The organism is Corynebacterium sp. ACRPS, assembly GCF_022346005.1.
GTDB lineage: Bacteria > Actinomycetota > Actinomycetes > Mycobacteriales > Mycobacteriaceae > Corynebacterium.
Genome location: NZ_JAKRMY010000006.1, coordinates 1 through 111,138, shown reverse-complemented (window position 1 = coordinate 111,138; position 111,138 = coordinate 1). Strand labels below are relative to the sequence as shown.

Here is a 111,138-nt window from a genome sequence, read left to right as displayed (position 1 = left end):
AAGCAATTTCCCACCGCTTCACGCCCCGGAAACGCCGGGAATGTGAAAGTGGGGAAGCGAGGAAGAGGATAAGCGTGGCGGGACAAAAGATCCGCATTCGGCTGAAGGCCTATGACCACGAGGCAATCGACGCTTCTGCAAAGAAGATCGTCGAGACCGTTACCCGTACGGGTGCTCGTGTAGTTGGCCCAGTGCCGCTCCCAACCGAGAAGAACGTGTACGCAGTTATTCGTTCTCCGCACAAGTACAAGGACTCTCGCGAGCACTTCGAGATGCGCACGCACAAGCGCCTGATCGATATTCTCGACCCGACCCCGAAGACCGTTGATGCTTTGATGCGCATCGATCTTCCGGCAAGCGTCGACGTGAACATCCAGTAAGCGACTTTGGTGGAGAACTAATAATGAGTGAAAACGAGATCAAGGGCATTCTGGGCAAGAAGCTCGGCATGACCCAGGTCTTCGACGATGAGAACCGCGTTGTTCCGGTTACCGTCGTTGAAGCAGGGCCATGCGTTGTCACCCAGATTCGCACCCCCGAAACCGATGGTTACAGTGCCATCCAGATCGCCTTTGGCGAGATTGACCCACGCAAGGCAAACAAGCCTGAGTCTGGTCACTTCAAGAAGGCTGGCGTAACCCCGCGTCGTCACGTTGCAGAAATCCGCATGGACGACACCTCCGCATACGAGGTTGGCCAAGAGGTCAAGGTAGACATCTTCGAAGGCATCACCTTCGTTGACGTCACCGGCCAGACCAAGGGCCACGGCTACGCTGGTGCTATGAAGCGCCACGGCTTCCAGGGTCAGGGCGCAGCTCACGGTAACCAGGCCGCTCACCGCCGCGTTGGTGGTATCGGTGGCGCTGCTACCCCGGGCCGCGTCTTCAAGGGCAAGCGCATGGCTGGCCGCATGGGCCACGACCGCGTGACAACCCAAAACCTGAAGATTCAGAAAGTCGATGTCGAGTCCAACCTGCTGCTCATCAAGGGTGCTATCCCTGGTGCGCGCGGCGGCCTCGTCACCGTTAAGACCGCAGTGAAGGGCGGTGCACACGCATGAGCAACCTCAAGCTAGACGTCCACACCTCTGAAGGTAAGACCAATGGCTCCGTGGACCTGCCGGCTGAAATCTTTGACACCGAGGCATCCGTTGCTTTGATGCACCAGGTTGTCAACGCACAGCTTGCTGCTGCTCGTCAGGGCACCCACGCCACCAAGACTCGCGGCGCTGTCCGTGGTGGTGGCCGCAAGCCTTTCCGCCAGAAGGGCACCGGTCGTGCGCGCCAGGGTTCCATCCGTGCGCCGCACTACACCGGCGGTGGCACCGTCCACGGCCCGCAGCCACGTAGCTACGCACAGCGCACCCCTAAGAAGATGATCAAGGCTGCTCTCTTCGGTGCGTTGTCTGACCGTGCTCGCAACGAGCGCATCCATGTCATCGAAGAGTTGGTTCCAGGCCAGAAGCCGTCCACCAAGGCGGCCAAGGCTTTCCTCGAGTCCCTGACCGAGCGCGACAACGTGCTGCTGGTTATCGGCCGCGAGGATATCAACGCCCGTCGTAGCGCTAATAACCTGCCGAACGTTCAGATCCTGGACGCCGGTCAGCTCAACACCTACGACGTTCTCTACTCCGATGACGTTGTGTTCTCCGTTGAGGCGCTACACACCTTCATCACTCGCGCTACCGGCGCGGATAAGGAGGAGAACTAATGGCTAAGATTTCTAACCCGCGCGATGTCATCATCGCCCCGGTTGTATCTGAGAAGTCCTACGGTCTGATGGAGCAGAACGTTTACACGTTCTTCGTCTCCCCAGACTCCAACAAGTCCCAGATTAAAGATGCCGTCGAGCAGATCTTTGACGTGAAGGTCGACTCCGTGAATACCGTAAACCGTGCAGGTAAGCGCAAGCGCACCCGCACCGGCTTCGGTCAGCGTAAGTCCACCAAGCGCGCATACGTGACGCTCCGTGAAGGCAGCGACTCCATCGACGTCTTCGGCGCAGGCGCTTAAGCGCCACCGGAGAGCCGAAAGGAAAAGGAAGAATTATGGCTATTCGTAAGTACAAGCCGACAACTCCGGGTCGCCGCGCATCCTCCGTATCTGAGTTTGACGAGATCACTCGTTCGACTCCGGAGAAGTCCCTGCTGCGCCCGCTGAGCAAAACCGGTGGTCGTAATAACTACGGCCGCATCACCACCCGCCACATCGGCGGTGGCCACAAGCGCCGTTACCGTCTGATCGACTTCCGTCGTAACGACAAGGACGGCATTCCGGCAAAGGTCGCTCACATTGAGTACGACCCGAACCGCACCGCAAACATTGCATTGCTGCACTACGTAGATGGCGAGAAGCGCTACATCATTGCGCCGAAGGGCCTGAAGCAGGGTGCCGTTGTCGAGTCCGGCCCGAACGCAGATATCAAGGTGGGCAATAACCTGCCGCTGCGCAACATCCCGACCGGTTCGACCATCCACGCTGTTGAGCTCAAGCCTGGCGCTGGCGCTAAGCTGGCTCGCTCTGCTGGTGCTTCCATCCAGCTGCTGGGTAAGGAAGGCAAGTACGCAGTTCTGCGTATGCCGTCTTCTGAAATCCGCCGCGTGGACATCCGTTGCCGCGCAACGGTTGGTGAAGTTGGCAACGCCGAGCAGATGAACATCCGCTGGGGCAAGGCCGGCCGCATGCGTTGGAAGGGCGTTCGCCCGACCGTCCGTGGTGTCGTTATGAACCCGGTTGACCACCCACACGGTGGTGGTGAGGGTAAGACCTCCGGTGGTCGCCACCCAGTGTCCCCATGGGGTCACAAGGAGGGTCGCACCCGCAACCCGAACCGTTACTCCAACAACATGATCGTGCGCCGTCGTCGCCCGAACAAGAAGCGCTAAGAGGAGGTAAACAATGCCACGCAGCCTTAAGAAAGGCCCGTTCGTCGATGAGCACCTCCTCAACAAGGTGGATGCTCAAAACGATGCAGGCACCAAGCAGGTCATCAAGACCTGGTCTCGCCGCTCGACCATTCTCCCCGATTTCATCGGACACACCTTCGCCGTCCACGACGGCCGCAAGCATGTGCCGGTCTTCATCGAGGACTCCATGGTCGGCCACAAGTTGGGCGAGTTTGCACCAACCAAGACCTTTAAGGGTCACGTCAAGGATGACAAGAAGGGACGTCGATAAGCGATGAGTGAGACCATCACCTCCGCATCCGCCACGGCCCGCTACGTCCGCGTTACCCCGATGAAGGCACGTCGTGTGCTCGATCTGGTCCGCGGCAAGTCCGTAAGCGAAGCTTTGGCAATCCTGAAGTACGCACCGCAGGGTGCTTCCAAGCCAGTTGCAAAGGTCGTTGCTTCCGCAGCCGCTAACGCTGAGAACAACTTCGGCCTCGACCCACGCACCCTGGTCATCTCTGAGGCATACGCCAACGAGGGACCGACCATGCGTCGTTTCCAGCCGCGTGCACAGGGTCGTGCATTCATGATTCGTAAGCGCACCAGCCACATCACCGTGGTTGTCGAAAGCCAGCAGGAAGGGGCCAAGTAATGGGCCAGAAGATCCATCCTCACGGCCTACGTTTGGGCATCACCTCCGACTGGAAGACCCACTGGTTCGCGGATAAGGACTACGCGAACTACGTAGCCGAAGACATCAAGATTCGTAACTACCTCAACAAGGGCCTCGAGCGCGCCGGCATCGCCGACATTGTTATCGAGCGCACCCGTGACCGCGTACGCGTGGACATTCACACCGCCCGCCCGGGCATCGTGATTGGCCGCCGTGGTGCTGAGGCTGACCGCATCCGTCGCGAGCTGGAAAAGCTCACCGGCAAGATGGTTGCCCTCAACATCCTCGAGGTCAAGCAGGTAGACGCAAACGCAACCCTCGTTGCTCACTCCATTGCGGAGCAGCTGGTTAACCGCGTCGCATTCCGTCGTGCAATGCGCAAGGCTATCCAGTCCGCTATGCGCCAGCCACAGGTTAAGGGCATCAAGATCCTGCTGTCCGGCCGCCTGGGCGGTGCAGAAATGTCCCGCGTCGAGCGCTACCACGAGGGCCGCGTTCCGCTGCACACTCTTCGCGCCGAGATCGACTACGGCACCGCAGAGGCCCACACCACCTTCGGCCGCATCGGCATCAAGGTGTGGATCTACAAGGGTGACGTCGTCGGTGGCGTACGCGAGTCCGAACTGAACGCTCCGGCACAGGGCCGTGGCCGTGGTGACCGCAACGGTCGCTCCCGCCGCGGTGGCCAGCGCCGCCAGCGTGCACAGCAGAAGCAGGAGGGCTAATCCATGCTGATTCCTAAGCGTGTTAAGTACCGCCGTCAGCACCGCCCGAGCCGTCGTGGCGTGTCCAAGGGCGGAAACCGCATTAACTTCGGCGATTACGCAATCCAGGCACTGGAGCCTGCGTACATCACCAACCGTCAGATTGAGGCCGCACGTATTGCCATCAACCGCCACGTTAAGCGTGGTGGCAAGGTGTGGATCAACATCTTCCCGGACCGTCCGTTGACCCAGAAGCCGCTCGGTGTTCGTATGGGTTCTGGTAAGGGCCCGGTTGAGAAGTGGGTGGCTAACGTGAAGCCTGGCCGCGTACTTTTCGAGATGAGCTACCCAACTGAGGCTGTTGCAATCGAGGCTCTGCGCCGCGCTGGCCAGAAGCTTCCTTGCAAGGTCCGCATCATCAAGAAGGAGGACCAGTTCTAATGGCAACCGGTACCCCCGCCCACGAGTTCCGTGAGCTCGACAACGCAGAGCTGGAAACCCGTCTGAAGGATGCGAAGGAAGAACTGTTCAACCTTCGTTTCCAGAAGGCCACCGGCCAGCTGACCAACAACCGCCGCATCGGCACGGTTAAGCGCGACATTGCCCGCATCTACACCGTTCTGCGCGAGCGCGAGCTGGGCCTGTCTGTCGCTCCGGGAGCTGAGGCTTAATCATGAGTGAGGCTAACGTGACTGAATCCAAGAAGGGACCAACTCCGAAGAAGGAGAAGGTCAAGGGTGCTCCTAAGGTCCGCACCGGCTACGTCGTCTCGGACAAGATGTCCAAGACCATCGTCGTCGAGATCGAAGACCGCAAGCAGCACGCTCTGTACGGCAAGATCATGCGCTCTAACAAGAAGGTTAAGGCGCACGATGAGGAAGAAACCGCAGGCGTAGGCGATCTCGTACGTATCGCTGAGACCCGCCCGCTGTCCAAGGACAAGCACTTCCGTCTCGTAAAGATCATCGAGAAGGCTAAGTAAAACCTAGCCAGCGCAGCCCCTGTACCGGACCATATGGTTCGATACAGGGGCCTTTCGCTGTTTTAGAGCTCTTAAGGCCGGGCCCTTCCGTAGAACCAGTAGGGCACCCAGGTGACGTCGTCGGAAGAAAGGCCCCAATCTCTCACCACGAGGCCCCGGACCTTCTTCGCCAAGTCCCCCTCGCCGGAGACCCACACGTATCCTGGCGTCGGCGCACCGGCATAATCTGCTTTCAGCGTGGCAACGACAGAATCCGCCTCCTTGTGCGGCTCGGTGCGAAGGACGCGCATGCTGCGCACGCGGGACTCCCACCTGTCCGTAAGCCCGGGCTCTACCTCGTCATCGCTGGTGACCACCGCTACAACGTCGGTGGAACCGAGCTTCGCTGGGTCATGTTCCTCTTGGTAGGAAAGGATGTGCCGAAGGGCAGGCAGGGCGGAGGCATCGGCGACCAATAGCTGCGCAGCCTCGGTAGGCCGCCACATCTCGTTGCAGGTAAAGAACCCCGCTGTATCGCCGGGTTGCGCGCGCAGAATCCATCGCGAGCCGGGGCCGGAATCGCCGTGGGTGACCACATCGACATCGATAGTGGCCTCCTCGGGGTGGAGCGCGCGGATGGTGTACCAGCGCAGGTCCGGCCGCGTCTCCTCGTCTATAGCGGCGACGGCGGCTCGGAGGTTAACGCCGTCGACGGGGAAGGGCGTAAATTCCTGCCCGGTTTGGGGCATGACAAGGCCAAAGAATTCATCGGGGCCGGCAAGGTCATACGTCCGGAACGCCTCGGCATGAAACGTCAGGCGGTGCAGGCGCGGCCGGATCAGTTCATTCGCGGTCAGGGTAACGGGAATCAGTGCGTGTTCAGTCATCGGGGACGATTGTAGGGAACAGCTCATGCATTCAACATACTCGTTCGAAGCTAAGCCTTGCCTAATCCTTTGATTGGGGTCTAGGATCAGCAACGTCAATTTCTTCCTTTTTGAAAGGGCCAGCTTCATGAAGATTTTCGGACGCCGCACCATGGGCGTTGTGGCACTGCTGTCAGCCGGAGCCGTCGCATTAGCCGGTTGCTCGCGTGGTGAGGGCGATGAAAGCACGCAGTCCACCGACGCCGCCAGCGAAGAGCGCGTGGCTAGCCTGGGCCTGGGGGATGCCGATACGCTGCTCGCCCTAGGCATTACTCCCGTGACGGTGGCGCCGTGGGGCGCTGAGGGCGATGGCGATCCTTCCGGCGTTGGCCCGTGGTCAAAGAAGCTGCTTGGCGATGCCAAGCCTGAGGTCATCTACAACACCGCAACTGGTTTCACCGCGGATACCTTCGAGCAGATTACCGCTGCTGATCCCACCAAGATTATTGCTGTGAACCAGGCAGTAGATGCGCGCACGAAGGAATCCCTGGAGGATATCGCGCCGACCACCGTCAAGCCGGATGGCTATGAAGACTGGCAGGTTCCCTGGGAGGACCAAGTTGAGGCCATCGCGGATGCCGTGGATAAGGAAGACGAAGGCGATAAACTTATCAAGGACACCGAGAACGCCTTCGAGGAATTCCGCCGCGAGCACACCGAGTTGCAGGGCAAGTCCGCAGCCATCGTCATGCCTTATGACGGCAAGATTGGCCTGTACACCGATGAGGATGGGCGCGGCCAGTTCATCGAGGATCTTGGCATGGAAATCCCCGATGAGTTGAAGGGCGATGACAGCAGCTTCTTCGTTGACATTGCCCCGGAAAACTACGCAAAGCTGAACCAGGTTGATCACCTCTTTGTCCTGGACTACAACGGCTCTGCCGATGTCTTGAAGAAGGATAAGACCTTCCAGGGCCTCGATGTAGTCAAGGATAAGCGTGTGCGCTACCTGGACACGGATACTGGCAACGCCATGAGCATGCCGAACCCAGTGACCATCCCTTGGGCAATAGATAAGTTTGAAGAGAAGCTGTAATTGTCAGCAACCACGAAGGACGGCCAGACTATCCAGACGGGTTCCACAGCGCAAAACCCCACAGCCACACCGGTGATGGAGCGGGGAAAGGGTCGCACGACGTTCCTTGTCGCCCTCATCCTCGCCAGCCTCGCGCTGGCGGTGGCGTCCTTGGCGCTGGGTTCCCGTTCCATTCCACCCGATGAGGTCATCGCCGCGCTGCGCAGGGCAGGCGAGCAGGATATCCGCGATATCGTGTGGAACCTGCGCATGCCGCGCACCTTCTTGGCCTATTTCGCCGGCGCGGCCCTTGCCGTCGCCGGTGTCTTGGCGCAATCGTGGACCAGGAACCCGCTGGCGGACCCGGGCTTTATCGGTATTACCGCGGGCGCGTCGTTCTTCGTTGCCCTAGGCACGGCCATTGGCATCGCTACCACCACCGGCATGCGGACCACCCTCGCGCTCGTTGGCGCGGGCATTACCACGCTGCTGGTTCTGGCCGTCTCGCGGCGGTTCCAGGACCCACTGACGCTCATTCTCGTCGGCGCCGGCGTCTCCGCCGCCTTGGGATCGGGCGCGGCGATCATCGGCCTGTATTCCACGGACGTGCTCGATAGCATGCGGCGCTGGACCATCGGCTCGACCTTTGGGCGCGGCCCAGAAGACGTCGCCATTGCGGGTATTGGCCTGCTCATTGGCCTCGCGTGCGCGGCGATGGCGGCTAGGCCGCTCGACCTTTTGGCCATGGGGGAGGAGTCCTCGCTCGCCTTGGGCGGGTCTCCCACCACCGCGCGGGTGGGCGCGGCGCTCAGCGTCGTGGTGCTGGCCGGCAGCGCCACGGCGGCAACGGGCCCCATTGCCTTCGTCGGCTTCGCCATCCCTCACATCGTGCGGCGGGTGGTTGGCCCCAGCGTGGCCACGATGATCTTGCCCTCCGCGCTCTTGGGCGGTTGCGCCGTGCTCGCGGCCGATATCATCGGCCGGCTCATCGTGGGTAACTCGGAGCTAGAGATGTCTATCGTGCTTGCCATCGTGGGCGCGCCCTTCCTCATTTGGGGCGCCCACCGTGGCGTGGGCAGAGCGTGGGGCGATAACGCATGACAACAATAAACAGTATCCTGCAAGCGCAACAGCGTCGCCAGCACGTCCGCGTGCTCGCCTCTACGCTCGTATTTGGCCTTATTGCGCTTGCCGCCTACCTGGTATTGCTGGGGCAAGGGCCGCTGGAATTGAGCCCGCGGCAGGTCCTCGATGTGCTCACCGGCGGCGGCAGCGAGAGCCACATCAGGGTGGTGTGGGACTTGCGCCTGCCTGTTGCCATCGCCACCGTCATCGTCGGCGCCGCCCTCGGCGTGGCCGGTTCGTGGACGCAGACCATGGCCCGCAACCCGCTAGCATCGCCGGATATCCTCGGCGTTACTGGCGGCGCATCGGTCCTGGTGGTGCTGGGCACCGTGCATTCGCGCCCCGGTTTCGCGGACGGTATCCCGGACTTCTGGTGGCGGGCATGCTTGGCGATGTGCGGTGCCCTCCTCGTCGTTATTCTCCTCGCCGTCTTGGGTGGCATCGGCACGAGCAATCGCATCGTCATCGTCGGCATTGCCTTATCGCTGATGTTTCAGGCCATCGTGGCGTATTTGATGCGCAGCGCCCAGATCCAGCGCGCGGCCGAGGCACAGACGTGGCTGGCAGGCTCGACCGGGTTCGTGCGCATGGAGGTCATCGTCCCTCTGCTGGTGGCCCTGGCGCCGTTTCTCGCCATAGGCATCTGGTGCGCGCGGGAGCTGCCGCTGCTTGCCCATGATGATTCCTCCGCGACCACCCTGGGTGTCAATATCACCCGCCAGCGCGCCCTGTTGCTCATCGCGGCAACCGGTATCTGTGCCGTGGTGGTTTCGGTGGTGGGACCCATTGGATTTATCGCGCTGCTAGCGCCGCACCTGGCGCGGATGGTGGCGCGCACGCCTACGCCATCGCCGGTGGCATCGGCAGCCGCGGGCGCAGCGCTGCTGACCGTGTGCGCCGTCATCGCTGGCGCGATTCCGGTCAATGCCCCGGTGGGCGCGGTTTCCTCGGTCATCGGCGGCTGCGCCCTGGTGGTATTGGTGTGGAATGCGGCCCGGCGCACCTAAACGCTGTGGCGCGCGACAGCGAGGACCGGACAAACGAGCCAACCACAAAGTCCTACACAGTCGTTCGTGGATGAAGGAAAAGATATGACGGATAATCAGCCCACGCGCTCGAAGCGCCGGTGCAGCCTCGAAGCCACCGGCATCCATGCGGGATATAAGGACGGCGAGGATATCCTCGCCGGCGTCGACCTGCACGCCCGCGCCGGTGAGGTCACCACGCTCATTGGGCCCAATGGCTGCGGCAAGTCCACGCTGCTTAAGACGCTATCTAAAATCCTGGCCCCGCGGCAGGGCAGCGTCATGGTCGGGGAGGCTGACCTGCATGCGATGAACGCGAAGGAAGCCGCGCAGCAGGTGGCATTGCTGCCACAGCACCCCGTGGCGCCGGATGGGCTGCGGGTAGGCGAGTTGGTCGCGCGCGGGCGCCACCCCTATCAGGGCAGGATGCGCGGCCTTTCTCCTACGGACCGAGAGATCATCGCCCAGGCCTGCGAGGCCACGGAGATTGTGGACTTCCTCGACCGCGATATCGCCTCCCTGTCGGGCGGGCAGCGCCAGCGTGTCTGGCTCGCATTGGCTCTGGCGCAAGATACGCCGGTGCTGCTTCTTGATGAACCCACGACCTTCCTTGACCCCGCCCATGCCATGAGCATGTTGGAGCTGGCTCGCGCACAGGCGCGCGCCGGCAAAACGGTGGTTGTGGTCCTGCACGATCTCATGCTCGCGGGCCACTACTCCGATTCCATGGTGGTGATGAAGGCCGGCGATATCATCGCGCGCGGGGCGCCGAAACAAGCGCTGGCTCCGAAGGTATTGGCGCAGGCCTATGGTATCGAGGCGGAGGCCTGGGACGACCCGCTTGGCGATGCCCCCATTATCGTCCCTCGCCGCGTCCTCCCCAGCGACAGCTAAGCGCTGCCCGCGCTAAGCGCCAGGAGCGTTTGGCTTGGCTACTGCCGCGCCAACCGGCGGATGTCCAAAACCGAAATGGCGATGATGAAGAGGTTGAGCACGCAGCCGACACTCAACAGGAAATTGCCAATGCGGTAGGTGCCCGTACCCACGGCCGCCATGTTGCCGTATATGTAGATCCAGATTACCCAGCCCACCAGCAGCACGATGCCGGCGATGCCGGAGAGTAGCTTGAGGCTGCGTGGGGAGGCGGGGGCGAAGAATTTAAAGGCGGCATCGATAAGCGCGCCCGCTGCAAGGATGATGCTTACTCCACCCGAGAGCCAGAGGGGGAGTAGGGCTGCGGTGCCGACGACGACGGGGAGGATGAACGCGAGGAACGCTAAGAGGAATAGTCCCAGGTGTATCCACAGCGTGCGCTTGGTATAGCTCATAGGGCAGACTCTACTTCCTTGCGCAGTGGGGGATTGGCGCCGGTGCGGGAGACGGTGATGCCGGCTGCGGTGGCAGCGAAGTGGAGGATTTCGCGCCACTCTTCGGCGCTTAGTGCTGCGGCCTTGTCCACATCGAGGCCACGTTCATCTAATTGCGCCAAAAGGGCTGCCATGATGGTGTCGCCGGCACCGATGGTATCGGTGACTTCAACTGCGGCGGCGGGAACGTCGAGGGACGTGTCCCCAGCCCTGACGCTAATTCCGTCGCCGCCGCGGGTGGTGACCACGATGGGCACTTGGTTGGTGAAGTCCTCGCCTAAAAAGTCCACCTCTTCATCTGATAGCTTCAGCACCGAGACGTGTGGCAGCAAATCCGTCAGGAATTTCTTATGCGCTTCGGTGGCATAAAAGGGCCGGATACTGGGATCTAGGGCCACGAGCGTTCCCTGTGCGGCGAAGTCCCTGAGCAGCTGCGCGTAGCGGGAAGCGCCCGGTTCCAAGGCCAGGGAGACGGTACCGAAGCAGGCGATATCTGCCGGAGCTAGTTTGGGCTCAACGAAGCGATCTGCGGTGCCTTCCACATAAAAGTTATAAGAAGCCGTGCCGTTTTCCGCGATGGTGGTCACCGCCAAGGTGGTCGGTTCTTCGCCGCGCTGCACGTGGGCGGTCTCGACGCCTTCTTCCTCCAAGCGTCGAAATAATTCTTGGCCAAACCCATCGGTAGAAATCCGCGATTGAAACTCCACGTCCGCGCCCAAGCGCGCCGCCGCGATGGCCACGTTGAAGGGGCCGCCGCCCAGCGCCGGGGTGAGGTCATTCAAGCGGCCGGGGGATACCGGAACCAAGTCCACGAGGCCTTCGCCGCACACATGAATAGTCATAGTTCCATAGTATCGGGGACATGAACCACCGACCGAACTTTCACCTTGCCCCACCACTGGGCCGCCTCAATGACCCCAATGGCCTTTTTGTGGATGGCGATATTCTGCACGCGTATTACCAGCATGACCCTGCTTTTCCGCACAAGCCCAAGCGGACTGGCTGGGGTCACGCCACCACCACGGTGTCCGCGCCTACTCCATGGCGGCATTATCCCGATGCGCTCTATCCTGACCTGCCCTATGACAAGGATGGGTGCTACTCCGGCGGGGCCGTTGTTGATGGCACTGACGTGTGGCTTTTTTATACGGGGAACTTGAAAGAAGACGGGCGCCGCATCCCGTCGCAGAACCGCGTGCGGGTTATAGACCCTTCCGGGCCAGAAGGCGGGATCTATGTCCGCGATACCGACAACCCGCTCATCGCTGATTCTCCGGAGGGATATACCGGCCATTTCCGCGATCCCCATATTTCCCGCGCCGGGGAGGGAGGGCGCATGGTCATTGGTGCGCAAACGGAAGACGAACGCGGAACCATCGTGCTGTATTATTCGCAGGATTTAAAGCGGTGGGAATTCCAAGGTGAGCTTGTTTTTGATGATCCCGCGCAGCTTCCCGGTGGCTATATGTGGGAGTGTCCCAACCTGCTGACCTTTGGGGATAAACACGTGCTGATCTTCTGCCCACAGGAGGAAACGGACCGGTGTGGCTACGTCGTCGGCACCTTGGACGGGCTTAATTTCCACGTTGAGCGCGGCTTTACCCTTCTGGATCACGGCACGCAGTTTTATGCGCCGCAAGCAACCGAGGAAAATATCCTGTTGGGCTGGATGGGCATGCCCGGTCATGATGAGACGCCAACGCAGGGGTGGGTGCATACCTTGACTATTCCGCGGCGGCTGTGGCTGGAAGATAACTACCTGTGTCAAGAACCGCTGTGGCCTGCGCTGCCGGAAACCCGCGGCAGGGACGGCTTTGGCTCGACCATCGATGTAACGGGGGAGGGGGCTTATGCGCTTGTCGACGCCACCGGGAAGGAAGCGTTCCGCGTGGTGCAAGGCGGTGGCACCATCTCTTTCAACGGCGGTGAGCCGATCACATGCCCCGATGGAGAAATGCGGCTCATTGCCGATGGCTGCGCCGTAGAAGTCTTTGCCGGCGGCGGTCGCATCGCCGCGTCCTTCGCCGTTTTTGGGGATGCTCCCTGGCAGGCATGGGAGCCGCTGGACTAAGACCCTGCGAAACTAGGGTCGACAGCTTTTTGCTTTGTGGACATTTGGGTCCAAACAGACTTAAATGGGAAGTAGCCAATCACATCCGGTCATTTGATGTGACCTAAATAACAAAGGTCGGTCCATGGAGCATAAAGAGGTCGCCGCCCGCACCCTGAAGGCATTAGGCGACGAAGAAAATATTATTGCCCTTGCCCACTGCGCCACGCGCTTGCGCATGGTCTTGGATGATTCGGACAAGGTCGATACCGCAGCGCTAGACAACGATCCGGATCTGAAGGGCACCTTCGAAGCCGGTGGCATGTTCCAGGTCATCGTGGGCCCGGGTGATGTCAATATCGTCTTTCAGGAGATGACCAAGTCCATTTCCAAGGACGTCGCCGTGTCCACCGATCGCTTGAAGGATATTGCCGCGGAATCCGGCAACTGGTTTTCCCGCGCGGTCAAGGTCTTGGCCGATATCTTTGTTCCGCTAATCCCCATCCTGCTCGGCGGCGGTTTGTTGATGGCATTAAATAATGTGCTGACCGCGCCGGGACTATTTGGGGATCAATCCGTCATCGAAATGTATCCCTCGTGGGAAGGTTTTGCTGGGCTGGTCAACCTCCTGGCATCCGCTCCCTTTGCTTTCTTGCCCATCCTTGTGGGCTTTACTGCTACTAAGCGCTTTGGCGGCAATGAATTCCTCGGCGCTGGCATGGCCATGGCGATGGTCATGCCGGATTTGGTTAGCGGCTATAACGTTGCCGAGGCTATTGAAAATGGCGAGATGCCCTACTGGGATATCTTTGGCATCGACGTTGCCCAAGCTGGCTACCAGGGCTCCATCTTGCCCATTCTGGTCATCGCCTGGATCCTGGCGACGATTGAAAAGTTCCTGCACAAGCACCTCAAGGGCACCGTGGACTTCATGCTTACACCCCTGCTTACCCTGCTGGTGACGGGCTTTATTACCTTTATGGGGCTGGGCCCAATCTTGCGCACCGCCGGTGAGTGGTTGGGCATGGGGCTGGCCAACTTGTATGACTTTGCCGGTCCCGTGGCGGGCTTCCTTTTCGGTCTGGTTTATTCGCCGATCGTCATTACCGGCCTACACCAATCCTTCCCGCCCATTGAGACGATGCTGTGGAATGAGGGCGGTTCCTTCATCTTCCCCATTGCCTCGATGGCCAATATTGCCCAAGGTGGTGTGGCCTTGGCCGTGTACTTCTTGGCGCGCTCCGAAAAGCTCAAGGGCTTGGCCGGCGCCTCAGGTATCTCGGCACTGTTTGGTATTACTGAGCCCGCGATTTTCGGCGTTAACCTGCGCCTGCGTTGGCCGTTTTATATCGGTATGGCGGCATCAGCTATTGCGTCTACGTTTATCGCCATTTTTGGCGTGCTTGCGGATGCCCTCGGTGCCGCCGGCTTCATTGGTTTCGTTTCCGTCCCCCGCTTTGTCCCGACCTTCTTGCTGTGTGGTGTCATCTCCTTCGCCGCAGCCTTCATCGGGGCCTACCTGTACGGGCGGGTGCTCATCCACCGCAACGGCACCATCGATCCTGATGAGGTCAATCCTCCCGCCGCACAGGCTATGGCCGCCGAGGCTGCTGAAGAGTTTGCTGCCAGCGCTTCCGCCGCCGCAGATGCCGCGACAATATTTTCCCCGCTAGAGGGAAATGCTGTGCCCCTATCCAAAGTTAAGGACCCCATGTTCGCCGGGGGCAAGCTAGGTAAAGGCGTTGCTATCGAACCGACCGTCGGCAAGCTCGTCGCGCCTGCCGATGGCACCATCACCGTGACCTTTCCTTCCCACCACGCCTACGCCCTGCGCGTAGACGACCCAGCGGTGGGACCGATTGACATCCTTATGCACATTGGCTTTGATACGGTAAACCTCAAGGGCGAACACTTCACCTCGCATGTCAATAAGGGCGATACCGTCAAGCAAGGCGAGGTCCTGGCTGAATTCGATATCGAGGCCATCAAGGAAGCGGGGCTGCCGGTAACGACGCCAATCGTTGTGTCCAACGCCAAGAAGACCGGTCCCGTTATTCCCACCGCGGCTTTCCGCGAGGGCGAGCTCATTGGCTCTGGGACGGACCTATTTACCGTTGACCCGAAGGCTCAGCAGGAGACTGCGGAGACTTCTACAAAGGAAGCAACGTCTTAAGGGCTGGGGTTTCTGATACAAGAAAGGCTGGGGATAAACCCAGCCTTTTACTTGCAGGTGTTCATTAGGCGCCGTTGCGCCGTTGCCCAGGCTTTGGGCGGCTGGTGTCACCACGGTGACAATGGCTACGGTATCGATCCCCTAGAAACCATAAGAGACCGCCAAGTCGGTCGCTACCAACACCGGCACGGCTAAGTTTTGTTGTGGGCCAATCGCGTGGGAAATTGCCTTAGGACTACTCAGGAATACGAGTGCTAACGCACACCTACCGTTTAGTGCAAGAGAATTGAACTATGCGAAGAATTTCCGGCGGGCGGTGAACACGCCGCCAAGCATCATTGCTGCAATGCTGAGGGCTGCCAGGAGCCGAGCGACAGTGTTCGAGCCGGTTTCTGCCGCCATGCCACGCGGAGCCTCAACAGCTGCAGGTGCTTCGGCTTCCACCGGTGTTTCGACGGGGGGGCCTGCTCAGGAGCTGTTTCCTCGATTGCGCCACTTTGAGCGATTACTTCTTCTTTGTTGTTTTTGATCATTTCTTGGGAGGCGGCCTTCTCTTCTGGAGTAGGCTCCAAGTGAGTCCGAGATTGATCTCTGATGTAGGTAATGCCGTCCTTGGCGAGGTACCACGTCACGCCACCGATTACGAGAACTGCTGCTAAGGCAGCAATTCCAATTCCACTTTGCGCCTGAGCGTTTGCTTCCGGCGTAGGGGCGGTGGGTGTGACGCCGAAGGTGAGGGCGCCAGCTAACGCCGTGGCGGTCAGAACTTTAGGTATGCGATTTATTTTTGTCCTTAGGGGGCAGTGGAATAGGGAAGAGTCCGTCTGAGAGATAAACGGATCTAAAGATTAACAGGATTCTTTGTGCTGCATTACCGCTGCGCAAAGAAAAATCGTCCGATTATTTAAAACCAGGCACAGCTGTCCTAAATAGGGGGGTGCTAGGGCGAAAAGTTGCTTCGCATTCGAAGTTTGGAAAGCGCCACCCCCATATGGTTGAATGTATAGGTTGCGAGAGCTGGTCGGTCCGTAGCGGTGCGTTTCCGAATCGCCGGTCCGAGACCCATCGACGCTTTACGGTGTTCGTTGTAAAGGCTCGAGCACAGCAAGTTTGTAGACCGCGTGTGGCAAGGACGGAAATCTTGTCGCACATCAATCCAGGTCAGGAGACCCATAGTGATTCAGCAAGAATCGCGTCTGCGCGTCGCCGACAACTCTGGTGCACGTGAAATTTTGTGCATCCGCGTTCTCGGTGGCTCTGTCCGACGCTCCGCTGGCATCGGCGACGTAATTGTCGCGACCGTCAAGGACGCTGTTCCAGGCGGCAGCGTAAAAGAAGGCGATGTAATTAAGGCAGTTATCGTCCGTGCGAAGAAGGAGACCCGTCGTCCAGACGGTTCCTACATCCGCTTTGACGAGAATGCTGCAGTTATTCTGAAGGGCGATAGCGAACCTCGCGGTACCCGTATCTTCGGCCCGGTTGCTCGTGAACTTCGTGACAAGCGTTTCATGAAGATCGTTTCTCTAGCACCGGAGGTGATCTAATCTTATGAAGATCCATAAGGGAGATATGGTGATTGTCATTTCGGGCCCAGATAAGGGTGCGAAGGGCAAGGTCATCGAGGCATACCCGAAGCGCGAAAAGGTCCTCGTTGAGGGCGTTAACCGCATCAAGAAGCACGTCGCAAACTCCGCTACCGAGCGTGGCGCTGAGTCCGGTGGAATCGTTACCCAAGAAGCCCCGATCCACGTGTCCAACGTTGCGATCGTTGACTCCGAGGGCAACCCGACCCGCGTGGGCTACCGTTTCGACGAGAACGGCAAAAAGGTCCGTATCGCGCGTAGCAACGGGAAGGACATCTAAAAATGAGCGAGAACTACACCCCGCGTCTGAAGACTCGCTACCGCGAGGAAATCCGCAAGAACCTGAACGAAGAGTTCAACTACGACAACGTCATGCAGATCCCTGGCGTCACCAAGGTGGTCGTCAACATGGGTGTTGGCGAAGCTGCTCGTGACTCCAAGGTCATCAATGGCGCTCTCGAGGACCTGACCGCTATCACTGGTCAGAAGCCGCAGCTGCGTCGCGCAAAGAAGTCCATCGCGAACTTCAAGTTGCGTGAAGGCATGCCCATCGGCGCACGCGTTACCCTGCGTGGCGACCGCATGTGGGAGTTCCTGGACCGTCTGCTGACCATCGCGCTGCCACGTATTCGTGACTTCCGTGGTCTGTCTGACCAGCAGTTTGACGGTCACGGTAACTACACCTTCGGCCTGTCCGAGCAGTCCATGTTCTACGAAATCGACATTGACAAGATCGATCGTCCCCGTGGTATGGATATCACCGTCGTTACCAGTGCTACCAACGACGAGGAGGGCCGTAAGCTCCTGCGCGAGCTCGGCTTCCCGTTCAAGTAAATAGATCGCTAAAAGGTCCCAACTTCCATGGAAGGAGTTGGGACCTTTTAGTTTTATTGTCATCTGTGGATTCTAGGGGTCATTGCAACGATGACGGTTACTTGGGTGTGATACTACCGGTTTGTGTCAGGGCGTTGGTCATGACTTCGGCTGGGGTGCGCCAGTTGAGTGCTTTGCGTGGTTTGTGGTTGTGAATGTTGGCGATCATCTCTAGGTCCGTGGCGGCGTAGATGTACAGGCCACTGTTTTGGCAAGGTTTCTTCTGAGCCTACCGTTGGTGTTTTCGTTGCTGCCTCTCTCCCACGGCGATCCTGGACGGCAGAAGTAGATGGGAATATCAGTGGCCATGGTAAAAGCTATATGGCCAGACACTTCACTTCCTTGGTCCGGTTGAGTCCTCCTTATTAAGTCTTATTAACATAAGGAGGGTCGAACCTATCATTAGCCCGAGGGAGAACGTGTAGTTTGAATCATTCATTAATCCACCAAAAATGGATAGCACAAACCCGACGAAAAATACCCCAGACTCCGATCTTGGGTAAAAATCTCTACGTATAGAGGCGTTATACAGGGTCAAGTATATTACTGCCATAGCAAGAGGGAAAACACTTAATTCTCCCCAGAAAAAGCCCGCTAGAGAAGTGGATACAAGAATGATTAAAGGAAGTAAAACAGATTTCGATATACGACTAAACAAAGCTAATCACATTTCTCACGGGGGAGCCTTCGTCCATCCATTGGTTATAAATAGCTCAGGTCATCACGGTGATCGGCATAGACCCAATTTCTCTTAGTGGTCAGTCTATTCTATCACTTATTTGGGTCATCACTGCATACGGGCTCAATTTCCACTGACTTTCCCAAGAACCCGTAAACAGTTAGCTAAATTTATTATGCATAGTTTTTCTTTGTCAAAAGGAATGAATCAGGAAGGTAGGTAGATACCCGGCATATTCCATTGAACTATGTTTAACATGCTGAATGCAGCAGTCCAGGTTAGCTTCCAACCTATTCGGGCAGAGATTAAAGGCTTGGTGCGTAAAAACCACTTTAAAACGCAAAATGAGCCCGGCCCGAGCTAGTAATCGACCATGCTCGGGGCTGAGCTCTGCGTTAGGGGTTGATGCTTCTTGGGTTCTAAGGTCGTGGAGCAGTTCCTCGGTGAGAGTTCGTTGCGGTTGGGCGGTCAACGAACCCCGGAGCTTAAGGGCTACTGACTGCCTTTAGACCGCTTTTTCACCAGTACTATGCCGCCGACAACAAAGAGTGCGGCGAGCACGAGAACCCAACCGATATTGGCACCCGTAGAAGCTAGTGCGCCGTTGTGGGGGCTGGAAGAGCCTCCGCCGGATCCGGAGCTTGGACCAGAGCCACTGCCTGCGCCCTTAGCAGTAGTGGACTTGGTGGAGCCGTTCGACTTCCCAGCGCCATTTCCCATGGATGCCTTAGCGCCCGCATTCGATCCAGATGAGTTAGTTGCCTTGGACTTATCGGACCCCGGCTTATTAGTGTCGGTGCTATTCGAGCCGTTATCTGGCTTGGTAGCGCCTGGCTGCTTAACCTTCGAGGAGTCTGCGGGCTTGCCCTCTTCCTCTTCGCCTTCTTTGTCAGTGCCTTTTCCACCGGGCTGGGTGGTTGAATCGCCCACGAGGAAGGTCACGGTGTGCCAGTCGGTGAGTTTGTCGCCGTCGTTGTTGACGGTGCGCATTTCCATTTCGTAGCGCCCTGGTTCGGTAAAAATCCAGTGCGCGTGGACGTGGAAAGGACCATCCTCAACGCCTTTGATCGTATGGGTACCGTTGCTATCGGCTAAGGTGCGTGCCGGTGTGTTTAGGGAGGCAGTGTGGCCGGCCCACCATTTTCCGTCCGTAGGTGCCGACTTAGGGCGAACTTCGATCGCGGCGTCACGGTAGTCTTGCCCCACCTTGATCGTGTCCCACCCCGGCCACACAGCGTCGTGGTCCTGTTGCAATGGTAGGTGGTAGATCGTTGAGCCAGTCTTTACCATTCCGGTAAAAGACAGCGTCTTAGCCAGGGAGTCAGCGACCGTCACGCGGCGGGCATCGTGAATGCGCAGCGCTACGTCTTCAGGCACGTTGTGTTGGTCGTCTTCGTTGACATAGAAGCCGAGCTTGTTGTCCACAACCTTTGGCCCGAAGTCGATGTGGCCCTTGGTAATCTCGCGCTTCTTAGACGGTTCTGCGCTGGGAGCAGGTTCCGTTGTCTCTGGGCTTGGTTCCTTCGACGGTGTGGTGCTTTCCGTGCCGTTGGAGTCGCCTTCAGTGGCACTGTCGTTCCCAGTAGTGGGTGGGGCAGCAGATGATGAATCCTCGGTAGCTACCTTGAAGCGCAGAACAGCCTTTTTCGCAGGCTTACCGTCTTTTTCTGCGACCGTGACACCAACTTCATACGTACCGGGTTTGTTGAATGCCCAGTTGAGGTGCATGTGTTCTGCGGTTTCGGTGGTGTAGGAATGCGTGTCATCGCTGCCGGCAAGGCGCTGGTCCAGCCCGGTCTGATCAGCCTGGTATGCCAACCATTCGCCGTCCTTCGGGGCGCTGACGGGGGTGAAGGTAAAGGTGTAATTCTTCTTGGTGTCCTTGTAAGCATCCTCAGTGCTGAGCCCAGGCCACACTACACCGGTGCGCTGTGTCTCTGGCAGGACGTAGGCAGCGCTGCCTTTCTTTCCAAAGTGCGGAATGTCTTTGTTCAAAGTGGACTTGACCTGCTTTGGAACGGTGAAAAAGACATCGGAAGGCTTACGCCAGATTGCACCAATGTGGTACAGGTTCGTCTCGTCCTTGATGCCCAGGTGCAGCTCACCATCTTCGTGGATCGGGGAGATATCTACGTGACCCCGGTGCAGATTGAGCTCCTTGTGCGGGGTGTCTTTATCCTTCGGGTTCTGCGGCTTGGGTGAGGGGATCTTGGGAACAGAAGGCTTCGAGGTCGTGGAAGGCGATGGATTCTTGGATGGGGCAGAGCCTTCTGATTCTTCCGAATCCTGCGGCTTCTCTGGGGCGTCGGAGTCTTCTGGCTTCTCCGATCCTTCTGGTTCCTGTGAATCCGTGGAGTCAGAAGCCTCAGCGAACGAGACGGTGGTCTCAGCGATCGGCTCATAAGCATCTTTGTGAGTATGGCTAAATAGCGTGGCGCCACCGGCATCGGAGCGGGAATCAGGAACGATGCGCAGCATGAGTTGGTATCCGGGCTGCTTACAACTATCGATGAGTTGCCTGCTCGTTCTTTGCCCCGGCCCGGAAGTAAAGCTGATTTCGCAATCTGCAATATGCTTTTCCGGCAGGCTGGTCATCGGTTCGCCATTTACCTTGTAGAAACCGCCGGTAACGCGCACCGTGGTGCGGTCATCTTCGGGCTCTACGGTGATGTCGATATTGCGGTCACCATCGCCGTACACCTCGCTGGTGGACACGGTGATATCTGAGCTCTCGATCTTAAGGGGATCGGTCTCAAACGGCTCTATCTCTTCCATCTCAGGGGTAGGAAGCTCGCCGCTTTTCGTTGTATAAGCTTCGGCATCTTCATCGTCCTTTTCCCCATCGGTGCTGGTCCAGGACTTTACGGGTTCGGATACCCAGCGAGGGCTTGGGGAATCATTGTCGGGAATAAAGATGGCTTGGAAGTTGGATTCTTCATCACCAATCATTTCATCCCACGAAGCTTTACCGCCTTCTACCTTGCGCTCGGCAAGGTAGTGGCCGTTGATGGTGAATACGGCGCGGCCGGAGTCTTTGGCATTGCCAGTATCGAGGGAGAGCGTGGTGAGGATGCCTTGCTTCGCGCCCTTTGTATCGGCCTTGGAGGGAGCCATCTTAAATATAGGAGCGTTGGACTCGGCCCCTTCGGAGCCTGAGTATTCAGACTTGGCGTCGTTAAAGGCGGTATCAAGGTCGGTGATCGTGCGCTCGGCGGGGTTGGTTCCGCCTACCTGCCAGACCAAGGTTTGTGGCTCGGAGTGGATGAAAGTGCCATCCTTCTTTCGCGCAGAAGCGCGGTAGGTGACCTCGTAGTGGCCAGGACGGGTAAACGTCGTGGCGTTATGCGTGTGCGTGCCTGCATTGACCCAGGTGGTACGGAATCCCGGGTCGTGGGAGGACCAGAGGCGGTTCAGAGGATAGTTCTCGTCGCTGTAGGTAAACAGCTCCATGCGGCCGGGGCCCTTAAAATCAACGATTTCCATGTTGAAGGATTTATCGCGGAATTGATCGGTGGGAAGATCCGCGGCGGCACCGAACCCAGCCCAGATGGGCATGGTGTTTTTCGGGAAGCCTACTGCGGGGCCGCCGTAGTACATGAGCTGGTTTTTCTCGGCATTGAGAAACTCGAAGCGCGGGTCATCGGGAACGCGCCAGGCATAGGCTCCTAGGCCGCCATCGACGCGGCCGTGGCTGACCCAGTTGATCGTGTCCTCGATGGGGACTAGGCCCGCACTATTGGACATGAGTTTGAAGTTTCCGTCCTTCCACACCGCGTGCGGGGAATCTACGTGCGTTTGGGTGCGGACAAGTGGGGCGTCCTCAGCGAGGGCGAAGGGAGCGTGGAATAACGCGAGCGCCAAGACCACGACTATGGTGGCAAGGCGCGGTAGTGAGGTGCGCAACGGCATAAGGTTCTCCCAAGGTTAGGTGCAGTGAACTTTTATATAGGTTGCGACGAATACTACACTATTGCAAACCGTTATCGTTAGCGTTGTTGAAAATAGTGAACCTTTGCCCGCGAGCTGGGAAAGAAGATATAGAAAGTCCCCACCTCCGGTTGCGGAAGCGGGGACTGTGTAAAGCTGAGGAAAAGGAGCGGATAAGCGGAAGGCGGGCGAGTGACCGCAGTGCTGCTGAGCGGTTAAACTTTGTCGTCCGCGGTGTGGGTGGTGCCCTCGAATTGCCATCCCACGACGGCATTGCGCACGGCGGCCTCGAGGGGATTGGCGGGCTGGATGCAGCTAGTCGTCAGCAGCCTGCCTGGCATCGCGTCCTCGCCCCATACGCTGGAGTCACCGGCTAGGCCTTGTTTATCGGGGTCATGGAGATCGGTTGCGGTGTAGGTGAGCCAGTTCTGGTCGGAATTCTTGGTGCGTACGTACAGCTTGTCGCCGATGCTGACCTTGTGCTCGTTGGCAGCGCCATCGTAAAGCTTATTGAATACGGCAGGCACGCCGGCGCCGGTGTGCCAAGCGATAACGACGATATCGTCGGCATTTGTTCTAGGCAGGGAGTAGGGGCGGTCATCGGCAGTATAAGTGCAAGCCTTATCCATGGTGTCAGGGTTTATGGCGCCATCGACTACGCGGCACGTGCCATCCTCAAATTGGGCATGGACGTCGATGGCAGGGATAAACATTTCTACTGCCGCGGACGGTTCGAACACGGGAGCATTTTCTGCAGAAACTTGGTTAGTATCTAATCCTTCGGGCGAGCTGATGTTGCGTTCGGACGTATTGATGCTGCGATCGATCGTGCTGATGACGAGGATCGTTGCAACGATGCCGGCTGAGACTCGAAGGACTCCGGAGGACGCCCATGCGCCTTTAAAGCGATCCCAAGGGGAAGAAGGGGCTTTTCGGTGCCTTGGAGCTGAGGTCTCTTTTATCCTGCGATTCGGGTAACGGCTTTGGATGTGACGCGCGTGATGCTCTGCTTTCCGCCAATCGCGCTCTGTGGAATGGTGCCGGCCAGATCCACCTTTGGGCCGGGAATTTTTATCAGCAACGCTAGAAGCATGGCCTGGAGTGTTGTGATTTAAGGATGTAGTGTGGCGCGGTTGCGCTGCGGATAAGTGAGATCCCTTCCTCCGTGGGTGGTCTTGGTGCTCCACTGCGACCTCCGAGGAAACTAGGGACAATAGGGGTGGGTGTGAACCCAGCTTAGAGTAATAATTTTCTTTTCCGGCTTATCGAGGCAGCGGTTGCGCTAACCGCTACGATACTCCGTGATTCTCTTGTCCGTATAAGTACAGCTAAATAAGGAAAATAAAAACGGTGTCTCTCAACGAAGCTGCCAAGGCCGGATCCCTGAAAAAGGCCGCCCTACTCGATCAATCATTTTCACGATTTTCTGTCCGCGCAATTCTCGCCGGTGTGTATCTGTGCATCGGCACCGTATTTGCCGGCGTCGTTGGCCAAGCGGTGGAAGAGCTTGCCCCAGGCTTGGGCTCCGTGATCTTTGCCCTGTTCTTCGGCCTAGGCCTCTTCGCCATCGTTATCCTCGGTGCTGAGCTGGCCACGGGCAATATGATGTACATGGTCTACGGGGCGATGCAGAAACACTTGTCCTGGGGCAAGGCCTTCTACGTACTGCTTATTACCACGATCTTTAACCTTGTCGGCGCCATCATCTTTGCCGCCGTCATGGGCATGTCTGCCAAGCTCGCGAATATGGATCCCTCGCACCTGTTGGTCACCATCTCTGAAGGCAAGCTGACCAAATCCCCGCAGGGAATGCTCGTGGAGGGCATGGCCGCGAACTTCGTGGTCAATATGGGCATCGTTGGCGCGGTCTTTGCCAAGGAAATCGTGTCGAAGTTCATCGTCATCGTCCCGATCATCGGCATCTTCGTGGGCCTAGGCCTGGAGCACGTGATTGCCAATTTCTGTCTCTTCGCGCTCACCTTCTTCGGCAGCGATCCGCTGCCGGCCGCGCTGACCGTTGGCAATGTTGCTCTCAACTGGACGCTGGTGTGGATTGGCAACTTCATCGGCGGCGGCTTGCTCATCGGTGGCGTGTACGCCTGGCTCAATAATGGGCCGGAAGATTACCGCGACTAGGCCAGCGTGCCCGAATAAAGGTTAAAGCGATCGGCACGGGCAAAGCCCACTAGCGCCATGCCGGTCTCGCGGGCGGTCTCTACGGCAAGGGAAGAGGCGGCGCTGACGGCAACGAGCATGCCAAAACCGGCCATGGCGGCCTTTTGGACCAGCTCGAAACTGGCGCGGGAGCTCATGACCAAAATGAGGTCATCGGCGGGCAGGCGCTCTTCCATGAGCAGGTGGCCAATAACCTTATCGGCGGCGTTGTGCCTGCCGATGTCCTCCCGGATGACCACCGGCTCACCCTCGAGGGTAAATGCGCCGGCGGCGTGGATTCCGCCGGTCTTGCGGAATTCCTTTTGGGCGGCGCGCAGCTTCTCCGGCAGCTGGACCACCAGCTGTGGGTCCACGGGGATCTGGGGGATGGGGTAGCGCGACTTCTTTGCCAGCGCCTCGATGGACGAAGTGCCGCACACCCCGCAGGCGGACGTCGTCGTGGTCAGGCGGAGATCGCTCAAGTCCAACGGCGTATTCTTCACCAAGTCTATGTCCAGCAGGTTATAGGTATTCATGCCCTCGACGGTGGAACCGGCGCAGTAGCGGGCAGTGGTGACATTGGAAAGCGCGGCAATATGCCCCTCGGAGTGGAGGAAACCGTGCGCCAGCTCAATATCGTGGCCCGGGGTGCGCATGGTGGTGGTGATGGTCTGCCCGCCCACGCGAATCTCAAGCGGCTCCTCACCGGCGACGGTATCGGCGCGGGTATCTACCTGCGTATGCTCGCCCAAGCGGACCTTCGTGACAGCGAAGGTGGCATTCTTGCGTCCGGCCATTACTTCAGCGCCTCCTTGAGGGTTTCGATATTTACCTTGGCTTCTGCCGTGCTTGCCGATGCCAACCCCACCACGAACGCCGTCAACGGTGCTGCCGGCCGCGACTGGGTATGGGCCACGTCCTTGGTTAAATCCAGCAGTTCCCGGGTCAGCGCCGTGGCCTCATGTGGCTCGAGGTTTAATAGCCGCGCGGCTTCTTCAAGCCATTGGTGGGCGGTGCGGATCGGATCTTCGTTCTCGGTACTCATCTCAACTACTCCTCAACTATGTGGCGCTGTATCCGACTGTAATGAATGCAGGGGATTTATTTGGAAAACCGCAGGATATGGCGTAAAGTGTTCCGGCGTGCCTGCGCTGCAGCCGGTGCACGCGCAAAGCCTTGCGGGTTTTGCGTGCTGAACTGGTAAAACGCAGAGCCGAAAAAGAATTGAACATCAACTTTGTTGTAGGCCCCTCGCCGTTTATAGCGGACCGTTGTCTGAATCAAAGGGTGGCGAGCGCCTTGCGGTATTGACCGTGAGGAGCGTGAGTAGCCCGAAATCACACGGAAAACGCTTTGGTGAGCACGGGAACCGCAACGAGAAAGGTACACGGTCACTCATATGACTATGACTGATCCTATTGCCGACATGCTGTCGCGCGTGCGTAACGCAAGTAACGCACACCACGACGTCGTGTCGATGCCTACCTCCAAGTTGAAGGCAAACATTGCTGACATCTTGAAGCAGGAAGGCTACATCGCTGACTACACCGTTGAGGGCCACACCCTGTCCCTCGAGCTGAAGTACAACAACCGCGAGCGTTCCCTGTCTGGTCTGCGTCGCGTGTCTAAGCCGGGTCTGCGTGTGTATGCAAAGTCCACCGAACTGCCACAGGTCTTGGGCGGCCTGGGCGTGGCTATCATTTCCACGTCCCACGGTGTGCTGACTGACCGTCAGGCTGAGGAGAAGGGCGTAGGCGGAGAAGTTCTCGCCTACGTCTGGTAAAGGGAGGTTTGACACATGTCTCGAGTCGGTCTAGCACCGATCGCCGTACCAAACGGCGTCGAAATCAACATCAACGGCCAAGACGTTGAGGTCAAGGGCCCTAAGGGTACCCAGAGCGTAAACGTTCCGGATCCGATCACCATCAACGTGGAAGACGGCATCTTGACCGTTTCCCGCCCTGATGATCACCGCAAGCACCGTGCACTGCACGGCCTGTCCCGCTCGCTGCTCAACAGCGCCGTCATCGGCGTGACCGAGGGCTTCACCATCAAGATGGAAATCTTTGGTGTCGGCTACCGTGTGCAGCAAAAGGGCCAGAACCTGGAATTCAGCCTGGGCTATTCCCACCCGGTCCTCATTAAGGCTCCGGAGGGAATCACCTTCGCAGTGGACGGCAACACCAAGCTGTCCATTACCGGTATTGACAAGCAACTAGTCGGACAGATCGCCGCTAATATCCGTCGCCTGCGTAAGGACGATCCTTATAAGGGCAAGGGTATTCGCTACGAAGGCGAGCAGATCCGTCGCAAGGTCGGAAAGACGGGTAAGTAAGCAATGGCAAACACTGAAAACACGAAGCGCACTCCAGTCGGCAAGGACATTTCTTCTCGTCGTCGCGAAGCACGCGCACGCCGCCACTTCCGTATCCGTAAGACCCTGCGTGGCACCCCTGAGTCCCCGCGCTTGGTCCTGCACCGCTCTTCGCGCCACATGCACGTCCAGGTCATCGATGACTTGGCAGGCCACACCCTGGTTTCCGCATCCTCCATGGAAGCGGACATCCGTGCATTCGAGGGCGATAAGAAGGCAAAGGCTGCCAAGGTGGGCGAACTGATTGCTGAGCGCGCCAAGGCCGCTGGCATTGAGCAGGTCGTCTTTGACCGCGCAGGCTACAAGTACCACGGCCGCGTCGCTGCGCTGGCAGACGCCGCACGTGAAGGTGGTCTGAAGTTCTAATGATCATCGTCAACGGAAACATCAACGGAAGGATCGCGTAATGTCGGACCGTGAACAGCGTGACGGCGGACGCTCCGCCGAGAACAACAAGAACAACCGCGGCGGCAACGGCCGTCGCAACGATCGTCGTAACCAGCAGGACAACGAGCGCGATAAGTACATCGAGCGCGTTGTGACCATCAACCGCGTCTCCAAGACCGTCAAGGGTGGCCGCAACATGTCCTTCACCGCTCTCGTCGTCGTTGGTGACGGCCAGGGCCAGGTAGGCGTTGGCTACGGCAAGGCTAAGGAAGTTCCGGCTGCAATCCAGAAGGGTGCAGAAGAGGCTCGCAAGAACTTCTTCCGCGTACCTATGGTTGCCGGCACCATCACCCACCCGGTAGAGGGTCGCGACGCAGCGGGCATCGTCATGATGAAGCCCGCCGCTCCTGGTACTGGTGTCATCGCCGGCGGTGCTGCTCGTCCAGTGCTTGAATGCGCTGGCGTGCAGGACATTCTGTCGAAGTCCCTGGGCTCCGACAATGCACTCAACGTCGTCCGCGCAACCGTGGACGGCCTCAAGCAGCTGGTCCGCCCCGAAGAGGTTGCCGCACGCCGTGGCAAGTCCATCGAAGAGGTCACCCCGGCCCGTATGCTGCGCAAGCGCGCAGGTCAGGAGGCATAAACAATGGCTCTGAAGATTACACAGGTAAAGGGCCTGGTGGGCACCAAGCCGAACCACCGCAAGAACATTGAGGCTCTGGGTCTCAAGCGCATCGGTCAGTCCGTTGTTAAGCAGGACACCCCGATCATCCGCGGCATGGTTCACAAGGTTCGCCACCTGGTCACCGTCGAAGAAGTGGCAGGGGAGTAAACCATGGCTGATATCATCAAGCTGCACGACCTGCGCCCAACCGCAGGAGCAAATAAGCCCAAGACCCGCGTTGGCCGCGGTGAGGCATCCAAGGGTAAGACCGCTGGTCGCGGTACCAAGGGTACCGGCGCTCGTAAGCAGGTTCCCGCTGCTTTCGAGGGTGGACAGATGCCCATCCACATGCGTCTGCCTAAGCTCAAGGGATTCAAGAACCCGAACCACGTTGAGTACCAGGTTGTTAACGTGGCTGACTTGGCCGAGAAGTTTGCCGATGGCGGCGACATCACCGTCGCTGACATCGCAGCTGCTGGCCTCGTCCGCGCTAACCAGCCGGTCAAGGTTCTGGGCAGCGGCGACATCAACGTTAAGTTGAACGTCACCGCAGACAAGTTCTCCAAGTCCGCTGTAGAAAAGATTGAGGCTGCTGGCGGTTCCGCCAACACCAAGTAATCTGGACTAGGGAATAACTACACCCCCTTTCCTCGCACCTTATGTGCGGGGTGAGGGGGTGTAGTCGATCTATGCGGGCGTATGCATGGCAGTGGTAGTGTTATCACCGTAAACACTCATCCCTACTAGCTAGGATTTTGCTATGTCGTCCATTTCTTCATTCCTTGCCGCTGTCATCTCCGCCGTGCTTGCGCTCGCCGGCTCCACCGGCCCCGTTGACACCAACCCGCAGCTGTCCCAGCCGGATAACGCTGAGACCGCGCAGGTGGCCCAAGCGCAGTAGTCGCGCTGATTAAAGCCTCGGGCCCTGTCAGGGATTGGGCCCGTAGCTGCAAAAAGGGTGGAACGCTTTCACTAGCGTTCCACCCTTATGTGTTTTGGGACCCGTCCTAGGCCTCGTCCACGGTCTTTTCAAAGAGGCCGGGAAAGCGGTCATCGGGGTCCGTTACGGCCTTGATGGCATCGGGAAGCTTTCCGCCGTAGAGCTCCTCGAACCGCTCCCGGGAGTAGAAGGCCTCGGAGTACAGCGACTTGTGGCCGCCCAAGTCATTGACCTTCTCTTCAATGACGCGGTTGAACGCACCATTGCCGGGGGCGCTGGGATCGACGTGATCGCCGTCCACACCGGACCAGAAGCCGACGTTGACCCACGTCTTTCCGGGGCGCAGCGGGTAGAGCGGCCAGGGGTCCTGGGACTCGGCGGCAATATCGCCGGTGCCCACGAGATCGCCCACACCATCGCGCAGGCGGATGGGGCAGAGCCAGACCGGCTGGATATCGGAGGCCTGGAAGAACCAGTGGAGGAACTCCGGGAGGTTTTCCGGGGTGACCTCGATATCCTGGACCACGCGCTCGGCGCGCGGCTTGCCGTGCGGCTTTTTGATGAAGTTGTACTCCAACTCGTACTTGCGGTCCAGGCGCACCAGCTTCCAGTAGAAGGAGCTGCGGCGCAGCTCGCGCGGCCAGACCTTGCGCACCTTGGGGTTCTGGGCGCCAAAGGCACGCGAGCACCAGAACCAGTCGGTATCCCAGCGCCAGATATAGTCGCGGATGGTAAGGCGGTCGCGTCGCATGCCCTGGGCGTGCTGCAGGCTGCGGTAGTAGATCTTATCCCGCGTGTAATCGGAGGTAGGGCCCTCCTCATCGGTAAAGCGGGCGAAGACGAGGTAAGCCTCGTCCTCGGAAAAGACCACGCCGTCTAGGCCATCGACGGACTCACCCTCGTGGGTGTGGTTGACGGAGACATCGGCAAGCACGCGGCTTGCCTCCTCCACCGTGTGGAAACGCTGCTCGCGCAGCTCCACGTAAGGCGGGACGGGCTCGAGCTCGATCTTCAGGCGCACCGCGTAGCCCAAAGAACCGTAGGAATTGGGGAAGAGGCGGAAGAGATCGACGTTCTGCTCGCGCGAGCAGGTAAGGATTTCGCCGGTGCCGGTCAGGATATCCATCTCGATGACGGACTCGTGCGGCAGGCCGTTGCGGAAGCTCGTGGATTCCACGCCCATGCCGGTCACCGCGCCGCCCAGGGTGATGGTCTTAAGCTGCGGAACGACGAACGGCATGAGGCCGTGCGGCAAGGTGGCATCGACCAAGTCCTCGTAGGTGCACATGCCCTGCACATCGGCGGTGCGGGCGAGGGGATCGACCTCGATAACCCCGCCTAGGTCGGAGACATCAAGGCCTACCTGATTCTCGCTGCGGCCGCGAAAGAGGTTAGAGGTCTTTTTGGCCAAGCGCACGCGCTTGCCGGCGGGGACCTCGCGGAAGCTGCGCAGTAAGGTGTCTACGCCGGCGCGGTGGGCCTGCCAGCCTACGGGCTCGATGCGCACGGCGTCGACGGGGCGCGGCTGCAGGGCAGAAACGCGCTCGCGTAAGTGATCCAAAAGGGTCATATGGGCTCCTTTTAAAAGCGGCTGTCTTCCCACCAACGGCGCTCAGGCACGCCGGCGCGGGAGCCGGCCTCGCCGAGCTTGATGCCCAAGAAGTGGTAGAGGTTAATGATATTGCGCTCGAAGCCCCACTCCGAGCCGGCCATGTAGATGCCGTAGAGGCGGGCGGTGGGCAGGCCTACCAGGTTGCAGGCCTCTTCCCAGTTCTCCTTCAAGTTCTCGCACCACTCGTGCAGGGTGCGCATGTAATCAAAGCGCAGGGATTCGGTGTGGAAGACCTCGAAGCCATTGTCCTGCATGGCCTTGGTGACGTTGCCGGAACCGGTGAGCTCGCCATCGGGGAAAATATAGCGGTCGATGAAGCCGCCTTTGGGCGTCTTGTGGTTATCCGGGTAGGTGATGTTGTGGTTCAACATCAGGCCGCCGATCTTGAGCTTGCTGTACATGAACTTGAAGAAGTCATCGTAGTTCTGCACGCCGATGTGCTCGATGATGCCGATGGCGGAGATGGCATCAAAGCCTTCTTCGGTGACATCGCGGTAGTCCATGAATCGGACCTCGGCCAGATCCTGTAGGCCTTCTTCCTCGATTTTCTTTTGGCCCCACTCGGCCTGCTCTTGCGACAAGGTCACGCCGATGGACTTCACGCCGCGGCGTGCGGCGTAGCGCACCATGCCGCCCCAGCCACAGCCCACGTCTAGGTGGGTGTCGCCTTCTTTCAGGCGCAGCTTGTCAAAGATGAGGCGGTACTTGTTTTCCTGTGCCTCCTCCAGGGTGGCGTCCGGGGTGGGGAAGTAGGCGCAGGTATAGGTCATGGAATCGCCCAAGAAGAGCTCGTAGAAGTCATTGCCCACGTCGTAGTGATCAGAAATAACGTCGGCGTCGCGCTCTTTGGAGTGCTTGGACAGGCCATCGTGCAGCTTGCGGCGCAGCCAAGAGGCGCGCTCTACCTCAGGCACCGGCTGGATGTGGAAAGCGCCCATGGAAGCCAGCGAGCGAACCACGCGGGCCAAGTCTTTAGCGCTGGGTTTTTCAAACTTGTCATACATGGCGTGCAGGGCATTGAAGATGCCGTACGGGTGGGCGGGGTGCTCGCCTTCTACAGAGATGCCATCGGTGACATAGGCGCGGGCGAATCCGACGTCGCCTGGGTGGGTGGCGATATAAGCAAGTCCGCCAAGGCTATTGATGGTGACCTTGTATTCGGCATCGACAGGGCCGGTGGCCGAGCCATCAAAGGCCTCCCAGCGGAACGGGTTGGGACTAGGGATGAAGACGTCGATGATCTCAGCAACGGTCATCGGCGTGAATTTTTTGCTCATTCAGACTTCTTTCGCAATGTTGGGGTCACACCAATAACGACCTTGGTGTTTAGGGACCGCAAGGCCGGAATCCTACGGGTAGAAAATTGCGCAGGGCAATAATTAACATGGTAAACCCCTAGCGGAATAAGCGCGAAAGAATGGGCAATCATTGTCACATAATGCGGGTTAGATGTGGCTCGCAGTTATATAGCTGGTAGGGTTATGGGGTCAAAAGTGTTCCACCGTTCCTTTGGGACTCCTTGTCTTTACTTCTTAACGCCGTGTGAGAAAGATGTGGAGCCCTGAGGGGGCCAACGAGTGTCCACCTCCGTGTGTTGCTGCGTGAGGAATCCATAGATTCGCGCGTGACAGCGGTAGGCCAGGAGGATTTTGTAGTGTCCGCCATTTTGCAGGCTTTTAAGGATGCCGACCTACGCAAGAAGATCGTCTTCACCGTCGTGATGATCATTGCGTACCGCATCGGTGCACAGATCCCGTCGCCGGGTGTAGATTACGCGTCAATTGCAGGACGCTTGCGTCAACTGACAGAGGAATCCGGAGACCTCTACTCCGTGATTAACTTGTTTTCTGGCGGCGCCCTATTGCAGCTGTCGATCTTCGCCATCGGCATCATGCCCTACATTACGGCGTCCATTATCGTGCAGCTGCTGACCGTGGTCATCCCGCGCTTTGAGCAGCTGAAGAAGGAAGGTCAATCTGGGCAGGCGAAAATGACCCAGTACACCCGCTACCTCACGGTCGCCTTGGCGCTGCTGCAATCCTCCGGCATCGTCGCGCTGGCGGACCGCGAGCAGCTGCTGGGCCAGGGCGTGCCGGTCTTAGCAGAAGACCGCAACTTCTTCACCCTCATCCTGCTCGTGGTGACGATGACCTCCGGTGCCGTCCTCGTAATGTGGATGGGCGAGCTGATTACGGAAAAGGGCATTGGCAACGGCATGTCCCTGCTCATTTTCGCTGGTATTGCTACGCGCCTGCCTACCGATGGCATGAATATCCTGCAAAACAACGGCGGCATGGTCTTCGCGATGGTGTTGGTCGGCCTTATCGTCTTGGTCGTCGGCATTACCTTCATCGAGCAGGGCCAGCGCCGCATCCCGGTGCAGTACGCCAAGCGCATGGTGGGCCGTCGCCAGTACGGTGGCTCTTCCACCTACTTGCCGCTCAAGGTCAACCAGGCCGGCGTTATCCCAGTCATCTTCGCCTCCTCGCTTATCTACATGCCGGTGCTGATCACGCAGATCGTCAACTCCAGCTCCGTGAACACCCCGGATAACTGGTGGCAGCGCAATGTCATTGCGCACCTGCAGGCGCCGTCGTCCTGGCAGTACATCGTCTTGTACTTCCTGTTGACCATTTTCTTCGCATACTTCTACGTTTCGGTGCAGTACGACCCCGCCGAGCAAGCGGATAACATGAAGAAGTACGGTGGCTTCATCCCAGGCATCCGCCCGGGCCGCCCTACGGCGGAGTACCTCGGCTTTGTTATGAACCGCCTGCTCAGCGTCGGTGCCCTGTACTTGGCGTTGATTGCCATTTTGCCGAATATCCTCCTGGACCTCGGCGTCGGCCACTCTTCTGCTAACGGCACCTCCGCCTTTGGCGGTACCGCCATCTTGATTATGGTCTCCGTCGCGTTGACCACGGTCAAGCAAATTGAATCCCAACTTCTCCAATCCAACTACGAAGGACTATTGAAATAATGCGTCTTGTACTTCTTGGCCCTCCCGGTGCTGGCAAAGGCACCCAGGCAGCAATCCTGAGCGAAAAGCTCGGCGTTCCACACATCTCTACCGGTGACCTCTTCCGCGCCAATATTGGCGAGGGCACCCCGCTGGGCGTTGAGGCGAAGTCCTATATTGACGCCGGAAAGCTAGTGCCTACCGATGTCACCGCGCGCATGGTAGAAGAGCGCCTCAGCCAAGACGACGCCAAAAACGGCTTCCTCTTGGACGGCTTCCCGCGCACCACCGAGCAGGCAGACATCCTGGAAGAGCTGTTGTCCAAGAAGGGCGAAAAGCTCGACGGCGTATTGAATTTCGAGGTTTCTGAGGACGTCGTTGTCGAGCGCATGATGGCCCGCGGCCGCGCCGACGATAACGAGGAAACCATCCGCACCCGCCTGGGTGTCTACCGCGATGAGACCTTCCCGCTCATCGAGCACTACGGCGATGCCATCATCCCCATCAAGGCAGAAGGCTCCGTCGAAGAGATCAACGCTCGCGCCATGGAAGCGCTGGGCAAGTAATGGCTTTTCGGCGCCGCACCAAGCGCATTCCCGCCCGCACCCCGGGCGAGCTGGATGCTATGCAGGCGGCTGGCGAGATCGTCGGCAAGGCGCTGCAAGCAGTCCGTGCCGCGGCGGCGCCAGGAGTGAGCACGCTGGAGCTCGATGCGGTGGCGGAACAGACAATCCGCGATGCCGGTGCCACCCCTACCTTCAAGGGCTACGAAGGCTTTCCGGGCTCCATTTGCTCCTCCGTTAACGATGTCATCGTGCACGGCATCCCGGATGCTAAGACGGTGCTTGCCGATGCCGACCTCGTCTCCATCGACTGCGGCGCCACCCTCGATGGGTGGGTAGGAGATAGCGCGTGGTCCTTTCCCATCGGCGAACTCGACCCGGGCGTTGCGGCATTGAACGCGGCGACCGAATGGGTGCTCATGGAAGGGCTACAGGCGATGGTGCCGGGCAACCGCCTGACGGATGTCTCCCACGCCCTGGAGCAGGCGACTTACCGCGCAGAGGACAAGTTTGGCGTATCCCTCTACATCGTGGATGGTTACGGCGGACATGGCATTGGCCGCACCATGCACGAAGAGCCCTACTTGGAAAATGAGGGAAAGCCCGGCCGCGGTCCCCTCATCCAGGAGGGCTCCGTCCTGGCCATCGAACCCATGCTCACCTTGGGCACCGTCGATAGTGCGGTGCTAGAAGATGACTGGACGGTGGTCACGCTCGACGGCTCCGTTGCCGCCCACTGGGAGCACACGGTGGCCGCGACGGTGGACGGCCCGCGCATCCTCACCAGGCGCTACTAATACTTATTCCCCGAAAAATCGCCGCTTAAACTAGGCGATAATTCCCTGAAAGGTTTATACTCACCACTATGTCTAAATTCAGCCTCCGCAAGTTAAGTGCCACCGTTGCTGCACCAGCAGTGGCTGGCGTCATGGCATTGAGCACTATTGCCGGCGCCCCGGCAGCTTCTGCTCAGCAACTCCCTAATCTCGACCAGCTCACCGCACAGGCCCAGCAGCAGGTTGATAACTTCCAAGGCCAGACCCGTGACCAGGCATGGCAGACCCGTACTGACATCCTGGATCAGGCTGAGAAGTACGCCCCAGAACTGGCACCGAATGTACAGTCCGCAGTGGATAGTGCACTGGAATTCCTTTTCCCGGGCCTAGTTGCGCAGAAGAACGAGGAAGCACGCCAGGCTCGCGAGGCCGCTGAGCGCGCACACGCACAGCAGATTGCGGAAGAAAAGGCGAAGGCTGAAGAGGCGGCGCGCCGTGCGGAGGAGCAGCGCCGCGCTAACCAGTTCGACCGCGGTTCCTGCCCGGCAGACGCCAAGATCTGTGTCGACCTTGACGGCCGCCGCACCTGGCTGCAGGAAGGTGGCGACGTCTCCTACATTTCCCCATCCATGTCCGCCGGCATGGTGGGTGAGGAAACCCCGCGCGGTACCTTCCACGTCAACCGCAAGGTGAAGGACGAAATCTCCCGCGAGTTCAATAACGCACCGATGCCGTACTCCATTTACTTCACCAATAACGGCCACGCTTTCCACCTGGACAACACCAACGTTGACTCCAACGGTTGCGTGCATCTGCCGTACGATGCCGCGGTTCGCTATTGGAACGATGTCCAGATTGGTGACAAGGTCTACATCTACTAATTCGATGTAGCTCACCGCGTTAACGCGCCTCGCCCTCGCGCTTGGTTCCAGAATCAGGAACTGAGCTCGAGGGTATTTTTAGTTTTACTCCGCTGGTTTGGGATTTATGAAAGTGCGTACGGTTTGGAAATCGTGTCGCTGCAGCGTATGCTGGTTTGACGGTGTATAGCGCCAGTAGGTCTGGTTGGCTTGCACCACCGCAGTAGACAACAAACATGCAGGTGACAGGTACTTGTCTGTCGCCAGAAAAGTAGAGGTTATGGCTAAGGAAGGCGCAATTGAGGTAGAGGGTCGCATCGTCGAGCCTTTGCCAAACGCAATGTTCCGTGTCGAGCTCGACAATGGGCACAAGGTTCTTGCACACATTTCCGGTAAGATGCGTCAGCACTACATCCGCATCCTCCCGGAGGATCGCGTCGTCGTAGAGCTGTCTCCTTATGACCTGACCCGCGGACGCATCGTCTACCGCTACAAGTAAACACAGTCAGCCTCCTCACCCAAGGGCGAAGCATGGTTTTGTCCTGTACACCTCAGGCTACGGTGGCCTGAGCCCGCACTGGTAAGCAACCCAAGGATCCCCGGCACGGTCCGGGCGAAGCGTTGCATGGAGCGGGACGGATGGGGAGAAAACCGCCGTAACAACCCGAAAGGACACGCCTTATGGCACGTCTAGCTGGTGTTGACCTCCCACGCAATAAGCGTATGGAGGTCGCTCTCACCTACATCTACGGCATCGGTCCAACCCGTGCCAAGGAATTGCTAGAAAAGACTGGCATTTCTCCTGACCTGCGCACCGACAACCTGGATGATGAACAGGTTTCGGCACTGCGTGACGCAATTGAAGGCTCCTGGAAGGTAGAGGGTGACCTCCGCCGCCAGGTTCAGGCTGATATTCGTCGCAAGATTGAAATCGGAAGCTACAAGGGTCTGCGCCACCGTCGCGGTCTGCCGGTACGCGGTCAGCGTACGAAGACCAACGCGCGTACTCGTAAGGGCCCGAAGAAGACGATCGCAGGAAAGAAGAAGTAGTTCATGCCTCCAAAGACTCGTTCCGGCGCACGCCGTTCCGGCCGTCGCGTCGTCAAGAAGAATGTGGCTCTGGGCCACGCATACATCAAGTCCACCTTCAACAACACCATCGTCTCGATCACCGATCAGACCGGTGCTGTTATCTCCTGGGCATCCTCCGGCCACGTTGGCTTCAAGGGTTCCCGCAAGTCCACTCCGTTCGCTGCGCAGATGGCCGCTGAAAGCGCCGCACGTAAGGCAATGGACCACGGCATGAAGAAGGTTGACGTATTCGTCAAGGGTCCGGGCTCCGGCCGCGAGACCGCCATCCGTTCCCTGCAGGCTGCAGGCCTCGAGGTTTCCTCGATCACGGATGCAACTCCACAGCCGCACAACGGCTGCCGTCCGACCAAGCGTCGCAAGGTTTAAGGGAAGGAAAGAGGTAAGAAAATGGCTCGTTACACTGGCCCCGCTACCCGCGTATCCCGCCGTCTTCGCGTCGACTTGGTCGGCGGAGACATGGCATTCGAGCGCCGCCCGTACCCTCCGGGACAGGCTGGCCGCAACCGCATCAAGGAATCTGAGTACCTGCTGCAGCTCCAGGAGAAGCAGAAGGCAAAGTACACCTACGGTGTGCTGGAGCGTCAGTTCCGCCGCTACTACACCGAGGCTAACCGCCTCCCAGGCAAGACCGGTGACAACCTGGTCATCCTGCTGGAGACCCGCCTCGACAACGTGGTTTACCGCGCCGGTCTGGCACGCACCCGCCGCCAGGCTCGCCAGCTCGTTTCCCACGGTCACTTCACCGTGAACGGCAAGAACATCAACATCCCGTCCTACCGGGTTACGCAGTACGACATCATCGATGTCCGCCCGCGGTCCCAGAAGATGGAATGGTTCGAAGACGCTCAGGACGCTCTTATCGATGCCAACGTACCGGCATGGTTGCAGGTCGTTCCTGATACGCTGCGCATCCTCGTGCACCAGTTGCCCGAGCGCGCTCAGATCGACATTCCGCTGCAAGAGCAGCTCATCGTCGAGCTTTACTCGAAGTAAACTGTTATACCGCACGGCCCTTCACGGCCACGCGGTCCATCAGGAATCTTCAACCTCAAGATTTTTACCCCCTCTACCGGCGTCAAATAGCGGTCGCCGAAAAGGAGAATTGAAATGCTCATTTCCCAGCGTCCTCAGCTCACCGAGGAATTCATCGACTCGTCTCGTTCCAAGTTCGTTATCGAACCGCTCGAGCCGGGCTTTGGTTACACCCTCGGTAACTCGCTGCGTCGCACCCTGCTGTCGTCCATCCCGGGCGCAGCGGTAACCTCCATCAAGATTGATGGTGTGCTCCACGAGTTCACCACCATCAACGGTGTGAAGGAAGACGTTTCTGAGATCATCTTGAACATCAAGAGCATGGTCCTGTCCTCCGACTTCGATGAGCCGGTGGTTATGTACCTGAGCAAGGAAGGCCCTGGTGATGTCACCGCGGGCGATATCCAGCCGCCGGCTGGCGTGGAGATCCACAATCCGGATCTGCACATCGCTTCGCTGAATGACACCGCTAAGCTGGACATTGAGCTCGTCGTTGAGCGCGGCCGTGGCTACGTCCCGGCTGCCGCAACCTCTGGGGAAATCGGCCGTATTCCAATCGACCAGATCTACTCCCCAGTGCTGAAGGTCTCCTACAAGGTCGAAGCTACTCGTGTTGAGCAGCGCACCGACTTTGACAAGCTGACCATCGACGTCGAAACCAAGAACTCGATTTCCGCCCGCGATGCCCTGGCTTCTGCCGGCGGCACCTTGGTCGAACTGTTCGGCCTGGCACGCGAGCTGAACAACGCAGCCGAAGGCATCGAGATCGGCCCCTCCCCGCAGGAGACCGAGTATATCGCCGCCTACGGCATGCCTATCGAGGACTTGAACTTCTCCGTTCGCTCCTATAACTGCCTGAAGCGTCAGGAAATCCACACCGTCGGCGAGCTTGCAGAATGCACCGAGTCCGACCTGCTGGATATCCGCAACTTCGGTCAGAAGTCGATTAATGAGGTAAAGATCAAGCTGGCTAACTTGGGCCTTGCTCTGAAGGACACCCCTGAGGACTTCGACCCCACCCAGCTCGAGGGCTACGACGCAGAAACCGGTGACTTCAAGGACCCGGCTGCGGACGATTCCGAGTAAAGAATCACCCTGAACTGCGGCACTCGTTGCCGCGCGCTCAACTTTTACCGCACACGAGGAGTAAACAATGCCTACCCCGAAGAAGGGTGCCCGTCTCGGTGGCTCCGCCAAGCAGCAAGCTCACATGCTGAGCAACTTGGCAGCTAGCCTGATCGAGCACGGCGCCATCAAGACCACCGATGCCAAGGCGAAGGTTCTTCGCCCGTACGTCGAAAAGATCATCACCAAGGCTAAGTCCGGCACCATTGCTGACCGCCGCGCAGTGCTGAAGCTCATCCCGCGCAAGGATGTTGTTTCCCACCTGTTCGACGAGGTTGCACCGAAGTTTGAGAACCGTGAGGGTGGCTACACCCGCACCATCAAGCTGGACAACCGCACCGGTGATAACGCCCCGATGTCCCAGATCTCCCTCGTTCTTGAGGAGACCGTGACCTCCGAGGCTAACCGCGCTACCCGCGCTGCCGCTTCCAAGGCCGCTGAGGCTGAAGAAGCTCAGGCAGACGAGGCTGCAGAGACCGAGGCTCCGGCCGAGGACACCGCAGCTGAGAACACCTCTGCTGAGGAGTCCGAGGAGAAGTAATCTCCCTCGGCCACTGAATCCGCGTCGGCCCTAACGCCGCGCGTGGATTGCACCGACTACTCGCAGCAGTAGCGCACAATCGCCGCCTTCCCATACTCTTTACGAAGAGAGACGGGAAGGCGGCTTTTGTCGTTTTCCCTCAGCCCCTGCGCCGCGACCTCCTGGGCCTCGGTATTTTAGTGTGACTATGAGCCGGTTTCGTCGCGCATCCACCCGCGCATCCACCCGCGCAACCTCTTATGCGCATCCTCCACTGCGATAACTGAGCAATTACGGCCCTCAGATATTGCATTTTCTGCTCAAAACGAATAGGGGAGGTGTAGCAGGAGAAGTTGCACATTTCGGGAACCCGCCGCCGCCTCCGGTAGCATTAGGTCCACCATGACTGAAGCAGCACCGATCGCAGATGAGGGACCAGCGGAAGGATTCGTTCGGCTCCGGTTAGACCTGGCCTATGACGGCACCGATTTCCACGGCTGGGCTAAGCAAAAGGGCGGACTGCGTACCGTCCAGGGCGTGCTCGAGGAGCAGCTGGCCATGATCGCGCGCACGGAGGTGCCGCTGACGGTGGCCGGACGTACGGATGCGGGCGTCCATGCCCGCGGGCAGGTGGCGCACGTGGACGTACCGCAAGAGATGTTGGAACAACGGTCCGTAGGAGGCGATCCGGGAAAGTTAGTGCGCAGGCTTGCCAAGCTGTTGCCGGAAGACGTCCGGGTGCACGGCTGCGAGGTGGCGCCGGAAGGTTTTGATGCCCGATTTTCTGCGCTGCGTAGGCACTACGTGTACCGGATAACCACCAGCCCGCGGGGTGCGCTGCCGACGCGGGCGCGCGATACGGCCGAATGGTTCAAACCGGTAGACATCGATGCCATGCAGGATGCGGCCAACGCGCTGGTAGGCCTGCACGATTTTGCGGCCTTTTGCAAGGCCAAGCCGAATGCCACCACCATTCGAGAATTACAGGAATTTAGCTGGCAGGATGTCTCGACACCGGAAGAACCGCAGCTCTTTGAAGCCCGGGTGACCGCGGACGCCTTCTGCTGGTCGATGGTGCGCTCTTTGGTGGGCTGTTGCTTAAGCGTTGGGGAAGGCCGCATGGACGTCGACTTTGCCGCGGCATTGCTTCAGGAAACCAAGCGCTCCTCTCGCATTCCCGTAGCACCGGCGAGGGGCTTGTCCTTAGTACAAGTGGATTACCCGGAGGCGGGCGACATGTCCGCGCGCGCGCATATGACGAGGGAAAAGCGCACGACCTTGTGAAAACACGCTGCCAAGTGGCAGGGCCGTGGAGCCTACGCTAGCCTGAGGTCTGGGTTTATTTAGACTTTCGGGGAATTTTCGGGGGGAAATTCATGGCACGTCCATTGCCAACGACGAAGGCCCAAGTCTCGGGCCATAAATTTTTGCGCCGCCGCGTGGAACACGGGCTCGTATTGGGCGATACGCGCATGATCCATGATCCGCTAGCCCGCCGCCGCAAGGCGATGATATTCGGCGGGGTAGGCGTGGCCTTTTTGGCCGTCGGTTCTGGGCTTTTAGCCTGGTTGCAGCCGAGCCCGCAGCCAGGGGACGCGCCCATCGTGCGCTCGGAACAGGGCCAGCTCTTCGTGGATGTCAACGATACGTACCACCCCGTTTACAACCTCTCTTCCGCGCGGATCATCGCCGGCGAGGCGGCCGAGGCGCAGACCATTGGGGACGAGCATTTACGCGAGGCCTCGTTGGGCACTCCCGTGGGGATTTCGGATGCGCCCGGCTATTTGGCCGCACCGGGCGAGACCCCGCAGCGCTCGTGGGCGGCGTGCCTTGCCGGACACGATGAGCAGCCTGCCGATAACCCCACCAGCATCGATAGCCAACAGGTGGCCCAAGAAGAGGTCATCGTGGTAGCGGATCCGCCGCAGGAGGGCTTTGGGGAGGAGCGTGCTGCGCTCGCAGAAACGGATGGCACGCAGTGGCTGCTCACCGCGGACGGGCGGGTGCGTTTACCCGATGCGCAGAGCACGGAGGGCCGGGTCATCCGCCGCGGGATTGGCATCGACGGGAGCACCCATGCCTGGCCCGTTCCCGCGGAATTGCTCAATGCCTTTGCGGAGCAGCCGCCGCTGACGTTTCCCGATCCGCTGCCGGACATCATGGATACCGGGCAGGATCAGTGGGCCCGGACGGACGACGGCGTCGCCGAGCTTTCCGCCACCCAGGCTGACATGCTGGTTAGCTACGGCGCGACGCGCAAAGAAGCCTCACCACGAGAGATAGGCGCGCTTGCCGATTCCCCCTTAAACTTCCGCCTGCCCGCCACCACCTTCGACTTCGTTGACCCAGGTGAGGGCTGGATGTGCGCCGATAGCAACGGTGGGGCAGCGATGGTGACTGAGAACCCCGGGACGGTAGCGCTCGCAGGTGAGGGCATAGCGGATCGCTTCGGTGGGCTATCGGCAGGAGGAGTTGGTGTGGATACCGGGCATGGCTATCACGTTGTCTCGCCGACGGGGCAGCGCCATGCGGTGGACAATAAGGAACTCTTGGAGGCCCTCGGCACCGGTATCGGGGCGGAGGTTCCGTGGGAAATCATCCGGCTACTGCCAGAAGCCTCGCGCTTGGACCGGGACGAAGCTCTGCAGGTCAGCCGCTAGGCCGACTTGGCTCGGCGTAGCCCGCGGGCAACCGTCAGGCCGGTCAGCAGCAGGACTAACCCGCCGATCACCCACCCGGTACGGCTCGCCGCTGGGGAGTGTTCGTCTTTGGCGGGTTGGATGGTCAGATCGCGCGCGGGTGCGGCATATTCGCCATCGATATGGGTCAGGGCGGCGAGCGGGTCGATGAAACCGTTGCCGGGCTCGCCGGCAGAGAGGAGACGTTGGCGTATATCGGCGGCGCTGGCGTCTGGGTAGCGCTCGGCTAATAAGGCGGCGGTGCCGCTAACCACCGGAGCCGCGAACGAGGTGCCATGAAACTGCGCCAGGGAATCCTGTTGGTTCTTCCCGTCTGCCCAGCCACCGGCGGGATTAAGCGCTAAAGGGACGAAGCCGTGGGCGGATAATTGTGGGCCATCGGCAGGCGTGAGGGAGTACTCCGCCAGCGCGTGGGCATCCTCTTGGGCGCTAATGGATAATACGGTCGGTGAATCAGCGGGAAAGACGTGATCGCCTTCTTCGCAGGTGCCGGAGGAAATATTGCCGGAGGCTGCGATGACTACCGCGCCGGCATCTTCCGCGTGGCCGAGCGCCTCATCCAAGCGGGAGCTATCGATGCGCTGCGCGGTCTTCGCTGGAACGCAGGACACGACGGAAATATTGATGACCTGGGCGTTGTCCTCCACGGCATGATCGATGGCGCTGGCCAATGTGTCGAGCGAGCCGGTAGTGCTGTCCTCGTCGGACTCGCCGGCCGTGCCATCGTATTGGCGATAATGCGCGCTGGTTTGGCGGATGGCGCGGATCTCAGATCGCGGGGCGATGCCAATATCGTGCCCGGCAATGATGCCGGCTACAACGGTGCCGTGCAGGTCGCAATCCCGGTGCGGATCCGGTTCTTCCGGAGTGACTAGGTCCGCGCCTGCGGTGAGATTCGGCAGCTGATCGTGGTGGGCAACGCCGGTATCGATGACGGCTACCTTAATGCCCTCGCCCGTGGCAAAGGAATGCAGCTGGGAGCGGTAGGCGCGCTGATCCTCGGAAGGTTCTGGCGCTAGGGGAGAAGGATGCGCGGTGGCGCATTCCCGGTCCGGTTCCCGCGCGCCCGCGATGGGAGCTGCTGCGATGAAGCCGCCGGTTTCGGCGAGGACACACGCGGTGAGGGCACAAGCAGCAAGCCTTGAACTGCCGCTGAAACCAGGTAGTACGGAAGAACGACGCGAGCGATTGTGGTGCATTATCCTAGCCCCCGAATGAGCTCGAAGATCCCGGCGAGGTGCGCGGCAAGCGGCAGGCAGGCGGCGATGGTCAGGGACTCGATGCGTTCGAACCAGGCGATGGTTGTTGGTTCCACCTCGCTCATTTTGGCCGTCCACAGTGGTGCGCTTAACATCGCGGCAAGCAGGAGGGCGGCGACCGCCGTCGGCGCCCAAGCGCCGGCAAGCCCATTGGTGGCAATCGCATGCACGGCGCACAAGCAGGCGGTGAGGCAGGCAACCATAGCGACGAGCATGAGAGCCCAGCTGGCAAGCACGCGCCCGTGACGCGCGGCGTGCATGACCACCGTTCCGGCAACAGAGACGCAGAGCGCTTGGACGAAGCCGAGCCCGGTTAAACCGGTGCCGAAGAGCACGGCTATGCGAGAACCGATGGAAGCGTCTCCCGCCTCGTTCACGGTCCCGTCCGTGGCCACGAGGGTGCCGGTGCCGGTGAAACTGAGCGCGATAAGGGCCGGGATGAGGCAGAGCGCGATTGCGCAGCAGATGCCCTCGTAGGCGTACCCGGCGCGGGTGGCGCGATCGTCCACATCGGGCTGGAGTTCATCCGATACGGCGAGGTCTTGGCCTGCGGTGGGCAATTGCGGCACCTTGAGTCCCGCGGTGGCGATGGTCAGCGCGGGGGCGGTGGCAAGCACAATGACGCCTGCGATAACGGTGCCCGCGGCCGCTGCGGTGCCGTGGCTCGTGCCGATGCCCGAATTCCCACTGAGCCCAGGAAGCAGGTAGCTCACGGCCGCAATGAGCACTAGCCCGGCGATGGTGAGCACACCGGAGGTAATGCGTACCGTGCTTAACCGGGTGAGGTGGCAGGCCAATAACGCCGCGAGGAGGGTGGCGCTGGTGCTGAGGGCGGCATAGGGGGCATCGGCAAGCGCGGGCGAAATAAGCGCCCACCCGCTCGCCGCCCCTGCCGCCAGGGTGAGCATGACAAGCGATAGCGCCCGCGTCCACAGCGCGAGCACGAAGGCCGCGATGGCGAGCCCGGCGCAGGCCACCGCCGGAAGTGAGAGCACCCAGGCCACGGCGAAGGCCGCGGCAAGCCCAGTCCACGCCTAGACGATGGGAATGGCGGAGGTGGTGTCGTCGCGGCTTTGGGCGGCGAGGGATTCGGCCGCATCGCGGATTACGGGCGCGGGCCGCTCCTCGCGCGGGGAGAGCACCAGGATGGAGCCTTCCGCAAGCGGCGTGGCGGCAAGCGGTGCGGTGAGGTCGATGGTGCGCCCGGATGCCGTGCTGGCGCGCCAGGGTGAGTCGATCGCGGGTGCATCGACAAGATCGGTAAGTTCTGCCATGAGCTCGCCGAGGCTGGAGCTTAATGGCAATGCCACGTCTGCTTCCTTGTGGAAGGAGTCTGCGTGGATGCGGATGGTAAGGCGCAGGTGATGCGCCGTTGGAGCGGTCATAATTCCCCCGAATTGTCTAAAGATTGTGGGCGTCCCCCTTGCCCAATGCCACATATTGTGGCTTACTGGTGGCGTCGTGTCCACCGCAGCGCGGGGAATCTTGGCAGGGGGCCAAGAGCGCTAAGCGTGTGGATCGGGGGAGGATTTTACCCATGCTTGGGATCGGGGAAACCCACATCGTGGAGCCATTGTCCATGCCGCTTCGGGACGCGCCACCGCCGCTTCCCACCGGCACCATCGAGGCAGAGGAAGTTCCGGAAGCGGTGCGCCCACAGCCGGTGCTGCTGGTGCGCCTGCTGCTGCCCATCGTGATGATCGCCGCCATGCTGGGCATGGTGGCGTTGATGGTGCTGGGCGCGGGCGATTCGCGGCATATCAGCCCGGTATCCTTGATGTTTCCGCTGATGATGCTGGCCAGCATGGCCATGATGTTTGGGCCGCACAATAGCGGGCAGGACCCGGATGAAACCCGGCGGACTTACTTGCGCCACATTAAGGCGCTGCGGGAAAAGGCCCTGGATAATGCCGGTGCGCAGCGCGCACACGAGCTGTATCGGCACCCGGATCCGGCGGGGTTGGAACCGCTGGTGGGATCGCGGCGCATGTGGGAGCGCGGGCCTGATGATCCGGATGCCTTGGAGGTGCGCGTGGGCACTGGGCCCACCACGTTGTGCACGCCCATCAACGTGCCTGATTCTGGTGCGACCGAGGACCTGGACCCGGTCTGTGCGGTGAGCATGCGCCAGGCCATCAAGGCGGTGGGCACCGTGCCCGATATGCCGGTGGTGATCCAATTGCAGGCCTTTAGGTTTTTATCCTTTACCGGCAATAATGCCCGCGATACGGTGCGCGCCCTCGTCATGCAACTAGCCCTGGCGCACGGCCCCGAGACCATCGGGATCGAGGCCATCGGCGGCGATTGGGAGTGGCTGAAATGGCTGCCGCACACCCGGGAGCCGGACAAGGCGCGGTTTCGCATTGTGCTTGTCGATGCCCTCCTGACCACCGGCACCGAAGACTTCTTCCACGGCGATTCTTATACCACCGTCATTGAGGTAGATGGTGCGCCGTCGTCTGCGTTGAGCCTGCGCGCGGAACAAGAAGGCCTGTGCCTCGTCGCGGCGGATACCCTGCAGGCGGTCACGGCCGCGGGCGTGGAAGAACTGGGTACACCCGATAGTTTAGGTACTGCCTCGGCCACGATTATGGCCCGCCGGATGGCGGTCTTTCGCCGCCCCGATAGCACCTCTGGGCGCCGGGGCAATGATTTGCTGGGGCTGCTTGGTTACAGCGGCGTGGATGAGTTGGCAGCTAGCGGCATGTGGCACGGGCGCGATGGCGCCTCGCGGCTCATGGTGCCCATTGGCATCGATTCAATCGGGCAGCCGGTGACCGTGGATCTCAAAGAATCCGCGCACGGCGGAATGGGGCCGCACGGCCTGTGCATCGGGGCGACGGGCAGCGGTAAATCTGAGCTCCTGCGTACTCTTGTCACCGCGCTTGCTGCCACGCATAGCCCGGATGAACTCAACCTGGTGTTGGTGGACTTCAAGGGTGGTGCGACCTTCCTAGGCTGTGACCGCCTGCCGCATACCTCCGCGGTCATTACTAATCTTGAAGAAGAATCCACCCTGGTAGAGCGCATGTATGACGCCATTTCCGGGGAGATGAATCGCCGCCAAGAGCTCCTGCGCACCGCGGGAAACTTTGCCAATGTGGGCGAGTACAACGCCTCTGCGGATGCCGTGCGGGACTACGGCCCCTTGCCGGCGCTGGTCATCGTCGTGGACGAATTTTCCGAGCTCTTGGGCCAGCACCCGGATTTCGCCGAGCTCTTCGTTGCCGTGGGGCGCTTGGGGCGCAGCCTCCACGTGCACCTGCTTTTGGCCTCCCAAAGGCTTGAGGAAGGGCGCTTGCGGGGGCTGGACTCCCACTTGTCCTACAGAATCGGCCTGAAAACCTTTTCCTCCGCCGAATCCCGCCAGGTCCTTGGCGTCACCGATGCCTACCACCTTCCCGGCCAACCCGGCGCCGGCTACCTCAAATCCGATGCCGAGGATCTCACTCGGTTTCAGGCCTCCTACGTATCAGGGCCGCTCGCGCGCCGGGCTGCACCTGGCACGGGGACGCACGCGGCCACGGACCAAGATGGCAACCCTGCAGGGCCGCCGCGCCGGGTGGAGCTTTTTACAGGCTGGGCGCAGGACGATGCCGCTGCACAGAATTCGCCCTCGGTGGTCATGGATGAATCCACATCGGTTCTTACCGAGGTGGTTCGCGCCGCCGGTGAGGAGGCCGCCGCGCGGGGCCAGGAGGCCCACCGCATCTGGCTGCCACCGCTGCCGCCGGTCATCGAGCTTTCGTCCCTCGATATGGAGAATGCGGGTTCCACCGCAGGGCAACTATCCGCGCCGATTGGGGTCATCGATAGGCCTTACTACCAGCGCCAAGACCAATTGGTCATCGACTTTCACAAGCACGGCGGCCACCTTGCCCTGTGCGGGGGACCGCAATCCGGCAAGTCGGGCGCGCTGCGCACGATAGTCTCCTCCCTAGCACTCAACCGGCGGCCGGAAGATATCCGTTTTTATGTCATCGACTTGGGCGGTGGGCAGCTAGCCGCCCTCGACCGGCTACCGCACGTTGCCGGGGTAGCCGGGCGCGAAGAAGGCGAAAAGATCCGCCGCATCGTCGATGAGGTTGCCGGGTTTATTCGCCGGCCGGAATCGCGCGAGACCTTCTTGATTATCGATGGCTGGCACCACATCGGCCCATCCAATGCGGAGTTTGAGGATATAGCCGAATCCATCACGGATATCGTTGCGGACGGCGCCTCCGCCAACGTACACGTCGTCATCGCCACCTCCCGGTGGACCACGATGCGCCCGGCGATTAGGGATCTCATCGCAAACCGCCTCGAGCTGCGCTTAGGTGAGGCGCTCGATTCGCTTATTGACCGCAAGCTGCAGCAAAAACTGCCCAGCGCTCCGGGCAGGGGGCTGACACAGGCCGGCGAAAATATGCTGCTCGCGCACACCTCGAATCAAGATATTGCCCATATCTGCCGCGTGCATGCTAACGCCGTTCCCGCCCCGCAGCTGAAGATGTTGCCCGCGGTCCTGACCCCAGAGGCGCTGGCTGCCCATGGCGAAGCCCCCACTGGCGGCATCCCGTGGGGCATCGGCGGGCGCGACCTTTCCACCTTGGCCTGGAATCCGGAGCGCGAACCACACCTGGTTGCCATCGGCGCCCAAGGCTGCGGCAAGTCCAACTTCTTGGCGCAGGTCATGCGCGGGATTAGCCGCCTTCCGCGCGAGGCGGCGCGACTGGTGGTCATCGATCAGCGCCGCGCCCATCTGGGCACGCTGGATCAGGACATGGTGGCGGCCTATGCCGCAACGCAATCCAGTGCGCAGGAGGAAATCGTCAATACCGTTCGCACGCTGGAACAACGCTTGCCGGGACCGGATATCACCCCAGAGCAGCTCGCCGCCCGCGATTGGTGGGCGGGCCCGGATATTTACGTGGTGGTAGATGATGCGGACTTGGTCAGCGATATCGCCCTCGCGCCCTTGATCGATCTCTTGCCGCACGCGCGGGACATCGGCTTGCACATGGTCATCGCCCGAAAATCCGGCGGCATCGGCCGGGCGCTGTTCGGTCAGTTCTTTTCCGCGGTGCGCGACCTGCAACCCGCATTCCTGCTTTTCGATGCCGACCGCGATGAAGGCACCATCTTCGGGCTCAAGCCCAGCCACCAGCCGCCTGGGCGCGGGCAATGGAGCATCCGCGGCGAAAACTTGGGAATCGCCCAGGTGGTTTACGGGGAAGGAGAAGAATAAATGTCTACAGAAACGCCTATCTCCGCACCAACGGCAACGATTACGGTGACCGTCATGGATGCGGCCACCATCTTTGAAGGCCCAGAAACCGTGTACCGCTACGATCTCGCCGGAACAGGCATCGTAGAAGGCAAGGCCTTAGGCCACGTCATGGACCAGATTGCGAAGATCGCTGGATCCGCCTGGCCGGACGTGGACGTATCCGTCATCGCGGATCCCTCTGGCACCGCCGTCTCCCGCGAGGCCGTCACCATCCTGACCCGACAACTCGATGTAGCTGGCGCCCGCGTGCGGCAGCAGGACGCAACGCCCGCACCGGAATCAACTCCAGTACGAGAGGCTGAATCGGTTGCGGGCGAGGCAGGGGCGCAGGAAACAGTGCCTGCATCGGCTTCGGCGGCTCTTGCAGACGCTTCAGAATCCGCGCCCACAGCCCAGATGGATATATCCATGGAACGCGCGGAATCGGGAATGGAAACCGAGACTGGCACCGGAACCGGAACCGGAACCGGAACTGGAAAGCGAGCAGGAAAGGAGAGAGGAACGGGCACCCGGTGGGCCGATAAGCTGCGCGGCTGGATAGGTGCCATCGACATGTTCCACGTCGCGATCGTCGTGGTGATCCTCGCCGTCGTCGGCGCCTCGTGGTGGGCCATGGGCGCGAATGCGTCCAATGATGAGGAAGACGGCGAGGCGGTCACCACCGCTGGAAGTGCCACCGCTGCGAGCGCCGCCGATTCCGTGCCGACGGACGAATCTGGTGGTGGCAGCGATGACAACGCGGACGCGGCTGGCGACGCGGGCGGTGATGGCGAGCTCAACCCAGGCGAAAAGCGCCTTGATATCGAAGGGCTGTCCGTCGTCCTTCCCACCGGATTTCAGGCCACTGTGGAGGAAGGCCTGGTGACCGCTACAGGAGAAGACCCTGATCTAAGGATTCTCTTAGCGGCGGACTCGCTTTTCAACGTTCCAGCCAGGGCGCTCTTTGATGAAATCAAAGCCCAGGTGGATAAGGATCCAGAACTGCGCGATGTATCTGAGGACGCGGGGCGTTTGCACTATGTAGAAGACCCCGGCGATGGCTCCGTAGTGGAATGGACCATATGGGAAGATACCGGCCACCACATGTCGGTGGGGTGCCATACCCGGCATAACGCTAATGCCGTGCAAAAAGCCGCGTGCCGGATGGCCACCGAATCCCTGAGCAAGAAATAAACAGAAAAGTTTTTAACATCCCGGGAACCAAATGGGTCTGAGCACAGTCCAATAACGGTGAGAAAGCACAGAAGCTTTTTCGGGGGAAATCACACTCAACATCTCTTCCCGCCCTAAGGAGGGGCGCACTGTTATGTCTCAGACTTTTAAGACACAAGCCGATGTCATGGTCTCCACCGCCGGCCGCGTCGATAACACCAATGACGAGGTCCAAGGCGAGCTCACCCGTCTGCAGGGTGTCGTTGATTCTGTCCGCGGCAGCTGGGCCGGCCAGGCGCAGGTTTCATTCGATAACTTGATGCAGCGCTACAACACCTCCGCGCAGCAACTGCGCGAGGCATTGACCTCGATTTCTGAAAACATTCGCAGCAATGCCCACAACTTCGACAACGTCGAAGCCGAAAACACCCAGGCCTTCTCCAATGTTGGCGGCGGCCTCGCCCTGTAACCCAGTCACCTCCACCAGCAAATTCGAAAGGAAGCATTTTCGACATGTCCGAGATCAAGTACCAATTCGGCGCCATCTCTTCTGCCGCAGCCGATATCAACGCCACCTCCGGCCGCATCAACAGCACCTTGGCCGACCTCAAATCCCGCCTGCAGCCCATGGTGAGCACCTGGGAAGGTGAATCCGCAGTGGCCTATAACCAGGCCCAGGCCAAGTGGGATAAGGCAGCGCAGGAACTCAATACCGTGCTGGCAACCATCTCCAAGACCGTGTCCCAGGGCAATGACGCCATGAGCGATGTCAACCGCCGCGCCGCCGCTAGCTGGGGCTAACGCACCCTTGGCAGCATCTATCTAGCCTGCTTCTTTAAAGCGCAGTAGGGGAGTCGGGCGGTGCCCGTGCCCGTATCCATCTGGCAGGAGGCGAACGCAGCCGCCGTCCCCTACCGCGCCACTTACACAAACTGCCACATAGAACCTCTTTTACCGGTACCTTTTCTTCCTGGAAGGTGCCGGTTTCGGCGTTTTGGTCTTTTACTCCGGTAGCGGCTAAAGTTGTAGCCCTATGTGTTCGCTCGTCGGCAAGCAGCTGGCGAAGCGCTTCCCGCAGGTCTCCACCGGCCGCTGTTGGGAAGCGAATGGATGCTTAGCGCTGGCCGGCAGTTCCGAGACAGACTTTCAAGGAGTCATTTTGTCTACTTTCCACCCAAAGAGCGGTGACATCACCCGCAAGTGGTACGTCATCGATGCTACTGACGTGGTGCTGGGCAAGCTTGCTTCCACCGTGGCAGACCTGCTGCGCGGCAAGCACAAGCCACAGTTCGCACCCAACGTTGACACCGGTGACCACGTCATCATCATCAACGCTGACAAGATTCACGTTTCTTCCAACAAGCGCGACCGCGAATTGCGCTACCGCCACTCCGGTTACCCGGGCGGTCTGAAGTCCATGACCCTGGGTCAGTCTTTGGACGCCAACCCGGTCCGCGTTATCGAAGAATCTGTTGCCGGCATGATGCCGCACAACAAGCTCTCCCGCGCTTCCATCAAGAAGCTGCACGTCTTCGTAGGCGATGAGCACCCGTACGCCGGTCAGAAGCCGGAAACCTTCGAGTTTAAGCAGGTGGCACAGTAATGGCTGAGCAGAACATCGACAACAATGTAGCCGAGGCTGCTGACATCGCTGCAGCAAGCGCCGCTACCGAAGAGTTCACCAACACCATCGGTGATTCGTTGGCTAGCGCCAACCCTGAGACCGAGGCAGAGGTTGAGGCCGCTGCTCCGGTTCACGAGGGCCCAATTCAGACCGTCGGTCGCCGTAAGCGCGCCGTCGCTCGCGTTCGCCTCGTTGCTGGCTCCGGCCAGATCGTGGTCAACGGCCGCGAGTTCGCTGAGTACTTCCCGAACAAGCTGCACCAGCAGGACATCCTCACCCCGCTGACCCTGCTGGACCGCGAGAACCAGTTTGACCTGAAGGTCACCGTTAACGGTGGTGGCCCGACCGGTCAGTCCGGCGCCCTGCGCCTGGCTATCGCTCGTGCGCTCAACATCTACAACCCGGCTGATCGCTCCACCTTGAAGAAGGCTGGTTTGCTCACCCGTGACGCTCGTGCAGTTGAGCGTAAGAAGGCTGGTCTGCACAAGGCACGTCGCGCACCGCAGTACTCCAAGCGTTAATCTCGCTTCTACTGCGCGCGCAAGCGCCGTACACTGCCGCTGCTTCCCCATTCTGGGAGGCGGCGGCTTTGTCGTTTTATCGCTCTTGCCGATGCCCCTCCGATTGGGCCGGCCAAACCCCGCTTGGCCAGCCTCTTGAGGCTTAGCCGTGCGTGAGGCATAAGCGCTCAGTCGAGGGCGCGATGAAGCGCCCTCACGCCGCAGCGCACCACGGACTGTAGGAACAGAGAAAAGCCCGCCTCTCATCGCGGGAAGCGCTAATGCGCAGTGCGATGGAGACGGGCTAGGGACCGAGGGCCTAGGGCCTAGGGGAGAGGTCCGGTTAGGCGGAGAGATTACTCATCGTCTTCTGCGGCCTTGTCCTCGGTTTTCTTCTTTGCAAAGTTCTTGAGCTCGGCGCGGCGCTCTTCGCGGAGGGCTGCCTGCTCTGCGAGGTATTCATCCGATGCGTTGATGGTGTACCACTCGTGGAGGTACGGGTCATCGTTTTCAATTTCTGCCCCGGCACCGTGGGCTTCTGGAACGGCGGAAGAGCTGAATACGAAGTCACCGTTGTGTTCTTGGAGGCCCAAGTGGGTGCCGCGCTCAATGGCGGCATGGGCGTATTTCCTGCGCAGTATTGCAGGGTCGCGTGCCAAGTCCTTGCCCCACGCCACCATGATGCCGATGAGGATGAAGGTAAACGGCAGCGAACTGGAGACCATGATGGACTGCAGGCCGCTCAGGGCATCCTTGCCGGCGATGAGCAGCAGGGACAAGGAAATGCCACCTAGGGCAACGCCCCAAATAACGGAAATCGACGTCGAGGGAATTGGTCGGCCTGATTGGGACATGGAGCCCATGACGTTGGTAGCGGAGTCAGCAGCCGTATTGAAGAAGACGACCACAGCGAGGAGGACGATGACCGTGGTGATGCTAGATAGCGGCAGCGATCTCATGAGATCGAACATCACATTCTCGCCGGAACCTTCAATCTCGATTCCGTCTCCATCCAGGTGAGTCTTGATAGCCGTGGCACCAAAGATGACGTACCAGAAAAGCGACAGGGTGGTAGGCACGAGCATGATGACGAAGACGAATTCGCGAATGGTGCGCCCGCGGGAAATCTTCGCAATAAACATACCGACGAAGGGCGACCAAGAAATCCACCACGCCCAGTACAGCATGGTCCATGCGGTGACGAATTCCTTTTCTGGTTCACCCTGGGAGGCGGACAGGGACATCATGTCTTCGAAGTGCTTGAAAAACTGCAGCAGGGAGGCGGGAATCAGATCCAGGATGTAGAGCGTCGGCCCAGTGATGAGAACGAAGACCGCGAGGCCGATGACCAAGCCCATGTTGATATTGGACAGGATGCGGATGCCGCGCTTGATGCCGGACATCGCGGAAAGAATGAAAAGGATGGTGAGGATCGTAATGATCACCACCATGATTCCGTTGCCCTCTAAAGGCTTGCCGGTAAGGATCGAGGTACCCGTGCGGATCTGCAGCGCACCGATACCCAGGGAGGTAGCCGTGCCGAAGAGGGTGACCAAAACCGCGAAGATATCGACGATCTTTCCAAATACCCGGTTATTCGAATCCGTAATGAGGGGTTCAAAGAGCGAGGAAATAAGCGGGATACGGCCGCGTCGATAAGCGGCATAGGCAAGCGCGCCGCCCACCAGTGCAAAGATCATCCACGGCAACGTAGCGTGGTGAAGTACTGCTTGGGCAAAGGCCGGAAGGATGGCCTCCTGGCTGCCGGATTCGACGCCGGAAAGATACGGCGGGGGAGTCAAGAATAGGGCAAGCGGCTCCATCGGGCCGTAGAAGACCAGGCCGATTCCCATACCAGCGGCAAAGAGCATGGCGATCCATGCGTTGCGGGAGAAATCGGGCTTGGAATCATCGGCGCCGAGCTTAATTTTGCCGGTTGGGGCGATAGCGATCGTCAGCAGGAATGCCGTGGTGGCAATCATGATGATCGTAAATAGCCATCCAAAGTTTTGGACGACCCACGCCCGCATGGTACTTCCTGTGCTAGCCAGATTATCTGGGGCGATGATGGCCCACAGGATAACGGCAAAGGTTGATGCCAACGCCACCGCAAAGACCGTTTTATTGGTCTTAAAATCGGCGCGGGTGTTTTCGACACTTACTCCGGGAATGAGGGCTGGATGAATAGCGCGTTCCCCAGAAGCGGCTTTCGCAATGGCTGACCGTGCCTTCTGCGAGGTAGTTTCAGGTGACTTGTCACCTGAAGATCTAGGTTCGTTCATCGTTGATCCTCTCTAAGGCAAAAGAGTGAAGTATAACCTAGCTAATAATTTCATATAAATGCCAAAAAGTACTACTTTAAGCAAATTTTGCTTTTCATCACAAGGACATTTTTCGTGATGTTGGTTACCTAATTAGCTCGCTTGTCGATGCCCCAAACATGCAACGGGTGGGACTTACAGGGCATAATTGTTTTCATGACTCGACTATTTGGAACCGATGGAGTTCGCGGCCTCGCGAATAAAAAGCTGACTCCCATTTTGGCCTTGACGCTGGGACAAGCGGCGGCGGAGGTCTTTACTGCGCAGCGCGAGTCTTATGAGCGCCGCCCATTGGCAATCATCGGCCGTGACCCCCGCGTATCGGGCGAGATGCTCGATGCCGCCATCGCCGCCGGCTTGGCGTCGCGCGGCGTGGACGTTGTGCGCGTGGGTGTGCTTCCTACCCCAGCTATCGCCTTTTTGACGGATGATTATGGTGCGGATCTCGGCGTGATGATCTCTGCCTCCCATAACCCGATGCCAGATAACGGCATTAAGTTCTTCTCCGCTGGCGGCAAGAAGCTGCCGGATAGTGTGGAAGATAAGATTCAGGCCGCTATGGATAACCTCGTTGAGGAGGGCCCGACGGGCACCAAGCTGGGCCGCATTATCTCGGAGGCGCCCGATGGGCGTGAGCGCTATCTAGCGCACCTGAAGGAGGTCGTCTCCACTGACTTGAGCGGCATCAAGGTGGTTGTGGATACGGCCAATGGCGCGGCCTCGAAGGTTGCTCCGAGCGCCTATGAAGCAGCAGGCGCTGAGGTCATCCCGATTTACCACCGGCCAAATGCCTTTAATATCAACGAAAATTGTGGCTCTACCCATATCGAAAAAGCCCAGGCAGCGGTGCTCGAGCATGGTGCCGATTTGGGTCTTGCCCACGATGGCGATGCGGACCGCTGCCTCGCCGTCGATGCCGAAGGCAACGTGGTTGATGGCGATCAGATCATGGCCTTGCTCGCGGTAGGGATGAAGGAAGACAATGACCTGCGCTTTAACACGCTCGTGGCCACGGTCATGTCCAATTTGGGCCTGACGCTTGCCATGGAGGAGCAAGGCATTGAGGTCCGCCACGCGGCGGTGGGCGATCGTTATGTGCTCGAAGAGCTCCACCGCGGCGATTTCTCCTTGGGCGGCGAGCAATCCGGGCACGTCGTGCTTCCCGATGACTCCACTACCGGCGATGGCACCCTCACCGGTCTTTCCATCATGGCGCGTATGGCCAAGTCCGGAAAGAGCCTGAAGGAATTGGCCTCCGTGATGACCGTATTGCCGCAGGTGCTCATCAACGTTCCGGTGTCCAATAAGGCCGCGATCATGGATTCTGCCGAGGTCAAGCAGGCCATCGTGGAGGCAGAAGAAGAGCTCGGGGAAACCGGCCGCGTCCTGCTTCGCCCCTCTGGTACCGAAGAGCTGTTCCGCGTCATGGTAGAAGCGGCCGAAGAAGAACACGCCCGCAAGGTAGCTGGTAGGCTTTCTGCCGTCGTCGCCTCGGTATAGGCAGGAAAATAAGAAGTACCGGGAACCATTTGGTATAAACCCCAGTCCAATGAAAGTGAGCACACTTACCGCATATGGATTTGGGGATTTATACCGATGTCTGAGGTTTTTCTTCGCCCCGCAGAGGCGATGTCCGCACTACAACAAGCTATAAGCGCCAACGATGAACAGCGCCAAGCCCACCGCGCCGATGTTCCAGACTTTCCCGTTGCCGCGGCTGGGCGGAATTTTTCCGGCCACGGCGAGCGCATACGAAGCATCCTCGCGCGCATTCATGACAATGGAACGTGGCGCTTAGACAATATCTCTGCCACAGGCCAGGCAGCACACGATCAGATGCGCGCATTCGCCACGTACGATGCCGGCTTTAGCCGCTCCTTTGCAGGAGAAAGCGGAAAGGCAGTGGACTAATGAGTGCGCTGACTAAATCGCTTTTAGGGGATTATTCCGCCGCCATTTCGCAGTTCCAATTGGCATGCCTGGGAAATTACTCCGGCCCCAGCATGCCCTTGGGGCTTCTGAGTGAGCTCATCAGCGCGGTAGATGGAATCGCCCCACAAAACATTCTGCGCCATACCATTTCCGCGGTGGGCGGCAATCTTCCGCACGGTGGTGGAAAGGGGCTTGCGGATTTCCTGCGCACTGACGACTCCGATTTTGCAAACGGCACCTTGCGCGAGCACCTGACCGGCATTCAAAAAGACTTTGATATCCACCGCGATGAAAGCAAGCAGCTTACTGACTCTGCCAAGCAATGCTCGGGCGCTATTTCCGATGTCGTCGATACCTCCGACACCGCACTCACCGAGCTGATTTCCGCGGTCATCCCGCTGCTCAATATCTTGTCCATGGTGGCCACCAGGCACCCGCTGGCCAAGTTCATTATTCCCATCGTCTCCACCATTGGTGCGAAGATCATCGATGACACCAATGACTCCATCGCCAGCACGTGCCGGGACCGCGATGATGCCATTGAATCCTGTTACGACGAGTTTGAATCCCGCTGCGAATGCGTCTGCGAGCGGCCTCTTCCTGAGGAATGCCCCGAGCCGGCAGAGGCCGAGGAGGATTCTTGCCCACCGCCAGTGGAAAAGTGCCCAGATACGCCAGCTCCCACGCGCCCGATGCCCGATGGCGGAGGCGGCGCCGACTCCACCCCGCCACAGCCAGCGCAGCCGACGCAACCCGCATCCACCGCTGAGTGCCCGCCCAATCCGGAACCGATGCCAGAGCCGACCCCAGAGCCGAAGCCAGATCCGAAACCGGCACCGCAACCACAACCCTCACCCGAGCCGAAACCAGCTCCCGAGCCGCAACCGGAGCCGAAACCAGGACCGGCTCCGAAGCCGGCTCCTGAACCCGCACCTGAGCAGCACCCTTCCGGGTGCCAGTGCCAACAGTGCCGCGGTTTCGTAAACGAGCCGCCTCGACAGAACGAGTCCACGACCACCCCGGCGCACGCGGAACCGGATCCTGAGCCGGAACCCAAACCACAAGACTGCCCACCAGAACAACCGGAACAGCCCGCACTGCAGCCTGAACAGGACCCAGTACCTGAGCCTGTGCCGGAAGATTCTGAATGCGAAGAAGAAGCAACAACACCGGCTGCCGTGGAAGATGATGCGGCCTGTGACATCGAGTCCTCCTGCAGCGGCAGCTTGGGAATCGTCGGTGCAGGAATCGCTTTGGTAGGTGTAGGCCTCATCATTGAGGGCGCTGCGGAGTGCCTGGAAAATATCGCCGATGCAGATTGCCCAGAGCCGGAACCGGAACCGGAACCTGCGCCTGAACCGGAACCCGAGCCCGCACCGGAGCCTGAACCAGAACCTTGCCCTGAGCCAGAACCAGAACCGGAACCCGAGCCCGCGCCTGAACTGTGCCCGGAAGAAGGAACAATTGAGCCACCTCCGGAGCTTTCCCAGGTGGAAGAACCGGCCCCGCCTCCAGAAAAGGTACAGCACCTGCAGGCAGCAGAAGCCGCTGGAGCTGGTGCACCTGCGCCAGAGCCGCAGCTTCAACCTGAGCCCGCACCAGCACCGGAACCTGAACAGCCACCGGCACCTGCTCCGGCCCCCGAGCCTGCACCAGAGCCAAGCTCAGATGAACCATCCGTGACTGCACGAAAGGCAGGGCAGTGGTAATGAATAACGATTTTGCAGAATTCGCGCAGGGGTTTCGCGAGCGCACCGCGCGACGCATGTTGGAATTTGAAAAAAGCCTGGCGAAGGCCCAAGACGAGCTAGAAAAGTCCACGGCCAAGGCCGTACAGCAGGCCAAAAATGAGCAGCGTGGGGGAAGAGACGGTGATGCGGTGGGGCATCGGCAAGCAGCTGCTGGAACGTGGCGCCGAAATAGTGCTGCCCCAACGCGTGTCAATAACGCATCGGGGCAGGTGAAATCTGTGCTGCGACGTGGATAGGCCTAGTTCAGCGGATTAGCTTTTAGTCATCGAGGGCAACGCCGGCGCGCTCGGCTAGGTCATCGCCGATAAAGCTTTCTACCTTCTTCGCGCTCGCCTCAGGATCCGCAAAGCCGTCATAGGCGGACTCGCCGGCGAGGGTGGAGAGCAAGAAACCGGTGACGAGGCCGCGGGCGATTTCGGTGGGGCCGGATTGGAAGGCGCCGGAACCGATAGCCAATTTGCGGAAGCGATCTTCGCTAAAACCGGCCTGCGTGCCCTTATCGATGGCCCGATAGGCCACCTGGCCGCGCCAGTTATAGGCCAGCTTGGCGGGGTTTCCGGCATTGAAAATGTCATCACGCCCAGAGCCAATGACTAGGCCCGGCGTATCGAGGCTGCGGGCGGCCTCGACGGCGGACGGGGCGGTCACGGCGGGATAAATCGCGGCGACGGCCTTGACCTTCGGGTTATCGACCGCGCCCAGTACCGCGGTGCCGCCGCCCATGCCGTGGCCTACCATGCCGAGCTTGCCCGGCGATACGGTGATATTGCCGGTGCCCAGCTTCACCCCAGCGGCGATCTGCAACGCAGATTCCATGTCTGCAGACAGGTTGCGGTGATCGGGGAACATGCCGGTCTCAGAATTGGGGGCGACCACGACGATGCCCCAGCTGGCGAGGTGGCGCAGCGTGGCGTGGTAATCCTTGATTTTGTGCATCCAATCGTGGCCAAAGGCGACGGCGGGCAGGCCTTGGCCTTCCGCAGGGGTATAAACTTTGCCGGTAATACCCGCATAATCGAGGTCGCCAACCAGCACGCGGTTGCGGCCACGCTTCGATAACGTTCCTAAGTGTTTCTTCAAATTCGCAGACACGCATTCTAGGATAGATGAAGATCACCCCGTGCTGGTGGCAAGGGGTGGCGAGTGGCACATGCGGGGGATTCGGGGAGGCCAAAAGGGGTGCGCGGCACCGAAGTTCTATGGGTTGCCTTACTTGCGCACTGTCGAGAAACCAGGCGAAAATGTGCACTAGGTAACATTTTCTATGCTTCTCTGGGAAGGCAGGTCGCCGCATATGACTACCGGCACCCTCACGATCGACCAATTGTTTCCGCAGGATGGACCGGAGGTAAAGACCGGCATCATCGACCGAGTGGCCTATGCCTCCGATGCCTCGCACTACCTCTACACCCCGAAGGCCGTTATTGAAGCGCGTTCGGCAGAACACGTGGCCGCCATTTTCAAGGCGGGGCGGCAGCAAGGTATTCCGGTGACCTTGCGCTCGGGCGGTACCTCCCTGGCAGGTCAGGCCTCCGGCGAGGGTTACTTAGTGGATGTGCGCAAGCATTTCCGGGGCATAGAAGTCCTCGATGACGGCAAGCGGGTACGCGTGCAGCCAGGGGCGACCGTGCGCCAAGTCAATGCGCTTTTGGGGCTGCGCAACCGCAAGCTCGGCCCGGACCCGGCGAGCGAGGCGGCCTGCACCATCGGCGGCGTGGTGGCGAATAATTCCTCCGGCATGGCCTGCGGCACCGAGTTCAATACCTATAACACCTTGGAATCGCTGACCTTTGTCTTGCCTTCCGGCACGGTGATCAATACCGCGGACGCGGATGCGGACCGGCAATTCCAAGCACAAGAACCCGAGCTGGTGGATACGCTGACCCGCCTGCAGCGCCGCGTGCGCGATAACCAGGAATCAGTAGATATCATCCGCCGCCACTTCAAGCTGAAAAATACGATGGGCTACGGGCTTAATTCCTTCCTGGATTTTGATAGCCCCGTCAAGCTCTTTGAACACCTCTTGGTTGGCTCCGAAGGAACCTTGGCGTTTATCGCGGAAGCGGTCTTTCGCACCGTGCACATCTCAGCCCTCACGACGACCACTGTGGCGGTCTTTAACGATCTCTCCGCCGCTACGAAGGCGTTACCTTCCCTGGTGGATACCGGTGCCGCCACCCTGGAGCTGATGGATTCTGCCTCCATTCGCGTGGGCCAAGGATTCGATAAGGTCCCGCAGGCCATTACCGGCTTCGATGTGGATTCGCAGGCCGCGCTGCTCATCGAGTACCAATCCGATGACAAAGAAGAGCTGCGGGAAAAAGAACACAAGGGCTCGTCCCTATTGCGCGAATTGGACCTGCAATCACCGGCGGAATTTTCTGCCGATATTCCCACCCGCACCGCCGCGTGGAACTTCCGCAAGGGCCTGTATGCCCAGGTGGCAGAAGCGAGGCCCTCCGGAACCACGGCGCTATTGGAAGACGTTGTGGTGCCGGTGGGCGATTTGGCCGATACTTGTTCCTCCTTGCAGGAGCTTTTTACCCGCTATTCTTACGACGATGCGGTCATTTTCGGCCACGCGAAAGACGGCAATATCCACTTCCTTCTAACGGACCGCTTCGAAGGCGATAGCGCCATTGGTCGCTATAACAACTTCAATGAGGAAATGGTGGACTTGGTGCTTTCGGCAGAGGGAAACCTCAAGGCCGAACACGGCACCGGCCGCGCCATGGCCCCGTATGTGCGCCGCCAGTACGGCGATGAGCTCTACGAGGTCATGCAGCTGCTCAAGCGCGCCTGCGATCCCGCTGGCACGATGAACCCGGGTGTGATTCTGGACGATGACCCCGATGCGCACATTACGAATATCAAGCTCAACCCCACGGTGGAAGAGGAAATCGACCCGTGCGTTGAGTGCGGCTATTGCGAGCCGGTCTGCCCGTCGAGGGACCTCACCTTGACCCCGCGCCAGCGCATCGTGGTGCGCCGTGCCCGCCAGCGGGCGCAAGAAAGCGGCGATACGCACTTGGTTGCAGAACTCGATGAGGCTTATGAGTACATGGGCATCGATACGTGCGCCGTGGATTCTATGTGTTTAACCGCCTGCCCAGTGGGCATTGATACCGGTAAATTCATCAAGAAGCTGCGCCACGAGAATGCCGGGGCCGCCGAAGAAAAGGTCTGGTTTACTGCCGCCAAGAATTGGCAGTTCACCAGCCGCGGTGCCGCAACGGCGCTCACCGGCGCGCACATGTTGCCGGCGCAGTTGGTCACGAAGGTCACCGATGTGGCCCGCTCGCTCGTCGGCCCCGATACCGTGCCCGGATACCAGCCGGAGCTAGGCAAGGGTGGCAAGTCCCGCGAGCGTTTGGCCGGGCGCGTGGGAGATCGCTATGCAGAGACCGCGGGAATCTATCTTCCAGCCTGCGTAAACTCCATGTTCGCCCCGCAAGGTGAGGGCATGGGTGCCACGGAGGCCTTCATTACCGTCTTGGAGAGGGCGGGGATCGCGCTGGAGGTGCCCAGGGGCATCGAGAAGCTCTGCTGCGGAACGCCATGGTCCTCAAAGGGCATGCGCAAGGGCCACGACATCATGGAGCAGCGCGTGCGCGAGAGCATCATGGAGGCCACAGATAACGCCCGCCTGCCCGTGATCGTGGATGCTTCCAGCTGTACCGCGGGCTTTCAGGAGATGCTGGAATCCATTGGCATTACCGTCATCGATGCGCTGAGCTTTACTGCCGATACGCTGCTACCGCGCCTCGAGACCACCCAGCCGGTGGATTCTATGACGATTCACCCAACCTGTTCGGCGTTCCAGCTCGGCATGATGGGCGATGTTGAAAAGGTCGCCCGGGCCGCGGCCTCGGAGGTGCACATCCCCACGGCCTGGAATTGCTGTGGTTATGCCGGCGACCGCGGCATGCTCCACCCGGAGCTCACGGAGTCCGCCACCCGCGCTGAGGCCGCCCAGGTCACGGAGCTGGGCGCGCAGTATCACGCCTCTACTAACCGCACGTGTGAGCTGGGCATGACCCGCGCCACCGGCGAGGATTATCACCACGTCTTGGAGATGCTGGAGCGCGCTACCCGCTAACGGTCCGGAAGGGAAGGGGCGCGGCTGCTTGCCGATGCCCCTTCTTCTCCCACAACTCGGTCAGTTGCGGCGCGGGAGGGTTGCCCACCGAGGGCGCGAAAACTAGCGGTGTGCAGGCCAGTTTTCAGTAACTATAAACGGCCCGAATTAGTATGCGGCCATAAATAACAGGCCCTTGGTCCAACCCCCGGTTCGTGTTGACCAATGAGGTAGGATTCCTTTTTATGTGTGGAATTGTTGGATATGTTGGTCACGCTAGCGGTGACCGCGAATACTTCGCTCTGGATGTAGTCGTGGAAGGTCTGCACAGACTGGAATACCGCGGCTATGACTCCGCTGGTGTGGCGATGTACGCCGATGGGGAGATTAGCTGGCGGAAGAAGGCGGGCAAGGTTGCTGCCTTGGATGATGAGATCGCAGCCCGTCCGCTGAAGGATTCCGTGTTGGGAATCGGGCACACCCGTTGGGCCACCCACGGTGGTCCGACCGATCTCAATGCGCACCCGCACGTCGTTGACGGCGGCAAGCTGGCCGTGGTGCACAACGGCATCATCGAAAACTTCGCGGAGCTGCGCACCGAGCTGTTGAACAAGGGCTATAACTTCGTTTCTGAAACCGATACCGAAGTTGCCGCGGCCTTGCTTGGTGATGTTTTCCACAACGACGCCGCAGGGGATCTCACCAAGGCAATGCAGCTGACCGCCCAGCGCCTCGACGGTGCGTTTACCCTGCTGGCCATTCACGCTGACCAGCCGGATCGCATCGTTGCCGCCCGCCGCGATTCGCCCCTGGTCATCGGCTTGGGCGAGGGCGAGAACTTCTTGGGCTCTGACGTCTCGGGCTTTATTGACTACACCAAGTCCGCAGTGGAAATGGACAATGACCAGGTGGTCACCATCACTGCTGACGATGTCGTCATTACTGACTACGACGGCAACCCCACCGAGGGCAAGTCCTTTGAGATCAAATGGGATGCGGCCGCCGCTGAAAAGGGCGGTTTCGATTCCTTCATGGAAAAGGAAATCCACGATCAGCCCGCCGCCGTGCGCGATACCCTGTTGGGCCGCTTTGATGAGCAGGGCCAGCTGACCTTGGATGACTTGCGCATCGATGAATCGGTCTTAAAGTCCATCGATAAGATCATCGTGATCGCCTGCGGCACGGCGGCCTATGCCGGCCATGTGGCGCGGTACGCCATCGAGCACTGGTGCCGCATCCCCACCGAGGTCGAGCTCGCCCACGAGTTCCGCTACCGCGATCCGATCGTCAACGAGAAGACCTTGGTCGTGGCCTTGTCCCAGTCCGGCGAGACCATGGATACCCTGATGGCCGTGCGCCACGCCCGCCAGCAGGGAGCGAAGGTCATCGCCATCTGCAATACGCAGGGCTCGTCCATTCCGCGCGAATCCGATGCGGCGCTCTACACCCACGCGGGTCCCGAAATCGCGGTGGCCTCAACCAAGGCTTTCTTGGCGCAGATTACCGCGACCTACCTGCTGGGCCTGTACCTGGCACAGCTGCGCGGCAATATGTTCTCTGATGAAATTCAGGGGGTTCTTGCTGAGCTGCGCAATATGCCGGATAAGGTACAAAGCGTCATCGATGAAGAACAGCAGGTAGCCGGCCTGGCTAACTCCATGAAGGATGCGGAATCCGTGCTCTTTTTGGGCCGCCACGTGGGCTTCCCGGTTGCCCTTGAAGGTGCGCTGAAGCTCAAGGAGATCGCCTACCTGCACGCAGAGGGCTTTGCCGCAGGCGAGCTCAAGCACGGCCCGATCGCGCTGATTGAGGAGGGCCAGCCGGTCTTTGTCATCGTCCCCTCCCCGCGCGGGCGCGATTCGCTGCACTCCAAGGTGGTATCCAATATCCAGGAAATCCGCGCCCGCGGTGCCATCACCATCGTGATCGCAGAAGAAGGCGATACCGCGGTAGAGGATTACGCTAACCACGTCATCCGCGTGCCTAAGGCACCGACGTTGATGCAGCCGCTCCTTGCTACGGTGCCTCTGCAGATCTTTGCCGCGCACGTGGCAAAGTCCAAGGGCTATGACGTTGACCAGCCGCGCAACCTGGCCAAGTCCGTGACCGTGGAATAATCTTCCGGCGGTTCTGACCCCTTTCTCGTCCTTTTTGCACAGGTGGGAGAGGGGTCTTGTGCATATCTGCAGTAAATTCAGCGCGCGGGTGGAAAGTGGCACAATAGTGGCATGCTGAAAACCACAATTGACCTTGCTGCCATCGCGCATAATGTGCGGCTGATTAAGGAGAAGATCGGCCCGGACGTCAAGCTGATGTGCGTGGTGAAGGCGGATGCTTACGGGCACGGGGTAGAAAGGGTCGTGCCCGTGATGCTGGAAGCAGGGGCGGATTCCATTGGCGTCGCCACGCTGACAGAAGCAGTGCGGCTGCGGCGCATGGGGGTGGACTCACCCATCGCGGCATGGATCTGGCAGACGGATCAGGTGCTAGAAGAGGCCCTAGCCTCTGGCATCCAGATTGCGGTCAATTCCCCGGCGCAGGCGCGGAAGCTGGTGGAAGCGGAAATTCCCGCCGAGGTCTATATCAAGGTCGAAACCGGAATGCACCGCTCTGGGGTGGATAAGGCGGACTGGGATGAGGTCTTTGCACTGCTGCGGGATGCCCCGCATATCACCGTCCTAGGCCTCATGTCCCACTTTGCTTGCGCGGACGATCCGGATAACGCCCATAATGACGCCCAGGAAGAAGAGTTTCGGCGCGCCCTGGATGCGGCGCACGCGGCTGGGCTGGAGTGCCCGGTCAATCATTTGGCCAACTCACCAGCCACGCTCTCGCGCCCATCGGCGCACTTTGACCAGGTGCGCGTCGGTCTCGCGTGCTACGGGCTCGAGCCCATCGCTGGGCGGGACCATGGCCTGCGTCCGGCAATGACCTGGTCCGGAAATGTCTTCGGGCTCAAGCCCATCGAAAAGGGCGAAGCTACCAGCTACGGGCGCACGTGGAGCGCGGATAAGCCAGGTTTCCTGGCCACGGTGGATTGTGGCTATGCCGATGGCCTGCCGCGGGCGTACCAGGGCCACCTTCAGGTGGGCATCGGCGGGCGGCTCTATCCCCAGGTAGGCCGGGTGTGCATGGACCAAATTGTGGTGGATCTAGGAGAAAATCCACACGGCATTGCCTCCGGTGATGAGGCCACCATCTTTGGCCAGGGCGGCATGTCTGCCACCGAGCTTGCTGATGCCGTGGGCACCATCAACTATGAAGTGGTGTGCCGGCCCACCGGCCGCACCGAACGCGAATACATAGGAGGGGCCGATGCACAGTAATTTTCCGGAGTCTGGAACCCGCGATCTGGCAACGGTGGAACAAACCCACGCCTGCGGCAAGGAACTGGGCGCCGCGCTGGAAGCCGGCGATGTCGTCATCTTGGATGGCCCATTGGGTGCGGGCAAAACCACCTTCACCCAAGGCATAGCCCAGGGCATGCAGGTCAAGGGCCGGATTACCTCGCCCACGTTTGTTATTGCCCGCGTGCACCGCTCCCGGGTTGGGGGACCGGACTTGGTGCACGTGGATGCGTACCGCCTCTTGGATGAGGGCGGGGCCAATTCCGGCGATCCCTTGGGGGAGCTGGATGCCTTGGACTTGGACACCGAGCTTGCCGATGCCGTCGTCGTCGCCGAATGGGGCGGCGGCCTCATCGAACAGATTGCAGATAGATACCTCTTTATCAGCATCGACCGCGAACCGGCGGAGTTTGCCGGTGCCGATGAGGACGTGCGGCGCGTTAGCTGGTCGTGGCGCCACAATGATTAGGTAGGTCTCATTAATTTGAAGGTATAAGTGATGGATATCTTAGGACGTCAAGTTGCTTTAGGTATTTAAGGTGCGGGATCCTTAAAGGGTGTTAGATCTCCTAGCCTCTAGTCCTCTGCTCGCCCTTTTTGCCATCATGGCCATTGGTTTGGCCATCGGTAAAATCAAATTTTTTGGCATCTCTCTTGGCGCTGCGGCAGCGATGTTCGTGGCCCTCGGGCTTTCTACCGCCAACCCGGATATCCAGATTCCACCGCTGGTGTATCAATTCGGCTTGGCCATCTTTGTCTATGCCATTGGCCTGAACTTCGGGCCGTCGTTCGTCCGCGAATTTGCTACCCGTGGCTGGAAACTGACCGTCTTTATGCTCGGTATGTTGGTCCTGCTCGTGGGCCTGGGCTTTGGACTCATCCGCGTCTTTGGCCTCGATACCGATGTAGCCGCCGGTATGTTTGCCGGTTCGCTTTCGTCCACCCCAGGTATGGCGGCGGTGGTGGATATGCTGGGCAACTCCACCCCGGTCGTCGGCTATTCGCTGGCTTACCCGGGCGCGGTCATCGGTGCGATCCTAGTCGCCGCCATCGGCGCGAAGATCCTGAAGGTAGACCACGAGGCGGATGCCAAAGAAGAGGGGATGATTCCCGCCCCGCTGGTGGCTAAAGGCGTGCGGTTGACCAAAGACTTCCCGGATACGGCAGGGCACCTGTACCGCGTCACCGGGTACACCGTGGTGGCCACCCGCGAGATCTCCGATATGGAGCACCACCGCCTGGCGCACCCGGATATGCCCTTGCGCAAGGGCGAAGCATTCCTTATTAATGGCTCCGAGAAGGACGTCGCCGGCGCTATTGAGGTGCTCGGTGAGGAATATCCCGTCGAGCTCACCCCCGAGGCTGGCTTGCAGTATAAGCGCGTGACCGTGTCCAACCCCAAGGTTGCTGGCAAGCGCATCCGCGATATCGATGCGCTCGAGCACGGTTTTATCATCGCGCGTGTGCGCAAGGGCGATAGCGATGCGGTCCCGCACCCGGATATGGTGTTGAATTACTCCGACCGCGTGCGCGTGGTCTGTAGCTCGCACCACGTGCGCGAAGTGCGCAAGTACTTGGGCGATTCCGAATCGGCGCTTGGCAACGCTGACCTCTTATCCATGTCCATCGGTTTGACCTTGGGTATGTTGCTGGGCCTTATCCCCATCCCCATGCCGGGAGGATCGACCCTGCAGCTGGGCTTTGGCGGCGGCCCCGTCGTGGTCGGCCTATTCCTCGGCTACCTGAACCGCACCGGCCCCATCAATTGGCAGATGCCCTTCCATACCAGGGAAACACTTTCGAACCTGGGGCTGACGCTCTTCCTGGCGGGCGTGGGGACATCGGCAGGCGCATCGTTCCGCGATGCGCTGACGGATCCGTCCTCGCTGACCATCATCGGCGTTGGCTTTATCATTACCTTGGTATCGGCCATCCTCATCGGGGTCATCGGCATGCTGGTGCTGCGCTTGAAGTGGGACGAGGCCATGGGCTGTGCGGCCGGCATGACCACGAACCCTGCCGTGTTTGCTTATATCCGGGGCCAAACCGGTACGGAGCTTGCCGGGCGCGGCTGGGCAACGGTGTATCCAACCACCATCATTGGCAAGATTATCGCCGCTCAGGTGCTGCTATTGTTATTGCTTTAGCCCCGTATGTCCCGCGCTAATTATTCACCCACTGGGTAAGCCGCCTACACTGGCAGGCACTACCCAGTGGGTGAGTGCTTGTTGGCCGCCGAGTAGCCTCGGTAATAGAACTGACAATCACTTCACCATATGTACATATAGGACCCCCTTGACCCGAGGAGCGTTACTCACCCCATGACTAAATTTGCTCGCAACCTAACCACGACCATTATCGCGCTATTTATCATTGTGATGATGGTGCTCGTTGCAGGGGCTACCCTGCGTGATGAGGATTCCCTGGAGGGCAACCTCACCAACACCTTGCAGCATGCCCCGCGGAACCTTGAGGTAATGTCGCTCATTCCTTCTGATGTCTACGGCGCGGACTACAGCGCCATCGGCTTCATCTGCCCGGGCATGGCGGAAGACAAGGTCAAGGAAGCCGCCCCGAACCCTGATGACATCACCTTTGAGGACGGCGTCGTTCCTGAGGGCAAGAGCTACGTCATGGCGCTGGGCCACAGCGTCGATCCCTATGTAGAGGAACTGGATTCCTCCGAGGTTGAGGTCTGCGAAACGATCAATGCGCAGGTTAAGGCCATGGAGCAGCAGGGCCACGGCCTAGACGGCGGGGTTCCGCTGGTTCAGGGCTCCCAGCCGCTGGCCTTCCAGAGCGAAGACGGCGTGTGGAAGCTGGTCGGCTAATGCGCGTCCTGGCCATCGATACGGCGACGACCGCCCTGGTCACCGGGGTAGTCGACACCGAGTCTGGGCAGCTGACGCAGCGCGTTCTGGCCGATACGCGCGCGCATAATGAACGGCTCATGCCCACCATCCTCGAGGTGATGAGCGAGGCCGGCCTGGAGCTCGGCAACCTCGATGCCATCGTGGCGGGCGTGGGCCCTGGCCCCTTTACCGGCTTGCGCGTCGGCATGGCCACGGCGCAGGCGCTTGCCGATGCCCTCTCCATCCCCCTCCACGGCGTCTGCACCCACGATGCCATCGCGCACGCCGCGTTAGCGGGGGCCGAGGAAAAGGACGCGGCGCTGGTCGCCACCGATGCCCGCCGCAAGGAAATTTATTGGGCCACCTACCGCGCGGGGCAACGCCTGGCTGGCCCAGACGTATCGAAGCCGGGGGAGCTTTCTGTGCAGGATATCGCGCAGGTGGTAATCCCTGAGAAGCTGGCCGACCAGCTGCCGGAAGAACTCGCCGCGCTGCCACGCAGCGAGGCCGCACCCACCGCCGAGGGCCTGGTGGCCGTCGCGCGGCTTGACGCGGATCCGGCGCCGTTCGTGCCCAGGTACCTGCGTCGCCCCGATGCGGTCCCGCCCAAAAAGCAGCAGCTTTCTGCGGCCATTCCAGAGGTGCGCCTGTGAACCTCCGCGAGCTCACCCCCGCCGATGCCCCGCGCTGCGCCGAGCTGGAAAAGGTGCTATTTCCCGGTGAAACCCCGTGGACGGAATCGGTATTTGAGCAAGAAATGGCCCAGCCCTTCAACTTTTACCTCGGGGTGGAAGGCACCCTCGATCCCGCAGCCTCAGAAGGCGACGAGGAGCCGGTCCTCTTGGGCTATGCCGGCATCGGCATGATGGGTCCAGCCGCAGATCCAGAGTTTGAAATTCATACCATCGGCGTCGATCCTAAGGCCCAGCGCCGCGGCATCGCGCGCATGATGATGCACAATATTTGCTATATCGCGGACTTAAAAAGCGCGCCCATCTTTTTAGAGGTGCGGGTGGGAAACGATCCCGCCATCGAGCTATACCGTCGCTATGGCTTTAGTATCGAGGGAATCCGCCGCAATTATTACCAGCCCTCCGGCGCGGATGCGCACGTCATGGTGCGCGCCAGCCAGTCGCCACAAGCAAGCCAGCGCGAAGCAAAGGAGCAGTAATGAAGGTCATGGGCATCGAGTCCTCCTGCGATGAGACCGGGGTGGGCATCGTCGAGCTAGATCAGAACGGCCACATGGAGATTATCGCCAATGCCGTTGCTTCGTCGATGCAGCAGCACGCGCGCTTTGGCGGCGTCGTGCCAGAAATCGCCTCCCGCGCGCACCTGGAGGCCATGCCGCAGGTGATGCGGGCGGCGTTGGATGAGGCGGGCATCGATAAGCCCGATGCCATTGCCGCCACCGTGGGCCCGGGCCTGGCCGGCGCCCTGCTCGTCGGCGCTTCCGCTGCCAAGGCTTATGCCGCCGCGTGGGGCGTGCCCTTTTATGGCGTCAATCACCTCGGCGGCCACGTGGCCGTGGCCAACCTCGAGGGCGAGAGCCTGCCGCACTCGGTCGCGCTGCTGGTCTCCGGCGGGCATACCCAGCTGCTCGAGGTCGAGGCCGTGGGAAAGCCCATGCGCGAGTTGGGCTCCACGCTTGACGATGCCGCCGGTGAGGCCTACGACAAAGTCTCCCGCCTCCTAGGGCTGGGTTACCCGGGTGGGCCGGTCATCGATAAGCTGGCCGCCCGCGGAAAACCCACCATCGATTTCCCGCGCGGCATGTCGCGCGCCGAGGACCTGCGCGGCGAGCACCGGCATGATTTTTCCTTCTCGGGATTGAAGACCTCCGTTGCGCGCTATGTGGAGCGCGCCGAAAAGGCCGGCGAGACCATCTCCGTGGAGGATGTATGCGCCTCGTTCCAAGAGGCCGTGGCCGATGTGCTCACCGCCAAGGCCATTCGCGCCTGCGAGGATACCGGGGCGAAGGTGCTCCTGCTCGGTGGCGGCGTGGTGGCCAATTCCCGGCTGCGGGAGCTAGCCGCCGAGCGCTGCGACGCCGCTGGTGTGGAGCTGCGCGTGCCGCGGTTTAACCTGTGCACCGATAACGGCGTGATGATTGCCGCCCTTGGCGCCCAGCTCATTCATGAGAGGGCTGCACCGTCGAGCCTGGGTATTGGCACCGATACGCAACTGGACGTGGAAGAGCCGCAGTTAACCTAAAGTTCTTCTTCCTCGCACTGCGAGGTGGGGGAAGCGGCGGTAACCTTTAACGAGTTCACGCCTTCTCCGCTTTAAAGGAGCTTTCTCTCATGACCGTTGGTTTCCTCGTCAACCCCGATCTCACTCGCCGCAAAATCGAGTTCGAATTAGAACACGCCAACCAGTTCTTGGGCGGCACCACCGAGGATCGCGTCTCCGTCGTCTTTCAAGATGACGGCACGACCTACGCCGCGCTCTATAACCCAGAAGCCAAGCAGGAAGGCGCCGAGCCCAACCCGGTAGCATCCCTAGCGCGCAATGCCGCGGACACTGGAAACTCCGCCTTTTTGCAGGATCCCATCCGCGCTATTAGCGGCCCGGTCATCTTCGTGGATGCAGAGGGCGAGGAGGACTCCATCGATGAGGTCATCGCTTCCGTCGAGCACGGCATCCGCGCGGTGAAAAACTACCGCGAGGATTTTCCTGACGAGTACACGCTCTGGCGCGCGGCGGTCATTAACTCCACGAAGAGCGCGTAAGCACCCCTCCTTTAGCTCTCGGTGTGGCGCAGCCACATTAGCACGGCCTTGACGCGGCGATTGGCGTCTTCTGGCCGAAACCCGAGCTTGAGAAAAACATTGGAGACGTGCTTGCTTACCGCCCCGGCGGTTAAGACCAGCTTGCCTTCGATCTCTTGATTGCTCAAGCCCTGCGCCATAAGCCCCAAAACCTCGCGTTCGCGGGCGGTTAATTGGCTCAGCCCCGTGCGCCGCGCGGAGAGCAGGGCGGTGACCACTTCTGGATCGACCACGGTGCCACCGCCCGCCACTTCTTCTAGGGTGCGTACGAATTCGTCCACATCGGATACGCGCTCCTTGAGCAGGTAGCCGAATCCGCCGTGCTCTAAAAGCCGGTCCAAGTAGCTTGCCGCCACGTATTGGCTGAGCACCACCACCGGTTGCGACGGGTCTGCCGCACGCACATCGTGCACGGCGCGCAGCCCATCATCGCTCATGGTGGGCGGCATGCGGACATCGCTAATGATCAGATCGAAGTCATCGCTGTCCGCGCAGGCGCGCAATTTCTCCGCATCGTTGACGGCGGTCACGCTATGGCCCAGTGTCGTTAACAGCTGCTCCAGCCCGGCGCGCAAGAGGGCAGAATCTTCTGCCAATAAGAGTTTCATCGGGCCTCCTTCAGCGGTAGTGACATGGTTAAGGTTGCTCCTTGTCCTTCTGCGTGCGCGGGGGAGAAGTCGACGCTGCCGCCGAGCGCCGCGGCCCGCTCGCGCAGCCCGGCCAGGCCAGTGCCCCCAGTCGTTCCCGCGGTCTTTCTGGTGTCCGTGCCGGCAGTCGCGTCGGCGCTGGTATCAGCACCGACACGGGAATGCGCGGTGCTAGACGCGCTAGGGCCCCCTCCTGTAGAGAGGCCACCGGTGCCGTTATCGCGGACCCTGAGGCGAAGATCGTCGCCAAAACAGATGGACACGGTGGCGGCGGTGGCCGCGCCGTGGGTGGAGGCGTTGGTCAGCGCCTCTGCTACCGCGTGGTAGGCCAGCAGCGCCGTGGTTTCCCCAATCGATCGCTCCGCGCCTTCGACGTGCAGTTCCGCGTCGAGCCCGCTGTGGGCCAAGAGCTCATCGAGGGCAGGGATGAGGCCGTCATCGAAAAGCACTTGTGGCGCAAGGCCGCGCACGGTAGCGCGCAGGGCGGATAGGGCTTGGGTGGCGTTATGTTCGGCATCGGCAAGCGCCTGCTGAGCCTCGGGCGGGGACTGGAGTTTTGCCGCGGCCAGGTTGAGCTTGAGCGCGGTGAGGTACTGCTGGGGGCCATCGTGGAGCTCGCGCTCGATGCGGCGGCGCTCACCCGAAAAGGCATCAATAAGCGTGGCGCGCGAGGCCGCCAACTCCTGGGCAGAGGGGCTCAGGGCGAGCCGGGTGAGGGAAATGGAGGCCTTGACCAGCAGGCGGTTGAGCACCACCAGTAGGACGAAGAGCACGGCGGCCGCGAGCCAGCACACGACAAAAATCAATGGGCGATTATCGGTGGTCCACTCGCCGACGTTGAACTCGGCCTGCGGAATAAACGGCGCGATAACCAGTACGCCCGCGACAAAACCGACAGAGACCCAGTTGGCAAAGCAGGCCACGCAAATAAGAAGCTGCAGTAAAAGGTGATAAAACTGCTGCCAATCAAACCAACGGTTGGCCCGCCGTGGGGGAATATCAACGCCCATCCACTTCGCACCAAAACGGCCGATAAACTCCGCGGCGCGGGCTACCAGCGGAATCCACGGCAGCATGAGCACCGAAATCACCAGTCCCGGAAGGGCAAGTATTCCGAGGACGAGGCTCCACCCGTTGGCCTTGACAGTTCGCATATCCGTTCAGCCTAGCCGCCGCGCCGGGGTGGTGGCAGTAGAGCTAGCCCCACCATTTTTCGGGCAGCCTTCCCCATCGCGCGTGCGGGGCACGGCCGGTGGAATGGAAGGCATGTTAAAAGCACAAAATCTGAGCAAGCGCTACGGCAGCCATACCGCACTCGCCGAGGTGGACCTAAGCATCGAGCCGGGGGAATTTGTCGCGATTATGGGGCCATCCGGCAGCGGCAAGACCACGCTGTTGAACCTGCTATCCGGGCTGGATAAGCCCAGTTCCGGCACGGTCAACGCGCCGGCCCGCACAGAGCGCGCCTTCGTATTCCAGGACTATAACCTGCTGGAATCGCTCAACGCCCGCAAAAATGCCACGTTGACCGCGCACTTTTCCGGCCGGCGCTGCACCCGGGACGCGGTGCAGAAGACCTTCGAGTCTTTGGGGCTTGACGGGCTGGAGCGCCGCCTGCCCGCGCAGCTGTCCGGCGGTCAGCAGCAGCGCGTCGCCGTTGCGCGCGCCTTGCTGGCCGGTGCGCCGTATATCTTTGCTGATGAGCCCACGGGCGCGCTTGACGATGCCACCGCCCAGCTCGTCCTCACCCACCTCCGCACCGCCGCACGGGGTGGGGCCGCGGTGGTCATGGTGACCCACTCGCACCTCGCCGCAGAGGCCGCCGACCGCATCATTGAGCTCCAGGAGGCCAACCATGCTGGTGTGGCTTAAGGACTTACAAAGCAATTGGCTCTCATGGCTTGCCGTGGCGCTAACCATGGTGGTTTCCTCGGCCGCGTGCGCGCTGGCGGTATCGATGCTGGTGGCCACCTCGGACGCGGACGAAGATCCCACTGGGCCGCTCGGCGGCACCGTGCTGGGCATGGCGGTCTGCGCCGTTGTGTTGATCACGTTGTCCCAGATGCGGCTGATCATTGAGGAGCGCGAACCCGTGTACCGTTCGTGGCGCATGATCGGCATGCCTGGGTGGATGATCAATAGCTTCATCGTGGGGCAGGTGAGTGCCGTGAGCGCTATCGCGGCGCTCATCGGGACCTTCCCGGCGCGCCTATTGGTCGACCCCATGGCCGCGGCCTTTCGCAGCGACGGGATTCCCATGCCGGAGTTGGCCATTACCCCGCTGGTCATCCGCATCGCCGTATCCGTCTGCGTGGCATCGGCGGTCTGCGGTGCCCTCATACCGCTGCGCCGGGTCTTTCGCCCGCGGGTGGAACCGCGCCCGGTGTGGGTAGTGCTGCGCTGCCTTGTTGCCGTTGGTTTGGTAGGCGGTGCCGTCTACGGCTGCCTGCAGATAGAGGATCCGGGCGATAGCCTCGCCGCCTCTATGGGGCTGGTCATCCTGGTTGCACTCATGACGCCGTGGCTGATGCCCGCCGTGGACCAATGGACGCGCTTGTGCGGCATCGCCGGGGCCAACGTGCGGGTGCGCCGCCGCTTTTCCGTGCCTCATATCGTGCCGTGGGTGCTGCTCGGCGGCCTGATCGTGGCGGTGGGCTCTGGGGTGATGATGCTCAAAGGTACGGACAGCCTCGACACCCTGTCATCGGGGCGAGTCTTCGCGGCATTCCTCGGCCCAGTCGTTGCCCCAAGCATCGTTGGTGCGGTGTTGACCTCACTCATCATGCGCTCGCGCATCGCCAGCGATGTGCGCGGCCTGCGATTGGCCGGCGCCGCGCCGGTGGCGTGGGCGCGGGTGCAGGTGGGCGAGGCCTTCTGCCTGACCATTACTGCCGCGGCCATAGTCATCACCTTGAGCGTGACGGTGGTCGCGCTGCTCAACCACCTGTTGCATCCCGATTTCTATTCCGGGATGAGCGCGCTGTGGGAGGGGCTTGCCGGAGTGTGGTGGGCGCCATTCGGTCTAATTTTTGGCGCCATGTTTCTTGCGCTGTGTGCGGTCAAGCTCATTCTCGCGGGATTCCTGCGCTCAACCGCCCAGATCCGTACAAACTGATGGATGGATCGCCGATATTCTGATGGGTAGAACGCACTCAAACTGATGGGTGAAACTCTGATATTCTGATGGGTAGAACGCACTCAAACTGATGGATGGGTTTAAAATGACTGGTCAAGAAGGCTATTTTTATCTCCCGCGAGTAGAGGATTCGCGGCTTCATGGAGCCCTGCAGCGATCCGGTGGAGTGTTGATAGAAGGCCCAAAGGGCTGTGGGAAATCCGCGACCGCTCGGCAAATTGCGGGCAGTCTTGTCCAGGTGGATACGGATTTAAACCTCGACATGCAGCTCAGCACCGTCCCGGATTTGGCGTTGGAGGGGGATACGCCGCGAGTTTTTGATGAGTGGCAAGAAAAACCGCAGTTGTGGAACTTGGTGCGGCATGAGATTGACCGTCGGCAAGCGCCTGGGCAGTTCATTCTTACTGGGTCGACTGCGCCAATGGAGGAACAATCCAGGCACTCGGGTGCGGGGCGCATAGCCAGGCTGCGGATGAAGACCTTCAGTTTTTATGAGTCGGGGCATTCTAATGGCGCAGTATCATTAGCCGAATTGGTAGCTCAGGAATCCCCGCAGTCGAATGGGGAAACGGTCGTGGATGTTGCAGGGGTCATTACGCGCATGGCGCATGGCGGCTGGCCCGCAAACCGGAATTATTCCGTTGAGGCGGCGCAGGAGAATCTGCGCAGTTATATCGATACTGTGGCCCACGTGGATATTAATGCCGCCGATGGTGTGCGAAGGGATCCGGTAAAAGTAACGACACTTATTCGTTCGCTTGCCCGTGGGGTAGCCACAGAACAGTCCATTTCTTCTATTGCTGCCGATATTGGCGCGCAAAGGGCTACGGTCAGCGAGTACCTTGCTGCGTTGCAGCGCATCTTCATCGTGGAAGAACAGCTGGCGTGGTCGTCTCATCTGCGCTCGCGGGCTAGTCTGCGAACGGCACCGAAGAGGCATCTGGCGGATCCGGCGTTGGCCGCTGCTGCCGTGGACGCGTCCCCAGACAAGTTGCTGCGCAACCTTGCCTTTGCCGGGCAGCTTTTTGAATCCCAAGTAGTCCACGACTTAGCGGTGTTAAGTGGAAAGCGTATTTTTCACGCCCGTGACGCATCTGGGCTGGAAGTAGATGCGGTATTTGAGCTGGCAGGCAGGACCGTTTTCGTAGAAATTAAATTGGGGCAAAGCCAAGAGATCATTGAGAAGGCGGCAAGCAATTTGCAGGCCTTCGCAGAGCGCTTTGAATGGGAGGTCCCGCCCGTCTTAATGATCGTGACGGGAGGAAACCTGAGCTTTCGGCATCCGAGCGGAGTACACGTGGTGTCCCTGACGCACTTGGCGCCGTAGCGCGGTCCGGCAGCGGGGATCGCGTCATTGTTGAGGGTTAGCAGTCACGAGGGTAGAGTGCTAATCAGGTTGTTTGACCCACAGTTGTTCACCCGCGACGACGGCTGTGCTGGACATCCACAACCGGCACGCGCGCGCCATTAAGGTGCGCAAACGAACAATACGGAGGAAACATCATGGCAACTATTAAGCCGCTTGAGGACCGCGTCCTCGTACAGATCGTAGAAGCAGAATCCACCACCGCATCCGGCCTGGTTATCCCGGATTCGGCAAAGGAAAAGCCGCAGGAAGCAACCGTTATTGCCGTCGGCCCGGGCCGCTGGGAAGACGACGATGACCGCATCCCCATGGACGTTAAGGAAGGCGACACCGTTGTCTTCTCCCGCTACGGCGGCACCGAGCTGAAGTACGACGGCGAAGAGTACTTGCTGCTGAGCCAGCGCGACATCCTCGCCATCATCGAGAAGTAGGAACTACTTATGGCAAAGCTTATTGCATTCGACCAAGAAGCCCGCGAGGGAATTCAGCGCGGCGTCGATACGCTGGCTGATGCCGTCAAGGTCACCCTCGGCCCGCGCGGCCGCAACGTCGTATTGTCCAAGGCCTTCGGTGGCCCGACCGTTACCAATGACGGCGTGACCATCGCCCGCGATATCGACGTCGAGGAGCCCTTCGAGAACCTCGGCGCGCAGCTGGTTAAGTCCGTTGCGGTCAAGACCAACGACATCGCCGGCGACGGCACCACCACCGCGACCTTGCTGGCCCAGGCGCTTATCTTTGAGGGCTTGCGCAACGTTGCAGCCGGCGCTAACCCAATTGAGCTCAACCGCGGCATCTCCGCAGCGGCGGAAAAGGCCGTCGAGGAGCTCAAAGCACGCGCCACTCCGGTCAACTCCGCCTCCGAAATCGCGCAGGTAGCCACCGTGTCCTCCCGCGATCCGGAGGTCGGCGAGATGGTTGCCGGCGCCATGGAAAAGGTGGGAAAGGACGGCGTCGTCACCGTCGAGGAGTCCCAGACCATGGACTCCACCGTGGATGTCACCGAAGGTATTTCCTTTGACAAGGGCTACCTTTCCCCGTACTTCGCTACGGAGGAAGAGACTAACCACGCCGTGCTTGACGATGCCGCCATTTTGCTCGTCCGCAACAAGATTTCTTCCCTGCCGGATTTCTTGCCGCTGTTGGAAAAGATTGCGGAGACCAACCGCCCGACCCTCATCATCGCGGAAGACGTTGAGGGCGAGCCGCTGCAGGCGCTCGTGGTCAACTCCATCCGCAAGGTCCTGAAGGTTGCCGCCGTGAAGGCACCGTACTTTGGCGAGCGCCGCAAGGGCTTCATGGATGACTTGGCCGTAGTTACCGGCGCCACCGTGGTGGACCCTGAGGTGGGCGTCAACCTGAACGAAGTCGGCCTCGAGGTGCTGGGTTCCGCGCGCCGCGTGACCATCACCAAGGAAGACACCGTGCTTGTCGATGGCGGCGGCAGCGCCGCAGCCCTCGATGATCGCCGTGAACAGATCCGCGGCGAAATCGCCCGCACCGACTCCACCTGGGATAAGGAAAAGCTCGAGGAGCGCTTGGCTAAGCTCTCCGGCGGCGTCGCCGTTATCCGCGTTGGTGCCGCAACCGAGACCGAGGTCAACGAGCGCAAGCTGCGCGTCGAGGACGCCATCAACGCCGCCCGCGCGGCCGTAGAAGAAGGCGTCATCGCCGGCGGCGGTTCCGTGCTGGTGCAGATCTCTAAGGAACTCGAGTCCTTTGCCCAGGACTTCGAGGGCGAGGCTAAGGTCGGCGTGCTCGCCGTCGCCCGCGCTCTGACCCGACCGGCATTCTGGATCGCAGAAAACGCAGGCCTCGATGGCTCTGTCATCGTCTCCCGCGTTTCTGAGATGGCCAACGGTGAAGGCTTTAACGCCAACTCCCTGGAGTACGGCAACCTCATTGATAACGGCATCATCGATCCCGTGAAGGTCACCCACTCCGCAGTGGTCAATGCCACCTCCGTTGCCCGCATGGTTCTTACCACCGAGGCATCCGTCGTGGAAAAGCCGCAGGAAGAAGATAACGCTGAGGCCGGCCACGGCCATCACCACCACTAATTCCTGCGCTATACCTAGCCCCATAGCCCGCCGCGCCTTCCCCGCCTTATTGGGGAGGCTGCGGCGGGCTTCTGGCTTATACGTAAAGCACGCGGGAACCACATAACCCGTGCGATGCCACGGTAGGCCTTTTTAGCCGCCAGCGGCAGCAGAAGAGAGGATAGTTCACAAAAGGCGCCAAGCTTAGGGGTCCTCCTCAGCTGGAGGTTGCCTCGTCTTTAGCGGCACGCCCCAGGACTTAGCGGGCTCGAAGGAGTCCCTCACAGGGCGTTATTTGCAGCAGGCGCTTGCTACGCAGGGATAATTCGGAACCCCGCACTCCCGCCCGCCACGAACGCGGTGTGTGGGCTCTGCGCGCTAACTTAATTTTTGGGTTAAGCGTTGACCGTCTCGCGGCGACGCTTGCGCAGCGCCACCACGCGCTCAGACTCGCTCATGCCGCCCCAGACGCCATACGGTTCGGCCGAACGCAGGGCGTGCTCGCGGCAGAGCTCGATAACCGGGCAGGAATTGCAGATGGCCTTGGCGCGATTTTCGCGCTGGGCGCGGGCTCGGCCACGCTCTCCGTCTGGATGGTAAAACACGTCCGAGTTTTCACCGCGGCACGCACCTTGCAACTGCCAATCCCATACATCTGCAGTAGGTCCGAGAAGAGACTTGGACTGAGACACGTTTCTTAAGCTCCTTATAACAGGACGAGAATTCTTACGCTGGCGGCCGGTGGAGAGTCATCCGCGAACCGCAACGATTTGTAGTGTGTCGCGTCTTGGTAAACAAAGGGTTACTAGTATTTAACTTCTAGGTATTGTATCTATTTATGGGACTCGTTAGCGCCCATTTACCTGCAATAATGGCTAAGGTTAACGAATTATGAATTTTCCTCTTTCTATTGTGCAGGGGCCATAAACCCGCCTTCAAAGCGGGTACAACCGCTGGGCACGGGTTTCTTGGTGGGGTTTTCTTTGCTGGGGCATCGCCAAGCAAGGGCAGTGCCGAGGCGGAGGTGTGCAAGGCAGTTGTCCCTTTGCACTCCCTGCCCCAGAGGAAATATGGTTGAATATCGATTTAATAGTCTGCAGAGGGTGCACTCGTGAGCGATAAGGATAAAGAGCTAGCGGATCTCGTTCCGCTGGCCGCTGGTGGAAGCCGCCGCGCACTGCAATCTATCCTGCAAATTATTCATCCGCAGGTGCTGCGCTATTGTCGTGCGCGCATCGGTGGCGGGCGCCAGCCCACCGCGGAGGACGTGACCCAAGAAATCTGCCTCGCCGTCGCCACATCTATCGAATCCTATGAAGATAAGGGCCGACCCTTCATGGCCTATGTCTACGGCATCGCTTTTAATAAGGTAACCGATGCCCACCGCGCCATGGGCCGCGATCGCTCCACGCCCGCCGAGGAGCTTCCAGAAAGCACCGCAAACGAGGCGACTCCCGAGGAATGGGCGCTAGAAAATGATGGTAGTAACAGAATGCGCGCCTTGCTCGATACCTTAAGTGACAAGGCAAAAAACATCGTTATTTTGCGCGTGTTCGTTGGGCTTTCGGCAGAAGAAACCGCCGATATCGTGGGGTCTACCCCGGGCGCGGTTCGCGTCGCACAGCACCGAGCTCTCGCACAATTGCGAAAGGCCCTTGGGCAACAATTAGCCACCGAGGGCTAAAGCCACAACCCCCGCTCTAGAGACACGCGTAAACCTTAAGAAAGGAAGGAAGGACAGAAACCATCATGGCCTCCAAGCATTCTAAAAAGAATAACGATGACCTGACGGAGCAGCTCCAGCCCTTGGTAGATGATGATGCATTCCTCACCGAGCTGTCGCAGGGCAAGGATCCCTCCAATGGCAGCGATGAGCTCGCTGGGCTGCTGTTGGGGCTGAAGGGGGACATCGATAAGCAGATGCCGCCAGCCCCGCGCGTGGATGGGGTAGAGGAAGAACCGGCCGTCATCAGCCTCGATAAGGCGCGGTCTCGCCGGCGCAATCGCCCCGTGATGCATGGACTTATCGGCGCGGCCGCCGCCACAGTCATCCTCGCCGGTGCGGGCGGGGTCATGGTTAATTCTGGCGTATTTGATAGGCCGGATGAGACCCGCAACGTGGAGTTGGCCGGCACCTTAGATGAGATGGAATCCCGCGCGGCAGAGGGAGATATCGAAGGTGCGCGCGAGCTTATGAAGGAAGCCCGCACCAAGCTCGAAGAGGCTGAAGGCAAAGAAGAAAATGCCATCGCCGCCAAGGAAGAAGCCGAAAAGAAGCGTCCTGCCCGCCCGAAGACGAAAACCGTGACGGAAACCGCCACCGAGACCGCGCCGGGCCAAAAGTCGCAGGAGAATCCTGAGCCAGCGCCGAAGACCGTAACGGAAACGCAGTACGAGACCTCAACCGTGGTGGTAACGGAGCAGGCGCCAGCGAATCCGCAGCCGGAGACGCGCGAGCCCGAAGAAGCACCCACCACAACTATTCAGTTGGGGGCGGGCGCCGAGTAGCGAGGGCAGTGCTACAACCCTAGCGGCCCTCGAGGCCGTCCAAGTAGCCTAGCGCGTAGTCCCACGGCACGTAGCGGCGCGGGTCGGGTTCTGCTCCAGGCTCGTGCACTGGGGCGAGCTCGCCCGCCAGCGTTGCGCGCATATTGGCGGCCATAATATCCCACTCGTAGAAGTGGTTTTCCTGGCAGTCCTCACACAGGAAGAAGATGCCATCGATCCCGCGCGGGCCGAGCACACTTGCGAATTTCTCTACCAGGGCGAGATCGTGGATGAGGGCGAGGCGGTCTTCATCGGAAAGCGGCATGACCTGCTCGTCCTCCTCCAGGAAGGAGGCGGGGTCATTCGGATCGTCTGCAAAAGGATCGCGGGGCATATTGGCGAAGAAGTTCACGCCTGCGAGCCTATTGAACTTGCCCGCTTAAGGCAATTAACCCCTAGCCTGAATGGTGTCATTGGCCGGGCACACACTACAGTTGGGGTAGCCGCTGAACCTGTTTAAGGAGATACCTCGATGAGCGATTACCCTATTCACACTGGTGGAGATGACCCGAACAAGGTAGCCCTGCGCGGCTTGACCTTCGACGACGTGCTTCTTTTGCCCGCCGAGTCCAATATCGTGCCCTCTGAGGTCGATACCGGCGCGCAATTTACCCGAAATATTCGCCTGGGCGTGCCGCTGGCATCCGCAGCGATGGATACCGTAACCGAGGCCCGCATGGCCATCGCCATGGCGCGCCAGGGCGGCATCGGCGTGCTGCACCGCAACCTGTCTGCGGAAGCGCAGGCTGAGCAGGTAGAAATCGTCAAGCGCTCTGAGTCCGGCATGGTTACGGACCCGGTCACCGCCCGCCCCGAGATGACCATTGGCGAGGTCGATGCCCTGTGCGCCCGCTTCCGCATTTCCGGCCTGCCGGTCGTGGATAAGGACGGCACCCTGCTGGGCATTTGCACCAACCGCGATATGCGTTTCGAGCCGGACTTTGATCGCAAGGTCAGCGATGTCATGACCGCGATGCCGCTCGTCGTCGCGCGCGAGGGCGTGTCCAAGGACGAGGCCCTAGAGCTGCTGTCGGCCAATAAGGTAGAAAAGCTACCTATTGTTGATGCCAATAACAAGCTCATTGGCCTTATCACCGTCAAGGACTTCGTCAAATCCGAGCAGTACCCCAACGCCTCCAAGGATGCTTCCGGTCGTCTGTTGGTTGCCGCGGGCATTGGTACCGGCGAGGAGTCCTATCAGCGCGCCGCCGCGCTTGTCGATGCCGGCGTTGACGCCCTCGTCGTCGACTCCGCCCACGCCCACAATAACCGCGTGCTCGAGATGGTCTCCCGCGTGAAGAAGGACTTTGGCGACAAGGTCGATGTCATCGGCGGCAACCTTGCCACCCGCGAGGCAGCCCAGGCGATGATCGACGCCGGCGCGGACGCCATCAAGGTCGGCATCGGCCCGGGATCCATCTGCACCACACGCGTCGTGGCCGGCGTTGGTGCGCCGCAGATCACCGCGCTGATGGAAGCCGCAGCCGTCGCCGCCCCCGCGGGCGTGCCGGTCATCGGCGATGGCGGCATGCAGTACTCCGGTGACATCGCCAAGGCGCTGGCCGCCGGTGCCGATACCGTCATGCTGGGCTCCATGTTCGCCGGCACCACCGAGGCGCCCGGTGACATCGTGGTCTACCAGGGCAAGCAGTACAAGCGCTACCGCGGCATGGGCTCCATGGGCGCCATGCAGGGCCGCGGGCTTTCCGGCGAAAAGCGTTCCTACTCCAAGGACCGCTACTTCCAGGCCGACGTGCGCAGCGAGGACAAGCTGGTGCCAGAAGGCGTGGAGGGTCGCGTGCCCTTCCGCGGCGAGATCGATGCCATCGTGCACCAAATCATCGGCGGCCTGCGCGCGGCCATGGGCTATACCGGATCGGCCACCCTAGATGAGCTCAAGACCAAGCGATTTGTCCAGATCACCGCCGCGGGCCTGAAGGAATCCCACCCGCACCACCTGCAGCAAATCGCCGAAGCCCCGAACTACCGCTAGGACAAACATGCGTGAATACGCCGAAATCGGCATCGGCCGCGAGGCCCGCCGCACCTTTGATTTAGACCAGGTCTCCATCGTTCCCCAGCGCCGCACGCGCTCGTCCAAGGACGTGGATACCACGTGGAATATCGATGCCTATACCTTCGATACCCCCTTCGTTTCGCACCCCACCGATGCGCTCGCCACGCCCGAGTTCGTCATCGAGATGGGCCAGCAGGGCGGGCTCGGCGTCATCAACGCCGAAGGGTTGTGGGGCCGCCACGAGGACCTTGAGGGTGCCTTGGCACGCATCTATTCCCAGCCGGGCGATAACTCCACCATCCAGGAATTGCACGCCGCCCCGCTTGACGATGCCCTCCTTGCCTCCCGCATTGCCCAAGTGCGCGAGTCCGGTGTGACCGTCGCCGTGCGCGTCTCGCCCCAAAATGCCCGCGAGATGGCGCCGAAGGCCATTGCGGCTGGGGCCGAGTTACTGTTCATCCAGGGCACGCTGCTGTCCGCGGAGCACGTCGCCACGGGCGGCGAGCCGCTGAACCTGAAGGAATTTATCGGCTCGCTCGAAGTGCCCGTCATCGCCGGTGGCGTGGCGGACTACACCACGGCGCTGCACCTAATGCGCACAGGGGCGGCCGGCGTCATCGTGGGCGCGGGCGTGACGACCAACGCGGAAACCGTCGGCATCGATACCGCCATGGCCACCGCCATTGCCGATGCCGCCGCGGCCCGCCGTGACTACCTCGACGAGACCGAAGGTCGCTACGTGCACATCATTGCGGATGCGGAATTCGATAACTCCGGGACCATCGCCAAGGCCTTTGCCTGCGGTGCCGATAGCGTCGCGCTCGGCCCCCTTCTCGCCCAGGCCCGAGAGGCAGGCGGTAGGGGATGGTACTGGCCGGCTACCGCAGGCCACCCGCGGTTCCCGCGCGGATATGCGCAGTTCGCCGGCGTCGATACCGACCTCGATGTGGATTTTCTTACCGCAGGCGATGCCGCACCCGCGGCTGCGCCGAGCCTGGAAACCGTGCTGCATGGCCCATCAAGCGAGCCATTCGGCCGCACCAACCTTGTGGGTGCGCTGCGGCGTGCCCTCGCAAAGTGTGGGTACACCGACCTGAAGTCGTTCCAGAAGGTCGAGCTCGCGGTGCGCTATTAAGTAGCACGCGGCGCGCCTCGCATCGTGCGGGACCCGCGCCGCACCGCTGCGCCCCTCGCAGCTGCACTCCCGCCCCCCTTGCATGGCGAGTTGCCTGTGCGGCCCGCGCCCCACGGCGCGAAAGCCGCCGCAATGCCCCACATAGGTAAGCGCTTCCTGGGCCGCGGGGCCTATGGGTTAGACTATGGGGCGTGACTAAGCCAAATACTACCCTGCGCCCAGTCCTCGTCGTGGACTTTGGCGCTCAGTACGCGCAGCTCATTGCCCGCCGCGTGCGCGAGGCCAAAATCTACTCCGAGGTTGTTTCCAACTCCGCCTCCATCGAGGAAATCAAAGCCAAGGACCCCGCCGCGCTCATTTTGTCCGGCGGCCCGTCGTCCGTCTATGCCGACGGCGCCCCGGCGCTCAAGCCTGAGCTGCTAGAGCTTGGCGTTCCGGTCTTCGGCATTTGCTACGGATTCCAGGCCATGAACCACATTCTCGGCGGTACCGTATCGTCTACCGGTGAGCGTGAATACGGCCGCACCGATATCGACGTCAAGGGCGGCATCTTGCACGAGGGCCTCGAGCCCACGCACAAGGTGTGGATGTCCCACGGCGACGCCGTCGCCGCCGCCCCCGAGGGCTTCGACGTAACCGCTACCTCCGCCGGCGCCCCCGTCGCCGCGATGGAGTGCCCGGCCAAGCAGATGGCCGGCGTGCAGTACCACCCAGAGGTGTTGCACTCGCCGCACGGCCAAGAAGTGCTTACCCGCTTCCTCACGGAGATTGCCGGTCTGGAGCAAAACTGGACCGCCGATAATATCGCCGAGCAGCTCATCGCGGATATTCGCGCCCAAGTAGGCGAGGAGGGCCGCGCTATTTGCGGCCTGTCCGGCGGCGTGGATTCTGCCGTGGCCGCGGCCTTGGTGCAGCGCGCCATCGGCGATCGCCTGACCTGCGTCTTCGTCGACCACGGCCTGCTGCGCGCGGGCGAGCGCGAGCAGGTCGAAACTGACTTCGTGGCCTCGACCGGCGCCAAGCTGGTCACTGCCGACGAGCGTTCGGCCTTCCTCAAGAAGCTGGCGGGTGTTAGCGACCCCGAGGAAAAGCGCAAGGCTATCGGTGCGGAGTTCATTCGCTCCTTCGAGCGCGCCGTGGCCGGCGTGCTTGCCGATGCCCCCGCCGGCTCCACCGTCGACTACCTCGTCCAAGGCACCTTGTACCCGGACGTCGTCGAATCCGGCGGCGGCGACGGTACCGCCAATATTAAGTCGCACCATAACGTCGGCGGCCTCCCAGATGACGTCGAGTTCGAGCTCGTCGAGCCGCTGCGTCTACTCTTTAAGGACGAGGTGCGCGCGGTGGGCCGCGAGTTGGGCCTGCCGGAAGAGATCGTCGGCCGCCAGCCCTTCCCAGGCCCCGGCCTGGGCATCCGCATCATTGGTGAGGTTACCGAGGATCGCCTCGAGACCTTGCGCCAGGCGGATCTGATTGCCCGCACCGAGCTGACCAACGCCGGCTTGGACGAGGAGATTTGGCAGTGCCCGGTCGTGCTGCTTGCCGATGTCCGCTCCGTCGGCGTCCAAGGCGATGGCCGCACCTACGGCCACCCCATCGTGCTGCGCCCGGTATCTTCCGAGGATGCCATGACCGCGGACTGGACCCGCTTGCCGTATGACGTGCTAGAGAAGATCTCCACCCGCATCACCAACGAGGTTAAGGACGTCAACCGCGTGGTCTTGGATTGCACCTCCAAGCCACCGGGAACCATCGAGTGGGAGTAAAAACCACAAAACGGCATGCGTAGAAGGCGCTCAGTGCTTGAGCGCCTTTTCGCATGCCTGCGGCTAGTTACGGGGTGTCACCGGTGGCCGCCAGACGATGCGACCGCCCACTCTTTCTAGCCGCCCGCGCCGGGGCGGGGCATTGGGATCGTCGTCGTTGATGCCGTTGTGGTAAGCACAGCACACGACGAGGTTGTTCATATTGGTCTCCCCACCGCGGCTCCAGGCCGTGAGGTGGTGGACCTGGGATAAATCGGCCGGCTGATTGCATCCGGGCCAGGCGCAGCGCGGATTTTCCGCGGCCGCCATCATCCTCTGCTTATCGGTGGCCACGCGCGCCGTGCGGTAGAGGTTGACCGGCCCCTCCACCGGATGTACGAGGGTGACATAGCCCGTTTCACCGTCACCGCTGCCGCTGAGGCCGGGGGCGGAATAGCCGGCATCGTTAAGCACGCGGCGCAGGTACTCGGTTCCGGACATGGTCGCGCCATTGGTGAGATCGAGCTGCACGTCGTCGCCGTGGCCATCGCGAATGCGAATGAATTTCTCCAGCGGCACGACGGCGTTGGTGACCACCGTGGAACGCGCGGCGCTGCCTGTACCGAAGAAGATATCTTCCACCGCCTGCAGCGGCTTTTTATCGGCGGCCGTAATCGCGCCCTGCAGATCCGCAATGAAGCGGGAGGTACCCGTAATGGCGAGCGTCCAGTAGTCATTGGGGCGCCGATAGGTGCGCACGCCGGGGCTGACCGTGGACTTTTTCATCTCGCGCACCCGGCGCCGGGCGTGTTTGATAATGGCGCTCATCTCCGCGGACATCGCACAGCATTCCGCGCGCAGCTCCCACGCCTGCTTCTTGCTGGGCGCGCGATTAACCACGCGCTCGATGCCGGCGAGGAGGGCAATGGGGTGGGCGTTGGTGCGGGCATCGGCAATGGCGCGGCGCTGCATCCGGCTAAAGGCGGTGCGGCCGTAGTAGCTTTCGCACAAAAGGAGCAGGTCGGCGGCGATGGTATCGGGCGCGCCGCGCTCCATGAGCTCAGACCCAGATAGACCGCGGCACGCGGCGATGATATCCATGCCGGGCGCGAGGGCGGTGAGGTAGGTCTCGAGTGCGTTCATGCCGCCTACGCTAGGGCGGTAGCAGCCCGCGCTCAATTGCTAGGGCAACCGCAAGGGCACAAACTGTGGATAACCCGGATCCGCAGCGCGAAAACTCGGGGAAATCCTGTGGATAAGTCCCCGCAGTGTCGCATGGATTAGACGAAGGCCAGCCGGCGCGTGCCATCCACGTGGGGGAAGGCGATAAAACTTATACATGAGACCGCAACCCACACCAGCGCCGAGCCCCACGCGGGCAGGCCTAGGATGGGCGCGAGCATGATGAGGAGCCATAGAATCATCAGCGGGACTAGCTGCGCGATGGTGGGGATGAGATCGGCATCGTGCCGGTCGGCATAGGATCGCATCTCGCGGCGGTAGGGGTGGGCAAAGACCAAGACGAAGGCCGCCACGAGGCAGACCGCGGCCCCAGATAGGGTGGCGAAGAAATGGGTGCGGGTGGTCAGCAGCGCGACGGTGGCGCCGAGCAGGATGGAGGATCCGAGGCGCACCCACGGCGGGGTGGGGATGGGGGTTGGATTCTCGCGCATAGCACCGTAGGCCTCGTTCAGGTTCATGCGCTTAAGGCTACCATTCGAACATACAGTTGCATGTGTCCGGTTGGGGGTTCATACTGTATGGGTGAGTCAAACGAACGTTCGCCTGGAAAAAGCGGTGGCAGGGTTGGATAGGCCCGACCGCGTTGCGGTGCTGCGCGCCCGCATGCAGGCGATGGAGCAGGAGGATGAAGACGAGCTGGTAGACACCCTTCCCCAGCTGGCGCGGCTACTTCCCGCAGGTGGGCTCGCCCGGCGGAAGGTGGTCTCGTGCGCGGAATGTCCCGCGCTCGTGGTGGAGCTTATCTGCCATCTTACGGCCCGCGGGGGCCATGTGGGGATAGTGGGGTGGCCGGATCTTTCTCTCGCACAGGTTGCCGAAATAGGGCAGCTCAATAACGTGGTCACCGTCCCCGATCCGGGCCTGGAGTCATGGGCAGTAACCAGCGTGCTGGCAGAGGGCATGGACCTTATTATCCACCATGGCCCGCCCGGCGAGCTGAGCCCGGCCAAGGCGCGGCCGGTGTGGGCGAAGATCCGCGGCGGGCAGGCCGCGGTGCTGACCGTGGGTGCGCGGCTGCCGGGCACCGCGGTGCGCATTGGGGCGGAGGTGAGTACGTATCGGGGCATCGGCAAGGGCAGCGGGCGCATCCGCGGCGTGGATATCGATCTTGCGGTGGACTCGAAAAAGGGCACGGCGCGCGGCAGTCTCACCATGGGCGAAGCCCGCAGGTTGGAGGCCGTATGAGGGTGGCTGCGGTGTGGTTTCCGGATTGGCCCATTCAGGCGGTTGCGCAGGCGGGGCCGGTGCTGGTTGCGCGCAATCATGCGGTGCTGGTCTGCGATAGCGCGGCGCGCCGGGCCGGCATTCGGCGCGGGATGCGCCTGCGCCAGGCCCAAGCGATTTGCCCTGAGGTAAAGGTGATGGAGGCGAACCCGGATAGGGACGGCGCGGCCTTCGCGGAGATTGCGGCGGGCTTGGATGCCGTGGCCTCGTCCGTAGAGGTGCTGCGGCCCGGCCTGGCCATCGTGGATGCGGGGGCGGCGCTGCGCTACCACGGGCCGGAGGCGTTGGAGATGCTTGCCGATGCCACCGCGCACGCCGGTTTTGATTCCACCCTTGGTGTGGCAGACGAGATTGCCACGGCCATCATCGCGGCTCGGCACCGCGGGGTAGGCGCGGTGGTGCCGGAGGGAGAGTCGCGGGATTTCTTGGCTGCCCAGCCCGTGAGTGTTTTAGCCGCGGAGGCCGCGCTGGGGTTTTCTGCGGAGTTTGTGGCCCAGCTGCAGAAATTGGGCGTGCGCCGGCTGGGTGATGTGGCGGCGCTGCCGTTTAAGCAGGTGGTTACCCGGTTTGGGCAGCAGGGAAAACGCGCGCATGAGGTGGCGCACGCGCGGGCGGACCAGCGCGTGTCCCCGGAAATGGCGCGGCCTGATCTGTCCGTGAGCAGCGAGCAATCCATCGAGCGCGTGGATGCGGCGGCATTCGTGGCTCGGCACTTGGCCGCGCAGCTGCACGTGCGGTTGGCGGAAGCGGAAGTGGTGTGCGTGCGCCTGCGCGTGGTGGCGGAGCTGGCCACTGGTGAAACTGTGGCCCGGGTATGGCGCACGCACGAGGCGTTGACGGAGCAAGCGACCGCGAACCGGGTGCGCTGGCAGCTGGATGGGTGGCTTACGGCGGCGCGTTCGAGCGGCAAGGACGGTGCCGCGATCGTGCGGCTGGTGCTCGAGCCTGTGGAGGTAGCTAGGCCGCAGGCCGATGGCCTATGGGGCGGGGATGCCTCACAGGAACAAGTCAAGCGGGTAATTTCGCGCGTGCAATCGCAGTTGGGCATAGATCGCGTCTTGCAGCCGCGGGCCGCCGGTGGCCGCGGGGTGGCCGAGCGTATCGAGTACGTTCCCTATGGGGAGCAGCGCGATGCCACGCCGCAAGGCAGCTGGCCGGGCAGGCTCCCCGCGCCGCTTCCCGCGCGCCTAGGCGGTGGGCCGAACCACCCGGCCGCGCGCATTCGGCTTATCGATGCCGCCGCGCGGGACGTCATCGTCACCGCCGAGGCCCTCCTATCCTCTGTACCCGTGGCGCTCGGGTGGGGCGCACACCGCTACCGCGTCATCGGCTGGGCTGGCCCGTGGCCGGTGGATACGCAGTGGTGGACCGAAAAGCCGCAGCACGCGGCGCGGCTACAAATTGTGGGCCAGGCTGAGCGGGAGCAACGCCAGCGCGCCTGGCTCTTGGTGTGGTCAGAGGGGCGCTGGCGCGTGGAGGCGACGTATTAGGAGCGAATATCTACCACGAGGCGCGTGGGATTTTCTAGTACCTGTACGGAATAAGGCTTGCGCTGGTTCATGCCGATGACAAACTGACTGCGCCCCTCATAGGTGCGGCCGTTGACCACTTGGGTAATAACGCCACCGGCAGGTGCCTCGACGATGCCGATGCGCGGCTCGTCGATGCCCGCCTCAAACGGATAGACAACGCCGTCGATATTGACATTGAGCGCGGTATCGCCGGCATAGTTGATGGGCTGGCCGGAGCCTTGCTGCTTGGGATTATCGGCATAATCCACGAACCAGCCCGGGGAGCCTTCGCCCTCAAGCTCGAAGACGGCGCGCTCGAAACCATCGTGCTGGCCCACGCGCACCTTGGTCACCACGAGTTCTGAGGGGGCCTCAGGGCGCAGCGTTTTCATGCTCATATCCGCCTCACCCAGAGGGTTGATGTGCGAGTTTCCCACAGAGGCCGCCATGGTGGTGTCATCCGCTGATTCGGTGCTGCAGCCGGTGAGGAAGGCTGCGGCGGCAAGCAGGAGCGAGAGGCGGGCTTTATACATGACCACTAGAGTATAATTTCTAGTAATTACTGCCTATCGTTGGGGGCAGATCTTGACCGAATTGTTGCCAAATATGTGAGCTGAGTTGCAGACAGGTTAGGCTAGGGTACATGACCGATTTCTGTTCAGATTACCAGGTGGAACCGCTGCCCGGCACGGCGAAAAAAGAGTCCGTGTTTGTCCTCTTTGAGTGGCCCGGCGGCTGGTCGCGCGATGTGCTTGATGGCGATACTTTTGGCCCGGAGCTCACGGCCCAGCTGAAGGAAAAGCTCAACGGTCAGGCCGGGCTGCAATTGATTCGTCGCCCCGGCCGCGATGGCCGCCAAATCGGCACCATGCACCGGTGCTACCTGGTGTGGGCCGAGCAGGGCGTGATGGAATTGATCCTTTTGACCGGCCCGGAAAAGATCCTGGATTTGGATCTCACCGCGCCAGGCCGCAACGGGGGAGGAACCCTCGATACGCCGCTGGTTTTGGTGTGCACCCATGCTAAGCGCGATAAGTGCTGCGCCGTGAAGGGCCGGCCGCTCGCCGCGGAGCTGGTGGAGGATTACCCGGATATGGTGTGGGAAACCTCGCACACGAAGGGGCACCGCTTCGCGCCCTCGGTCATGCTCATGCCCTGGGCCTATTCCTTTGGCCGGATGAATAAAGAAGCCGCCGCGCAGATGATTGCGGCGGCGGCGCAAGGAAAGTATTTCTACCCGGTCAATCGCGGGCGCGGCATCTTCGGCCCGCGCGGCCAGGTGGCGGAGTTGGCGGTAGCGCGCGAGCTTATCGATGACTCCGAGGACCTCTACTACGGCCAGCTCCACGCAGAGGACGAAAAACAGGGCCCCGTGGTCACGCATGCCGATGGCCGGCGGTGGAGCGTGACGCTCGAGCAGCGCGCCGTGGAAGGAGTGGTCTCTTCCTGCGGCGACGCGCCCAAGACCGGCAAGGCGCTTGTAGCCACGGGCGTGGAGCTTATTAGCGGCGCATAACCTTGGAGGAGAGCCAGTTGCCGAAGAACTGCGCGGCCTGCACCAGCACGATGATGATAAGCGTGGCCACGACGGTGACTTCCCACTCGAAGGCGCGGTAGCCGTAGACGATGGCGAAGTCACCCAGTCCGCCGCCGCCGACGTAGCCGGCCATGGCGGACATATCCACGATGGCGATAAACAGGAAGGTATAGCCCAGAATCAGCGGGCCGAGGGCCTCCGGAATGATTACGGAGGTAATGATCTTCCACGGTGAAGCGCCCATGGCGCGGGCGGCCTCGATAACGCCTGGGTCGATGGCCACGAGGTTTTGTTCCACCACGCGCGCTACGGAGAACGTGGCGGCGATGACCATCACGAAGGTGGCCGGCTCGCGGCCGATGGACCCGCCCATCACGGCGACGGTGAGCGGCTGCGCAAACGCCAGCAAAATAATAAACGGGATGGGACGAACGAAGTTCACCAGCAGGTTGACCACCAGGTAGACGGCCTTATTCTGCAGGATGCCGCCCGGGCGGGCGGTATAGAGCAAGATGCCGAGCCCTAGGCCCAGAATGCCGGCGACGACGAGGGTGGTCGAGACCATGATGAGGGTGTCGACGATGGCATCGACAAGCGATCCGCCCAAGCGGTCCCAGTCGGCGGCGGCGAGATAGTTGACGTTCATCGTTCAATCTCCTCAATTTGAGTGGTGGCAGATAGGGCGCGGTAGAACTCTTCGATGGCGGCGTCGTCGCCGCTCAAGCGCACGGTGAGCTTGCCAAAGGAGTGCTGCTGCAAGGTGGTAATACCGCCGTGGACGACGGCGATGGATACGCCCGCATCCTTCAGCTTGGCGGCGGCGCCGAAAAAGCCGGATTCCTCGGTCAGGTTGATGGTAAACAGGCGGCCTTCGTGGGCAAGCAGGTCATCGGTTTCCACCACGTCGGGCTCATTGCGCAACGAGGTGGCGACGAACTTGGCGGCCACGGCGGTCTGGGGATTGGAAAAGACCTGGTAGACGCTGCCTTGCTCCACGACGTGGCCATTTTCCATCACCGCAACCTTATCCGCGATGGAGCGCACGACCTCCATTTCGTGGGTGATGACCACGATGGTGATGCCGAGCTCCTTATTCACCCGGCGCAGCAGGTCGAGGACCTCCTGCGTGGTGGTGGGGTCGAGGGCGGACGTGGCTTCGTCGGCAAGCAGCAGCGACGGATTCGTGGCCAAGGCGCGCGCGATGCCCACGCGCTGCTTCTGGCCGCCGGAAAGCTGCTCCGGGTAGCTTTTTCCCTTATCTCCCAGTCCAACGAAATCCAGCAGCTCCTGCACGCGCTGTTGGCGCTCGCGCTTGCCGATGCCCTGCAGCTGCAGCGGGTACTCAATATTGCCCGCCGCAGTGCGGGAGTTCATGAGGTTAAACTGCTGGAAGATCATGCCGATATTGCGGCGGATGCCGCGCAGCTTCTTTTCGGACATGCCGACGATATTTTGGCCATCGAGCAGCAATTCGCCGGAGGTGGGCGTGTCCAGGCCGTTGATCATGCGGACCAGGGTGGATTTGCCGGCGCCGGAGTAGCCGATGATGCCGATGATTTCGCCGGAATCGACGGTCAAGGAGACATCGTCAAGAGCTTTGACCTCGGCCTTTTTCTGCTGGAAGACCTTGGTGATATTGCGGAACTCGATGCGAGTGCCGTTCTGGGTGGAATCTGCCACGGGTTGCGTCCTTAGCGGGGAAGTGCCAAACCCCGCCGGGGTGAAAACCGGCGGGGTAGAAGGCAAGGGTGATTAGTCCAAATCTGCTTCGAGCTTGTCCAGGATTTCCTGGAGTTCTTCTGGGGTGCGCTCGACCTCGACGGAGGTGCCTGCGGAGTCCTCGTCGACGCCCTTTTGTACCGCATCGGAGTGCCAGAGCTCGGCGAGCTTCTTGATGTCCTCGTTATCGGCGTCTTCCTCGCGAACGGCGAAGACGTTGATATAAGGCTCTGCCTCTTCGGAGTTCGGGTCATCCTGGAAGACGGCGGTGGCCGGGTCGATGCCGGCGCGCTCCAGGAAGGAGTTATTGATAATCGCCGGGGTGCCCTCGCCGTGTGCGGATGGGGTCTGGGCGGCATCGACCGGCACGACCTTGACCTTGGACTTCTTCTCATCGATGTCCAGCGGGGTCGGGGTGATAAGCCCGTCCTTCTTCAAGGTGATAAGGCCAGCCTGGACCAGCACGTTGATGGCGCGGCCCTGGTTGGTGGAGTCATTCGGGATGGCAACTTCTTCGCCCTCGATGCCGTCGAGAGAGTCGTGGCCCTTCCAGAACAGCGCCAGCGGCACGATTTCGGTGGCAACGATGGGCACCAGGTTGGTGCCGTTGCCGTGGTTGTACTCGGCCAGAAACTTCAGGTGCTGGAAGTTATTGGTATCCAGCTCGCCCTGGTTCAGGGCCTGGTTCGGGGTGTTGTAATCCGAGAAGGACTTGATGTCGATGTCGTAGCCGGCGTCCTTGGCTTCTTGCTCAAAGGCAACCCAGGCCTGCTTTGCATCATCGGTGGTGCCAACGGCGATGGTCTTGTCATCATCTGCGTCGGAGGAGCAGGCCACGAGGCTAGTGGCGGCGACGGTAACGGCGGCGGTAGTGGCCGCTGCGCGACGAATCTGCATGAGGTCCCCTTACATGTAGGAGTTTAAATAAATTGACCGTTTAGCAATCTAGCAATAAGCGAACCGCTTTGTCTATTGAACACGTCTCATCGCGCCGGGTTGTATAGAACACTGATTCGACACTACCCTGTGAAGGGTGAAATTTAATGGTGGAAAGGCGCTACCGTGGTCGCGTTTAGAAAGGATACTATCCGGCAAGGATACCGCCGCGCCCGCCGCCGTACATCACCTTGGCGGCGGCGATGACCCCGTCCAGCGCGGGCGCTCCGCTGTGCCCTTTGCGGAGCTACATGCGGTAAGTTCCTATAGTTTTCTCGATGGCGCCGCCGAGCCGGAAGAGCTGGTCGCCCGCGCCCTAGAGCTTGGCCTCGAGGGGTTGGCCGTCGTGGATCGGGATGGCTTCTACGGCCTGATGAAATTTGCGGAAGCCGCAGCTAAAGCGGGCCTTCCGGCCATGTATGGCGCGGAGCTTTCCCTCGCTGAGGCCCCAGTGACCGTGCTGGCGCGCACGCCGGAAGGCTATCGTCGCCTCTCGCGCCTTATTGCCCGCGCGCGGATGGACGCCGGCGAGAAGGGGAGTGTCGCGTACCCGCCCCTAGATGCCGTGGCGCGCGAGCTGGAGGAAGAGTGCTTTTTCCTGCTGGGGTGGGAGGCTATACAAAAAATCGATCACGTTCTCGAAAGAATAAAAATAGACAGCATAGTTCTCGAATATGCGTGCACAATGTCTCCCGAAGATGCGGATCACCACAGTTTCCTGGATAAGTACAATAATCTCCGCGCCATAGCAACCGCTCGACCTGCGGCAGCAACGCGCGACCAGGTACGGCTCGCCGCCGCCAAACGCGCCTTGGCGCACCGCCAATCCCTAGAGGAAGCCGCACCGGATGCCCACCCGATGGGCGCAGGCTGGATGCGCTCCGGCGAGCAGATGGCCCAGTTGCTTCCCGGCCGGCCCGAGCTTATCGCCGAAACCGTGCGCCTTGCCCGCGAGTGCTCCTTTACCTGGGGTGCCCTCGCGCCCAACCTGCCGGACTTTGTCGTCCCAGAGGGGCACACCGAGATGAGCTGGCTCGAACACGAGGTGTGGCGGCGCGGTAAAAAGCGCTACGCCTCGCGCCCGCCCGAAATACAGGCCAAGGCGAAAAAGCAGATGCGGCACGAGCTGGGCATCATCAAGCAGCTGGGCTTTCCGGGCTACTTCCTCATCGTCTGCGACCTGGTGGATTTTTGCCGCCAGGAAAATATCCTCTGCCAGGGGCGCGGCTCGGCGGCCAATTCCGCCGTCTGTTTCGCGCTGGGCATTACCAACGCCGAGCCCATTTCGGCGCAGCTGCTCTTCGAGCGCTTCCTGTCGCCGGATCGCGATGGCCCGCCCGATATCGACATCGACATCGAATCTGGACGGCGCGAGGAGGTCATCCAGTACGTCTATCGCACCCACGGCCGCGACCGCGCAGCACAGGTTGCCAACGTCATTACCTACCGCCGCAAGGGGGCTACCCGCGACGCCGCCCGCGCGCTGGGCTACCCGCAGGGCTCGGCCGATGCGTGGTCAAAGGGCATAGCTGAGCCGCCTGCCGATGTCTCCTTACTCGCCGAGCAATTCCTCGACCAGCCGCGCCACCTCGGCATCCACTCCGGCGGCATGGTTTTATGTGACCGGCCGATCGCGGACGTGGTGCCGATGGAATGGGCCCGAATGGAAGGCCGCTCCGTGCTGCAATGGGATAAGGACGATTGCGCCGCCGCCGGGCTGGTGAAATTCGATCTGCTGGGCCTCGGCATGCTGGAGGCGCTGCACCACATGATCGATGCCGTGCGCGCCACCACCGGTCGCAAGGTGCGCCTGTGGGAGCTCGACTTGGCCGAACCCGCGGTCTATGACATGCTTTGCCGCGCCGATGCCGTCGGCGTCTTCCAAGTGGAGTCCCGCGCGCAGCTGGCCACGCTGCCGCGGCTCAAACCGCGCTGCTTCTTCGACCTCGTGGTGGAGGTCGCGCTCATCCGCCCCGGCCCCATCCAGGGCGGTTCCGTGCACCCCTACCTGCGCCGGCGCGATGGCCTCGAGCCCGTGACCTATGACCACCCGGTGCTGGAGAAATCGCTGGGTAAGACCCTGGGGATCCCGCTCTTTCAAGAGCAGCTGATGCAGATTGCGGTGGATGCCGCCGGTTTTACCGGCGCCGAGGCCGATGACCTGCGCCGCGCCATGGGCTCGAAGCGCTCGCCGGCCAAGATGGCCGCGCTGCGCAGCCGCTTTTTCGAGGGACTGCGCGCCACCAACGGCATCGATGGCGAGGTCGCGGAGAAGCTCTGGGCCAAGATCACCGCCTTTGCCGCCTACGGTTTCCCGGAATCGCACTCGCAGTCCTTCGCCTCGCTGGTGTATTTCTCCGCGTGGTTCAAACATCACTACCCGGCGGAGTTCTGCGTGGGCTTGCTGCGCGCGCAGCCCATGGGCTTTTATTCGCCGCAGTCGCTCATTCAGGACGCCCGGCGTCACGGCGTGCGCGTGCTGCCAGTGAGTATCAACGACTCCGGCGCGCAGGCCAGGGCGCTGCCCACCGGCGAGATCCGGTTGGGCCTCAACCTCATCAAGGGGCTGGGGGATAAGGCCGCCGAGCGCGTGGAGGCCGCCGCGCCCTTTAGCGGCGTCTCCGATCTGTCGCGCCGGGCGGATCTCAGCGTGGAGCAGGTGGAGGCGCTGGCCACGGCGGGGGCGCTGGAGTGCTTGGGGTTGGAGCGTCGCCAAGCGCTTTGGCAGGCTGGCGTCGCCGCCACCGAGCGCGAGGGCATGTTGCCGGGCACCTCCGCGCTCGCCTCGCCGCACCTGCCCGGCATGTCGGCCTTCGAGCTAATGGCTACCGATGTCGCCGCCACCGGCGTCACCCACGATAAGCAGCCTATGGAGTTAGTCAGGGCCGCGCTTGGCGATGTCCTGCCTTCCTCCCACCTTCCCCACGTCCCCGATGGCACACGCGTACGCATCGCCGGCATCATTACGCACCGCCAGCGCCCGCGCACCGCCTCCGGCCTGACCTTTTTGGGCGTGGAGGATGAAACCGGCCTGATGAATGTCATGGTCTCGCCCGGGCTGTGGTCCCGGCAGAAGGTGCTCGCCCGCACCGCCCGCGCCCTTATCATCCGCGGCATCGTGCAAAATGCCACCGGCGCGGTAAGCGTGGTTGCAGACAAGCTTGAGCCGCTGGATTTTGGCGATTTCCTCTCCCGCGGCTCCCGCGATTTCCGCTAGTTTCCTGCGCTGCGACCCGCTCCGCACCGAAGATTTGCAGCCCAAATGCGGTGGACAGGCCGAGGAAAAGCTCGCCGGGCAGGACTAGGCGCTTGCGGTGAGCTAGTTAGCCATTAGGAGTTCTTCCTATAGATTTCGGTGGACATCGGGGAAAGCTCCTGGCGGGAAAAGATAGCCTCCACGGGGAGGTCAAAGACCTCGCAGACGCGGAAGGCTAGGTCCAGGCTGGGGGAGTGGTCCCCGCGCTCGAGGGCGCCGACGGTCTGCGGGTTGACGTTGATGGCCTCAGCCAGCTGGGCGCGCGACATGTCCCGCTCGGCGCGCAGCACACGTACCCAGGTTATAGATGGGTGCGGAGGGCTTTTTCTTTGGAGATATGGGTCAGAATATTGCATAAACCCAAAGTAAAGACAAGGTTTTCTATTCCACTTCGAAAATATCGCCCGGCTGGCAGTCCAGCGCCGCACACAGTGCCGCAAGGGTGTTAAAGCGCACGGCCTTGGCGCGATTATTCTTCAGGACGGACAGGTTAACTGGGGTGATGCCCACCTCTTTGGCGAGCGCCGCTCCGGTAATACCGCGCTCCTCCATTATCCGGTCGAGGTGGCAGATCACCTGGGGTTCTTGCCCCTCAGACAAGGCCTTCAACCTCCTCTTCGAGCTTGCTGCCGCGCTTGATGGCAACTGAGAAGAGCTGGAGGGTGCAGACAAAAAGGTAGGGCAGCGCAAGCTCGCCTAATGAGGATCCGCTCTGGTTGGCCCACCAGTCAATTTCGAGCTGCGAGGAAGCCCAGTTATTGCCCATCCCTTCGAGTGGGAAGCGTCCGATAAACCAGACGAAAATCCCAAAGGTCATTCCATTAAGGAAGCGGATATTTTTCGTATTGAAAACCTGCCCACGAAGCATTGGTTTGACCAAGCGGTAGGCAAAGAACGCGATAATCAAGATTCCTGCAATCTTGACGACGAGCCCCGCAGTGAGCATCCAGAATGGCCCGCCGTCGAGGTTGTGCTTGCTAAGGCCTTCCGGGATGGCCGCACTCAGTGTGGTGGAAAAGCGTCCGGTGACAAGGTCGCGAAGGTAGGTGGGGCCGAGGATGACAATGGTGAACAGGCAGAAGGCGGCCGCCGCGTTAATTTCGCGGCGCTCAGCTTGAGAGGTGGCCTGTGGGGTGGTCGTGACAATCCTTTCCGTCGACTCCTTATCGACTTTCGATGTTGTCGTAATTCGATAATATCGATTAACGATAAGTTGCGCAAGAGTGCGGGCTCGATTGCTACTGTCAATAGCTATGAGCGAAGAAATGAACCCCGTCTCGCCGCGTTTGGTTAAGGTGCGCTACATCCGCCACCTGGGCTGGACGATTATCTTCGCCGCGGCGGCCGCAGCGGCAGGGTACTGGTGGACCCCGTGGTTCTACTGGGCGGCGGGGCTCTTCGCCGTCCTCTTTTTCTGGCTGCTTTGGCTCATCCCCGCCCAGGTGCGCCGGATGGGCTGGTGCGAAACCGACGATGAGCTGCTCATTACGCGCGGCAAGCTGTGGCATTCTTTCACCGTCGTGCCCTACGGCCGCATCCAGTTCGTGGACGTGACCGCCGGCCCCCTCGAGCGCGCCTTCGGGCTCAAGGAGCTGCAGCTGCACACCGCCTCCGCAACCACGGACGCCACGGTGAAGGGTTTGGAAGCCCCGCTTGCCGATGCCCTCCGCACCCGCCTCACCCACCACGCCCGCGAACGGATGAGCGGGCTATGAAGTACCACCGCGTCCACCGCTTGACCCCGTTGCTGCGGCTGTGGTCGGTCATCCTGGCCGTCATCGCAGCATTTGCCTTAAACGTCAATATGGAGGCGCTGCGCGGAATCTTTGCCTTCGTTACCGGGGAACACAGTGCGGCAGACCTGCGCGATATTGGCCTCGCGCTGGCCGGGTTCATCGCAGTGTGCGCGGTGGTCTGGCTCGTCTCTGGCGTGTGGTGGCGCCAGATGGGCTACCAGCTGGGCGAGGAGGAACTCACCTTGCGCCGCGGGGTTATTTCGAAGCAGCAGCGCACGGCACGCTATGACCGCACGCAGGCTGTAGACGTCGTCGAGCCCGTTATCGCCCGCCTCTTTCGGCTCGCGGCCGTGCGCGTGGAAACGGCCGGCGGGCAGTCGTCTGCCATCGAAATCGCCTTCCTGACAAAGCGCGATGCCGAGGCCCTGCGCGCCGAAATCCTCTCCCGAGTCCACGGTGAGCCGCGAGAGCAGCCAGTTGAAGAGCGGCCAGCTGAGGAACAGCTGGCCGAGGGGGAAGACAACGTCCTCATCCCCGAAATCCCCATCGCGCGTTCCCTGGCCGCGGCCGCCTTGCACGCGTCCACGATCGTCCTGCTTGCGGCCCTCATCTTCCTCGTGGTCACGCCGATGTCCCTGACCATCACGCTGCCCATCCTTTTGGCTACTGTCCCGCGCGCCTGGAACGTGATTGACTCCTCGTGGCGCTACACCGCCAGCCTTGATGATGACGTGCTCAATATCACCTACGGCCTTGCCGATCGCCGCCGCCAAAACATCCGCCTCGAGCGCATCCACGCCGTCCAGGTCACCCAGCCGTTCCTGTGGCGGCCCTTCGGCTGGTACGAAACGCGCGTGTCGGTCGCCGGCTACGGTGGCACGGCCAGCGGCGAGGGATCGGGGTCGACGCGGATCGTGCCCGTCGGCAAGCGCGAGCAAGCCCGGCAATTCCTGCCCGCCGATGCCGCCCCGACCTACGCCTCGCCCGCGCGCGCCAAATGGGTCTCGCCCATCGATTACCGGCAGCAAACCGTCGCGCTGGCCGGCGACTACGTCATCGTGCGCGCCGGCCGCTTCAACCGCCGCGTCCAGGCCATCGAGCTGCGCCACATTCAGGAGCTCACCCTGCGCCGCGGCCCGATTTCCCAGCTATTCGGCCTGGCCACGGTGGAGCTCGACCTCGTGCAGGGGCCCGTCAAGATGGCGGCGCGCAACCTCGCGCTTGCCGATGCCCACGCCCTCCTCAACCGCCTGCGCTCCCGCGACCTGCCAGAACTTACACCGCTCCCTTAAACCCCAGCTGGCGCCAGGCCTCAAAGACCGCGGTTGATGCGGAGTTGGAGAGGTTCATCGAGCGCCTAGCCGGGACCATCGGAATGCGCACCTGATCGGTGATGCGCGGATGGTTGACATGCTCATCTGGCAGGCCTGTCGGCTCCGTGCCGAAGAGCAGCACGTCGCCATCCTGGTAGTCGACCTCCGTAAACCACTTATCCGTATGCGTGGTAAACGCGAAAACGCGCGCGCCGGGCAGCGCCTCCATGCACGCGTCGAAATCCTTATGAATCTGCACATCCGCCAGGTCGTGATAGTCCAGCCCGGCGCGCTTCAAGTGCTTATCGTCAAAGTTAAATCCCAGTGGCTCAATCAGGTGCAGGCTCGCGCCCGTTACCGCCGCGGTGCGAATGGCATTGCCGGTATTGGTGGGAATGACGGGATTATCAAAGACGATGTGCAGCTGGCTCATGCCTTCAGTCTAGGATGGGGGCTATGAGCGCTACCAAACTAGATGGCACCTTGTACCGTGACGAGATTTTTGCGGACCTCGCCGAGCGCGTGGCCGCCTTGAAGGATAAGGGGATAACCCCTGGCCTGGCCACCGTTCTGGTGGGCGAGGACCCAGGCTCCCAGTCCTATGTAAAGATGAAGCACCGCGATTGCGAAAAGCTGGGCATCAACTCCATTCGCAAGGACCTGCCGGCGGATATTTCGCAGGAAGAGCTTGAGGCGGTTATCGATGAGCTCAATGCCGATGACGCCTGCACTGGCTACATCGTCCAGCTCCCGCTGCCCAAGCACCTGGATGAAAACGCCATCCTCGAGCGCATCGATCCCGAAAAGGACGCCGATGGCCTCCACCCGGTCAACCTGGGCAAGCTCGTGCTCAATGAGGAGGCCCCGCTGCCGTGCACCCCGAATGGCTGCTTGCACCTGCTGCGCCGCTTCGGCGTGGAGCTGAACGGCGCCAAGACCGTCGTCATCGGCCGCGGCGTGACCGTCGGCCGCCCCATTGGCCTGATGCTCACCCGTCGCAGCGAGAACTCCACCGTTACCCTGTGCCACACCGGCACGAAGGATCTCGCCGCCGAAACTCGCGATGCCGATATCGTCATCGCCGCCGCCGGCCAGCCACACATGCTCACCGCGGACATGATTAAGGAAGGCGCCGCGCTTCTCGATGTCGGCGTGTCCCGCGTCGACGGCAAGCTCACCGGTGATATCGCCCCCGATTGCTGGGATAAGGCCGGGTACGTCTCGCCCAACCCAGGCGGCGTCGGACCGCTCACGCGCGCCTTTTTGGTACGCAACATCGTTGAGCGCGCGGAAAAACTGGCGTGAATTTAGACAATCCCCACGACGCGCACCTGACACCGTCCCCGCTGCCCGCCTCCGTGCAGTGGGTGGCCATCGGGCTCTTCATCGCCGGGGTGGCCCTGTCCGGCGGCTACGCCATTTTCGAGTATTGGCGCAGGGCCACCTTTTTGCTCGGGCTTGCGCTGCTGTGGCTGACGGTGGTGCGCCTGACGTGCGATTCGAGCCGCGTCGGCGTGCTGGCGGTGCGCTCGCGCCGCTTCGATGCCACGTTTACAGGCGTCATCGGCGCGCTGATGGCCTTTCTCGCCTACTCCGTGGACGCGCTGGGCAGCTAGTTATCCACAGGTGATTGTTTCAGTATCACCAATCTGCGGCGTGTCGCGTGGTTATCCACAGCCGCAGCACTCTTGGCCTCGCGCCCGCCGCTACCTGCGGTTTAGGCTCGGGGCCATGATTTCGGATTACCTCGCAGCGATAAACTCCCCGATGGCGCTCATCGGGGAGTGCGCCGGGCTATCCGAAGCCGAATTGGTAGACCGCGGTTTCAGCGATAAAGAGGCCGCGGAATTCGCGCGCTTGGCGGATACGTATTTTGGTAGGACATCGTTTAGCGCCAAGCAGCGCGCCGCCCGCAAAACCGCGCTCCCGCTCGATGCGCTGAAAATCATTGAGGTGCACGCGCAGAAGCTGAAGACCCAGCGCGCGGCGTGGGCCCTGCGCGAGGAGCTGTGCCGGCTCAACGTTTCTACCAGCGAGATAGAAAAGCGCGCCCGCCGCCGCGTCAAGGAGGAACGCACCCAGAAGCGCGCGGAGGGCGTCCGGCTCACCCGCCGCACCGATGACCTGTGGACGCTGACCATCACCGCGGAATCGGACTTGGTGGCCGAGATTAATAACCACGTCTCCACCGTGGACGATGCGCGCCGGGTCTTTGCAGAGGGCGCGGCTACCTCCACCATCACCACCAACGTGGTCCTAACCCTGGATGACATGGTGAAGGTCACCCACGGCGAGGACGAGGTCACCCTGCAGCTGACCAACGGCGCCACCATCACCGGTGCGCAGCTAGCGGAGCGCGCGCTTGCCGATGCCGGCCTCATCACCCTCATCCACCCCGTCACCGGTCCCGTGAACCTGTACCACACGCGCCGGCTGGCCACCTGGAAGCAGCGGCAGATGGCGATGGCGGAAAATCCGGTGTGCCCGTGGCCCGATTGCCATATTCCGGCCGATGAATGCCAGGTTCACCACCTGCAACCGTGGCTGCTCGGCGGCGAGACCAATGCCGAGAACCTGACCATCGCCTGCAAGTACCACAACTCCGTTAACGACGATGACCCGAATGCCTCGCCCCGTCGTGGGCGCTTAGAGCGCCGCCCGCACGAAGGAATCGTGTGGCGCCCGCCCTGGGCCCGATAAAAACATCGCCGAAGCCAGCGCAGTAAATGCTGCGCCGCTTCGGCGATCCTTCTGTATGCCTTTTGTAAAGAGTCCTGGCTAGCCACACATCGCGCCCCTCGATCCGGACCCCGCCACTGCCTGCCTCGCGCCGCGTCCTGTTCGTGTGCCGGACCACCCGCGACCGTAAACCTGCGCGCCAGATCGATGGCCACCCGTGCGCTGCTCGCCCAGCCACGCCGAACCACCTGTCACTGCAAGCAGCTGTGTCTGGGGCCGAGTGGCCGTGCGCAGGCGGGGACGGCTAGATGGCGTAGTCGATGGTGCTGTCCACGTCCAGCGGGTGCGGTTGGGACAGGGTGAGGAAGTTGCGCAGGATGCGGTCCATCTGGCGCGATTCCGTGAGGAATGCATCGTGGCCAACGGGTGAGACTACCTTCGCCATGGCCAGCAGGTTGCCCAAGTTGCGCGAGAGGTGTTCCTGCTGGTGGTAGGGATAAAGGATGTCCGTGTCAACACCCACGACCATGGTCGGTACCTGCGAGGAACCGAGAGCGCGGTTCAGGCCGCCGCGGCCGCGGCCGATGTCGTGGCGGTTGAGGGCCTCGGTAAGCGTGACGTAGGAACCGGCATCGAAGTGATCCGCCAGCTTCGAGCCCTGGTAATCCAGGTAGGAATTCACAGCGAAGCGCTGGTCGTGCCGGCGGTAGGGCCCCAGCGGTTCTTCGCCGGTTTGGGCTTGGACGCCAAAGCGCTCATCGATTTCCTGCTCGCCGCGATACGTCAAGTGCGCGATGCGCCGCGCCGCCGCCAGGCCCTCGCGGGGACGCTGAGAGGAGGAATAATAGTCGCCGCCGTGCCAGAAGGGATCGCGTTCAATCGCGGAAATCTGCGCCGACTGGATACCAATCTGCCACGCGGAGGCGCGCGCGGAGACGGCAATAACGCACGCGGCATCGACCGCATCCGGGTACATCAGCGTCCATTCCAAGGTGCGCGCTCCACCCATGGAACCACCGATGATCGCATGCACGCGCGTTATCCCCAGCTCTTCTAGCGCCTTTTTCTCCGCGGCCACCAAATCGCGAATGGATAGCGCCGGAAAGCGCGATCCCCAACTGCGGCCATCCGCATGCGGGGAGGAGGGGCCGGTGGAGCCATTGCAGCCGCCGAGTGCGTTCATGGCGATAACGCACCACTTCGTCGTATCCAGCGCCTTGCCTGGGCCAATGAGATCACACCACCACTCGGCCACATCGGCATTGCCGGTCAGCGCGTGTTCCACCAAAATGACGTTATTTCCGCCGTGCGGATCGCCGAGGAAATGGCCGAAGCGGTGGTAGGCGATGTGGGCATCGGAAAGCGTGGCGCCTGCTTCGGTGCGAAAATCGCCGATACTTATACAGCTCATGCCAGTGCTTTAAATCCCAGTTCGAGGTCAGCAATGATGTCGTCGATATCTTCAATGCCCACGGACAAACGGATGGTGGACTGCGCAATACCCGCCGCGGCCAGGGCGGCATCATCGGATTGCGAGTGCGTGGTGGTCGCCGGGTGAACCGCCAGCGAGCGGGTATCGCCGATATTGGCGAGGTTGGAGTGGAGTTTCAGGGCATCGATAAACGCCCATGCTTCCTCGCGCCCGCCGTCAATATCGAAGGACAGCACGGAGCCGGTATAGGAGTAACCCAGCTTCTCCTTAATCTTCTTATACGGCGAGGAATCCAGGCCGGCGTAGTTGACCTTCGTCACCTTGGCGTGGCCTTCCAGGTACTCGGCCACGGCCTGGGCGTTGGCATTGTGCTTGTCGATGCGCAGCCCTACCGTCTCAATGCCATTGAGCGTCAGCCATGCATTGAATGGGGAAATGGCGGCGCCGGTATCGCGCAGCAGGCCGGCGCGGGCCTTGAGTGCAAAGGCGGGGGCGCCGAGGTCGGCGTATTTTAGGCCGTGGTAGGCCTCGTCCGGGGTGACGAAGTAGGGGAATACTGGCTTGCCGTCGCGCTCGACGGTCCAGTCGAAGGAGCCGCCATCGATAATCGCGCCGCCCACCGCGGAACCGTTGCCGGTGTAGAACTTCGTGGTCGAAACCACGACGATGTCCGCACCCAAGTCGAGCGGGCGGGCCAGCGCCGCGGTGGCGATGGTGTTATCCACGATGAGCGGGACCTGGTTAGTGTGGGCCACCTCGGCGATGGCTGGGATGTCGAGGACATCGGCTACCGGGTTGCCAAAGGTCTCGCCGTAAAAGGCCTTGGTATTAGGCTGCACGGCGTCCTGCCAGGACTGAGGATCGTCCGGGTTTTCGACGAGGGTGACGTCGATGCCAAGCCGCTTGAGGGTGACGGTAAAGAGGGTGGAGGTGCCGCCGTAGAGGCGCGGGGAGGTGACGATGTGATCGCCTGCCGAGGCGAGGTTGAAAATGGCCGCGGTCTCTGCGGCCTGGCCGGAGGCAAAGGCCACGGCGGCCACACCGCCTTCAAGGGAGGCCAGGCGCTCTTCCAGCGCATCCTGCGTTGGGTTGGTCAGGCGGGTGTAGATGGGGCCTGCATCGGAGAGGTTAAAGCGGTTGGCCGCGTGCTCGGCGTCATCAAAGACGTACGAGGTAGTTTGGTAAATCGGCACGTTGCGGGAGTTGTGCGCGCCGTCGAGGTTTTGGCCTGCGTGAACGGAGCGGGTAGCGAAGGACCAGTCTGCGTTGGAGTTATCGTATTTCGTCGTCATGCCACGCAAGACTAGACCAAGCGGTATGTAACGTACAGCACCCTGGCGCGAAACCGCAGGGTAGTCGGAGAATAAAAATAGACTAAGCGGTAAATTAATCGCTTGGGCTTAGCCGCTTATAGCCCTGTACTCCGGCTTTGGTGAGCATGGTGTCGAAGGCGGGGCGGCCGACATCGGAAAGCGCGGCGTCATGGATGGGCATCGTGATCGCGGCGCCGCTGCTCGCAGGCTTCGGGAAGCTGCCCAGCCTAACTACTGCGGGTCTTTGGTGTCCTTGCGGCGAAATAGGTACCAGATTCCGAGGATCGCGCCGAAGAGCAGGATTGCCGAGGCGATAAAGACCATGGCGACCACCATCGTGCGGTGCGGATCGTTTAAGAAAATCATGCAGACGATGGCGGCGAGGAAGATCGCGGCGAAGAACGTGATGAGCCAATTGCGCTTGGTGTGCTCTGCGAATGTCATGCATTAATTGTTACGGAAAAACCGGGGGTAAACAAGCTGGGTGGGCATTCTGGGGGCGGAACCCGGCTATATGGTGCACCGATTTTTCCAATAGTGACCGCGTGCGGTCCGTCTAATGAGGGTGAATGGGGGTAGAGGTGCTCCGTTCGACTATTTAACACCGCTTTGCCCGTTCATAATGATGTATGTCGAACTCTCTACAACTGTGAAAGGGACACTTTATGGCCACCACCACGACTGGGGTTGAAGACCGGAAGAAACCGGTCCTCAAGGTGAGCAACGTGTGGGTGCAGGGCATCGCCCTCGTGATGATCTTTGGCTTCTTGGTCATGGGATTCTTGGCGTACCGCACCTATGACGCATCCATGCCGTTGCCGGAAAAGATTGTCTCCGAATCCACGGGCGAAACGGTCCTCACCAAGGACGAAATCACTAACGGCCAGGCGCTGTACCAGGCCCGCGGCCTGCAGCAATACGGCTCCGTGCTGGGGCACGGCGCCTACTTGGGCCCAGACTATACGGCGGAGTACCTGCGCCGCGCCCTCGACCATGCCCGTGAGGAAAACGACGCGAATGGTATGCCCGATTTCGTTGATTCCTCCGCCACTCCCGAAGAAGCCGTGGTAGAAGAATTCCGCACCAACCGCTATGACGAAGAAACGGGCGTACTGGAGTGGACCGATAACCAGATTTCGGCATTCGAGGCCAATAAGGACTACTACGCGCAGTACTTTGGCCCGGATTCCCACAACAGTGGCTTGCCGTCGGACTTTATTACCGATGAGCAAGACATCAATAACCTCGTCGGTTTCTTCGGCTGGACCGCGTGGGCTTCGGCGGCAGAGCGTCCGGGCCAGGACTATTCCTATACCAATAACTGGCCAGCGGAATCGCGCGTGGACAACGGCCCGACCGCGGACCTCGTGGTGTGGTCGGTGCTCTCGCTCATCGCGCTCATCGGCGGTACCGGCCTGATCTTTGCCATTTACGGCCGGTGGTCCAAGTCCATCGGTTGGCATTCGGAAGAAGCGCCGAACCTGGACTTTAAGCAACCGGGCGAGGTCGGGCTGACTAAGTCGCAAAAGGTGGTGGCCTGGTTCGTCCTAGTCATTGCGTTGCTGTTCTTGATTCAGGCGCTGCTGGGTGCGGCCAGCCAGCACTATCGCACGGAGCTAACCGGCTTCTTTGGCATACCGCTGCAAGAAATCCTCCCCTATAACGTCTCGCGCACCTGGCACGTGCAGCTCTCCCTCCTGTGGACCGCCGGCGGGCTCTTGGCAGCCGGTATCTTCCTGGCCTCGTTCGTGGGTAAGAAGGAACCGAAGAAGCAGAATTGGCTCGTATGGTTCCTGCTCGGCGCCATCGCGGTCGTGGTCTTTGGTTCCATGGCCTTTGAATGGCTTTCCACCATGGGCTACATCGAAGAGGGCACGCTCTTTTCTCAGCAGTGGGAGTATCTGGACCTGCCGCGCTTCTTCCAGGTGCTGCTGACCATCGGCATGTTCGTGTGGATTGGCATCATCTACCGCCAGCTGCGCGGCCGCCTGAAAAATGAACACAAGTCCAATATGCCGTGGCTCTTCTTCTACGCCGGCCTGGCCATCCCAGCGTTCTACGCGGTGGGCAACCTGGCGGGATCGGAAACCCACATCTCCGTCGCTGAGTTCTGGCGCTTCTGGGTGGTTCACCTGTGGGTGGAGGACTTCCTCGAGCTATTTACCACCGTCATGGTGGCCTACGTCTTCGTCCTGCTCGGCGTGGTCCGCGAAAAGATCGCCCTAGGCATCATCTTCTTGGACGTCATCCTCTATTCCACCGGTGGCGTGCTGGGCACGATGCACCACCTGTACTTCTCGGGCACCCCGGTCGAGCACATGGCCCTGGGCGCATTCTTCTCGGCCGCCGAGGTCGTGCCGCTGACCCTGTTGACCGTTGAAGCATGGACCTTCATGCAGCTGGGCTCCCGCCAGCGTGCCTCGGGCGAGCGCCCCTTCCCGCACCGCTGGGCGGTCATGTTCCTCGTCTCCGTCGGTTTCTGGAACTTCTTGGGCGCGGGCATCTTCGGCTTCCTCGTCAACCTGCCCATCGTCTCCTACTACGAAATCGGCACGGCGCTTACCGCCAACCACGCACACGGCGCGATGATGGGCGTCTACGGATTCCTCGCCGTGGGCCTGTCGGTCTTTGCGCTGCGCTACCTCATCCCCAAGGACAAGTGGTCCGATAAGGCCATGGGCTGGGCTTTCTGGCTGCAAAACCTGGGCCTGCTGTGGATGGTGGTCATTTCGCTCCTGCCGCTTGGCATCATGCAGCTCTACGAATCCGTCGGATCGGGCTACGTGGAAGCGCGGTCGCTGGGCTATATCACCCAGCCCGGCAACTTCATCATGGAATGGCTGCGCCTGCCTGGCGATGTCATGTTCCTCCTCGGCGTCCTGCCCTTCCTCTGGATGGCGCTGCGCGGCGTGCTTTACAAAAAGGAGATCCCAACGGTGGAGGAACACCCAACCAACCCGCTGTTTAGCATCATCACCCCGGACGAGGACGACCACGCGGGCGAGGTCCCCGTGGGCTCCTCGGTGGGGCTGGTTTCGGGCGGCAAGGGGCGCGTCGACAAGCGCAGCTCCACGGGCCGGCGCTACGGGTACATCGATGAGCGCGGTGCCTTCGTTGAGGAGGAAGATCCCGATGCCGAGCGCGGCGATTCCGCCACCGCGCCGCGCCAGGAATTTGAATCGCGCACCAAGTGGGGCGGTACCTACCGCTCGGATAAGAAGGACGACTAATGCCGGGTGCATTTACCGTACTATCCGCGTGCTACGGGCTTTTCCTGCTCGCAGTGGCCTGGGTATTCGACTTGCTCGCGCAACAAACCGCCAACCGCACCATGTCCAACCAATCCGGCACGTTCCGGTACTTGGAAGACCACGATGCTTGGCGATGCCCCGAAGATCACTGGCTCTGGCCCTCCAGCTTCGACCCGGAAAACCGCGTCATGCGCTACCGTGCGAACCCGACCGTGTGCAATACCTGCCCAGTCAAGCAACAGTGCACGGTCTCGCACCATGGCCGGGAGGTCACGCGCCAATTGGACCCGTGGCCGCACTCGGATTCGGGGCGCTTCCACCGCGGCATCGCGCTGGCGGTCGCGGCGATGGGCTACCTGCTGCCGCTGGCCTCGCTGATTAGCTATCATTCGCCCTCGGAGGTGGCGTTGACGCTGGCCACGGTACTCATCATCACCGGGTTCGGCGTGTACCCGCTGGCCCGGCACCTGTGGAATACTTCCTCGAACGCGCCGCAGCTGGTGGTGCCGGAGATGGATAACCACGAGGCGGAATTGGCAGCGCAGGTTGACCGCTATGGTTCGAAGTACGGAAAATCCACGCGCTATCGCTCGGTGCGTCAAGAACTGGAAGGGGAAGTCTAAGTGTCCGCTCCCGTATTCTGGCCGATCGTCATCGGCATCATCATCGCCCTCATCGGGGTATTTTTGTCCTACTCGCTCAAGGTGATTAAGCAGTACGAGCGGGGCGTGACCTTCCGCTTTGGCCACCTGCGGCCGATGCTGGAGCCGGGGCTGCATTTCTTGCTGCCGGGCATCGATAAGCTGGAGCGCGTGGATTTGCGTGTGGTGACGCTGACGATTCCGCCGCAGGAAATCATCACTAAGGATAACGTGTCCGTGCGCGTGAATGCGGTGGTCATGTTCGAGGTCACCGATTCGAGCAAGGCGGTCCTCGAGGTCGAAAACTACGCCGTGGCCACCTCGCAGATTGCCCAGACCACCCTGCGTTCGCTCTTGGGGCGGGCGAGCCTCGATGACCTGTTGGCCCACCGCGAGGAGCTCAACGAGGACCTGGCGGCGATCATCAACGGCCAAACTGAACGGTGGGGCGTGCTGACCCGCATCGTAGAGATTAAGGACGTTGAGATCCCAGAGATGATGCAGCGCGCCCTGGCGCGCGAGGCGGAGGCGGAGCGCGAGCGCCGCGCCAAGGTTATTTCGGCCCACGGTGAGCTGCAGTCCTCCCGCGAGCTGCGCGAGGCCGCCGAGGAGCTGGGCAAGGCTCCGGCGGCGCTGCAGCTGCGCTACCTACAAACGGTGCTGGAGCTCGGCGCGGACCAAAACTCCACCATCGTTTTTCCGCTGCCCATAGACATCATGGGTGGCTTCATGGAAAACCTGGGCACCTTTAATAAGGGGTTCAAGGAATTCAGCGAGAACTTCTCGCAGGTGGTAAATACGGAAAAGCCTGCGGACTAGGCATTTAAGAATGCGGCCCCTGCCCAGCGGAGGGGCCGTTTTTCTGTGCCTCGCGAAGCTGCGCGATGGCCTGCGAATTTTGCTTAATATCATTGGAATTACGCGCGACCTGCACGATTAAATAAATGACACCGGCTATAAGTCCGATGTAGATAGCTAGCGGGATGAGCATGAGCAGAAGTTCGAGCGGGCCAAGCGTCATTCTTACGCCTTTCTGTGCGGGGTATTTAATTTCAGGCTAACACTCGCGCAGGGCTGCGGCGACTGCGCTCAGGCTGTGGCGCAGGTCGTCATCGCTTAGGTGGCCAAAGCCTAAAACGACGCCGTCTTCGGCGTCCACTCCGCCCCAGTATTCGCGCAGCGGGGTCAGCTTGATGCCGCGGGCGGCGGCGCGCGGGACGATGGCCGGATCGCAGAGCAAAACCGCGTGCAGGCCGCCGTTGATGGGCAGCAGGCGCGCGCCGGGGAGAGTGCCCAGGGCATCGGCCACGAGGTCGCGGCGGCGCTTATAGGTCCGGCGCATGCGGCCGGTGTGGCGCCGCAGCGCCCCGCTTGCCAGGTAATGGGCGAGCGCGGCCTGTGGGATGGTGCCGACCGGCTGGCCAAAGATTTCGCGCTGCTTGTCGATGCCCCCGCGCAGCCCATCCGGGACCACCACATAGCCGCAGGCGATGGACGGCGAAATGACGGTGGAAAACGTACCTAGCAACACGGTGCGCTCTGGGGCGAGCGCGGCGAGCGCGGGCAGCGGTTGACCCACGTAGCGCAGCTCGGAATCGAAGTCATCCTCGATGAGTAAAGCGCCATGCTGGCGGGCCCAGGCGACGAGTTCGGCGCGGCGTTCGGCCGGCAGCGAGGCGCCATACGGGTACTGGTGGCTTGGGGTGACAATGAGCGCGTCGAGGTCGGTATCGGGAACGGTAACGCCATCGGCATCGGTGGGCACGTTCACCAACTCATGGCCAAGCGCCTGCGGGATGCGGCGCAGGCTGGGGTAGCCGGGCGATTCGACACCGACGCGCAGCGCGGTACCGAGCGTGCGCAGCACTAAGGCTAGGCCATCGCGGGCACCGGCGGTAACGACGATGCGGCGCGGATCCACCCGCAGCCCGCGCATGTGGCGCAGGTGGTTGGCTATGTGGTGGGGGAGTGGAGGGGCATCGGAAAGCGGCTGGGCGGCGGCATCGCGCCAGGCGGCGCGCCATTCGGGGGTGATGATGCCGGCGGTATCGGGCAGGCCGGGCGTCAATTCCAGCAGGTCGGGTGTGGGAGCGGGCTGCGGCGCGGGCTCGGGGCGCGGCGGCGGGCTGTGG

General features: G+C 61.0%; 114 protein-coding genes and 2 pseudogenes. 82 read left to right on the top strand and 34 right to left on the bottom strand.

The window, feature by feature from the left end; translation table 11 throughout:
- The first annotated feature begins 74 nt into the window (after positions 1–74).
- Genes rpsJ through rpsQ form a run of 11 tightly spaced genes read left to right on the top strand, consistent with a single transcriptional unit; the run spans position 75 to position 5,249 of the window.
- A complete protein-coding gene (gene rpsJ / locus MHX65_RS05085) occupies positions 75–380 on the top strand; it encodes a 30S ribosomal protein S10 (protein WP_003848085.1) in 306 nt (101 codons plus the stop codon).
- Positions 381–403: 23 nt separating this feature from the next.
- A complete protein-coding gene (gene rplC / locus MHX65_RS05080) occupies positions 404–1,060 on the top strand; it encodes a 50S ribosomal protein L3 (RefSeq protein WP_005276932.1) in 657 nt (218 codons plus the stop codon).
- Positions 1,057–1,710 (top strand): 50S ribosomal protein L4, encoded by a 654-nt coding sequence (gene rplD / locus MHX65_RS05075; protein WP_239269115.1) that lies wholly within the window; start codon positions 1,057–1,059, stop codon positions 1,708–1,710. The genes rplC and rplD overlap by 4 nt, the downstream gene beginning before the upstream one ends.
- A complete protein-coding gene (gene rplW / locus MHX65_RS05070; protein WP_005276934.1) occupies positions 1,710–2,012 on the top strand; it encodes a 50S ribosomal protein L23 in 303 nt (100 codons plus the stop codon). The genes rplD and rplW overlap by 1 nt, the downstream gene beginning before the upstream one ends.
- A 35-nt stretch (positions 2,013–2,047) precedes the next feature.
- Entirely contained in the window at positions 2,048–2,884 is an 837-nt protein-coding gene (gene rplB / locus MHX65_RS05065; protein ID WP_005276935.1) for a 50S ribosomal protein L2, read from the top strand.
- A 13-nt stretch (positions 2,885–2,897) separates the two neighbouring features.
- On the top strand, positions 2,898–3,176 hold the full coding sequence (gene rpsS / locus MHX65_RS05060; protein ID WP_005276936.1) for a 30S ribosomal protein S19: 279 nt from the start codon (positions 2,898–2,900) through the stop codon (positions 3,174–3,176).
- Positions 3,177–3,179: 3 nt separating this feature from the next.
- Positions 3,180–3,542, top strand: coding sequence for a 50S ribosomal protein L22 (gene rplV, locus MHX65_RS05055; protein ID WP_005276938.1), 363 nt, complete (start codon positions 3,180–3,182; stop codon positions 3,540–3,542).
- Positions 3,542–4,288, top strand: a complete 747-nt coding sequence (gene rpsC / locus MHX65_RS05050; RefSeq protein ID WP_005276941.1) for a 30S ribosomal protein S3 — start codon at positions 3,542–3,544, stop codon at positions 4,286–4,288. The genes rplV and rpsC overlap by 1 nt, the downstream gene beginning before the upstream one ends.
- A 3-nt stretch (positions 4,289–4,291) precedes the next feature.
- Positions 4,292–4,708: a 50S ribosomal protein L16 gene (gene rplP / locus MHX65_RS05045; protein ID WP_005276943.1), complete on the top strand. Its 417-nt coding sequence runs from the start codon at positions 4,292–4,294 to the stop codon at positions 4,706–4,708.
- Positions 4,708–4,938 (top strand): 50S ribosomal protein L29, encoded by a 231-nt coding sequence (gene rpmC / locus MHX65_RS05040; protein ID WP_005276944.1) that lies wholly within the window; start codon positions 4,708–4,710, stop codon positions 4,936–4,938. The genes rplP and rpmC overlap by 1 nt, the downstream gene beginning before the upstream one ends.
- Positions 4,939–4,940: 2 nt before the next feature.
- The gene (gene rpsQ / locus MHX65_RS05035) at positions 4,941–5,249 is read left to right on the top strand and encodes a 30S ribosomal protein S17 (protein WP_239269114.1); all 309 of its coding nucleotides are present in this window, start codon (positions 4,941–4,943) and stop codon (positions 5,247–5,249) included.
- Positions 5,250–5,320: 71 nt separating this feature from the next.
- On the opposite strand, the gene MHX65_RS05030 is transcribed toward rpsQ, so the two are convergent.
- Positions 5,321–6,115, bottom strand: coding sequence for a siderophore-interacting protein (locus MHX65_RS05030; RefSeq protein WP_239269113.1), 795 nt, complete (start codon positions 6,113–6,115; stop codon positions 5,321–5,323).
- 127 nt (positions 6,116–6,242) lie between these two features.
- Here MHX65_RS05030 and MHX65_RS05025 point away from each other — a divergent pair, with 127 nt between their 5' ends.
- The 4 genes from MHX65_RS05025 to MHX65_RS05010 all read left to right on the top strand — a co-directional run bounded on the left by MHX65_RS05025 (position 6,243) and on the right by MHX65_RS05010 (position 10,213).
- Positions 6,243–7,190, top strand: coding sequence for an ABC transporter substrate-binding protein (locus tag MHX65_RS05025; RefSeq protein ID WP_239269112.1), 948 nt, complete (start codon positions 6,243–6,245; stop codon positions 7,188–7,190).
- Positions 7,191–7,265: 75 nt separating this feature from the next.
- Positions 7,266–8,270, top strand: coding sequence for a FecCD family ABC transporter permease (locus tag MHX65_RS05020; protein WP_239269131.1), 1,005 nt, complete (start codon positions 7,266–7,268; stop codon positions 8,268–8,270).
- On the top strand, positions 8,267–9,301 hold the full coding sequence (locus tag MHX65_RS05015; RefSeq protein ID WP_239269111.1) for a FecCD family ABC transporter permease: 1,035 nt from the start codon (positions 8,267–8,269) through the stop codon (positions 9,299–9,301). Before MHX65_RS05020 ends, MHX65_RS05015 begins: the two co-directional genes overlap by 4 nt.
- An 84-nt stretch (positions 9,302–9,385) precedes the next feature.
- A complete protein-coding gene (locus tag MHX65_RS05010) occupies positions 9,386–10,213 on the top strand; it encodes an ABC transporter ATP-binding protein (protein ID WP_239269130.1) in 828 nt (275 codons plus the stop codon).
- 38 nt (positions 10,214–10,251) lie between these two features.
- Here the strand turns inward: MHX65_RS05010 and MHX65_RS05005 are convergent, their stop codons facing one another.
- The gene (locus tag MHX65_RS05005; RefSeq protein WP_239269110.1) at positions 10,252–10,647 is read right to left on the bottom strand and encodes a multidrug transporter; all 396 of its coding nucleotides are present in this window, start codon (positions 10,645–10,647) and stop codon (positions 10,252–10,254) included.
- Complete coding sequence (locus MHX65_RS05000; RefSeq protein ID WP_239269109.1) at positions 10,644–11,528, bottom strand: carbohydrate kinase family protein; 885 nt, start codon at positions 11,526–11,528, stop codon at positions 10,644–10,646. Before MHX65_RS05000 ends, MHX65_RS05005 begins: the two co-directional genes overlap by 4 nt.
- Positions 11,529–11,548: 20 nt before the next feature.
- On the opposite strand from MHX65_RS05000, the gene MHX65_RS04995 reads away from it, so the two are divergent.
- The 5 genes from MHX65_RS04995 to rplE all read left to right on the top strand — a co-directional run bounded on the left by MHX65_RS04995 (position 11,549) and on the right by rplE (position 17,326).
- Positions 11,549–12,757, top strand: coding sequence for a glycoside hydrolase family 32 protein (locus tag MHX65_RS04995; protein WP_239269108.1), 1,209 nt, complete (start codon positions 11,549–11,551; stop codon positions 12,755–12,757).
- A gap of 124 nt (positions 12,758–12,881) precedes the next feature.
- A complete protein-coding gene (locus tag MHX65_RS04990) occupies positions 12,882–14,909 on the top strand; it encodes a sucrose-specific PTS transporter subunit IIBC (protein WP_239269107.1) in 2,028 nt (675 codons plus the stop codon).
- Between the two features lie 1,175 nt (positions 14,910–16,084).
- A complete protein-coding gene (gene rplN, locus MHX65_RS04985; RefSeq protein ID WP_023025193.1) occupies positions 16,085–16,453 on the top strand; it encodes a 50S ribosomal protein L14 in 369 nt (122 codons plus the stop codon).
- Between the two features lie 4 nt (positions 16,454–16,457).
- Positions 16,458–16,772: a 50S ribosomal protein L24 gene (gene rplX, locus MHX65_RS04980; RefSeq protein ID WP_005276967.1), complete on the top strand. Its 315-nt coding sequence runs from the start codon at positions 16,458–16,460 to the stop codon at positions 16,770–16,772.
- 2 nt (positions 16,773–16,774) lie between these two features.
- A complete protein-coding gene (rplE, locus tag MHX65_RS04975) occupies positions 16,775–17,326 on the top strand; it encodes a 50S ribosomal protein L5 (RefSeq protein ID WP_005276969.1) in 552 nt (183 codons plus the stop codon).
- A gap of 97 nt (positions 17,327–17,423) precedes the next feature.
- On the opposite strand, the pseudogene MHX65_RS11660 reads toward rplE, so the two are convergent.
- From MHX65_RS11660 to MHX65_RS04965, 3 genes and pseudogenes are all read right to left on the bottom strand, one after another.
- Positions 17,424–17,734: pseudogene (locus MHX65_RS11660) on the bottom strand (transposase); the annotation flags it as partial.
- A gap of 802 nt (positions 17,735–18,536) precedes the next feature.
- Entirely contained in the window at positions 18,537–21,953 is a 3,417-nt protein-coding gene (locus tag MHX65_RS04970; protein WP_239269106.1) for a choice-of-anchor M domain-containing protein, read from the bottom strand.
- Positions 21,954–22,186: 233 nt separating this feature from the next.
- Positions 22,187–22,711 carry a sortase gene (locus tag MHX65_RS04965; RefSeq protein WP_239269105.1) on the bottom strand — a complete coding sequence of 175 codons (525 nt, stop codon included), beginning with the start codon at positions 22,709–22,711 and terminating at the stop codon, positions 22,187–22,189.
- A gap of 610 nt (positions 22,712–23,321) precedes the next feature.
- Between MHX65_RS04965 and MHX65_RS04960 the strand changes: the two genes are divergently transcribed.
- Positions 23,322–24,107, top strand: a complete 786-nt coding sequence (locus MHX65_RS04960) for a formate/nitrite transporter family protein (RefSeq protein WP_239269104.1) — start codon at positions 23,322–23,324, stop codon at positions 24,105–24,107.
- On the opposite strand, the gene fdhD is transcribed toward MHX65_RS04960, so the two are convergent.
- A complete protein-coding gene (fdhD, locus tag MHX65_RS04955) occupies positions 24,104–24,922 on the bottom strand; it encodes a formate dehydrogenase accessory sulfurtransferase FdhD (RefSeq protein ID WP_239269102.1) in 819 nt (272 codons plus the stop codon). The genes MHX65_RS04960 and fdhD overlap by 4 nt on opposite strands.
- Entirely contained in the window at positions 24,922–25,170 is a 249-nt protein-coding gene (locus tag MHX65_RS04950; RefSeq protein WP_005276987.1) for a DUF6457 domain-containing protein, read from the bottom strand. Before MHX65_RS04950 ends, fdhD begins: the two co-directional genes overlap by 1 nt.
- 354 nt (positions 25,171–25,524) lie before the next feature.
- Here MHX65_RS04950 and rpsH point away from each other — a divergent pair, with 354 nt between their 5' ends.
- The 7 genes from rpsH to MHX65_RS04915 all read left to right on the top strand — a co-directional run bounded on the left by rpsH (position 25,525) and on the right by MHX65_RS04915 (position 28,451).
- Positions 25,525–25,908, top strand: coding sequence for a 30S ribosomal protein S8 (gene rpsH, locus MHX65_RS04945; protein WP_005276990.1), 384 nt, complete (start codon positions 25,525–25,527; stop codon positions 25,906–25,908).
- 15 nt (positions 25,909–25,923) lie between these two features.
- Positions 25,924–26,460 (top strand): 50S ribosomal protein L6, encoded by a 537-nt coding sequence (gene rplF, locus MHX65_RS04940; protein ID WP_239269100.1) that lies wholly within the window; start codon positions 25,924–25,926, stop codon positions 26,458–26,460.
- A 3-nt stretch (positions 26,461–26,463) separates the two neighbouring features.
- A complete protein-coding gene (gene rplR, locus MHX65_RS04935; RefSeq protein ID WP_023025204.1) occupies positions 26,464–26,865 on the top strand; it encodes a 50S ribosomal protein L18 in 402 nt (133 codons plus the stop codon).
- A 40-nt stretch (positions 26,866–26,905) separates the two neighbouring features.
- Positions 26,906–27,529 carry a 30S ribosomal protein S5 gene (rpsE, locus tag MHX65_RS04930; RefSeq protein WP_005276995.1) on the top strand — a complete coding sequence of 208 codons (624 nt, stop codon included), beginning with the start codon at positions 26,906–26,908 and terminating at the stop codon, positions 27,527–27,529.
- Between the two features lie 3 nt (positions 27,530–27,532).
- Positions 27,533–27,718, top strand: coding sequence for a 50S ribosomal protein L30 (gene rpmD / locus MHX65_RS04925; RefSeq protein ID WP_005276997.1), 186 nt, complete (start codon positions 27,533–27,535; stop codon positions 27,716–27,718).
- Between the two features lie 3 nt (positions 27,719–27,721).
- On the top strand, positions 27,722–28,168 hold the full coding sequence (gene rplO, locus MHX65_RS04920) for a 50S ribosomal protein L15 (protein WP_005277000.1): 447 nt from the start codon (positions 27,722–27,724) through the stop codon (positions 28,166–28,168).
- A 142-nt stretch (positions 28,169–28,310) separates the two neighbouring features.
- Positions 28,311–28,451 (top strand): hypothetical protein, encoded by a 141-nt coding sequence (locus tag MHX65_RS04915; protein ID WP_239269098.1) that lies wholly within the window; start codon positions 28,311–28,313, stop codon positions 28,449–28,451.
- Between the two features lie 106 nt (positions 28,452–28,557).
- Here MHX65_RS04915 and MHX65_RS04910 read toward each other — a convergent pair whose 3' ends face one another.
- Complete coding sequence (locus tag MHX65_RS04910; protein ID WP_239269096.1) at positions 28,558–30,060, bottom strand: FAD-binding oxidoreductase; 1,503 nt, start codon at positions 30,058–30,060, stop codon at positions 28,558–28,560.
- 11 nt (positions 30,061–30,071) lie between these two features.
- Positions 30,072–31,379, bottom strand: a complete 1,308-nt coding sequence (locus MHX65_RS04905) for a class I SAM-dependent methyltransferase (RefSeq protein WP_239269094.1) — start codon at positions 31,377–31,379, stop codon at positions 30,072–30,074.
- Positions 31,380–31,756: 377 nt separating this feature from the next.
- Between MHX65_RS04905 and secY the strand changes: the two genes are divergently transcribed.
- From secY to eccB, 12 genes are all read left to right on the top strand, one after another.
- Positions 31,757–33,082: a preprotein translocase subunit SecY gene (secY, locus tag MHX65_RS04900; RefSeq protein WP_239269092.1), complete on the top strand. Its 1,326-nt coding sequence runs from the start codon at positions 31,757–31,759 to the stop codon at positions 33,080–33,082.
- A complete protein-coding gene (locus tag MHX65_RS04895) occupies positions 33,082–33,627 on the top strand; it encodes an adenylate kinase (protein ID WP_126318292.1) in 546 nt (181 codons plus the stop codon). The genes secY and MHX65_RS04895 overlap by 1 nt, the downstream gene beginning before the upstream one ends.
- Entirely contained in the window at positions 33,627–34,421 is a 795-nt protein-coding gene (gene map, locus MHX65_RS04890; RefSeq protein WP_239269090.1) for a type I methionyl aminopeptidase, read from the top strand. Before MHX65_RS04895 ends, map begins: the two co-directional genes overlap by 1 nt.
- 68 nt (positions 34,422–34,489) lie before the next feature.
- A complete protein-coding gene (locus MHX65_RS04885) occupies positions 34,490–35,281 on the top strand; it encodes a L,D-transpeptidase (protein WP_239269088.1) in 792 nt (263 codons plus the stop codon).
- A gap of 259 nt (positions 35,282–35,540) precedes the next feature.
- A complete protein-coding gene (gene infA / locus MHX65_RS04880; RefSeq protein WP_003854422.1) occupies positions 35,541–35,759 on the top strand; it encodes a translation initiation factor IF-1 in 219 nt (72 codons plus the stop codon).
- A 182-nt stretch (positions 35,760–35,941) separates the two neighbouring features.
- Positions 35,942–36,310 (top strand): 30S ribosomal protein S13, encoded by a 369-nt coding sequence (gene rpsM / locus MHX65_RS04875; protein ID WP_023025213.1) that lies wholly within the window; start codon positions 35,942–35,944, stop codon positions 36,308–36,310.
- Positions 36,311–36,313: 3 nt separating this feature from the next.
- Positions 36,314–36,718, top strand: a complete 405-nt coding sequence (gene rpsK / locus MHX65_RS04870) for a 30S ribosomal protein S11 (protein WP_005277076.1) — start codon at positions 36,314–36,316, stop codon at positions 36,716–36,718.
- A gap of 21 nt (positions 36,719–36,739) precedes the next feature.
- A complete protein-coding gene (gene rpsD, locus MHX65_RS04865; RefSeq protein ID WP_023016758.1) occupies positions 36,740–37,345 on the top strand; it encodes a 30S ribosomal protein S4 in 606 nt (201 codons plus the stop codon).
- 114 nt (positions 37,346–37,459) lie between these two features.
- Positions 37,460–38,470, top strand: a complete 1,011-nt coding sequence (locus tag MHX65_RS04860) for a DNA-directed RNA polymerase subunit alpha (protein ID WP_239269086.1) — start codon at positions 37,460–37,462, stop codon at positions 38,468–38,470.
- A gap of 67 nt (positions 38,471–38,537) precedes the next feature.
- Entirely contained in the window at positions 38,538–39,050 is a 513-nt protein-coding gene (rplQ, locus tag MHX65_RS04855) for a 50S ribosomal protein L17 (protein WP_005277082.1), read from the top strand.
- 381 nt (positions 39,051–39,431) lie between these two features.
- Entirely contained in the window at positions 39,432–40,313 is an 882-nt protein-coding gene (gene truA / locus MHX65_RS04850) for a tRNA pseudouridine(38-40) synthase TruA (RefSeq protein WP_239269084.1), read from the top strand.
- 92 nt (positions 40,314–40,405) lie between these two features.
- Complete coding sequence (eccB, locus tag MHX65_RS04845) at positions 40,406–41,689, top strand: type VII secretion protein EccB (RefSeq protein WP_239269082.1); 1,284 nt, start codon at positions 40,406–40,408, stop codon at positions 41,687–41,689.
- Here eccB and MHX65_RS04840 read toward each other — a convergent pair.
- Genes MHX65_RS04840 through MHX65_RS04830 form a run of 3 tightly spaced genes read right to left on the bottom strand, consistent with a single transcriptional unit; the run spans position 41,686 to position 44,372 of the window.
- Positions 41,686–42,927, bottom strand: coding sequence for a S8 family serine peptidase (locus MHX65_RS04840; protein WP_239269080.1), 1,242 nt, complete (start codon positions 42,925–42,927; stop codon positions 41,686–41,688). The genes eccB and MHX65_RS04840 overlap by 4 nt on opposite strands.
- Positions 42,927–43,982: a type VII secretion integral membrane protein EccD gene (locus MHX65_RS04835; protein ID WP_239269078.1), complete on the bottom strand. Its 1,056-nt coding sequence runs from the start codon at positions 43,980–43,982 to the stop codon at positions 42,927–42,929. Before MHX65_RS04835 ends, MHX65_RS04840 begins: the two co-directional genes overlap by 1 nt.
- Positions 43,983–44,021: 39 nt before the next feature.
- Entirely contained in the window at positions 44,022–44,372 is a 351-nt protein-coding gene (locus MHX65_RS04830) for an EsaB/YukD family protein (protein ID WP_239269076.1), read from the bottom strand.
- 152 nt (positions 44,373–44,524) lie between these two features.
- Between MHX65_RS04830 and eccCa the strand changes: the two genes are divergently transcribed.
- The 6 genes from eccCa to rpsI all read left to right on the top strand — a co-directional run bounded on the left by eccCa (position 44,525) and on the right by rpsI (position 51,553).
- Positions 44,525–48,214, top strand: a complete 3,690-nt coding sequence (gene eccCa, locus MHX65_RS04825) for a type VII secretion protein EccCa (RefSeq protein ID WP_239269074.1) — start codon at positions 44,525–44,527, stop codon at positions 48,212–48,214.
- Complete coding sequence (locus tag MHX65_RS04820; protein ID WP_239269072.1) at positions 48,215–49,429, top strand: type VII secretion-associated protein; 1,215 nt, start codon at positions 48,215–48,217, stop codon at positions 49,427–49,429. It abuts the gene before it with no gap.
- 133 nt (positions 49,430–49,562) lie between these two features.
- The gene (locus MHX65_RS04815; RefSeq protein WP_005277114.1) at positions 49,563–49,877 is read left to right on the top strand and encodes a WXG100 family type VII secretion target; all 315 of its coding nucleotides are present in this window, start codon (positions 49,563–49,565) and stop codon (positions 49,875–49,877) included.
- Between the two features lie 44 nt (positions 49,878–49,921).
- Positions 49,922–50,209 carry a WXG100 family type VII secretion target gene (locus MHX65_RS04810; RefSeq protein ID WP_005277116.1) on the top strand — a complete coding sequence of 96 codons (288 nt, stop codon included), beginning with the start codon at positions 49,922–49,924 and terminating at the stop codon, positions 50,207–50,209.
- Positions 50,210–50,567: 358 nt separating this feature from the next.
- Positions 50,568–51,011 carry a 50S ribosomal protein L13 gene (gene rplM, locus MHX65_RS04805; protein ID WP_239269129.1) on the top strand — a complete coding sequence of 148 codons (444 nt, stop codon included), beginning with the start codon at positions 50,568–50,570 and terminating at the stop codon, positions 51,009–51,011.
- The gene (rpsI, locus tag MHX65_RS04800) at positions 51,011–51,553 is read left to right on the top strand and encodes a 30S ribosomal protein S9 (protein ID WP_005281349.1); all 543 of its coding nucleotides are present in this window, start codon (positions 51,011–51,013) and stop codon (positions 51,551–51,553) included. The genes rplM and rpsI overlap by 1 nt, the downstream gene beginning before the upstream one ends.
- Positions 51,554–51,888: 335 nt before the next feature.
- On the opposite strand, the gene MHX65_RS04795 is transcribed toward rpsI, so the two are convergent.
- Positions 51,889–53,814 carry a BCCT family transporter gene (locus MHX65_RS04795; RefSeq protein WP_239269070.1) on the bottom strand — a complete coding sequence of 642 codons (1,926 nt, stop codon included), beginning with the start codon at positions 53,812–53,814 and terminating at the stop codon, positions 51,889–51,891.
- 195 nt (positions 53,815–54,009) lie between these two features.
- Between MHX65_RS04795 and glmM the strand changes: the two genes are divergently transcribed.
- From glmM to MHX65_RS04775, 4 genes are all read left to right on the top strand, one after another.
- Complete coding sequence (glmM, locus tag MHX65_RS04790; RefSeq protein ID WP_005277129.1) at positions 54,010–55,353, top strand: phosphoglucosamine mutase; 1,344 nt, start codon at positions 54,010–54,012, stop codon at positions 55,351–55,353.
- Positions 55,354–55,449: 96 nt separating this feature from the next.
- Positions 55,450–55,764, top strand: a complete 315-nt coding sequence (locus tag MHX65_RS04785; RefSeq protein ID WP_034653448.1) for a hypothetical protein — start codon at positions 55,450–55,452, stop codon at positions 55,762–55,764.
- A complete protein-coding gene (locus tag MHX65_RS11570) occupies positions 55,764–57,494 on the top strand; it encodes a hypothetical protein (protein WP_284771935.1) in 1,731 nt (576 codons plus the stop codon). The genes MHX65_RS04785 and MHX65_RS11570 overlap by 1 nt, the downstream gene beginning before the upstream one ends.
- Complete coding sequence (locus tag MHX65_RS04775; protein ID WP_023016768.1) at positions 57,494–57,772, top strand: hypothetical protein; 279 nt, start codon at positions 57,494–57,496, stop codon at positions 57,770–57,772. The genes MHX65_RS11570 and MHX65_RS04775 overlap by 1 nt, the downstream gene beginning before the upstream one ends.
- Before the next feature lie 22 nt (positions 57,773–57,794).
- On the opposite strand, the gene MHX65_RS04770 is transcribed toward MHX65_RS04775, so the two are convergent.
- Positions 57,795–58,628, bottom strand: a complete 834-nt coding sequence (locus MHX65_RS04770; RefSeq protein ID WP_239269068.1) for a dienelactone hydrolase family protein — start codon at positions 58,626–58,628, stop codon at positions 57,795–57,797.
- Positions 58,629–58,830: 202 nt separating this feature from the next.
- Here MHX65_RS04770 and MHX65_RS04765 point away from each other — a divergent pair, with 202 nt between their 5' ends.
- The 10 genes from MHX65_RS04765 (at position 58,831) to MHX65_RS04720 (ending at position 70,545) form a co-directional block, all read left to right on the top strand.
- Positions 58,831–61,635 carry an FAD-binding and (Fe-S)-binding domain-containing protein gene (locus MHX65_RS04765; RefSeq protein ID WP_239269066.1) on the top strand — a complete coding sequence of 935 codons (2,805 nt, stop codon included), beginning with the start codon at positions 58,831–58,833 and terminating at the stop codon, positions 61,633–61,635.
- Between the two features lie 224 nt (positions 61,636–61,859).
- Positions 61,860–63,731 carry a glutamine--fructose-6-phosphate transaminase (isomerizing) gene (glmS, locus tag MHX65_RS04760; RefSeq protein ID WP_005277153.1) on the top strand — a complete coding sequence of 624 codons (1,872 nt, stop codon included), beginning with the start codon at positions 61,860–61,862 and terminating at the stop codon, positions 63,729–63,731.
- Between the two features lie 111 nt (positions 63,732–63,842).
- On the top strand, positions 63,843–64,940 hold the full coding sequence (alr, locus tag MHX65_RS04755) for an alanine racemase (protein WP_239269065.1): 1,098 nt from the start codon (positions 63,843–63,845) through the stop codon (positions 64,938–64,940).
- Positions 64,930–65,430, top strand: a complete 501-nt coding sequence (tsaE, locus tag MHX65_RS04750) for a tRNA (adenosine(37)-N6)-threonylcarbamoyltransferase complex ATPase subunit type 1 TsaE (RefSeq protein ID WP_239269063.1) — start codon at positions 64,930–64,932, stop codon at positions 65,428–65,430. Before alr ends, tsaE begins: the two co-directional genes overlap by 11 nt.
- Positions 65,431–65,518: 88 nt before the next feature.
- Positions 65,519–67,108, top strand: a complete 1,590-nt coding sequence (locus MHX65_RS04745) for an aspartate:alanine exchanger family transporter (RefSeq protein WP_239269061.1) — start codon at positions 65,519–65,521, stop codon at positions 67,106–67,108.
- 174 nt (positions 67,109–67,282) lie between these two features.
- Positions 67,283–67,792, top strand: a complete 510-nt coding sequence (locus MHX65_RS04740; protein ID WP_239269059.1) for a hypothetical protein — start codon at positions 67,283–67,285, stop codon at positions 67,790–67,792.
- The gene (tsaB, locus tag MHX65_RS04735) at positions 67,792–68,466 is read left to right on the top strand and encodes a tRNA (adenosine(37)-N6)-threonylcarbamoyltransferase complex dimerization subunit type 1 TsaB (protein ID WP_239269057.1); all 675 of its coding nucleotides are present in this window, start codon (positions 67,792–67,794) and stop codon (positions 68,464–68,466) included. Before MHX65_RS04740 ends, tsaB begins: the two co-directional genes overlap by 1 nt.
- On the top strand, positions 68,463–68,984 hold the full coding sequence (rimI, locus tag MHX65_RS04730) for a ribosomal protein S18-alanine N-acetyltransferase (protein ID WP_239269055.1): 522 nt from the start codon (positions 68,463–68,465) through the stop codon (positions 68,982–68,984). The genes tsaB and rimI overlap by 4 nt, the downstream gene beginning before the upstream one ends.
- On the top strand, positions 68,984–70,027 hold the full coding sequence (gene tsaD / locus MHX65_RS04725) for a tRNA (adenosine(37)-N6)-threonylcarbamoyltransferase complex transferase subunit TsaD (protein ID WP_239269053.1): 1,044 nt from the start codon (positions 68,984–68,986) through the stop codon (positions 70,025–70,027). The genes rimI and tsaD overlap by 1 nt, the downstream gene beginning before the upstream one ends.
- Positions 70,028–70,116: 89 nt before the next feature.
- Positions 70,117–70,545 (top strand): hypothetical protein, encoded by a 429-nt coding sequence (locus MHX65_RS04720; RefSeq protein ID WP_005277173.1) that lies wholly within the window; start codon positions 70,117–70,119, stop codon positions 70,543–70,545.
- Positions 70,546–70,556: 11 nt separating this feature from the next.
- Here MHX65_RS04720 and MHX65_RS04715 read toward each other — a convergent pair whose 3' ends face one another.
- Together MHX65_RS04715 and MHX65_RS04710 are read right to left on the bottom strand one after the other, a co-directional pair.
- Positions 70,557–71,192, bottom strand: coding sequence for a response regulator (locus MHX65_RS04715; RefSeq protein ID WP_239269051.1), 636 nt, complete (start codon positions 71,190–71,192; stop codon positions 70,557–70,559).
- On the bottom strand, positions 71,189–72,385 hold the full coding sequence (locus tag MHX65_RS04710; protein ID WP_239269049.1) for a sensor histidine kinase: 1,197 nt from the start codon (positions 72,383–72,385) through the stop codon (positions 71,189–71,191). The genes MHX65_RS04715 and MHX65_RS04710 overlap by 4 nt, the downstream gene beginning before the upstream one ends.
- Before the next feature lie 112 nt (positions 72,386–72,497).
- Between MHX65_RS04710 and MHX65_RS04705 the strand changes: the two genes are divergently transcribed.
- The 5 genes from MHX65_RS04705 to groL all read left to right on the top strand — a co-directional run bounded on the left by MHX65_RS04705 (position 72,498) and on the right by groL (position 77,793).
- On the top strand, positions 72,498–73,103 hold the full coding sequence (locus tag MHX65_RS04705; RefSeq protein WP_239269047.1) for an ABC transporter ATP-binding protein: 606 nt from the start codon (positions 72,498–72,500) through the stop codon (positions 73,101–73,103).
- Positions 73,087–74,346 (top strand): FtsX-like permease family protein, encoded by a 1,260-nt coding sequence (locus MHX65_RS04700; RefSeq protein ID WP_239269045.1) that lies wholly within the window; start codon positions 73,087–73,089, stop codon positions 74,344–74,346. Before MHX65_RS04705 ends, MHX65_RS04700 begins: the two co-directional genes overlap by 17 nt.
- A 91-nt stretch (positions 74,347–74,437) precedes the next feature.
- On the top strand, positions 74,438–75,694 hold the full coding sequence (locus MHX65_RS04695; RefSeq protein ID WP_239269043.1) for an ATP-binding protein: 1,257 nt from the start codon (positions 74,438–74,440) through the stop codon (positions 75,692–75,694).
- 176 nt (positions 75,695–75,870) lie between these two features.
- Entirely contained in the window at positions 75,871–76,164 is a 294-nt protein-coding gene (gene groES / locus MHX65_RS04690) for a co-chaperone GroES (RefSeq protein ID WP_005277188.1), read from the top strand.
- Between the two features lie 9 nt (positions 76,165–76,173).
- Entirely contained in the window at positions 76,174–77,793 is a 1,620-nt protein-coding gene (groL, locus tag MHX65_RS04685; protein ID WP_239269041.1) for a chaperonin GroEL, read from the top strand.
- Between the two features lie 374 nt (positions 77,794–78,167).
- On the opposite strand, the gene MHX65_RS04680 is transcribed toward groL, so the two are convergent.
- Positions 78,168–78,464 carry a WhiB family transcriptional regulator gene (locus MHX65_RS04680; protein WP_239269039.1) on the bottom strand — a complete coding sequence of 99 codons (297 nt, stop codon included), beginning with the start codon at positions 78,462–78,464 and terminating at the stop codon, positions 78,168–78,170.
- A 419-nt stretch (positions 78,465–78,883) separates the two neighbouring features.
- Here MHX65_RS04680 and MHX65_RS04675 point away from each other — a divergent pair, with 419 nt between their 5' ends.
- Both MHX65_RS04675 and MHX65_RS04670 read left to right on the top strand, forming a co-directional pair.
- On the top strand, positions 78,884–79,456 hold the full coding sequence (locus MHX65_RS04675) for a sigma-70 family RNA polymerase sigma factor (RefSeq protein ID WP_239269037.1): 573 nt from the start codon (positions 78,884–78,886) through the stop codon (positions 79,454–79,456).
- Positions 79,457–79,521: 65 nt separating this feature from the next.
- The gene (locus MHX65_RS04670) at positions 79,522–80,280 is read left to right on the top strand and encodes a hypothetical protein (RefSeq protein ID WP_239269035.1); all 759 of its coding nucleotides are present in this window, start codon (positions 79,522–79,524) and stop codon (positions 80,278–80,280) included.
- Between the two features lie 19 nt (positions 80,281–80,299).
- On the opposite strand, the gene MHX65_RS04665 is transcribed toward MHX65_RS04670, so the two are convergent.
- Complete coding sequence (locus MHX65_RS04665) at positions 80,300–80,671, bottom strand: DUF5319 domain-containing protein (RefSeq protein WP_239269033.1); 372 nt, start codon at positions 80,669–80,671, stop codon at positions 80,300–80,302.
- Between the two features lie 120 nt (positions 80,672–80,791).
- Between MHX65_RS04665 and guaB the strand changes: the two genes are divergently transcribed.
- The 3 genes from guaB to guaA all read left to right on the top strand — a co-directional run bounded on the left by guaB (position 80,792) and on the right by guaA (position 85,237).
- Positions 80,792–82,312, top strand: coding sequence for an IMP dehydrogenase (gene guaB, locus MHX65_RS04660; RefSeq protein ID WP_023016786.1), 1,521 nt, complete (start codon positions 80,792–80,794; stop codon positions 82,310–82,312).
- A gap of 7 nt (positions 82,313–82,319) precedes the next feature.
- On the top strand, positions 82,320–83,471 hold the full coding sequence (locus MHX65_RS04655; RefSeq protein ID WP_239269031.1) for a GuaB3 family IMP dehydrogenase-related protein: 1,152 nt from the start codon (positions 82,320–82,322) through the stop codon (positions 83,469–83,471).
- A gap of 191 nt (positions 83,472–83,662) precedes the next feature.
- A complete protein-coding gene (gene guaA / locus MHX65_RS04650) occupies positions 83,663–85,237 on the top strand; it encodes a glutamine-hydrolyzing GMP synthase (RefSeq protein ID WP_239269029.1) in 1,575 nt (524 codons plus the stop codon).
- Between the two features lie 63 nt (positions 85,238–85,300).
- Here the strand turns inward: guaA and MHX65_RS04645 are convergent, their stop codons facing one another.
- Positions 85,301–86,359: an HNH endonuclease signature motif containing protein gene (locus MHX65_RS04645; protein WP_239269027.1), complete on the bottom strand. Its 1,059-nt coding sequence runs from the start codon at positions 86,357–86,359 to the stop codon at positions 85,301–85,303.
- Between the two features lie 137 nt (positions 86,360–86,496).
- A complete protein-coding gene (locus MHX65_RS04640) occupies positions 86,497–86,916 on the bottom strand; it encodes a hypothetical protein (RefSeq protein WP_005277210.1) in 420 nt (139 codons plus the stop codon).
- A 97-nt stretch (positions 86,917–87,013) separates the two neighbouring features.
- Here MHX65_RS04640 and MHX65_RS04635 point away from each other — a divergent pair, with 97 nt between their 5' ends.
- Together MHX65_RS04635 and MHX65_RS04630 are read left to right on the top strand one after the other, a co-directional pair.
- Entirely contained in the window at positions 87,014–87,643 is a 630-nt protein-coding gene (locus MHX65_RS04635; protein ID WP_239269128.1) for a hypothetical protein, read from the top strand.
- Positions 87,640–89,172 carry a DNA polymerase Y family protein gene (locus MHX65_RS04630; RefSeq protein ID WP_239269025.1) on the top strand — a complete coding sequence of 511 codons (1,533 nt, stop codon included), beginning with the start codon at positions 87,640–87,642 and terminating at the stop codon, positions 89,170–89,172. The genes MHX65_RS04635 and MHX65_RS04630 overlap by 4 nt, the downstream gene beginning before the upstream one ends.
- Here the strand turns inward: MHX65_RS04630 and MHX65_RS04625 are convergent.
- The gene (locus tag MHX65_RS04625) at positions 89,169–89,726 is read right to left on the bottom strand and encodes an AMIN-like domain-containing (lipo)protein (RefSeq protein ID WP_239269023.1); all 558 of its coding nucleotides are present in this window, start codon (positions 89,724–89,726) and stop codon (positions 89,169–89,171) included. The two genes, MHX65_RS04630 and MHX65_RS04625, sit on opposite strands and share 4 nt — an antisense overlap.
- A 110-nt stretch (positions 89,727–89,836) precedes the next feature.
- Between MHX65_RS04625 and MHX65_RS04620 the strand changes: the two genes are divergently transcribed.
- Entirely contained in the window at positions 89,837–90,709 is an 873-nt protein-coding gene (locus tag MHX65_RS04620) for a sucrase ferredoxin (RefSeq protein ID WP_239269021.1), read from the top strand.
- Here the strand turns inward: MHX65_RS04620 and MHX65_RS04615 are convergent.
- The 3 genes from MHX65_RS04615 to MHX65_RS04605 form a co-directional block, all read right to left on the bottom strand.
- Positions 90,696–91,376, bottom strand: a complete 681-nt coding sequence (locus tag MHX65_RS04615; RefSeq protein WP_005277229.1) for a methionine ABC transporter permease — start codon at positions 91,374–91,376, stop codon at positions 90,696–90,698. The two genes, MHX65_RS04620 and MHX65_RS04615, sit on opposite strands and share 14 nt — an antisense overlap.
- Positions 91,373–92,410: a methionine ABC transporter ATP-binding protein gene (locus tag MHX65_RS04610; RefSeq protein WP_023025305.1), complete on the bottom strand. Its 1,038-nt coding sequence runs from the start codon at positions 92,408–92,410 to the stop codon at positions 91,373–91,375. Before MHX65_RS04610 ends, MHX65_RS04615 begins: the two co-directional genes overlap by 4 nt.
- A gap of 72 nt (positions 92,411–92,482) precedes the next feature.
- Positions 92,483–93,346 (bottom strand): MetQ/NlpA family ABC transporter substrate-binding protein, encoded by an 864-nt coding sequence (locus MHX65_RS04605; protein WP_239269019.1) that lies wholly within the window; start codon positions 93,344–93,346, stop codon positions 92,483–92,485.
- A gap of 136 nt (positions 93,347–93,482) precedes the next feature.
- Here MHX65_RS04605 and MHX65_RS04600 point away from each other — a divergent pair, with 136 nt between their 5' ends.
- Entirely contained in the window at positions 93,483–96,602 is a 3,120-nt protein-coding gene (locus MHX65_RS04600) for an error-prone DNA polymerase (RefSeq protein ID WP_239269017.1), read from the top strand.
- A 113-nt stretch (positions 96,603–96,715) separates the two neighbouring features.
- Here the strand turns inward: MHX65_RS04600 and MHX65_RS04595 are convergent.
- The 3 genes and pseudogenes from MHX65_RS04595 to MHX65_RS04585 form a co-directional block, all read right to left on the bottom strand.
- Positions 96,716–96,980 (bottom strand): annotated as a pseudogene (locus MHX65_RS04595) (helix-turn-helix transcriptional regulator).
- 42 nt (positions 96,981–97,022) lie between these two features.
- Entirely contained in the window at positions 97,023–97,250 is a 228-nt protein-coding gene (locus MHX65_RS04590) for a helix-turn-helix domain-containing protein (RefSeq protein ID WP_255716931.1), read from the bottom strand.
- Complete coding sequence (locus tag MHX65_RS04585; protein ID WP_239269016.1) at positions 97,234–97,548, bottom strand: hypothetical protein; 315 nt, start codon at positions 97,546–97,548, stop codon at positions 97,234–97,236. The genes MHX65_RS04590 and MHX65_RS04585 overlap by 17 nt, the downstream gene beginning before the upstream one ends.
- 346 nt (positions 97,549–97,894) lie before the next feature.
- Here MHX65_RS04585 and MHX65_RS04580 point away from each other — a divergent pair, with 346 nt between their 5' ends.
- Positions 97,895–98,356, top strand: coding sequence for a PH domain-containing protein (locus tag MHX65_RS04580; RefSeq protein ID WP_239269014.1), 462 nt, complete (start codon positions 97,895–97,897; stop codon positions 98,354–98,356).
- Positions 98,353–99,669, top strand: coding sequence for a PH domain-containing protein (locus MHX65_RS04575; protein WP_239269012.1), 1,317 nt, complete (start codon positions 98,353–98,355; stop codon positions 99,667–99,669). The genes MHX65_RS04580 and MHX65_RS04575 overlap by 4 nt, the downstream gene beginning before the upstream one ends.
- On the opposite strand, the gene MHX65_RS04570 is transcribed toward MHX65_RS04575, so the two are convergent.
- Positions 99,653–100,123, bottom strand: a complete 471-nt coding sequence (locus MHX65_RS04570; RefSeq protein WP_239269010.1) for a tRNA (cytidine(34)-2'-O)-methyltransferase — start codon at positions 100,121–100,123, stop codon at positions 99,653–99,655. The two genes, MHX65_RS04575 and MHX65_RS04570, sit on opposite strands and share 17 nt — an antisense overlap.
- A gap of 23 nt (positions 100,124–100,146) precedes the next feature.
- On the opposite strand from MHX65_RS04570, the gene MHX65_RS04565 reads away from it, so the two are divergent.
- The 3 genes from MHX65_RS04565 to MHX65_RS04555 all read left to right on the top strand — a co-directional run bounded on the left by MHX65_RS04565 (position 100,147) and on the right by MHX65_RS04555 (position 102,390).
- Positions 100,147–100,995, top strand: a complete 849-nt coding sequence (locus tag MHX65_RS04565; RefSeq protein ID WP_239269008.1) for a bifunctional methylenetetrahydrofolate dehydrogenase/methenyltetrahydrofolate cyclohydrolase — start codon at positions 100,147–100,149, stop codon at positions 100,993–100,995.
- The gene (locus MHX65_RS04560) at positions 100,992–101,306 is read left to right on the top strand and encodes a DUF3017 domain-containing protein (protein ID WP_239269006.1); all 315 of its coding nucleotides are present in this window, start codon (positions 100,992–100,994) and stop codon (positions 101,304–101,306) included. The genes MHX65_RS04565 and MHX65_RS04560 overlap by 4 nt, the downstream gene beginning before the upstream one ends.
- A 115-nt stretch (positions 101,307–101,421) precedes the next feature.
- Positions 101,422–102,390, top strand: a complete 969-nt coding sequence (locus MHX65_RS04555; RefSeq protein WP_239269004.1) for an HNH endonuclease signature motif containing protein — start codon at positions 101,422–101,424, stop codon at positions 102,388–102,390.
- Between the two features lie 283 nt (positions 102,391–102,673).
- Here MHX65_RS04555 and metX read toward each other — a convergent pair whose 3' ends face one another.
- From metX to MHX65_RS04540, 3 genes are all read right to left on the bottom strand, one after another.
- Positions 102,674–103,780: a homoserine O-acetyltransferase MetX gene (gene metX, locus MHX65_RS04550; RefSeq protein WP_239269002.1), complete on the bottom strand. Its 1,107-nt coding sequence runs from the start codon at positions 103,778–103,780 to the stop codon at positions 102,674–102,676.
- A complete protein-coding gene (locus tag MHX65_RS04545) occupies positions 103,777–105,093 on the bottom strand; it encodes an O-acetylhomoserine/O-acetylserine sulfhydrylase (protein WP_239269000.1) in 1,317 nt (438 codons plus the stop codon). Before MHX65_RS04545 ends, metX begins: the two co-directional genes overlap by 4 nt.
- Before the next feature lie 252 nt (positions 105,094–105,345).
- Positions 105,346–105,558 carry a hypothetical protein gene (locus MHX65_RS04540; RefSeq protein ID WP_239268998.1) on the bottom strand — a complete coding sequence of 71 codons (213 nt, stop codon included), beginning with the start codon at positions 105,556–105,558 and terminating at the stop codon, positions 105,346–105,348.
- 221 nt (positions 105,559–105,779) lie between these two features.
- Here MHX65_RS04540 and MHX65_RS04535 point away from each other — a divergent pair, with 221 nt between their 5' ends.
- The 3 genes from MHX65_RS04535 to MHX65_RS04525 are packed head-to-tail and all read left to right on the top strand — an operon-like array spanning position 105,780 to position 109,825.
- Positions 105,780–108,344, top strand: coding sequence for a nitric-oxide reductase large subunit (locus MHX65_RS04535; protein ID WP_239268996.1), 2,565 nt, complete (start codon positions 105,780–105,782; stop codon positions 108,342–108,344).
- A complete protein-coding gene (locus MHX65_RS04530; protein ID WP_239268994.1) occupies positions 108,344–108,988 on the top strand; it encodes a hypothetical protein in 645 nt (214 codons plus the stop codon). Before MHX65_RS04535 ends, MHX65_RS04530 begins: the two co-directional genes overlap by 1 nt.
- On the top strand, positions 108,989–109,825 hold the full coding sequence (locus tag MHX65_RS04525; protein WP_370657789.1) for an SPFH domain-containing protein: 837 nt from the start codon (positions 108,989–108,991) through the stop codon (positions 109,823–109,825).
- Between the two features lie 4 nt (positions 109,826–109,829).
- Here the strand turns inward: MHX65_RS04525 and MHX65_RS04520 are convergent, their stop codons facing one another.
- Both MHX65_RS04520 and pdxR read right to left on the bottom strand, forming a co-directional pair.
- Positions 109,830–110,027: a hypothetical protein gene (locus MHX65_RS04520; protein WP_023016815.1), complete on the bottom strand. Its 198-nt coding sequence runs from the start codon at positions 110,025–110,027 to the stop codon at positions 109,830–109,832.
- A gap of 36 nt (positions 110,028–110,063) precedes the next feature.
- A partial coding sequence (pdxR, locus tag MHX65_RS04515) for a MocR-like pyridoxine biosynthesis transcription factor PdxR (protein WP_239268992.1) occupies positions 110,064–111,138 on the bottom strand: 1,075 nt, incomplete at its 5' end.

What these genes read in the sequence shown, in the direction of transcription:
- MHX65_RS04720 (WP_005277173.1), top strand. Translation starts at nt 70,117, where the DNA reads ATGACCGTTGGTTTCCTCGTCAACCCCGATCTCACTCGCCGCAAAATC.
- tsaE (WP_239269063.1), top strand. Translation starts at nt 64,930, where the DNA reads ATGCACAGTAATTTTCCGGAGTCTGGAACCCGCGATCTGGCAACGGTG.
- MHX65_RS04530 (WP_239268994.1), top strand. Translation starts at nt 108,344, where the DNA reads ATGCCGGGTGCATTTACCGTACTATCCGCGTGCTACGGGCTTTTCCTG.
- MHX65_RS04705 (WP_239269047.1), top strand. Translation starts at nt 72,498, where the DNA reads ATGTTAAAAGCACAAAATCTGAGCAAGCGCTACGGCAGCCATACCGCA.
- guaB (WP_023016786.1), top strand. Translation starts at nt 80,792, where the DNA reads ATGAGCGATTACCCTATTCACACTGGTGGAGATGACCCGAACAAGGTA.
- MHX65_RS04840 (WP_239269080.1), bottom strand. Translation starts at nt 42,927, where the DNA reads ATGCACCACAATCGCTCGCGTCGTTCTTCCGTACTACCTGGTTTCAGC.
- MHX65_RS04605 (WP_239269019.1), bottom strand. Translation starts at nt 93,346, where the DNA reads ATGCAGATTCGTCGCGCAGCGGCCACTACCGCCGCCGTTACCGTCGCC.
- rpmC (WP_005276944.1), top strand. Translation starts at nt 4,708, where the DNA reads ATGGCAACCGGTACCCCCGCCCACGAGTTCCGTGAGCTCGACAACGCA.
- rplD (WP_239269115.1), top strand. Translation starts at nt 1,057, where the DNA reads ATGAGCAACCTCAAGCTAGACGTCCACACCTCTGAAGGTAAGACCAAT.
- MHX65_RS05015 (WP_239269111.1), top strand. Translation starts at nt 8,267, where the DNA reads ATGACAACAATAAACAGTATCCTGCAAGCGCAACAGCGTCGCCAGCAC.
- MHX65_RS04715 (WP_239269051.1), bottom strand. Translation starts at nt 71,192, where the DNA reads ATGAAACTCTTATTGGCAGAAGATTCTGCCCTCTTGCGCGCCGGGCTG.
- rpmD (WP_005276997.1), top strand. Translation starts at nt 27,533, where the DNA reads ATGGCTCTGAAGATTACACAGGTAAAGGGCCTGGTGGGCACCAAGCCG.
- rpsD (WP_023016758.1), top strand. Translation starts at nt 36,740, where the DNA reads ATGGCTCGTTACACTGGCCCCGCTACCCGCGTATCCCGCCGTCTTCGC.
- MHX65_RS04785 (WP_034653448.1), top strand. Translation starts at nt 55,450, where the DNA reads ATGTCTGAGGTTTTTCTTCGCCCCGCAGAGGCGATGTCCGCACTACAA.
- MHX65_RS04915 (WP_239269098.1), top strand. Translation starts at nt 28,311, where the DNA reads ATGTCGTCCATTTCTTCATTCCTTGCCGCTGTCATCTCCGCCGTGCTT.
- rpsS (WP_005276936.1), top strand. Translation starts at nt 2,898, where the DNA reads ATGCCACGCAGCCTTAAGAAAGGCCCGTTCGTCGATGAGCACCTCCTC.
- MHX65_RS04670 (WP_239269035.1), top strand. Translation starts at nt 79,522, where the DNA reads ATGGCCTCCAAGCATTCTAAAAAGAATAACGATGACCTGACGGAGCAG.
- MHX65_RS11570 (WP_284771935.1), top strand. Translation starts at nt 55,764, where the DNA reads ATGAGTGCGCTGACTAAATCGCTTTTAGGGGATTATTCCGCCGCCATT.
- MHX65_RS04520 (WP_023016815.1), bottom strand. Translation starts at nt 110,027, where the DNA reads ATGACGCTTGGCCCGCTCGAACTTCTGCTCATGCTCATCCCGCTAGCT.
- rplC (WP_005276932.1), top strand. Translation starts at nt 404, where the DNA reads ATGAGTGAAAACGAGATCAAGGGCATTCTGGGCAAGAAGCTCGGCATG.
- MHX65_RS05030 (WP_239269113.1), bottom strand. Translation starts at nt 6,115, where the DNA reads ATGACTGAACACGCACTGATTCCCGTTACCCTGACCGCGAATGAACTG.
- MHX65_RS04885 (WP_239269088.1), top strand. Translation starts at nt 34,490, where the DNA reads ATGTCTAAATTCAGCCTCCGCAAGTTAAGTGCCACCGTTGCTGCACCA.
- MHX65_RS04905 (WP_239269094.1), bottom strand. Translation starts at nt 31,379, where the DNA reads ATGAGCAAAAAATTCACGCCGATGACCGTTGCTGAGATCATCGACGTC.
- MHX65_RS05025 (WP_239269112.1), top strand. Translation starts at nt 6,243, where the DNA reads ATGAAGATTTTCGGACGCCGCACCATGGGCGTTGTGGCACTGCTGTCA.
- MHX65_RS04910 (WP_239269096.1), bottom strand. Translation starts at nt 30,060, where the DNA reads ATGACCCTTTTGGATCACTTACGCGAGCGCGTTTCTGCCCTGCAGCCG.
- rpsM (WP_023025213.1), top strand. Translation starts at nt 35,942, where the DNA reads ATGGCACGTCTAGCTGGTGTTGACCTCCCACGCAATAAGCGTATGGAG.
- MHX65_RS04615 (WP_005277229.1), bottom strand. Translation starts at nt 91,376, where the DNA reads ATGAACGTCAACTATCTCGCCGCCGCCGACTGGGACCGCTTGGGCGGA.
- rpsH (WP_005276990.1), top strand. Translation starts at nt 25,525, where the DNA reads ATGACTATGACTGATCCTATTGCCGACATGCTGTCGCGCGTGCGTAAC.
- MHX65_RS04860 (WP_239269086.1), top strand. Translation starts at nt 37,460, where the DNA reads ATGCTCATTTCCCAGCGTCCTCAGCTCACCGAGGAATTCATCGACTCG.
- groL (WP_239269041.1), top strand. Translation starts at nt 76,174, where the DNA reads ATGGCAAAGCTTATTGCATTCGACCAAGAAGCCCGCGAGGGAATTCAG.
- rplP (WP_005276943.1), top strand. Translation starts at nt 4,292, where the DNA reads ATGCTGATTCCTAAGCGTGTTAAGTACCGCCGTCAGCACCGCCCGAGC.
- MHX65_RS05020 (WP_239269131.1), top strand. Translation starts at nt 7,266, where the DNA reads ATGGAGCGGGGAAAGGGTCGCACGACGTTCCTTGTCGCCCTCATCCTC.
- MHX65_RS05010 (WP_239269130.1), top strand. Translation starts at nt 9,386, where the DNA reads ATGACGGATAATCAGCCCACGCGCTCGAAGCGCCGGTGCAGCCTCGAA.
- MHX65_RS04655 (WP_239269031.1), top strand. Translation starts at nt 82,320, where the DNA reads ATGCGTGAATACGCCGAAATCGGCATCGGCCGCGAGGCCCGCCGCACC.
- MHX65_RS04700 (WP_239269045.1), top strand. Translation starts at nt 73,087, where the DNA reads ATGCTGGTGTGGCTTAAGGACTTACAAAGCAATTGGCTCTCATGGCTT.
- MHX65_RS04625 (WP_239269023.1), bottom strand. Translation starts at nt 89,726, where the DNA reads ATGTATAAAGCCCGCCTCTCGCTCCTGCTTGCCGCCGCAGCCTTCCTC.
- MHX65_RS04580 (WP_239269014.1), top strand. Translation starts at nt 97,895, where the DNA reads ATGAGCGAAGAAATGAACCCCGTCTCGCCGCGTTTGGTTAAGGTGCGC.
- MHX65_RS04795 (WP_239269070.1), bottom strand. Translation starts at nt 53,814, where the DNA reads ATGAACGAACCTAGATCTTCAGGTGACAAGTCACCTGAAACTACCTCG.
- glmS (WP_005277153.1), top strand. Translation starts at nt 61,860, where the DNA reads ATGTGTGGAATTGTTGGATATGTTGGTCACGCTAGCGGTGACCGCGAA.
- MHX65_RS04775 (WP_023016768.1), top strand. Translation starts at nt 57,494, where the DNA reads ATGAATAACGATTTTGCAGAATTCGCGCAGGGGTTTCGCGAGCGCACC.
- MHX65_RS04820 (WP_239269072.1), top strand. Translation starts at nt 48,215, where the DNA reads ATGTCTACAGAAACGCCTATCTCCGCACCAACGGCAACGATTACGGTG.
- rplX (WP_005276967.1), top strand. Translation starts at nt 16,458, where the DNA reads ATGAAGATCCATAAGGGAGATATGGTGATTGTCATTTCGGGCCCAGAT.
- MHX65_RS04765 (WP_239269066.1), top strand. Translation starts at nt 58,831, where the DNA reads ATGACTACCGGCACCCTCACGATCGACCAATTGTTTCCGCAGGATGGA.
- eccCa (WP_239269074.1), top strand. Translation starts at nt 44,525, where the DNA reads ATGCTTGGGATCGGGGAAACCCACATCGTGGAGCCATTGTCCATGCCG.
- truA (WP_239269084.1), top strand. Translation starts at nt 39,432, where the DNA reads ATGACTGAAGCAGCACCGATCGCAGATGAGGGACCAGCGGAAGGATTC.
- rplW (WP_005276934.1), top strand. Translation starts at nt 1,710, where the DNA reads ATGGCTAAGATTTCTAACCCGCGCGATGTCATCATCGCCCCGGTTGTA.
- tsaB (WP_239269057.1), top strand. Translation starts at nt 67,792, where the DNA reads ATGCGCGTCCTGGCCATCGATACGGCGACGACCGCCCTGGTCACCGGG.
- MHX65_RS04710 (WP_239269049.1), bottom strand. Translation starts at nt 72,385, where the DNA reads ATGCGAACTGTCAAGGCCAACGGGTGGAGCCTCGTCCTCGGAATACTT.
- MHX65_RS04695 (WP_239269043.1), top strand. Translation starts at nt 74,438, where the DNA reads ATGGATGGGTTTAAAATGACTGGTCAAGAAGGCTATTTTTATCTCCCG.
- map (WP_239269090.1), top strand. Translation starts at nt 33,627, where the DNA reads ATGGCTTTTCGGCGCCGCACCAAGCGCATTCCCGCCCGCACCCCGGGC.
- rplO (WP_005277000.1), top strand. Translation starts at nt 27,722, where the DNA reads ATGGCTGATATCATCAAGCTGCACGACCTGCGCCCAACCGCAGGAGCA.
- rplV (WP_005276938.1), top strand. Translation starts at nt 3,180, where the DNA reads ATGAGTGAGACCATCACCTCCGCATCCGCCACGGCCCGCTACGTCCGC.
- rplQ (WP_005277082.1), top strand. Translation starts at nt 38,538, where the DNA reads ATGCCTACCCCGAAGAAGGGTGCCCGTCTCGGTGGCTCCGCCAAGCAG.
- MHX65_RS04995 (WP_239269108.1), top strand. Translation starts at nt 11,549, where the DNA reads ATGAACCACCGACCGAACTTTCACCTTGCCCCACCACTGGGCCGCCTC.
- rpsQ (WP_239269114.1), top strand. Translation starts at nt 4,941, where the DNA reads ATGAGTGAGGCTAACGTGACTGAATCCAAGAAGGGACCAACTCCGAAG.
- MHX65_RS04555 (WP_239269004.1), top strand. Translation starts at nt 101,422, where the DNA reads ATGATTTCGGATTACCTCGCAGCGATAAACTCCCCGATGGCGCTCATC.
- MHX65_RS04970 (WP_239269106.1), bottom strand. Translation starts at nt 21,953, where the DNA reads ATGCCGTTGCGCACCTCACTACCGCGCCTTGCCACCATAGTCGTGGTC.
- rplR (WP_023025204.1), top strand. Translation starts at nt 26,464, where the DNA reads ATGGCAAACACTGAAAACACGAAGCGCACTCCAGTCGGCAAGGACATT.
- eccB (WP_239269082.1), top strand. Translation starts at nt 40,406, where the DNA reads ATGGCACGTCCATTGCCAACGACGAAGGCCCAAGTCTCGGGCCATAAA.
- MHX65_RS04950 (WP_005276987.1), bottom strand. Translation starts at nt 25,170, where the DNA reads ATGAGTACCGAGAACGAAGATCCGATCCGCACCGCCCACCAATGGCTT.
- MHX65_RS04570 (WP_239269010.1), bottom strand. Translation starts at nt 100,123, where the DNA reads ATGAGCCAGCTGCACATCGTCTTTGATAATCCCGTCATTCCCACCAAT.
- metX (WP_239269002.1), bottom strand. Translation starts at nt 103,780, where the DNA reads ATGAGCTGTATAAGTATCGGCGATTTTCGCACCGAAGCAGGCGCCACG.
- MHX65_RS04810 (WP_005277116.1), top strand. Translation starts at nt 49,922, where the DNA reads ATGTCCGAGATCAAGTACCAATTCGGCGCCATCTCTTCTGCCGCAGCC.
- alr (WP_239269065.1), top strand. Translation starts at nt 63,843, where the DNA reads ATGCTGAAAACCACAATTGACCTTGCTGCCATCGCGCATAATGTGCGG.
- MHX65_RS05005 (WP_239269110.1), bottom strand. Translation starts at nt 10,647, where the DNA reads ATGAGCTATACCAAGCGCACGCTGTGGATACACCTGGGACTATTCCTC.
- MHX65_RS04990 (WP_239269107.1), top strand. Translation starts at nt 12,882, where the DNA reads ATGGAGCATAAAGAGGTCGCCGCCCGCACCCTGAAGGCATTAGGCGAC.
- MHX65_RS04575 (WP_239269012.1), top strand. Translation starts at nt 98,353, where the DNA reads ATGAAGTACCACCGCGTCCACCGCTTGACCCCGTTGCTGCGGCTGTGG.
- MHX65_RS04630 (WP_239269025.1), top strand. Translation starts at nt 87,640, where the DNA reads ATGAGGGTGGCTGCGGTGTGGTTTCCGGATTGGCCCATTCAGGCGGTT.
- infA (WP_003854422.1), top strand. Translation starts at nt 35,541, where the DNA reads ATGGCTAAGGAAGGCGCAATTGAGGTAGAGGGTCGCATCGTCGAGCCT.
- MHX65_RS04815 (WP_005277114.1), top strand. Translation starts at nt 49,563, where the DNA reads ATGTCTCAGACTTTTAAGACACAAGCCGATGTCATGGTCTCCACCGCC.
- MHX65_RS04640 (WP_005277210.1), bottom strand. Translation starts at nt 86,916, where the DNA reads ATGAACCTGAACGAGGCCTACGGTGCTATGCGCGAGAATCCAACCCCC.
- glmM (WP_005277129.1), top strand. Translation starts at nt 54,010, where the DNA reads ATGACTCGACTATTTGGAACCGATGGAGTTCGCGGCCTCGCGAATAAA.
- rpsK (WP_005277076.1), top strand. Translation starts at nt 36,314, where the DNA reads ATGCCTCCAAAGACTCGTTCCGGCGCACGCCGTTCCGGCCGTCGCGTC.
- MHX65_RS04645 (WP_239269027.1), bottom strand. Translation starts at nt 86,359, where the DNA reads ATGAACGCACTCGAGACCTACCTCACCGCCCTCGCGCCCGGCATGGAT.
- MHX65_RS04620 (WP_239269021.1), top strand. Translation starts at nt 89,837, where the DNA reads ATGACCGATTTCTGTTCAGATTACCAGGTGGAACCGCTGCCCGGCACG.
- tsaD (WP_239269053.1), top strand. Translation starts at nt 68,984, where the DNA reads ATGAAGGTCATGGGCATCGAGTCCTCCTGCGATGAGACCGGGGTGGGC.
- rpsI (WP_005281349.1), top strand. Translation starts at nt 51,011, where the DNA reads ATGGCTGAGCAGAACATCGACAACAATGTAGCCGAGGCTGCTGACATC.
- rpsE (WP_005276995.1), top strand. Translation starts at nt 26,906, where the DNA reads ATGTCGGACCGTGAACAGCGTGACGGCGGACGCTCCGCCGAGAACAAC.
- MHX65_RS04830 (WP_239269076.1), bottom strand. Translation starts at nt 44,372, where the DNA reads ATGACCGCTCCAACGGCGCATCACCTGCGCCTTACCATCCGCATCCAC.
- rpsC (WP_005276941.1), top strand. Translation starts at nt 3,542, where the DNA reads ATGGGCCAGAAGATCCATCCTCACGGCCTACGTTTGGGCATCACCTCC.
- MHX65_RS04895 (WP_126318292.1), top strand. Translation starts at nt 33,082, where the DNA reads ATGCGTCTTGTACTTCTTGGCCCTCCCGGTGCTGGCAAAGGCACCCAG.
- MHX65_RS05000 (WP_239269109.1), bottom strand. Translation starts at nt 11,528, where the DNA reads ATGACTATTCATGTGTGCGGCGAAGGCCTCGTGGACTTGGTTCCGGTA.
- rplB (WP_005276935.1), top strand. Translation starts at nt 2,048, where the DNA reads ATGGCTATTCGTAAGTACAAGCCGACAACTCCGGGTCGCCGCGCATCC.
- rplE (WP_005276969.1), top strand. Translation starts at nt 16,775, where the DNA reads ATGAGCGAGAACTACACCCCGCGTCTGAAGACTCGCTACCGCGAGGAA.
- fdhD (WP_239269102.1), bottom strand. Translation starts at nt 24,922, where the DNA reads ATGGCCGGACGCAAGAATGCCACCTTCGCTGTCACGAAGGTCCGCTTG.
- MHX65_RS04535 (WP_239268996.1), top strand. Translation starts at nt 105,780, where the DNA reads ATGGCCACCACCACGACTGGGGTTGAAGACCGGAAGAAACCGGTCCTC.
- MHX65_RS04540 (WP_239268998.1), bottom strand. Translation starts at nt 105,558, where the DNA reads ATGACATTCGCAGAGCACACCAAGCGCAATTGGCTCATCACGTTCTTC.
- groES (WP_005277188.1), top strand. Translation starts at nt 75,871, where the DNA reads ATGGCAACTATTAAGCCGCTTGAGGACCGCGTCCTCGTACAGATCGTA.
- MHX65_RS04545 (WP_239269000.1), bottom strand. Translation starts at nt 105,093, where the DNA reads ATGACGACGAAATACGATAACTCCAACGCAGACTGGTCCTTCGCTACC.
- MHX65_RS04740 (WP_239269059.1), top strand. Translation starts at nt 67,283, where the DNA reads ATGACTAAATTTGCTCGCAACCTAACCACGACCATTATCGCGCTATTT.
- rplF (WP_239269100.1), top strand. Translation starts at nt 25,924, where the DNA reads ATGTCTCGAGTCGGTCTAGCACCGATCGCCGTACCAAACGGCGTCGAA.
- MHX65_RS04565 (WP_239269008.1), top strand. Translation starts at nt 100,147, where the DNA reads ATGAGCGCTACCAAACTAGATGGCACCTTGTACCGTGACGAGATTTTT.